Origin of the sequence: Salegentibacter sp. BLCTC, from assembly GCF_015143665.1 — a bacterium.
Classification (GTDB): Bacteria; Bacteroidota; Bacteroidia; order Flavobacteriales; family Flavobacteriaceae; genus Salegentibacter; species Salegentibacter maritimus.
Window position 1 is genome coordinate 346,030 of sequence record NZ_WYEW01000001.1, and the last position, 115,343, is coordinate 461,372.

The 115,343-nt window shown below is 36.0% G+C and carries 100 protein-coding genes and 1 tRNA gene (2 of these 101 only partly in view); 44 read left to right on the forward strand and 57 right to left on the reverse strand.

The window, feature by feature from the left end; all coding sequences use genetic code 11:
* The 5 genes in view from efp to GUB10_RS01605 are tightly spaced (at most 24 nt apart) and all read right to left on the reverse strand, a layout consistent with a single transcriptional unit that may run on beyond the window.
* Nucleotides 1-152 carry the 5' end (the start) of an elongation factor P gene (efp, locus tag GUB10_RS01585; RefSeq protein WP_193709687.1) on the reverse strand. The gene continues 415 nt to the left of window position 1, outside the view, so only the first 152 of its 567 coding nucleotides appear in the window; the start codon lies at nucleotides 150-152; its stop codon lies off the left edge, out of view.
* An 11-nt stretch (nucleotides 153-163) separates the two neighbouring features.
* The gene (lpxA, locus tag GUB10_RS01590; protein ID WP_193709688.1) at nucleotides 164-949 is read right to left on the reverse strand and encodes an acyl-ACP--UDP-N-acetylglucosamine O-acyltransferase; all 786 of its coding nucleotides are present in this window, start codon (nucleotides 947-949) and stop codon (nucleotides 164-166) included.
* 5 nt (nucleotides 950-954) lie between these two features.
* Entirely contained in the window at nucleotides 955-2,355 is a 1,401-nt protein-coding gene (locus GUB10_RS01595; protein ID WP_193709689.1) for a bifunctional UDP-3-O-[3-hydroxymyristoyl] N-acetylglucosamine deacetylase/3-hydroxyacyl-ACP dehydratase, read from the reverse strand.
* Entirely contained in the window at nucleotides 2,345-3,373 is a 1,029-nt protein-coding gene (gene lpxD, locus GUB10_RS01600; RefSeq protein ID WP_193709690.1) for a UDP-3-O-(3-hydroxymyristoyl)glucosamine N-acyltransferase, read from the reverse strand. The genes GUB10_RS01595 and lpxD overlap by 11 nt, the downstream gene beginning before the upstream one ends.
* A 24-nt stretch (nucleotides 3,374-3,397) precedes the next feature.
* Nucleotides 3,398-4,627: an HD domain-containing protein gene (locus tag GUB10_RS01605; protein WP_193709691.1), complete on the reverse strand. Its 1,230-nt coding sequence runs from the start codon at nucleotides 4,625-4,627 to the stop codon at nucleotides 3,398-3,400.
* A gap of 177 nt (nucleotides 4,628-4,804) precedes the next feature.
* Here GUB10_RS01605 and GUB10_RS01610 point away from each other — a divergent pair, with 177 nt between their 5' ends.
* The 6 genes from GUB10_RS01610 (at nucleotide 4,805) to GUB10_RS01635 (ending at nucleotide 9,482) form a co-directional block, all read left to right on the forward strand.
* Complete coding sequence (locus GUB10_RS01610; protein WP_193709692.1) at nucleotides 4,805-6,355, forward strand: bifunctional response regulator/alkaline phosphatase family protein; 1,551 nt, start codon at nucleotides 4,805-4,807, stop codon at nucleotides 6,353-6,355.
* A gap of 85 nt (nucleotides 6,356-6,440) precedes the next feature.
* Nucleotides 6,441-6,845, forward strand: a complete 405-nt coding sequence (gene tsaE / locus GUB10_RS01615; protein ID WP_193709693.1) for a tRNA (adenosine(37)-N6)-threonylcarbamoyltransferase complex ATPase subunit type 1 TsaE — start codon at nucleotides 6,441-6,443, stop codon at nucleotides 6,843-6,845.
* Between the two features lie 281 nt (nucleotides 6,846-7,126).
* On the forward strand, nucleotides 7,127-7,273 hold the full coding sequence (locus GUB10_RS01620) for a hypothetical protein (protein WP_193709694.1): 147 nt from the start codon (nucleotides 7,127-7,129) through the stop codon (nucleotides 7,271-7,273).
* The gene (locus GUB10_RS01625) at nucleotides 7,212-7,805 is read left to right on the forward strand and encodes a hypothetical protein (protein ID WP_193709695.1); all 594 of its coding nucleotides are present in this window, start codon (nucleotides 7,212-7,214) and stop codon (nucleotides 7,803-7,805) included. Before GUB10_RS01620 ends, GUB10_RS01625 begins: the two co-directional genes overlap by 62 nt.
* Before the next feature lie 59 nt (nucleotides 7,806-7,864).
* On the forward strand, nucleotides 7,865-9,064 hold the full coding sequence (locus GUB10_RS01630) for an alanine dehydrogenase (RefSeq protein WP_193709696.1): 1,200 nt from the start codon (nucleotides 7,865-7,867) through the stop codon (nucleotides 9,062-9,064).
* 37 nt (nucleotides 9,065-9,101) lie between these two features.
* Nucleotides 9,102-9,482: a DUF4258 domain-containing protein gene (locus GUB10_RS01635; protein WP_193709697.1), complete on the forward strand. Its 381-nt coding sequence runs from the start codon at nucleotides 9,102-9,104 to the stop codon at nucleotides 9,480-9,482.
* 55 nt (nucleotides 9,483-9,537) lie between these two features.
* Here GUB10_RS01635 and bcp read toward each other — a convergent pair whose 3' ends face one another.
* On the reverse strand, nucleotides 9,538-9,993 hold the full coding sequence (gene bcp, locus GUB10_RS01640; protein ID WP_193709698.1) for a thioredoxin-dependent thiol peroxidase: 456 nt from the start codon (nucleotides 9,991-9,993) through the stop codon (nucleotides 9,538-9,540).
* An 81-nt stretch (nucleotides 9,994-10,074) separates the two neighbouring features.
* Between bcp and nth the strand changes: the two genes are divergently transcribed.
* Nucleotides 10,075-10,731, forward strand: coding sequence for an endonuclease III (gene nth, locus GUB10_RS01645; protein ID WP_193709699.1), 657 nt, complete (start codon nucleotides 10,075-10,077; stop codon nucleotides 10,729-10,731).
* A gap of 41 nt (nucleotides 10,732-10,772) precedes the next feature.
* Here nth and GUB10_RS01650 read toward each other — a convergent pair whose 3' ends face one another.
* Nucleotides 10,773-10,925 (reverse strand): hypothetical protein, encoded by a 153-nt coding sequence (locus GUB10_RS01650; protein ID WP_193709700.1) that lies wholly within the window; start codon nucleotides 10,923-10,925, stop codon nucleotides 10,773-10,775.
* Between the two features lie 58 nt (nucleotides 10,926-10,983).
* Entirely contained in the window at nucleotides 10,984-11,568 is a 585-nt protein-coding gene (locus GUB10_RS01655; protein ID WP_193709701.1) for an RNA polymerase sigma factor, read from the reverse strand.
* A gap of 237 nt (nucleotides 11,569-11,805) precedes the next feature.
* On the opposite strand from GUB10_RS01655, the gene uvrA reads away from it, so the two are divergent.
* Both uvrA and GUB10_RS01665 read left to right on the forward strand, forming a co-directional pair.
* Nucleotides 11,806-14,592 (forward strand): excinuclease ABC subunit UvrA, encoded by a 2,787-nt coding sequence (uvrA, locus tag GUB10_RS01660; protein ID WP_193709791.1) that lies wholly within the window; start codon nucleotides 11,806-11,808, stop codon nucleotides 14,590-14,592.
* Nucleotides 14,593-14,786: 194 nt separating this feature from the next.
* Nucleotides 14,787-15,992 carry a hypothetical protein gene (locus GUB10_RS01665; protein WP_193709702.1) on the forward strand — a complete coding sequence of 402 codons (1,206 nt, stop codon included), beginning with the start codon at nucleotides 14,787-14,789 and terminating at the stop codon, nucleotides 15,990-15,992.
* Nucleotides 15,993-16,072: 80 nt separating this feature from the next.
* Here the strand turns inward: GUB10_RS01665 and GUB10_RS01670 are convergent, their stop codons facing one another.
* From GUB10_RS01670 to GUB10_RS01685, 4 genes are all read right to left on the reverse strand, one after another.
* Entirely contained in the window at nucleotides 16,073-17,536 is a 1,464-nt protein-coding gene (locus GUB10_RS01670; protein ID WP_193709703.1) for a polysaccharide biosynthesis C-terminal domain-containing protein, read from the reverse strand.
* A 1-nt stretch (nucleotide 17,537) separates the two neighbouring features.
* Nucleotides 17,538-18,830: a glycosyltransferase family 4 protein gene (locus GUB10_RS01675; RefSeq protein ID WP_193709704.1), complete on the reverse strand. Its 1,293-nt coding sequence runs from the start codon at nucleotides 18,828-18,830 to the stop codon at nucleotides 17,538-17,540.
* Between the two features lie 108 nt (nucleotides 18,831-18,938).
* Nucleotides 18,939-21,353 carry a YfhO family protein gene (locus GUB10_RS01680; RefSeq protein WP_193709705.1) on the reverse strand — a complete coding sequence of 805 codons (2,415 nt, stop codon included), beginning with the start codon at nucleotides 21,351-21,353 and terminating at the stop codon, nucleotides 18,939-18,941.
* Nucleotides 21,354-21,431: 78 nt separating this feature from the next.
* On the reverse strand, nucleotides 21,432-21,707 hold the full coding sequence (locus GUB10_RS01685) for a DUF4834 domain-containing protein (RefSeq protein ID WP_193709706.1): 276 nt from the start codon (nucleotides 21,705-21,707) through the stop codon (nucleotides 21,432-21,434).
* Nucleotides 21,708-21,813: 106 nt separating this feature from the next.
* On the opposite strand from GUB10_RS01685, the gene GUB10_RS01690 reads away from it, so the two are divergent.
* Entirely contained in the window at nucleotides 21,814-22,788 is a 975-nt protein-coding gene (locus tag GUB10_RS01690) for a transporter (protein ID WP_193709707.1), read from the forward strand.
* Between the two features lie 187 nt (nucleotides 22,789-22,975).
* Here the strand turns inward: GUB10_RS01690 and GUB10_RS01695 are convergent, their stop codons facing one another.
* The 3 genes from GUB10_RS01695 to GUB10_RS01705 all read right to left on the reverse strand — a co-directional run bounded on the left by GUB10_RS01695 (nucleotide 22,976) and on the right by GUB10_RS01705 (nucleotide 27,844).
* On the reverse strand, nucleotides 22,976-24,241 hold the full coding sequence (locus GUB10_RS01695; protein ID WP_193709708.1) for an aminotransferase class I/II-fold pyridoxal phosphate-dependent enzyme: 1,266 nt from the start codon (nucleotides 24,239-24,241) through the stop codon (nucleotides 22,976-22,978).
* Between the two features lie 146 nt (nucleotides 24,242-24,387).
* A complete protein-coding gene (locus tag GUB10_RS01700; RefSeq protein ID WP_193709709.1) occupies nucleotides 24,388-25,428 on the reverse strand; it encodes a PLP-dependent cysteine synthase family protein in 1,041 nt (346 codons plus the stop codon).
* Between the two features lie 289 nt (nucleotides 25,429-25,717).
* A complete protein-coding gene (locus GUB10_RS01705; RefSeq protein ID WP_193709710.1) occupies nucleotides 25,718-27,844 on the reverse strand; it encodes a S9 family peptidase in 2,127 nt (708 codons plus the stop codon).
* A gap of 63 nt (nucleotides 27,845-27,907) precedes the next feature.
* Here GUB10_RS01705 and GUB10_RS01710 point away from each other — a divergent pair, with 63 nt between their 5' ends.
* Nucleotides 27,908-28,231, forward strand: a complete 324-nt coding sequence (locus GUB10_RS01710; protein ID WP_193709711.1) for a YbaB/EbfC family nucleoid-associated protein — start codon at nucleotides 27,908-27,910, stop codon at nucleotides 28,229-28,231.
* 150 nt (nucleotides 28,232-28,381) lie between these two features.
* On the opposite strand, the gene GUB10_RS01715 is transcribed toward GUB10_RS01710, so the two are convergent.
* Nucleotides 28,382-29,410, reverse strand: coding sequence for a low specificity L-threonine aldolase (locus tag GUB10_RS01715; protein WP_193709712.1), 1,029 nt, complete (start codon nucleotides 29,408-29,410; stop codon nucleotides 28,382-28,384).
* A gap of 287 nt (nucleotides 29,411-29,697) precedes the next feature.
* Here GUB10_RS01715 and prfB point away from each other — a divergent pair.
* The 4 genes from prfB (at nucleotide 29,698) to GUB10_RS01735 (ending at nucleotide 34,257) form a co-directional block, all read left to right on the forward strand.
* Nucleotides 29,698-30,796, forward strand: a protein-coding gene (prfB, locus tag GUB10_RS01720; RefSeq protein WP_193709713.1) for a peptide chain release factor 2 whose coding sequence is annotated in 2 segments (ribosomal slippage) — nucleotides 29,698-29,760 and nucleotides 29,762-30,796 — 1,098 coding nt in all. Because the reading frame shifts where the segments join, the coding sequence is not laid out codon by codon here.
* 67 nt (nucleotides 30,797-30,863) lie between these two features.
* Entirely contained in the window at nucleotides 30,864-31,205 is a 342-nt protein-coding gene (gene arsC / locus GUB10_RS01725; RefSeq protein ID WP_193709714.1) for an arsenate reductase (glutaredoxin), read from the forward strand.
* 30 nt (nucleotides 31,206-31,235) lie between these two features.
* The gene (locus GUB10_RS01730; RefSeq protein WP_193709715.1) at nucleotides 31,236-31,610 is read left to right on the forward strand and encodes a hypothetical protein; all 375 of its coding nucleotides are present in this window, start codon (nucleotides 31,236-31,238) and stop codon (nucleotides 31,608-31,610) included.
* A gap of 118 nt (nucleotides 31,611-31,728) precedes the next feature.
* Nucleotides 31,729-34,257, forward strand: a complete 2,529-nt coding sequence (locus GUB10_RS01735; RefSeq protein ID WP_193709716.1) for an outer membrane beta-barrel family protein — start codon at nucleotides 31,729-31,731, stop codon at nucleotides 34,255-34,257.
* Between the two features lie 191 nt (nucleotides 34,258-34,448).
* On the opposite strand, the gene GUB10_RS01740 is transcribed toward GUB10_RS01735, so the two are convergent.
* A complete protein-coding gene (locus GUB10_RS01740) occupies nucleotides 34,449-34,625 on the reverse strand; it encodes a hypothetical protein (RefSeq protein ID WP_176132705.1) in 177 nt (58 codons plus the stop codon).
* A 184-nt stretch (nucleotides 34,626-34,809) separates the two neighbouring features.
* Here GUB10_RS01740 and fumC point away from each other — a divergent pair, with 184 nt between their 5' ends.
* Complete coding sequence (gene fumC, locus GUB10_RS01745) at nucleotides 34,810-36,207, forward strand: class II fumarate hydratase (RefSeq protein ID WP_193709717.1); 1,398 nt, start codon at nucleotides 34,810-34,812, stop codon at nucleotides 36,205-36,207.
* Between the two features lie 213 nt (nucleotides 36,208-36,420).
* On the opposite strand, the gene ccsA is transcribed toward fumC, so the two are convergent.
* Nucleotides 36,421-39,609: a cytochrome c biogenesis protein CcsA gene (ccsA, locus tag GUB10_RS01750; protein WP_227740270.1), complete on the reverse strand. Its 3,189-nt coding sequence runs from the start codon at nucleotides 39,607-39,609 to the stop codon at nucleotides 36,421-36,423.
* A gap of 122 nt (nucleotides 39,610-39,731) precedes the next feature.
* Between ccsA and GUB10_RS01755 the strand changes: the two genes are divergently transcribed.
* From GUB10_RS01755 to GUB10_RS01775, 5 genes are read left to right on the forward strand one after another with little or no spacing between them, the layout of a single operon-like run.
* Complete coding sequence (locus tag GUB10_RS01755; RefSeq protein WP_193709718.1) at nucleotides 39,732-40,493, forward strand: Rossmann-like and DUF2520 domain-containing protein; 762 nt, start codon at nucleotides 39,732-39,734, stop codon at nucleotides 40,491-40,493.
* Complete coding sequence (locus GUB10_RS01760; protein ID WP_193709719.1) at nucleotides 40,477-40,989, forward strand: HAD family hydrolase; 513 nt, start codon at nucleotides 40,477-40,479, stop codon at nucleotides 40,987-40,989. Before GUB10_RS01755 ends, GUB10_RS01760 begins: the two co-directional genes overlap by 17 nt.
* On the forward strand, nucleotides 40,989-41,315 hold the full coding sequence (locus GUB10_RS01765; RefSeq protein WP_193709720.1) for a multidrug efflux SMR transporter: 327 nt from the start codon (nucleotides 40,989-40,991) through the stop codon (nucleotides 41,313-41,315). Before GUB10_RS01760 ends, GUB10_RS01765 begins: the two co-directional genes overlap by 1 nt.
* A gap of 8 nt (nucleotides 41,316-41,323) precedes the next feature.
* The gene (locus GUB10_RS01770) at nucleotides 41,324-42,235 is read left to right on the forward strand and encodes a geranylgeranylglycerol-phosphate geranylgeranyltransferase (RefSeq protein WP_193709721.1); all 912 of its coding nucleotides are present in this window, start codon (nucleotides 41,324-41,326) and stop codon (nucleotides 42,233-42,235) included.
* Between the two features lie 7 nt (nucleotides 42,236-42,242).
* Nucleotides 42,243-42,827, forward strand: a complete 585-nt coding sequence (locus GUB10_RS01775) for a Maf-like protein (protein WP_193709722.1) — start codon at nucleotides 42,243-42,245, stop codon at nucleotides 42,825-42,827.
* A gap of 53 nt (nucleotides 42,828-42,880) precedes the next feature.
* Here the strand turns inward: GUB10_RS01775 and GUB10_RS01780 are convergent, their stop codons facing one another.
* Both GUB10_RS01780 and GUB10_RS01785 read right to left on the reverse strand, forming a co-directional pair.
* Nucleotides 42,881-43,111 carry a ferredoxin gene (locus tag GUB10_RS01780; protein ID WP_193709723.1) on the reverse strand — a complete coding sequence of 77 codons (231 nt, stop codon included), beginning with the start codon at nucleotides 43,109-43,111 and terminating at the stop codon, nucleotides 42,881-42,883.
* Nucleotides 43,111-44,346, reverse strand: a complete 1,236-nt coding sequence (locus GUB10_RS01785; RefSeq protein WP_193709724.1) for a U32 family peptidase — start codon at nucleotides 44,344-44,346, stop codon at nucleotides 43,111-43,113. The genes GUB10_RS01780 and GUB10_RS01785 overlap by 1 nt, the downstream gene beginning before the upstream one ends.
* Nucleotides 44,347-44,820: 474 nt before the next feature.
* Between GUB10_RS01785 and GUB10_RS01790 the strand changes: the two genes are divergently transcribed.
* The 4 genes from GUB10_RS01790 to GUB10_RS01805 all read left to right on the forward strand — a co-directional run bounded on the left by GUB10_RS01790 (nucleotide 44,821) and on the right by GUB10_RS01805 (nucleotide 50,937).
* Complete coding sequence (locus GUB10_RS01790) at nucleotides 44,821-45,360, forward strand: mechanosensitive ion channel domain-containing protein (protein WP_193709725.1); 540 nt, start codon at nucleotides 44,821-44,823, stop codon at nucleotides 45,358-45,360.
* Nucleotides 45,361-45,620: 260 nt separating this feature from the next.
* The gene (locus tag GUB10_RS01795; RefSeq protein ID WP_193709726.1) at nucleotides 45,621-48,107 is read left to right on the forward strand and encodes a PIG-L family deacetylase; all 2,487 of its coding nucleotides are present in this window, start codon (nucleotides 45,621-45,623) and stop codon (nucleotides 48,105-48,107) included.
* Nucleotides 48,108-48,215: 108 nt separating this feature from the next.
* Entirely contained in the window at nucleotides 48,216-49,922 is a 1,707-nt protein-coding gene (locus GUB10_RS01800) for a sodium:solute symporter (RefSeq protein WP_193709727.1), read from the forward strand.
* Nucleotides 49,923-49,968: 46 nt separating this feature from the next.
* The gene (locus tag GUB10_RS01805) at nucleotides 49,969-50,937 is read left to right on the forward strand and encodes a Gfo/Idh/MocA family protein (protein WP_193709728.1); all 969 of its coding nucleotides are present in this window, start codon (nucleotides 49,969-49,971) and stop codon (nucleotides 50,935-50,937) included.
* A 90-nt stretch (nucleotides 50,938-51,027) separates the two neighbouring features.
* Here the strand turns inward: GUB10_RS01805 and trxB are convergent, their stop codons facing one another.
* Nucleotides 51,028-52,020, reverse strand: coding sequence for a thioredoxin-disulfide reductase (gene trxB / locus GUB10_RS01810; RefSeq protein WP_193709729.1), 993 nt, complete (start codon nucleotides 52,018-52,020; stop codon nucleotides 51,028-51,030).
* A 252-nt stretch (nucleotides 52,021-52,272) separates the two neighbouring features.
* Between trxB and GUB10_RS01815 the strand changes: the two genes are divergently transcribed.
* Nucleotides 52,273-52,899 carry a trimeric intracellular cation channel family protein gene (locus tag GUB10_RS01815; protein ID WP_193709730.1) on the forward strand — a complete coding sequence of 209 codons (627 nt, stop codon included), beginning with the start codon at nucleotides 52,273-52,275 and terminating at the stop codon, nucleotides 52,897-52,899.
* A gap of 158 nt (nucleotides 52,900-53,057) precedes the next feature.
* Here the strand turns inward: GUB10_RS01815 and GUB10_RS01820 are convergent, their stop codons facing one another.
* The 8 genes from GUB10_RS01820 to GUB10_RS01855 form a co-directional block, all read right to left on the reverse strand.
* Nucleotides 53,058-53,471, reverse strand: coding sequence for a YeeE/YedE family protein (locus tag GUB10_RS01820; protein WP_193709731.1), 414 nt, complete (start codon nucleotides 53,469-53,471; stop codon nucleotides 53,058-53,060).
* A gap of 9 nt (nucleotides 53,472-53,480) precedes the next feature.
* Nucleotides 53,481-54,038: a YeeE/YedE family protein gene (locus GUB10_RS01825; RefSeq protein WP_193709732.1), complete on the reverse strand. Its 558-nt coding sequence runs from the start codon at nucleotides 54,036-54,038 to the stop codon at nucleotides 53,481-53,483.
* Nucleotides 54,039-54,146: 108 nt separating this feature from the next.
* A complete protein-coding gene (locus GUB10_RS01830; RefSeq protein ID WP_193709733.1) occupies nucleotides 54,147-55,046 on the reverse strand; it encodes an NAD(P)-dependent oxidoreductase in 900 nt (299 codons plus the stop codon).
* A gap of 27 nt (nucleotides 55,047-55,073) precedes the next feature.
* Nucleotides 55,074-55,673, reverse strand: a complete 600-nt coding sequence (locus tag GUB10_RS01835) for a helix-turn-helix domain-containing protein (protein WP_193709734.1) — start codon at nucleotides 55,671-55,673, stop codon at nucleotides 55,074-55,076.
* A 211-nt stretch (nucleotides 55,674-55,884) separates the two neighbouring features.
* The gene (locus GUB10_RS01840) at nucleotides 55,885-56,025 is read right to left on the reverse strand and encodes a hypothetical protein (protein WP_193709735.1); all 141 of its coding nucleotides are present in this window, start codon (nucleotides 56,023-56,025) and stop codon (nucleotides 55,885-55,887) included.
* A 54-nt stretch (nucleotides 56,026-56,079) separates the two neighbouring features.
* Entirely contained in the window at nucleotides 56,080-57,621 is a 1,542-nt protein-coding gene (locus GUB10_RS01845; RefSeq protein WP_193709736.1) for an acyl-CoA carboxylase subunit beta, read from the reverse strand.
* A 123-nt stretch (nucleotides 57,622-57,744) separates the two neighbouring features.
* On the reverse strand, nucleotides 57,745-59,187 hold the full coding sequence (accC, locus tag GUB10_RS01850; RefSeq protein ID WP_193709737.1) for an acetyl-CoA carboxylase biotin carboxylase subunit: 1,443 nt from the start codon (nucleotides 59,185-59,187) through the stop codon (nucleotides 57,745-57,747).
* Nucleotides 59,188-59,242: 55 nt separating this feature from the next.
* Nucleotides 59,243-59,728 carry an acetyl-CoA carboxylase biotin carboxyl carrier protein subunit gene (locus tag GUB10_RS01855; RefSeq protein ID WP_193709738.1) on the reverse strand — a complete coding sequence of 162 codons (486 nt, stop codon included), beginning with the start codon at nucleotides 59,726-59,728 and terminating at the stop codon, nucleotides 59,243-59,245.
* A 165-nt stretch (nucleotides 59,729-59,893) separates the two neighbouring features.
* Here GUB10_RS01855 and GUB10_RS01860 point away from each other — a divergent pair, with 165 nt between their 5' ends.
* Nucleotides 59,894-60,307 (forward strand): PepSY-like domain-containing protein, encoded by a 414-nt coding sequence (locus GUB10_RS01860; RefSeq protein ID WP_193709739.1) that lies wholly within the window; start codon nucleotides 59,894-59,896, stop codon nucleotides 60,305-60,307.
* Between the two features lie 79 nt (nucleotides 60,308-60,386).
* Here the strand turns inward: GUB10_RS01860 and GUB10_RS01865 are convergent, their stop codons facing one another.
* On the reverse strand, nucleotides 60,387-61,733 hold the full coding sequence (locus tag GUB10_RS01865) for an MBL fold metallo-hydrolase (RefSeq protein ID WP_193709740.1): 1,347 nt from the start codon (nucleotides 61,731-61,733) through the stop codon (nucleotides 60,387-60,389).
* Nucleotides 61,714-62,646: a sterol desaturase family protein gene (locus GUB10_RS01870; protein ID WP_193709741.1), complete on the reverse strand. Its 933-nt coding sequence runs from the start codon at nucleotides 62,644-62,646 to the stop codon at nucleotides 61,714-61,716. Before GUB10_RS01870 ends, GUB10_RS01865 begins: the two co-directional genes overlap by 20 nt.
* Before the next feature lie 518 nt (nucleotides 62,647-63,164).
* Here GUB10_RS01870 and GUB10_RS01875 point away from each other — a divergent pair.
* The 5 genes from GUB10_RS01875 to GUB10_RS01895 all read left to right on the forward strand — a co-directional run bounded on the left by GUB10_RS01875 (nucleotide 63,165) and on the right by GUB10_RS01895 (nucleotide 66,615).
* Nucleotides 63,165-63,527, forward strand: coding sequence for a hypothetical protein (locus GUB10_RS01875; RefSeq protein ID WP_193709742.1), 363 nt, complete (start codon nucleotides 63,165-63,167; stop codon nucleotides 63,525-63,527).
* Between the two features lie 52 nt (nucleotides 63,528-63,579).
* Entirely contained in the window at nucleotides 63,580-63,987 is a 408-nt protein-coding gene (locus GUB10_RS01880; protein ID WP_193709743.1) for a DoxX family protein, read from the forward strand.
* Between the two features lie 31 nt (nucleotides 63,988-64,018).
* Nucleotides 64,019-64,435, forward strand: a complete 417-nt coding sequence (locus tag GUB10_RS01885) for a sulfur reduction protein DsrE (protein WP_193709744.1) — start codon at nucleotides 64,019-64,021, stop codon at nucleotides 64,433-64,435.
* Between the two features lie 34 nt (nucleotides 64,436-64,469).
* On the forward strand, nucleotides 64,470-64,889 hold the full coding sequence (locus GUB10_RS01890; protein ID WP_193709745.1) for a DsrE family protein: 420 nt from the start codon (nucleotides 64,470-64,472) through the stop codon (nucleotides 64,887-64,889).
* 70 nt (nucleotides 64,890-64,959) lie between these two features.
* Entirely contained in the window at nucleotides 64,960-66,615 is a 1,656-nt protein-coding gene (locus GUB10_RS01895; RefSeq protein WP_193709746.1) for a bifunctional UDP-sugar hydrolase/5'-nucleotidase, read from the forward strand.
* Nucleotides 66,616-66,768: 153 nt separating this feature from the next.
* Here the strand turns inward: GUB10_RS01895 and GUB10_RS01900 are convergent, their stop codons facing one another.
* The 4 genes from GUB10_RS01900 to GUB10_RS01915 form a co-directional block, all read right to left on the reverse strand.
* Nucleotides 66,769-67,383: a trans-aconitate 2-methyltransferase gene (locus GUB10_RS01900; RefSeq protein WP_193709747.1), complete on the reverse strand. Its 615-nt coding sequence runs from the start codon at nucleotides 67,381-67,383 to the stop codon at nucleotides 66,769-66,771.
* 7 nt (nucleotides 67,384-67,390) lie between these two features.
* On the reverse strand, nucleotides 67,391-68,431 hold the full coding sequence (locus GUB10_RS01905; RefSeq protein WP_193709748.1) for a cytochrome d ubiquinol oxidase subunit II: 1,041 nt from the start codon (nucleotides 68,429-68,431) through the stop codon (nucleotides 67,391-67,393).
* 2 nt (nucleotides 68,432-68,433) lie between these two features.
* Nucleotides 68,434-69,735, reverse strand: a complete 1,302-nt coding sequence (locus GUB10_RS01910; RefSeq protein WP_193709749.1) for a cytochrome ubiquinol oxidase subunit I — start codon at nucleotides 69,733-69,735, stop codon at nucleotides 68,434-68,436.
* Nucleotides 69,736-69,986: 251 nt separating this feature from the next.
* Nucleotides 69,987-70,337, reverse strand: coding sequence for a DUF983 domain-containing protein (locus GUB10_RS01915; RefSeq protein ID WP_193709750.1), 351 nt, complete (start codon nucleotides 70,335-70,337; stop codon nucleotides 69,987-69,989).
* Between the two features lie 91 nt (nucleotides 70,338-70,428).
* Between GUB10_RS01915 and GUB10_RS01920 the strand changes: the two genes are divergently transcribed.
* Nucleotides 70,429-71,310, forward strand: a complete 882-nt coding sequence (locus GUB10_RS01920) for a helix-turn-helix domain-containing protein (protein ID WP_193709751.1) — start codon at nucleotides 70,429-70,431, stop codon at nucleotides 71,308-71,310.
* 39 nt (nucleotides 71,311-71,349) lie between these two features.
* Here the strand turns inward: GUB10_RS01920 and GUB10_RS01925 are convergent, their stop codons facing one another.
* The 3 genes from GUB10_RS01925 to GUB10_RS01935 form a co-directional block, all read right to left on the reverse strand.
* Entirely contained in the window at nucleotides 71,350-72,138 is a 789-nt protein-coding gene (locus tag GUB10_RS01925) for a sulfite exporter TauE/SafE family protein (RefSeq protein ID WP_193709752.1), read from the reverse strand.
* A 70-nt stretch (nucleotides 72,139-72,208) separates the two neighbouring features.
* Nucleotides 72,209-72,841, reverse strand: coding sequence for a Crp/Fnr family transcriptional regulator (locus GUB10_RS01930; RefSeq protein ID WP_193709753.1), 633 nt, complete (start codon nucleotides 72,839-72,841; stop codon nucleotides 72,209-72,211).
* A 97-nt stretch (nucleotides 72,842-72,938) separates the two neighbouring features.
* Nucleotides 72,939-73,589, reverse strand: a complete 651-nt coding sequence (locus GUB10_RS01935) for a hemolysin III family protein (RefSeq protein WP_193709754.1) — start codon at nucleotides 73,587-73,589, stop codon at nucleotides 72,939-72,941.
* A 209-nt stretch (nucleotides 73,590-73,798) separates the two neighbouring features.
* On the opposite strand from GUB10_RS01935, the gene GUB10_RS01940 reads away from it, so the two are divergent.
* Both GUB10_RS01940 and GUB10_RS01945 read left to right on the forward strand, forming a co-directional pair.
* Nucleotides 73,799-75,016 (forward strand): exonuclease SbcCD subunit D C-terminal domain-containing protein, encoded by a 1,218-nt coding sequence (locus tag GUB10_RS01940; RefSeq protein WP_193709755.1) that lies wholly within the window; start codon nucleotides 73,799-73,801, stop codon nucleotides 75,014-75,016.
* 3 nt (nucleotides 75,017-75,019) lie between these two features.
* Nucleotides 75,020-78,046 carry an AAA family ATPase gene (locus tag GUB10_RS01945; RefSeq protein ID WP_193709756.1) on the forward strand — a complete coding sequence of 1,009 codons (3,027 nt, stop codon included), beginning with the start codon at nucleotides 75,020-75,022 and terminating at the stop codon, nucleotides 78,044-78,046.
* Between the two features lie 44 nt (nucleotides 78,047-78,090).
* Here the strand turns inward: GUB10_RS01945 and GUB10_RS01950 are convergent, their stop codons facing one another.
* Nucleotides 78,091-78,564: a UpxY family transcription antiterminator gene (locus GUB10_RS01950; RefSeq protein ID WP_193709757.1), complete on the reverse strand. Its 474-nt coding sequence runs from the start codon at nucleotides 78,562-78,564 to the stop codon at nucleotides 78,091-78,093.
* A 336-nt stretch (nucleotides 78,565-78,900) separates the two neighbouring features.
* Entirely contained in the window at nucleotides 78,901-79,776 is an 876-nt protein-coding gene (locus GUB10_RS01955; RefSeq protein ID WP_193709758.1) for a cation diffusion facilitator family transporter, read from the reverse strand.
* A 172-nt stretch (nucleotides 79,777-79,948) separates the two neighbouring features.
* On the opposite strand from GUB10_RS01955, the gene GUB10_RS01960 reads away from it, so the two are divergent.
* The 9 genes from GUB10_RS01960 to GUB10_RS02000 all read left to right on the forward strand — a co-directional run bounded on the left by GUB10_RS01960 (nucleotide 79,949) and on the right by GUB10_RS02000 (nucleotide 86,983).
* Nucleotides 79,949-81,211: a carboxypeptidase-like regulatory domain-containing protein gene (locus GUB10_RS01960; RefSeq protein ID WP_193709759.1), complete on the forward strand. Its 1,263-nt coding sequence runs from the start codon at nucleotides 79,949-79,951 to the stop codon at nucleotides 81,209-81,211.
* A 436-nt stretch (nucleotides 81,212-81,647) separates the two neighbouring features.
* Nucleotides 81,648-81,724 (forward strand) — tRNA-Pro (locus GUB10_RS01965).
* A gap of 783 nt (nucleotides 81,725-82,507) precedes the next feature.
* Complete coding sequence (locus tag GUB10_RS01970; protein ID WP_072878316.1) at nucleotides 82,508-82,798, forward strand: AlpA family transcriptional regulator; 291 nt, start codon at nucleotides 82,508-82,510, stop codon at nucleotides 82,796-82,798.
* Nucleotides 82,799-82,833: 35 nt separating this feature from the next.
* Nucleotides 82,834-82,986 (forward strand): hypothetical protein, encoded by a 153-nt coding sequence (locus GUB10_RS01975; protein WP_175545944.1) that lies wholly within the window; start codon nucleotides 82,834-82,836, stop codon nucleotides 82,984-82,986.
* The gene (locus tag GUB10_RS01980; RefSeq protein ID WP_193709760.1) at nucleotides 82,973-84,154 is read left to right on the forward strand and encodes a VapE domain-containing protein; all 1,182 of its coding nucleotides are present in this window, start codon (nucleotides 82,973-82,975) and stop codon (nucleotides 84,152-84,154) included. The genes GUB10_RS01975 and GUB10_RS01980 overlap by 14 nt, the downstream gene beginning before the upstream one ends.
* A gap of 197 nt (nucleotides 84,155-84,351) precedes the next feature.
* Nucleotides 84,352-85,221: a toprim domain-containing protein gene (locus GUB10_RS01985; protein ID WP_193709761.1), complete on the forward strand. Its 870-nt coding sequence runs from the start codon at nucleotides 84,352-84,354 to the stop codon at nucleotides 85,219-85,221.
* Nucleotides 85,222-85,347: 126 nt separating this feature from the next.
* Complete coding sequence (gene mbpA, locus GUB10_RS01990) at nucleotides 85,348-85,644, forward strand: mobilization protein MbpA (RefSeq protein WP_193709762.1); 297 nt, start codon at nucleotides 85,348-85,350, stop codon at nucleotides 85,642-85,644.
* Nucleotides 85,641-86,513, forward strand: coding sequence for a relaxase/mobilization nuclease domain-containing protein (locus tag GUB10_RS01995; RefSeq protein ID WP_072878312.1), 873 nt, complete (start codon nucleotides 85,641-85,643; stop codon nucleotides 86,511-86,513). Before mbpA ends, GUB10_RS01995 begins: the two co-directional genes overlap by 4 nt.
* Nucleotides 86,514-86,524: 11 nt before the next feature.
* Nucleotides 86,525-86,983 carry a DUF6730 family protein gene (locus GUB10_RS02000; RefSeq protein WP_072878310.1) on the forward strand — a complete coding sequence of 153 codons (459 nt, stop codon included), beginning with the start codon at nucleotides 86,525-86,527 and terminating at the stop codon, nucleotides 86,981-86,983.
* A 449-nt stretch (nucleotides 86,984-87,432) separates the two neighbouring features.
* Here GUB10_RS02000 and GUB10_RS02005 read toward each other — a convergent pair whose 3' ends face one another.
* The 17 genes from GUB10_RS02005 to GUB10_RS02085 all read right to left on the reverse strand — a co-directional run.
* Nucleotides 87,433-88,092 carry a hypothetical protein gene (locus GUB10_RS02005; protein ID WP_072878308.1) on the reverse strand — a complete coding sequence of 220 codons (660 nt, stop codon included), beginning with the start codon at nucleotides 88,090-88,092 and terminating at the stop codon, nucleotides 87,433-87,435.
* A gap of 24 nt (nucleotides 88,093-88,116) precedes the next feature.
* Nucleotides 88,117-88,686, reverse strand: a complete 570-nt coding sequence (locus GUB10_RS02010; protein ID WP_193709763.1) for a restriction endonuclease — start codon at nucleotides 88,684-88,686, stop codon at nucleotides 88,117-88,119.
* Nucleotides 88,670-90,262 (reverse strand): arylsulfatase, encoded by a 1,593-nt coding sequence (locus tag GUB10_RS02015; protein WP_193709764.1) that lies wholly within the window; start codon nucleotides 90,260-90,262, stop codon nucleotides 88,670-88,672. The genes GUB10_RS02010 and GUB10_RS02015 overlap by 17 nt, the downstream gene beginning before the upstream one ends.
* 78 nt (nucleotides 90,263-90,340) lie before the next feature.
* Nucleotides 90,341-92,563: a beta-N-acetylhexosaminidase gene (locus GUB10_RS02020; protein WP_072878304.1), complete on the reverse strand. Its 2,223-nt coding sequence runs from the start codon at nucleotides 92,561-92,563 to the stop codon at nucleotides 90,341-90,343.
* A 186-nt stretch (nucleotides 92,564-92,749) separates the two neighbouring features.
* A complete protein-coding gene (locus tag GUB10_RS02025) occupies nucleotides 92,750-94,810 on the reverse strand; it encodes a hypothetical protein (protein ID WP_072878302.1) in 2,061 nt (686 codons plus the stop codon).
* A gap of 6 nt (nucleotides 94,811-94,816) precedes the next feature.
* Nucleotides 94,817-96,313 (reverse strand): alpha-L-fucosidase, encoded by a 1,497-nt coding sequence (locus GUB10_RS02030; protein WP_083572056.1) that lies wholly within the window; start codon nucleotides 96,311-96,313, stop codon nucleotides 94,817-94,819.
* A gap of 108 nt (nucleotides 96,314-96,421) precedes the next feature.
* On the reverse strand, nucleotides 96,422-98,770 hold the full coding sequence (locus GUB10_RS02035) for a discoidin domain-containing protein (protein WP_193709765.1): 2,349 nt from the start codon (nucleotides 98,768-98,770) through the stop codon (nucleotides 96,422-96,424).
* A gap of 798 nt (nucleotides 98,771-99,568) precedes the next feature.
* Nucleotides 99,569-99,865, reverse strand: coding sequence for a hypothetical protein (locus tag GUB10_RS02040; protein ID WP_193709766.1), 297 nt, complete (start codon nucleotides 99,863-99,865; stop codon nucleotides 99,569-99,571).
* Nucleotides 99,866-99,867: 2 nt separating this feature from the next.
* Nucleotides 99,868-100,470: a metallophosphoesterase gene (locus GUB10_RS02045; protein WP_139277075.1), complete on the reverse strand. Its 603-nt coding sequence runs from the start codon at nucleotides 100,468-100,470 to the stop codon at nucleotides 99,868-99,870.
* Nucleotides 100,471-100,810: 340 nt separating this feature from the next.
* On the reverse strand, nucleotides 100,811-102,463 hold the full coding sequence (locus GUB10_RS02050) for a RagB/SusD family nutrient uptake outer membrane protein (RefSeq protein WP_072878298.1): 1,653 nt from the start codon (nucleotides 102,461-102,463) through the stop codon (nucleotides 100,811-100,813).
* An 11-nt stretch (nucleotides 102,464-102,474) separates the two neighbouring features.
* Complete coding sequence (locus tag GUB10_RS02055; RefSeq protein WP_072878296.1) at nucleotides 102,475-105,624, reverse strand: TonB-dependent receptor; 3,150 nt, start codon at nucleotides 105,622-105,624, stop codon at nucleotides 102,475-102,477.
* 398 nt (nucleotides 105,625-106,022) lie between these two features.
* Nucleotides 106,023-107,651: a beta-N-acetylhexosaminidase gene (locus GUB10_RS02060; RefSeq protein ID WP_072878294.1), complete on the reverse strand. Its 1,629-nt coding sequence runs from the start codon at nucleotides 107,649-107,651 to the stop codon at nucleotides 106,023-106,025.
* Nucleotides 107,652-107,700: 49 nt separating this feature from the next.
* Nucleotides 107,701-108,579, reverse strand: coding sequence for a family 43 glycosylhydrolase (locus tag GUB10_RS02065; RefSeq protein ID WP_193709767.1), 879 nt, complete (start codon nucleotides 108,577-108,579; stop codon nucleotides 107,701-107,703).
* 136 nt (nucleotides 108,580-108,715) lie between these two features.
* Nucleotides 108,716-109,642: an alkaline phosphatase gene (locus GUB10_RS02070; RefSeq protein ID WP_227740271.1), complete on the reverse strand. Its 927-nt coding sequence runs from the start codon at nucleotides 109,640-109,642 to the stop codon at nucleotides 108,716-108,718.
* A 5-nt stretch (nucleotides 109,643-109,647) separates the two neighbouring features.
* Nucleotides 109,648-112,263 carry a GH116 family glycosyl-hydrolase gene (locus GUB10_RS02075; RefSeq protein WP_072878290.1) on the reverse strand — a complete coding sequence of 872 codons (2,616 nt, stop codon included), beginning with the start codon at nucleotides 112,261-112,263 and terminating at the stop codon, nucleotides 109,648-109,650.
* Nucleotides 112,264-112,285: 22 nt separating this feature from the next.
* Nucleotides 112,286-113,284 carry a hypothetical protein gene (locus GUB10_RS02080; RefSeq protein WP_072878288.1) on the reverse strand — a complete coding sequence of 333 codons (999 nt, stop codon included), beginning with the start codon at nucleotides 113,282-113,284 and terminating at the stop codon, nucleotides 112,286-112,288.
* A 23-nt stretch (nucleotides 113,285-113,307) separates the two neighbouring features.
* On the reverse strand, nucleotides 113,308-115,343 hold the 3' portion of the coding sequence (locus tag GUB10_RS02085; RefSeq protein ID WP_193709768.1) for an alpha-L-fucosidase. 166 nt of this gene lie beyond the right edge of the window; the window shows 2,036 of its 2,202 coding nt (coding positions 167-2,202); its start codon lies beyond the right edge, outside the window; the stop codon is at nucleotides 113,308-113,310.

Below are 115,343 nucleotides of genomic sequence, written 5' to 3' on the forward strand. Positions count from 1 at the left end.
TCTACAACTTTTCCTGTAGTTACACTTTTTAGTTTGGTACGTACAAAAGCAGGACCTTTTCCGGGTTTTACGTGTAAAAATTCAACTATCTTATAAATATCGTGGTTGTAACGAATGCATAATCCGTTTCTAATGTCACTTGTACTTGCCATTTAAATTTATTTTAATTTGAACTAAAGTATCCTTTCATGATACCTCGTTGTGAGTTTTTAATGAATTCTAAAATTTCGTCTCTTTCTGCCGTTGCTTGCATTTCGGCTTCAATAATAGCTACAGCTTGTGTATTATTATAGTTTCTTTGATAGAGAATTCTAAAAATATCCTGAATTTCCCTAATTTTTTCGGTAGTAAACCCTCTTCTACGCAAACCTATAGAATTGATCCCAACATAAGATAAAGGCTCCCTTCCCGCTTTAACAAACGGAGGAACATCTTTTCTAACCAAAGAGCCTCCTGTTACAAAGGCGTGTCTTCCAATACTGCAAAATTGCTGAATTGCCGCCATACCTGCCAATACTACGTGGTCTCCCACATTTATATGGCCGGCGAGCGTACTGTTATTAGAAAAGATACAATTATCGCCCACAATACAATCGTGCGCAATATGGCAATAAGCCATTATCCAACAGTTTTTCCCTATTACGGTTTTCATTCTGTCTGTAGTCCCCCTATTAATGGTTACACATTCTCGAATAGTAGTATTATCACCAATAACCGTAATAGTATCTTCATCATCAAATTTTTTATCCTGCGGAATGGCAGAAATAACGGCTCCCGGAAAAATACTACAATTCTTTCCTATTCGGGCACCTTCCATTATAGTTACGTTAGACCCTATCCAGGATCCCTCGCCTATCACTACATTATTATGAATAGTGGTAAAAGGTTCTATTACTACGTTCTTAGCAATTTTGGCTCCGGGATGTACGTAAGCTAAAGGCTGGTTCATATAATTTATTTTGATTTTACAATTTGCGCCATTAATACGGCCTCGGTGGCTAATTTTCCGTTTACATAAGCAGAGCCTTGCATTTGGCAAATTCCCCGGCGAATAGGCGCAAGTAATTCTAATTTAAATATTAAAGTATCTCCAGGTACTACCTGTTGTTTAAATCTTACATTATCTATTTTCATAAAATAAGTAAGGTAATTTTCTGGGTCTGGAACAGATTTCAATGCTAAAATACCACCAGTTTGAGCCATTGCTTCTACCTGAAGTACACCCGGCATTACAGGTTTTCCGGGGAAATGCCCTACAAAGAAAGGCTCATTCATGGTTACGTTCTTTAAACCAATCACGCAACTATCGGTACAGCTATAAATTTTATCAACTAAAAGGAATGGTGAGCGATGCGGCAAAATATCCATAATGGCATTCACATCCATTAAAGGCTTTTGATCCAAATCTATTTTTGGAACATTATTCCTTTTTTCAGTTTTAATTATTTTAGATAGTTTTTTAGCAAACTCGGTATTTACATAATGTCCCGGCTTATTGGCAATTACTTTTCCACGAATACGTGTACCTATAAGTGCCAAATCTCCCAAAACATCTAAAAGCTTATGTCGTGCTGCCTCATTAGGATAATGCAGCGTTAAATTATCAAGAATTCCATTGGGTTTAACGGAAATATCATCTTTTTCAAAAGCTTTTCTTAGTTTCTTTAAGGTATCTTCGTTTATCTCCTTATCTACATAAACAATAGCATTGTTTAAATCACCTCCTTTAATTAATCCGTGGTCTAAAAGTGCTTCAAGTTCGTGTAAAAAGCTAAACGTTCTTGCATTCGCAATTTCATCTTTAAATTCTGAAAGATGGTTAATCGAAGCGTTTTGAGTGCCCAGTACTTCTGTGCCAAAGTCTACCATAGCAGTGACCTGGTACTCTTCTGATGGCATCACGATAATTTCGCTTCCGCTTTCCTCATCATGATAAGAAATCACCTGATCTACTATATACTCTTCCCTTTCTGCTTCCTGGCTAACTATTCCTGCTTTCTCTAAAGCTTCTACAAAAAACTTTGAAGAGCCATCCATAATTGGTGGCTCTGAAGCATCTAACTCAATTAAAATATTATCTATATCAAGCCCTACACAAGCTGCAAGCACATGCTCTGAGGTTTGAATTTTCACCCCATTTTTCTCAAGGTTTGTCCCTCTTCTTGTATTCACTACATAGCTTACATCTGCTTCTATCTGAGGTTCTCCCTCCAGATCCATTCTTTTAAAAACATAACCGGTATTTTCCGGACCAGGTTTAAAGGTCATTTTTACTTTCTGACCGGTATGCAGCCCAACCCCTTCAAGGGAAACCTCCCTATCTATAGTATGTTGTTTCGCCTGTTTATATGCCATTTTTAATCTTTTTTTCTAATTGGTTAAGTGTATCTATAGTTTTAGGTAAGTTTTTAAAATGCACGTAAGATTTATTAAAATCTCCGTAACCAAAGGCTGGAGAGCCTTGCAACATTTCATCATCTTTCACATTTCGGCCAATACCAGCCTGAGCCTGTATTTTCACTCTATCTCCTATTTGAAGGTGACCAACAATACCAACCTGCCCTCCAATTAAGCAATTTTTACCAATTTTAGTAGAACCGGCTATGCCTGTTTGTGCCGCTATAGCCGTATGAGAACCAATTTCTACATTATGGGCAATTTGAATTTGGTTATCTAATTTCACCCCTTCTCTTATAATTGTAGATCCTAAGGTTGCACGGTCTATAGTGGTCCCGGCACCAATATCTACATGATCTTCAATTATCACGTTTCCAATTTGGGGTACTTTTGTATACTTCCCATCTTCTCCCGGACTAAAACCAAATCCATCGGCTCCAACAATAACTCCGCTATGAATAACGCAATTATTACCCACAATGGTTTCAGAATAAATTTTCACCCCCGGGAAAACAATTACATTATCCCCTATTTCCACATTGTCCCCAATATAAACGTTGGGATAAAGCTTTACATTGTCCCCAATTTTTACGTTTTCACCAATATAGGCAAAAGCACCTATATAAATATTTTCTCCAAATTTCGCCGAATCAGACAGGAAACTCGGTTGTTCAATTCCCTTTTTGTTCAGTTTAATTTGATTGTAATATTCCAGCAAGGTAGAAAATGCTTTATAAGCATCTTTCACCTTAATTAACGTAGTGTTTATAGGTTCTTCGGCTACAAAATCACTATTAACTATTGCGATAGAAGCCTGTGTAGAATATATATATGAAGTATATTTAGGATTGCTTAAAAAGGTTAGGGAACCTTCGCCTCCTTCTTCAATTTTAGCTAATTCTGATACTTCTACATCGGGGTTACCCTCAATTTCTCCCTCAAGTATCTCTGCTATTTGTGCTGCTGTAAATTTCATTCTGGCAAAAATAAAAAAAAAGTGTTAATGTTTGGCCTTCGGATAACACATATAATACTTAATCACGGTTTTTGAAAGCGCTTTTAGGTTCAATTGATCCGATGCTTTAGCTACATCGCTAATCTTCCCATTCTTATGTAAAATGTTAATATTGTTATTTTCGCTTTTATAAGCGGTATTGGTAACCTCCCCACTAAAAACAAAATATGCTGCTTCTTCGGCCGATACATTTGCTTTTTCCTGAAAAGCTTGCCGGCGTTTTTCTAACTTTTCAACAGATGGTTTCTTCTTTTTAATCTTCACCTTCAACAAGTCCCGGTTAATGATCATTTTACATAAATTAGACAATACAAAGTCGTCGTGATCTTGCCATTCTTTCATTGCAGAGACAATATCATAATCGTCTAAACGCGCAAAAACCGATAAAGTTTGAGAAGTGAAGTCTTGTGGCCCAATTCTGTTATGCAGAAAATAGGAAAGAGATTTACTTGCGTTTAAGTCTTCCCCTTTTTCAACCAATTCCTTCGCCCGTTTTAACATTCTAATTAAAAGTTGCTCTGCCACCAAACTGGTTTTATGCAAATATACCTGCCAATACATTAATCTTCTGGCCACTAAAAATTTTTCTACCGAATAAATCCCCTTTTCTTCAATCACCAAATCATCATTAACCACATTTAGCATTGCAATAAGTCGCTCACTGTTAATATTTCCTTCAGCAGCACCGGTATAAAAACTATCTCGTCTCAAATAGTCTAAACGATCCATATCCAATTGACTGGAGATTAATTGATTTAAAAATCTGCGGCTGTAGGTACCGCGAAAAATCTGCAAAGCCAACGTTAAACTTTGGTTAAAGTCACGATTCATTTCTTCCATAAAAAGCAAAGAAATATTTTCGTGGTCTACCCCTTCCACAATACTATGTTCCATGGCGTGTGAAAATGGACCGTGACCTATATCGTGAAGTAAAATAGCAATTTGCAGGGCCTCTTCTTCGTCTTCAGAAATCACAACCCCTTTGTAGCGAAGCACTTGAACTGCTTTTTGCATTAAATGCACACAACCTAGAGCATGATGAAACCGGGTATGATGGGCACCGGGGTAGACGAGGTAAGACATTCCCATTTGAGAAATTCTGCGTAAACGCTGAAAATAGGGATGTTCAATTATACTAAAGATTCGCTCACTGGGGATGGTAATAAATCCGTAAATTGGATCGTTTAATATTTTAAGTTTATTAGTAGCAGTCAAACTTTTTATCGTGTTAATTCAAAACAAATATACATATATAGAGTTGGGGAGTATAAAAAGCACTACATAAGTTGTAAAAAACTGCAACTCTATAACAATTTATAGGAATTCACGAGTATTAAAGTCGCAAATTTAAAAAAGAGATCAAAACTCAGTTCACGCATAAAAATATAAAGAATGAATAAAATAAAAATACTTTGGGTAGATGATGAAATAGATCTACTAAAACCACATATTCTATTTCTTGAATCTAAAGATTATGAAGTAACCACCAGCCAAAGTGGGACTGAAGCTTTAGAGCAAATAGAAGAAGAGAGCTTTGATATCGTTTTTCTCGATGAGAATATGCCGGGACTTACCGGTCTTGAAACACTTGCTGAAATAAAAGAAAAAAGGGAAAATCTTCCTATTGTAATGATTACAAAAAGTGAAGAAGAATATATTATGGAAGAAGCTATTGGCTCTAAAATAGCCGATTACCTTATAAAGCCGGTAAATCCCAATCAAATTCTACTTAGTATAAAAAAGAATTTAGACCATTCCCGACTTATTTCTGAAAAAACAACATCAAATTACCAACAGGAGTTTAGAAAGATTGCCATGGACCTAAGCCAGGTAAATACGTTTGAAGAATGGGGCGAACTTTATCAAAAATTAATCTATTGGGAGCTACAGCTTGAAGACCTGGAAGACAGTGGTATGTTCGAAATTTTAGAATCACAAAAAAATGAAGCAAATACCCAATTTTGTAAATTTATAGACAAAAATTATACAGACTGGTTCGAAAATAGCGCTGAGGCACCTATAATGTCGCACACCATTTTTAAAGAGAAGATTATCCCTGAAATTTCCAAAGATCAACCTACATTACTTGTTGTTGTAGATAATTTAAGATACGACCAATGGAAAGCATTAGAGCCGGTAGTAGCTAATTACTACAAAAAAGAAAAAGAAGAGCCTTACTTTAGTATTTTACCTACCGCAACACAGTACGCCCGTAACGCTATGTTCTCTGGTTTAATGCCAGCCGATATGGAAAAAAGGTTTCCGCAATATTGGAAAAACGATACAGAGGAAGGCGGAAAAAACAACCATGAAGCCGAGTTTCTAGAAGAGCAATTGAAAAGGTTAGGAAAAACCTTTAAACATGAATATCATAAAATTACAAGTTTAAAAGGTGGAAAAAAACTTGCTGAAAACTTTAAAACCCAAAAGGATAACGATCTTACAGTTGTGGTTTACAACTTTGTAGATATGCTATCACATTCTAAAACAGAAATGGAAGTAATTAAGGAATTGGCTTCCAACGATAAGTCTTATAGATCTTTAACTCATAGTTGGTTTAAAAATTCGCCTCTACTAGATATTATTCTACAGGCAAAACAATTAGGATTTAAATTAATTCTTACCACAGACCATGGTACGATAAACGCAAAAAATCCATCAAAAGTTATAGGTGATAAAAATACCAGTTTAAATTTAAGATATAAAACGGGTAAAAGCCTCACTTATGAAGAAAAAGATGTTTTGGCTATTTCAAACCCTAAAAGTATTCATTTACCCAGTATAAATATGAGTAGCTCCTTTATTTTTGCTAAAGGAGACCTCTTTTTTGCTTATCCCAATAATTATAATCATTATGTAAGTTATTACCGAAACACCTACCAACACGGCGGTGTATCCTTAGAGGAAATGGTCATTCCTTTTGTAGTATTAAGCCCAAAATAAACACATTAAACACTGATTTACAGCAAGGTATAGGGAGTATAAAATTATTCCCTATCTTTGTTATGCCAAAAATCTTTTTTTGAAAATGTCTATAACCTACAATTTAGCCCAAATTGACGAGGCTGTTCAATTTATATTAAATCACACAAAAAGTAAGGTCTTACTTTTTTATGGTGAGATGGGTGCAGGTAAAACCACTCTTATAAAATCTTTAACTGCAGCCTTAAAAAGTATAGATAAGGTATCTAGCCCCACGTTTTCGTTAGTCAACGAATATCACACCCCCCAGGAAAATATTTATCATTTCGACTTTTATAGAATAAAAGATGAAAATGAAGCTTTAGATATAGGTATTGAAGAGTATTTGAGCTCCAATAATTGGATTTTTATTGAATGGCCACAAAATATTAGTAGCTTTTTAGAAAATGAATTTCAAAAAGTGGAAATTTCAGTTATAGATGAAAAAATAAGATTGTTAAATTTATGTTAATAAAAACCAAATATTTTCTTAAATTGACAAAAAAGGCCTGTGTTAGCTGCAATAGATAATTTTGTTATAGTTCAAAATTAAAAACAGCAAAAAAACAAAATAATTTTAAAATATAGCTATTTATTTTTTATTAGTATAAAATATATTTTATTAAAATATATTCATTTTTTTGCTTAAAAAAAGCCGCAAAAGTACGATTAATGTATTAATTTTTAGTGTTTTATATTTCTATAGGTTTGCTTCAGTAAACAAAACGAAACAACAATTTAAATCCCTATATTATGAAACTTAAAGCATTACTTTTTACAGCAGCAATTTTTGGAGCAAGTTTTTTTGTAACTTCAACTTCTGATAACGATACTAATAATGACCAACTCAAAGAACAAGCTGTCGACAGATCAACAATCAAAATTCCTGCTGCTGGGTAGTATTATAGCGCTTACTATAGCATCTTCACCTTACATATTTTATTTATATGAGATTTTCCCAAACGGTAAAGTTTGGGAAAATTCTTTTTTTACCTACGAAAGCCTTTATTATGAAAATGTGATGACCGCAGCATGGACCTATCTTGGTAAAATTGTTCCACTTTTTCTTCTTTTTATATGGTTTTTTACTTGTAAACATTGGTGGTATCATGCTATTTTAATTCCCATTGCAATGTATTCCTATCAATTAGTTATAAGTATTTATCAAGATGTCTATTTAAGAGTAGACCCGTTGGATACCAATCAACTAATTTATTTGGCCCCATTTTTTATACTTATCCTTTCTATTGTTTATCTAATTCGAATAAAGATTTTTGATCGTGTCTACGGCATCGATCTTAGCGAGATTGATGAAACCGATGTTTCTGTATTTTCTTCTGTTTCCGAAACCGATAGGCGTCAATTAAAATCCTTCCAAAATGAAAAAGAATATTGGGAGCCCACCGAAGAAGATTATTATAGCCGACTTTAATCAGGGCTATTTTTAAAAATAGTTGTAATTTTCCTATTATAAAGTTTTAGCACCTAAATATGGGCAAACAAGTCTCGCCTTTTACTAAAGAACAATTAATTCCGCAGGAGGAAACCCTGGAGATTTATAAAAATAAAGGCAAATTGTTTATTGGGATTCCCAAAGAAACTTCTTACCAGGAAAAACGAATTTGCTTAAGTCCCGACGCAGTCGCAGCAATAACAGCCCACGGACACCGGGTTATGATAGAATCTGGGGCCGGGAAATGGGCACGCTTTAGTGATAAGGATTATGCAAATGCCGGTGCAGAGATTACCACAAACACTAAAAAGGTATTTTCCTGCCCTACTATATTAAAGATTGAACCTCCTTCCATTAAAGAACTTGATTTAATAAATCCGCAAACAATTTTAATTTCCGCACTTCAACTTAAGACCCAGTGCAAAGAGTATTTCCAAAAATTAGCTTCAAAAAGAATAACGGCCCTTGGGTTTGAATTTATAAGGGACGAGGACGGCAGTTATCCTATTGTTAGAGCTTTAAGTGAAATTGCAGGTACTGCTTCTGTTTTAATTGCTTCTGAAATTATGAGCAATAATGTTAACGGAAACGGTTTAATGTTTGGCAACATTAGCGGTGTTCCCCCTGTAGAAGTAGTTATTCTAGGAGCTGGCACTGTTGGTGAGTTTGCAGCCAGATCGGCTTTGGGGTTGGGAGCAAGTGTAAAAGTTTTTGATAGCTCTCTTACCCGACTACGAAATATTCAGGCTAACCTTAATCAAACTTTTTATACATCAACTATTCAACCCAAAAATCTAACAAAAGCAATAAAACGTTGTGATGTTCTTATTGGTGCAGTTCGAGGCAAGAATCGTTCTCCGGTTCTTATAACAGATGATATGGTTAGTACTATGAAACGTGGGGCTGTAATTATAGATGTAAGTATAGATATGGGGGGCTGCATAGAAACCAGTGAAATTACCACTCACGATAAGCCTATTTTCACCAAACATAATGTACTGCATTACTGCGTTCCAAATATTCCTTCTAGATATGCCAGAACATCCTCGCTCTCAATAAGTAACATTTTCACGCCCTATCTACTGCATATTGCCGAGGAAGGTGGTATAGAAAACACCTTACGTTTTGATAAAGGTTTACGAAATGGTTTGTATTTTTACCACGGAATTTTAACAAATAAATCTATAGCCGACTGGTTTGATCTTTCTTACAGAGATATTAATCTCCTTATTTTTTAGAATAATTTATAACCAGGGCCTCTTCAAACTATTTTAAATGAAATTAATTCATAGAATTGGCTATTTCTCTGTTGGATTATTCTTTGGGATAATGCTTTTACTCTTTTTTTTGGGTGGTAAAAAAACCTCTTGTGACTATTCACCAAATGACCGGGTATTAAAAAATATAAAGATAAAAGAACGTAAATTTTCCCAGGAAGCTTTTAATTATTTCGAAGAAAATAAATTAGATACCGCCTTGGTTTCTGAAAGTTTAAAAAATGGAGATGTAGATTTTAGCCGAAGCAATACAGAGGGTAACCCCTGTAATGTTTACCTAATTACTAATAAAGTTGAAGAAGCAGTTCTTGAGCTTCAAGTAGAAAATTGCGATAGTACGGCAACTATTCGGCGTGCAGTTTTAAAAGAACAGAAGTAAAAAAAGTTTGTCAAAAGCTATAAAAGATTGACAAACTCTTTTTTTAAAGGCCATACTACTCAGAGAGAATTTGATCTGTATGTGCTTTGGTTTTTACTTTTTTAATCACTTCATCAATTTTCCCGTCTTCATCTATTATAAAAGTGGTGCGGTGTATCCCTTCATATTCCTTTCCCATAAACTTTTTAGGTCCCCACACCCCGTAAGCCTGTATTACTTCCTTATCTTCATCGGCCAAAAGTGGAAAAGGAAACTCATATTTAGTTTTAAAGTTAGATTGTCTTTTTTGAGTATCGGCACTAACTCCCAGGATAGCATAGCCTTTTTCCTGAAAACGCTCCCAATTATCTCTAAGATTACAGGCTTCGGCAGTACAGCCCGGTGTACTTGCCTTCGGGTAAAAAAACAAAACCAGTTTTTTCCCTTTAAAATCTGATAATTTAATAGTATTTCCATCCTGATCTGCTACTGAAAAATCTGGGGCCTTATCCCCGGCTTCTAATGTTGTCATAATTTCTATTTTTGTATCTATTAAATCGCGGATATTTTCCAGCGATATACTAATTTCAGTGATTGAGTAAATTTAAACAATATGACCAAACAAGAAAAGGTAGAATTTGTAATTAATACCTTAAATGATATTTATCCCGAAATACCTATTCCGTTAGATCACAAAGACCCTTACACCTTATTAATTGCGGTTTTGTTATCAGCCCAAAGTACCGATGTAAAAGTTAACCAAATCACTCCCAAACTTTTTGAAATAGCCGACAATCCAAAGGCTATGGTAAAACTTTCGGTAGAAGAAATTAGGGACATAATTAAGCCGGTTGGCCTCTCCCCTATGAAGTCTAAAGGAATTCGTGGATTATCTAAAATTCTTTTAGAAGAACATAACGGTCAGGTTCCCGTTAGTTTCGAAGCACTTGAGGCTTTACCGGCGGTGGGCCATAAAACGGCTAGTGTAGTAATGGCGCAGGCATTTAATGTTCCTGCCTTTCCGGTAGACACGCATATTCACAGGTTAATGTATCGTTGGAATTTAAGCAACGGCAAAAATGTAGCTCAAACAGAAAAGGATGCTAAACGTTTATTTCCAAAAGACCTTTGGAACAAACTCCACTTGCAAATTATTTGGTATGGCCGGCAATACTCACCGGCAAGGGGCTGGGACTTGGAAAAAGATATTATAACCCAAAAAATAGGTAGAAAAACCGTAATTAATGATTATTATAAAAAGAAAAAATAATCAAAAAAAGACCTGTGTGCAAACAGGTCTTTTTTTAATTTCTAATTGAGGATGCTTTCAAATTTAATTCCCTGAAAATCTACAATTCTTAAATTTTTTGAATAGCTCAAAAGAAACTGTATGGTTTCTTTTGAAGGTTCTAAATTCTTCAACTCATCCTTTTTAGATTGTTTTTTAGTGTAAAGTTTCCTCATGAGATATTTGTTGCGTTGGTTTCTTATTTTAACGCAATCTTTTGAGGAATATTATAAATTAGTTTGTTAAAACAAGATTATGTTTCTCAATTATTTTTCGAAGATTAATTAAAGCGTAACGCATTCTTCCCAAAGCAGTGTTTATGCTTACTCCGGTTCGTTCAGAGATTTCTTTAAAACTCATGTCTTTATATATCCTCATGGTAAGAACTTCCAATTGATCTTCGGGTAGCTCTTTTATAAGCTCCTTTACATCGTTTTCTATCTGATCTTTAATAATTTGTGTTTCAGCATTTAAATCTGAGTCACTTAAAACCGAAAAAATATTAAAGTCGCCGCTATTATCAAATTTAGGCATTCGCTTATTTTTTCTAAAATGATCTATTACCAAATTATGTGCTATACGCATTACCCAGGGTAAAAATTTACCCTCTTCATTGTATTTTCCTTTTTTTAAGGTTTTAATGACCTTTATAAATGTATCCTGAAAAATATCTTCAGCAACATCGCGATCAAAAACTTTAGAAAAAATAAAACTGTAAATTCGGTGTTGGTGTCTGTTAATAAGGGTACTTAGTGCGGCTTCGTTTCCATTCATGTAGTTGCGTACAAGAACAGCGTCAGTAATTTCAACGTTATTCATATTAGTTACTTTTGTTCAGGATGGTAGGGGCTCCCGAGGTTAGGTTATTTAGTTTCTAAAAGTAACTTTATGCGATAGGCGAGTGTTTTTTATTAAAAATCAATGGCCAAATATAGTAAGATATCTGCTACAAAAGCAAACAAAAGTTTAAAATTTTAACAATACAATAAGATTTTCAGGGCTTTAAAGCCTGCTGCTTATTAAGTATCTTTGCATCCCTGAACTAGAAAAATGAGCATGAATATTGACGTTGCCAAGGTAAATCCTAAGGAGAATATTATTATAAAAGGTGCAAAACTGCACAATCTTAAAAATATAAATGTAGTAATTCCCAGAAATAAATTGGTGGTCATTACTGGACTTTCCGGTTCTGGGAAATCCAGCTTAGCTTTTGATACTTTATATGCAGAAGGCCAACGTAGATATGTTGAAAGTCTATCTTCCTACGCCCGCCAGTTTTTAGGCAGGTTAAACAAACCCAAAGTAGATTACATAAAAGGAATTGCTCCCGCTATTGCCATAGAACAAAAGGTAAACTCTACAAATCCCCGTTCTACCGTAGGAACTTCCACCGAAATTTACGATTACCTTAAACTGCTTTTTGCCAGAATTGGAAAAACCTACTCTCCCATCTCCGGTAACCAGGTAAAAAGAGACAGGGTTGCCGATGTTATAGACCATGTTAAAACTTTCGATGAACGTGAAAAGTTATTGCTTTTGGCACCCATTAATATTGAAGAAGGCCGTACACTTTCAGAAAAAATAAAAGTTTTAGCCCAGCAGGGTTATAGCCGTATCAAGCTTAAAGATAAGGTGCTAAGGATAGATGAAGCTAATCTTGAAAAGGCTAAGCCCGAAGATACTTTATTAGTGGTAGACCGAATTATCACAAAAGATGAAGAAGATTTTTACAACAGGCTGGCCGATGCTACCGATGCTGCCTTCTTTGAGGGCAAGGGCGAACTTTATATTGAAAGCTTAAAATCGGGAGAAAAGAGACATTTTAGCAATAAATTTGAACTGGATGGGATGAGTTTTCTAGAGCCCAATGTTCATTTATTCAGTTTCAACAACCCTTATGGTGCCTGCCCTACCTGCGAGGGCTATGGGGATGTTATAGGTATTGATGAAGCCCTGGTAATTCCTAATACCGGACTTTCAATTTACGAAAATGCGATTTTTCCCTGGCGCGGTGACAGTATGAGTTGGTACCGGGATCAATTGGTTAATAATTCGCATAAATTCGATTTTCCAATTCATAAGCCATGGTTTCAGCTTACGCAAGAACAAAAAGATTTAGTTTGGAATGGAAATAAACATTTTGAAGGTTTAAACGATTTCTTTCAATTTTTAGAAAGTAAGGCTTATAAAATTCAAAATAGGGTAATGCTTTCCCGCTACCGCGGAAAAACACGTTGCGCAACCTGTAAAGGAAAACGCTTAAGACCCGAGGCAGATTATGTAAAGATAGATAAGCATAGCATCACCGACCTTGTAGAAAAACCTTTAGATAAGGTTAGGGAGTTTTTCGATAAGCTTACATTAAATGAATACGATCAACAAATAGCTAAAAGGCTATTAACTGAAATTAGGAACAGGCTTAAATTCCTATCAGAAGTTGGTTTAGATTACCTTACTTTAAATAGGAAATCCAATAGCCTTTCTGGTGGGGAATCGCAACGAATTAACCTGGCAACTTCTTTAGGGAGTAGCTTAGTAGGATCTATGTATATTTTAGATGAACCTTCTATTGGTTTGCACCCTCGCGATACAGAACGTTTAATTGGAGTGCTACAAAACTTGAGAGATCTTGGCAATACTGTAATTGTGGTTGAGCACGATGAAGATATTATGAGCGCTGCCGATGAAATTATTGATATAGGCCCCGAAGCAGGAACCCACGGTGGTGAAGTTGTGGCTACGGGAACATTAAAACAAATTCTAAAATCTAAATCGCTCACCGCACAATATCTTAATGGAAAAGAGGAAATTTCGGTGCCCGAAAGCCGTAGAGAAGCTTCCGGTGAAATTAGGCTTTTGGGAGCTAGAGAGAATAACCTTCAAAATATAGATGTAACTTTTCCGCTTCAAACATTTACGGCAATCACAGGTGTTTCCGGTAGCGGGAAAAGCACCCTGGTTAAAAAAATATTATATCCTGCAGTACAAAAGAAAATTGGGGGTTATGGAGAAAAAGCCGGGCAATACACCGATATTGAAGGAGATTTTAAAAACCTTGGAAGCGTAGAATATATAGACCAAAATCCTATTGGTAGATCTTCGCGCTCCAATCCGGTAACTTATATTAAGGCCTACGACGATATTAGAAATCTTTTTGCCGATCAAAAATTATCGAATATTAGAGGTTTTAAGCCTAAACATTTCTCATTTAATGTTGAAGGCGGCCGCTGTGAAGTTTGTAAAGGTGAAGGTGAAGTAACCATAGAGATGCAGTTTATGGCCGATGTTCATTTAGAATGCGAGGCCTGTAACGGAAAACGCTTTCAAAAAGATGTGCTGGAAGTTCAGTTTGAAGGAAAAAATATAGACGATGTGTTGAATATGACCATTGACGATGCTACTCATTTTTTTGCCGAACACAAGCTGGATAAGATCGTTAGAAAATTAAAACCTTTACAGGATGTGGGGTTGGGTTATGTTCAATTAGGCCAAAGCTCTTCTACCCTTTCCGGTGGGGAAGCACAGCGAATAAAACTAGCTTCATTTTTAGTAAAAGGGGCAACCAAAGAAAAAGCCCTGTTTATTTTTGATGAACCAACTACAGGACTTCATTTTCATGATATTAAAAAGTTACTAAAATCCTTTAATGCCCTTATTAAAAAAGGACACAGCCTGGTAGTAATAGAACATAATATGGATTTGGTAAAATGTGCCGATTATATAATTGATATTGGCCCGGGCGGTGGAGTTAACGGCGGAAATATTGTTGCTACCGGAACCCCGGAAGAATTAATCAAATCTAAAAATTCGGTTACAGCAAAATATCTAAAAGAGAAATTATAAAGATTATTGTTTCAGAAAAATTTATTTCTTAATTGCAGTTTTATTAAATATTCGACATCTAAATAATTGATTTACAATAAAAAAACCTCTAAAATAAGCTTTTTTTAGAGGTTTCCCTTTTTTGGCACGTGGTTTGTATTTTATGAAGTAATTCTCACCGAGAGTTTTCTTTAGATCACTTAAAAACGCAAACTATGAAAAATATCACCTTTTTAATCAGCTTTTTATTTATTGGCCTTTCGGCTAAAGCTTCTGAGTCTATAATTCATAGAGCTTATAATGATGCTTTTATTTTTATTGAGAATGGTGTTGAGTTTGCCGTTTATCCTAACGGGGAATTTGATTTTTATTACAACCCCGATTTCAGAAGCTCAAGCGTTATAAATATTTCTACGCCAAATATGAATATTAGTTATAATTCAGGTTATAACTATGATGCTTACGTTCAATATGACGATTATGGTGCTGTAATTCAAATTGAAAATGTTCCTATTTATTATGATTATTACGGAAGAATAATAAGAGCAGGTAATGTTTTTATAGATTATAACCGTCGCGGCCATATTGCAAGAGTTGGAGGTTTATATATTCATTACAACCGTTTTAACCGAATCACCAATTATACCGGTTTTATAAACCACTATAATAGCAGGTATGTTTACAGACCCTGGCATAGGTATTATTCCAGGCCAAGAAGCAGTGTAAGTATTGTTTTTGGTAAACCTTACCGGGCTTATTATCAACCAAACCGCGTTACCTATGTGCAGCATGTAAATTATTACAATAACTATTATACTAAAAACGTGCATCAAAACTTTTACAGGCCAAATCAAAAGAGGGTCTCCTATAATAAAGGAAGAAGAACTTCTGGTAAACGTGATTTAAGAAAGATTAGGAATAAAGAAGCTGAATTTGCTTCCAGGGGAAATAGCCGGAGAAGTAATATAAAAGCTCAAAGATCTAATGTTGCTAAGTCCAGAGAAAACATTACGAGATCTAAACGAAATACAAGTATTAGGGCACGCGAAAACAATGTAAGATCTTATAGAGGTACAGCCAATAGAACTGCTGTGAAAAACAACAGAACACGTTCTAAAGCTGAAGCAAGAAAAGTAGGTAGGGAGTCAAGGAATACTGCAATAAACAGGAGGTCTAATTCCAGAAAAGTGAATGCTTCCGGTAGAAATAGCAGAACTGTAAAAAGTACCCCTACAAGACGCTCCAGTAGCGCCACTAAAGCTTCTTCTGCAAGAGAATCAAGAACTACTACCAGAAGAGCCGGTAATAGAAATAGTAATACAAGAGCGGTAAAAAGCAGTAATAATAAAAGATCTTCTGCTAGAACATCAAATTCTTCTTCACGGGGAAGAAGTTCGGCACGGAATGTGGATAGGAGATAATAAAGAATTCATAATTTAATTTTTTGGTTGGTTAGTTGGAAACCCCTTGAAGCTTCATAAGTTTCGGGGGTTTCCCGTTTTTAAGAGGTCTTAATTTTTAAAACCTTATTAATTATACTATTTACCTCCGAAGAAAAATTCAGAAAATAGGCTAAAACTATATAAGTAACTCCTATTAAAATAGATTTAAGAATAATATTTAATAAGGGATGAAAATTAAAGTCCCAGAAATAAAAACCAAGGGATAATAAAACTCCAATTAGTAGGATAAGCCAGGTTTTAGAAGTAAAAGGAAGGAAATTAAATTTTTTATGTACCAGCCATATTTTAATTGAATTATAAATAAAAAAAGCTATAAAACTGGCTATAGCGGCTCCTTCTATTCCAAGAGCAGGAATAAAAACCAGATTTAATATAAAAGCCAGTAGTACCAGAAGAACACCAATAAAAAGTACTATTCTGTAATAATCTGAATTAAAAAGAATGCTGTTATTGTTCCCCAGGAGATTGTCGTAAAGTTTCACCAAAGAGATCAACAAAACCACCAGAATACTTAATTGATACTCATCTGGAATTAGCTCATAGAGTTGGTTTACATTGGTAATTATCAGAATAAAAATTAATAAACTTACAATCAATAAGTTTAAAGAGCTCCTTTTATACAAATCCTTAAGGCCATTAGTATTTTTTGTATTAAGAAATTCAGCCGTCATGGGGTTTGTAATTTGGTGCATTGCCTTTTGCGGCACCGAAATAACCGTTGCAATATAAATGGCAATTCCATAAATAGCTACATTTTCAATAGGCATAAAATATTCTATCATTACTTTATCCAGATCTAGTAAGGCCGTGGCAACAGATGCGGCGATAAGGATTAGAGATGTATACTTTAAAACCGGAGACAATTGCTTAGGAAATTTAAAATCAAGTTTCGGAAAATGAAGCGAGAACGCATAGATTTTCATAGCAATGAGTCGCAATACAAAAACCCCGGCAATGCAATAGATAAATTGATGCACTGTAATCCACTTAAAATAAACCGCCAACAGTAACAAACTAATACAGAACCTATGAAATACTTCTTTCATAAAATTCCCGAAAACACTTTTGTAATAAAGCTTAGACCATGCAAAGAAAATTTCAAAATAAGAAGTGGCCAGGGCAATTAGAAAAATCAACCATATATAAGGCCTTACAAGTCCATTGCCTTCTGTAAAATAATCAATTAAAAAAGAATAATTTATAAAGCCAATTAGGCCTAAAACACTAGCAACCAACAAGGGCAAAAACAAGACTAAATTTAAGAGTCGGTCTTTTTCTTGTCTTGTTTTGTAAAAACTAAAGAATTTTATAAGCGTGCTATGTACGCCAAAAGCCATAAACGGCCATAATAAACTAGCCGCCGAAAGTAAAAAAGTGACCAGGCCGTAATATTCCTGTTCTAAAAAATAAGTGAATAAAAACAGGGTGTTTACCGCCCCAATTGCAAAACCAAAATAGGTAGTAATTAGGTTCTTAAACGATTGCTTTATAATTACCCCCATCTTATACGCTCTTTATCAAATTAGCCAGTTGCTGAGTTAAATGCTTTCTTTGATATTGCTGAATATTACCAGAAACAAAATTAGTGTCTCCGTTTTTATATTTGCTATAATGAGCTAAAATTATGCTTTTAAGTTTTTCTTTTTCTGAATACTGAAAATATGCTCCTGAATCGGTCGCATTTAAAATTCGTTCAACATCCCATTCTTTGGGGCCAATAGCTAAAATTGGCCTTTGTGCCATTAAATACTCAAATAATTTACCCGGAATAATCCCCCTGGTTTCTTTGCTGTTAATCTCAATTAATAGCAATAACCGGCTTTCTTGTTGAAGATTAATAGCCTGTGAATGATCTACATAACCTAATACTTTAAGTTTCTCACCTAAACCTTCAGATTTAATTGAAGCGATCACCTCTTCGCTTAATGTACCTGCTAATTTTAGCTCAAGGTCTTCAGCAAACCTAGAATTTTCTTTACAAAGCTCGGCTATGGCCTGCCATAGGTTTAGCGGGTTTCTTTCGGAAAGTAAAGAGCCAATATGGGAAATACTGAACTTTTCATCTAATTTACCGGTATTTTTTAGATCCTTTTCGGTTGCATCAAACCCATTGGTGATTACACTAATTGGTTTCGGGGTTTTTTCTGCAAATTCGGCTTTTGTGGTAAAACTGGTAGTAATAATATGGTTGGCTGTATTTAGTACCTCCTGCTCCAGCTCAATATGCTTTTGCGCACTTTTTTTGGTAAGTCTCAACTTTTTATGATAGCCAATTTGCGTCCATGGATCCCTAAAATCGGCTATCCATTGTAATTTCAGTGCTTTCTTAAGTTCTAATCCAGTAAGATGTAAGCTATGTGGCGGGCCGGTTGTAATTATTTTTTTAATCTTCTGCTCTTTTAAATAAGTTTTCAGAAATTTTACCGAAGGTTTTACCCAAAATTTTCGAGCATCGGGAATAAATAGGTTACCGCGAATAAAAAGTAACGACTTTTGTAGCAAAGATTGATTTTCTTCTGCAGCAATAATTCCCTTACTTATAGTTTCTGTTTGATTTTTGGCAAATATTCCGGCTAATTGATAAGGCTCAAAAATAGGTTTTTTCAGGATTGTGATTCCTTCCGGAATTTCGGCCTCAAAAGAGGCATCCAACATAGGATAATTAGGATTCTCGGGAATAAACACCACAGGCTCAACGCCAAAATCCCGTAAGTACTTTACAAACTTTAGCCAGCGTTGCACACCGGGACCTCCGGCCGGTGGCCAATAGTAAGTTATAATGAGTACTTTTTCCATGAAAAGAGCTTATTCCCTTTTTCGGGATTTATACTAAACTACCTCGGGGCAAGCCCACGCAGCATTTGTTTGAAACAAATTTTTAATTTCCAGGCAAACCTCAGGTTTTTACAGCCTTTGGCGATGCCAATATAATCCTACTAAAATAATTAAAACCAAAAGAATAGAACTGGCAAGGGCAATGCTACTACCGGTATTTACTACTTCGGGCTCAAACCTAAAAGTTAGGGTATGCTCCCCGGCCGGAATATTCATAGCACGCAACACGTAATTTACACGCACATGCTCCACTTCTTCTCCATCGAGATACGCCTGCCAACCCGGCTGATAATACATCTCGGAAAAAACTGCAAATTGAGCTTCTGATGTGTTGGTTTTGTATACCAATTCGTTAGGCTGATAGCTGGTTAATTCAATTTCAGCTTTTTCAGCAGCCTTAAAATTTTTAGAAACTTCCTCCTTAAATTTTGAATTTATAATTGCAGTCTTTTGAAGATCAACCTCTTTTAAACTTAATATTTCTTCATTAGCAGATTCAACCCACTTAATATTATTTACAAACCATGCATTGCCAAAAGCATTCGGATTTTGCTGCGCCTGTGGCTGGCCACTTTCAGAAGGAACAATAAAGTACTTTGCATTTAGCATATTTAGCACTGCCATATTATTCTTCGAAATATAGAAATCATATAAGTCCTGTATCCTTCCGGGTTTGGCAGCGTGATAACCACCTATGGCATTATGAAAGTAAGAAGTACGCCCTGTATTAAAAGGGCTACCGGAAACATCAAATACACGGTAATGCCCTTCATCCTGTAAAATTTGCTGGTCGGCTTCATTTGGTTGAAATGGCCTATCCATTCGACTTGCATTTACAAAATCGTCCTTATTTACATAGCGCTTATCCACAGGAATCAAATCTATAAGAATTAAGAGTCCCAAAGCCGGGACCAACCAATTCTGTGTGATCTTCTTCTCAATATATAGCCAAATTACGGCTGCTGTTAAGGCTGAAAAAATAAGCGACCTAATAAGGTCTTCGGTATAAATAGCTTTTCTATCTTCTTTAAGCGCTCTTACAAAATCGGCACCCAATTGTTGAATTAAAGTTGAATCTCCTGCTCCGCTAAAATCAAAGAGCACAGATCGGAAAAGCAATAAAGCAAGACCCACTCCTCCAACAATAATACCTGACCATTTTAATGCGTGCACCTTGGCTTCTTTTTGAAGCTTTGGGTCAAATAATTTATAAAGTCCGTAAACGGCCAGTATGGGCACACATAGTTCTATAATTACCTGTATAGATGAAACCGCTCTAAATTTATTGTACAAGGGCACATAGTCTATAAAAAATTCGGTGAAAAACCTGAAATTCTTACCCCAGGAGAGAACAAGTGCCAAAACACTTCCGCCAACAATCCACCATTTTAAACGGCCTTTCACCAGATATAGGGCAAAAATAAATAGGAATAATACTGTGGCGCCAATATAAGCAGGAGCACCCACATAAGGTTGGTCTCCCCAATAGGTAGGTGCGTTTTCAGCAAAATCGCCCGCCTGAACCGGGGAAGCTCCTAATTTTAGCAAGGCATCATAAATTTCGGTGTCTTTACCAATATCTTCAGCATTAGAGCCACCCATAAATCGGGGGCTAAAAAGATTTAAAGACTCCATTATTCCATAACTATATTCAGTAATATAATTAAAGCTTAAACCAGCCGCAGGCTTATCAGATCCATCTGGTGAAATTGTTAAACCGGTATCTCCCCGGGTACTGTAAGCCGTATATTCCTGGGTGGCCAGTAAATTAGTTGCATTTGCTCCTATGGCCAATATAACAGCCACTACCATTACTCCTAAAGCCTTAAAGAATTTAGGAAGTATATTTTTTTGGTAGGCATCAATTAAATATGCTATTCCCAGCACAATAACCAAGAGGAGCAAGTAATAAGTCATTTGAAAGTGATTGGCCCCAACTTGCAAGGCCATTGCTAACGATAGCAACAAGAAACCCCATAAATATTTTTGCCTAAAAGTGAGAATAATACCGCCTAAAACCATAGGCATATAGGCAATTGCGTGGGCTTTGGCATTATGCCCAACACCAAGAATAATAATTAGATAGGTAGAAAACCCGAAAGCAAGTGCACCTAAAAGTGCCAATCTAAAATCTAGTTTTAAACAGAGTAAGAGAATATAAAAGCCTAAAAAATAAAGGAAAAGATAGTCGGCCGGTCGTGGTAAAAACCGTAAAACATTATCTAGTTTTTTCACATAGTTATGCGGATAATACGCTCCTAACTGAAAAGTGGGCATTCCTCCAAAAGCCGCATCGGTCCAGTAAGGTTCTTCCCCGGTTTGGTCCCGAAAATCATTCTGCTCTTTGGCCATCCCGATATACTGAACAATATCGCTTTGAAAGATTTTTTTCCCTTCAAGAACAGGACTAAAATAAAATAAAGAAACTATTACGAAGCCTACCAAAACAAGAAGATGTGGCAGAAACTTTTTAAGATTGGCCATCTGATTTTTTTTAGATCACATTTATTAAACCTGAGAGGGAGCTACCTCCCTATTCATTATAAAAAATTGATCCCGAAATTAATCAATTTCCTCGTAATCTATATATTCACCAACGTTTTTATTAGATTTTCTACCGCTTTTTGGGCCTTTATCAATACTAACTTTTCCCTCCTTTTTTTGAGAGTTAGGGTCTTGCTGCTGCCTAAATTGTTGTTCAAAACGCTTTCCCACTTTTCTTAGAAAATATTTAAGTATAAGTGGTCCAAACCATTTAATTAGTATTTTAAAAGCAAAATATACTAATAGAATAATTAGAATCGTTTGTAATACATCGGAAAAAGAAGCTTCTAACATTTTAAGGTCTTTTTGCAAAAGTAAAAATAAGCCTTGAGAATGGTCGCTTTCTATTCCTAAAAAAATAATAAATCTGCTATCTTTGAAAGTAACAAACCAATCTAATATGCACTATTTAAAAGTAGGTATCGCTTTTATCTTCTTCGGAATTTTTACTGCAAACGCACAATACACTGAAACCATTAACTCCAATAGACCCGGGGAATCTCAGGGAGCCTACGCCGTAGGAAAAAATGTACTACAATTGGAAGCAGGTGGATATTTGGGAAACGATAATCACACTCTTTTTAATAGTGATACAGATATTTTGGGAGCAAGTTACGGTATTCGTTTTGGGTTTTTAACCGAAATCCTGGAGCTTAACTTATTTGGTTCCTTTCAGGACCAGGTAACTTCTATTCCTTCAGGAAATGGTGTAGATGAATTTAAAGTAACCAACTTTAAGACAAATACTATAGGTGGTAAATTTTTAATTTTTGATCCCAATATAAGTGTTAAAAAACGAGAAGTAAATCTATATAGCTGGAAAGCTAACCAACGTATGGATTTACGCAGTCTAATCCCTGCCGTTTCGGTTTATGGTGGTGCCAATTTTAGCTGGTGGGAAAACCCATATATGTTTGAAGGAGAATCTTCGATTAGTCCCAAAGCAGCCATTATTACTCAAAACAACTGGGGACGTTGGGTATTGGTCATGAATTTTATAGCCGATAAGTTTACGGAAGAATATCCTTCTTACGGAGGAGTGTTTACCCTTACCCACGCGGTTACCCCCAGATTTGCCGTTTTCGGGGAATTTCAAACCTATATAAGCGATTTATATGCCGATGAGTTATTAAGAGGTGGGGCTGCTTACTTATTTGGAAAAGATTTTCAGGTTGATATCTCCGGACTTGTAAATTTTAAAGACACTCCCTCTAGATGGCAGGTAGCTGCAGGAGTTTCTTATAGATTCGATTTCCATGAAGATGACGAATATATTGAAGACACTTACGAAGGAAAACGCAATCAAAGAGGGGAAGAACTGGAAGAAACCGGTTTTTATAAAGAAAAGGAAGAAGAAAATGGTTCAGGTAAATAGATCTTAACCTGATTTTTCTTGGAAACAAGAAACAGAAAAACCGTTTAAAGAATAATCTTATTGACGTCAAACTGAATTTATTTCAGCTTCTAAGTTTAAATGAAACTAGACCCTGAAACAAGTTCAGGGTGACGTAGAAAAATAACTTCTAAACGGTTTTTTAAGCTTTATTCCAATAAATTAATACCTACTCTTTACTTGCCATTGCGGCAGAAACTGAAGCAGATAATCTTTTGTAGGTTCCATTTTCTAAACGTTCTCGAATAGCTGAAAAAGCTTGTAGGGTTTCTTCTACATCTTCGAGAGTGTGAGAAGCGGTAGGAATCATTCTCAATAAAATAAGTCCTTTTGGAATTACCGGATATACCACAATAGAACAGAAAACGCCATGGTTTTCCCTAAGGTCTTTAACCAAAGCCATAGCTTCTGGAATACTACCCTTAAGGTACACAGGAGTTACACAGCTTTGTGTAGTTCCTATATCGAAACCATTATCCTTAAGTCCGTTTTGAAGTGCATTTACATTCTCCCAAAGCTTTTCTTTTAGCTCAGGCATTGTTCTTAACATTTCCAAACGTTTTAATGCGCCAACCACCAATTGCATTTGTAGGGATTTAGCGAACATTTGAGAGCGTAAATTATATTTCAAATAATCTATAATTTCTTTATCGGCTGCAATAAATGCTCCTGTACTAGCCAAAGACTTCGCAAACGTAGCAAAATAAACATCTATTTCATCCTGTACTCCCTGCTCCTCACCGGCACCGGCACCTGTTTTTCCAAGGGTACCAAAACCATGAGCATCATCTACAAATAACCTAAAATTATATTTTTTCTTAAGCTCAACAATTTCCTTTAATCTTCCCTGCTCTCCACGCATTCCAAAAACCCCTTCAGAAATCAATAAAATCCCTCCTCCTGTTTGTTCTGCAATTTTCGTGGCACGTTGCAGGTTTTTCTCTATACTATCAAGATCATTATGCTTGTAAGTAAAGCGCTGCCCCAGGTGTAGTCGTACACCGTCTATAATACAGGCATGAGCATCTACATCATAAACAATTACATCCTGTTTAGAAACCAGCGCGTCTATGGTAGAAACCATTCCCTGGTAACCAAAATTTAACAAATAAGCAGATTGTTTATGAACAAAAGAAGCAAGTTCATCCTGTAGTTTTTCGTGAAGATGCGTATGTCCACTCATCATTCTGGCTCCCATAGGATATGCCGATCCATATTCTGCAGCGGCTTCAGCATCTACTTTTCTTACTTCGGGATGATTAGCAAGCCCCAGGTAGTCATTAATACTCCAGGTAATTACTTTTTTCCCTCTAAACTTCATTCTGTTTGAGATAGGGCCTTCAAGTTTTGGAAATACAAAATACCCCTCTGCCTGCTCTGCCCATTTTCCTAATGGTCCTTTATCCTTATATATCTTATCAAATAAATCCCTCATCAATCTTTTTTTAGTCAAGCCGCAAAAGTACTTAAAATTGGCTCAATTGTACAAAGTTATTTTTTTCTTAAAATTCAAATAAAAGAAAAGCATCCTAGGGGGATGCTTTTTTCGTTTCTATTTCTGAATCAATTTCAAAATATTCTTTATTTAATTATTTCTATAGGTTGTGCTTCAATTTCGTTTTTGGTATCAAAAAAGCCTTGCTCTTCCATCCAATTATCACTAAAAACTTTTCCCATATAACGTGAACCGTGATCTGGAAAAATAACCACTACTTTACTATGCTCATCAAATTCGCCTTCTTCAGCAAGTTGTTTTAAGCCTTGTGTAGCAGCTCCACTGGTATAACCTACAAAGAGTCCTTCGGTTTTAGCCAGCTCTCTTGCCGTATGGGCGCTATCTTCATCACTAACCTTTACAAAACGATCTATAATTTCAAAATCTGTAGCCGAAGGAATAAGGTTTTTACCCAAACCTTCTATTCTGTAAGGATAGATTTCATTGGCATCAAACTCTTTAGTTTCATGATACTTCTTTAAAACAGAGCCATACGCATCTATCCCAATAACCTTCAAATCAGGATTCTGTTGTTTTAGATACCTTGCAGTTCCCGATATTGTACCACCTGTACCACTACAAGCAATAAGATGAGTTATTTTTCCTTCTGTTTGATTCCAAATTTCAGGACCGGTAGAATTAAAATGCGCGTCTATATTCAAATCGTTAAAATATTGATTGATATAAACCGAACCTTTTGTTTCTGCGTGAAGGGTTTTTGCCACCTGATAATAAGACCTGGGATCGTCTGCCGATACATGTGCAGGACAAACATAGACCTTGGCCCCCATGGTTCTTAACATGTCTATTTTATCGTTAGAGGCTTTAGAGCTTACCGCTAAAATGCATTCGTAGCCTTTAATAACACTTACCATAGCAATGCTAAAACCGGTATTCCCAGAAGTAGTTTCTATAATAGTGCTACCAGGTTTTAGAATACCTTTTCTTTCTGCTTCTTCTATAATATAAAGTGCAATACGGTCTTTTGCAGAGTGTCCCGGATTAAAGGCTTCGACCTTAGCGAAAAATTCTCCTTTAAATTTTTGGGTGATTTTATTAAGTTTTATCAAAGGTGTATTGCCTATAAGCTGCAATACGTGATCGTATACTTGCAAATCTTCTTTCATAAATCGAAGTTCTTTACAAAATTTGGGTTAAAGATTTTGCCCAATTCTTGAGCGTGAAAACATTTCAGAAATACTGAAAATATCTTATTTTTTTATTCCGAACCAATCGAAATAAAACACTGACATTCAATGCCAATTTTATTTCTATTCTATTATAAACCTTCGAATATTTAGAGGCTTATCCCTCTATATTCAAATTCTCTTTGCAATACTTCTCAAACCTCCAAAGAGGCGATTTTTCCTAAAAACACAGAAGTAAAACCGTCCAAATTTAAGGTAAATTTTTTAATTAGTGGTCAATTCCTTCCAAATCCAGTAAAAATGCATATTCTTCAGCCACCTCTTTTAAAGCTTCAAAACGTCCTGAAGCCCCACCGTGGCCTGCATCCATATTGGTATGAAAAAGTAACAAATTATTGTCGGTTTTCAGGTCCCTTAATTTAGCTACCCATTTCGCAGGTTCCCAGTATTGAACCTGAGAATCGTGCAAGCCCGTTGTTACCAACATATTAGGGTAGTTTTGCGCCACTACATTGTCATAAGGTGAATATTGTATCATATAATCATAATAATCTTTGTTATTAGGATTACCCCACTCATCATATTCACCGGTAGTTAATGGAATGCTATCATCTAACATTGTTGTTACCACATCTACAAAAGGTACGGCAGAAATAACACCATTGTATAGTTGCGGAGCCATATTTATAACCGCCCCCATAAGCAAACCACCTGCAGAACCACCCATAGCATAAAGATGTTCTGCAGAAGTATATTTTTCCTGAATTAAATATTTTGAAACATCTATATAATCGGTAAACGTATTCATTTTATTGAAAAGCTTCCCATCTTCATACCATTTACGGCCAAGGTATTCCCCGCCACGAATATGTGCTATAGCATAGATAAAACCACGATCTAACAAGCTAAGCCTCACTGTAGAAAAATAAGGATCTATGGTAGAGCCATAAGAGCCATAAGCGTATTGTAAAAGCGGACTATTCCCATCTAATTTGGTTCCCTTTTTGTAAACCAGGCTAACCGGAATTTTAGTACCATCTTTTGCCGTTGCCCAAATTCTTTCTGAGGTATAATTATTCTTATCAAAATTTTTATCTAAAACAGCTTGCTCTTTTAAAACCGTCTTCTTTTGGGTTTCCATATTAAAATCTACCACCGATGTTGGCGTTGTCATGGAGTTATAGGTAAACCTTAAAATTTCCGTATCAAAAGCAGGGTTTATTGAGGTATAGGCCGTATAGGTCTCATTATCAAATGGAATATAATACGCCTCAGAATTATCCCATCGCATTACTTTTATCTTATTCAAGCCATTGTGTCTTTCACTAACCACCAGGTACTTTTTAAAGATATCTATATCTTCCAATAAGTAATCTTCCCGATGTGGAATTACATCTACCCAATTTTGCTGACTTGTCTTTTCAACCGGAGTTTTCATCAATTTAAAATTGGTAGCACCATCTTTATTAGTCATTACGTAAAAGCTATCTTCAAAATGCGCAATGCTATATTCCAGGCCACGTTCTCTGGGCTGAAAAACCTTAAACTCGCCATTGGGGTTATCAGCTTTTAAAATTCGGTATTCAGTAGTTAAGGTACTATGGCTCCCAATAATGATATACTCTCTGGATTTCGACTTATAAACATAGGTATTAAAAGTTTCATCTGCCTCTTCATAAACCAGCTCATCTTTAGAAGAGTCTGTACCTAAAATATGTTTGTAAATTCGATAAGACCTTAAGGTTTGATCGTCTTTTTTGGTATAAAAAAGCGTTTTATTATCTGCGGCCCAGGTAGAACCACCGGTAGTATTTTCTATCTTATCAGGATAAATTTCTCCGGTTTCCAGGTCTTTAATCTGAATGGTATATTTTCTTCTACTTAAGGTATCAACCCCAAAAGCGACCATTTTATTATCCGGACTCACATTTAATCCGCCAAGGCTGTAATACTCAAAGCCTTCGGCCATTTCATTTACATTAAAAAGCAAATCTTCAGGCGCTTCCAGGCTTTCTTTTTTACGCGAGTAAATAGGATAATCTTTTCCTATTTCAAACCGGGTTAAATACCAATAACCATTTAATTTATAAGGAACCGACTCATCGTCTTCCTTTATCCTGGACTTCATTTCTTCAAATAACCGCTGCTGAAAATCACTGGTGTGAGCCGTCATTTGTTTATTATAAGCATTTTCCTGATTTAAATAATCTATTACCTCGGGGTCTTCCCTATTGTTCATCCAGTAATAATTATCTACTCTCACATCTCCGTGAAACTCCAGCTTTTTAGCTATTTTCTTCGCTTTAGGCGGTATAATTTCTTTTTTCAAATCTGCATTATTTTGAGCGCCTGCAAAGGTAATGCTTCCCAGTAAAATACATAATAGTCTCTTCATATTAACAGGATTAATCCTGTAATTTAGTAAATTTGCCTTTCATAAATTTTAAAAAAAGAGACTATGTTTGGAGATATGATGGGTATGATGAATAAAATAAAAGAAACCCAGCAAAAAGTTGAAGAAACTAAAGAACGATTAAAAACCGTTAGCATTGAAGAAAAATCAACCGACGGCTTACTAAGTGTAACCATTACCGCCACTCGTGAGATTAAAAATATAAATATTGCCGACGAGTTACTTGAGGATAAAGAGCAATTAGAAGATTATTTGGTACTTACTTTAAACAAAGCCATTGCCAAAGCTTCTGATATCCATGAAAAAGAACTTGCGGCAGTTGCCAAAGATGGAATGCCAGACATTCCGGGAATGGATATGCTTAAGTAATTTTATTCGAGAATCGAGATTTATCCCGATAATTATCGAGACTTCTAAGAGGCTCACCACGGGTTATTTACTATTCAGTTAAAAAATAAACACCTCACAGATTTTAGAGTCTGTGAGGTGTTTATTTTTAGGTTATTTTACCTAAGTCTCTTATAGTATAAGTTCCTTAAGCACCTTCAAAAATTTCTGGTGCATTTCTTCGGAATAATCTAAATGGGTGACTATTCTTAATTTTCCCTGCCCCATATTGCTTATCCTAATATTTTCTTTTGCCAGATTTTTCATAAATGCAGCTTCATCTGAAGCCTTTTTAAGATAAAAAATAACAATATTGGTTTCTACTTCTTCCACTTCGCCAACATAACTAGCGTTTTCCAGTGTTTTGGCTATATCGGCTGCCCTTTTATGATCTTCGGCCAGGCGTTCTACATGGTTATCCAGAGCGTAAGTACCGGCCGCTGCCATAAAACCAACCTGTCGCATTCCGCCGCCTAAAACTTTACGAACCCTAATGGCATTTTTCATTATTTTTTCGCCTCCAATTAGCACAGAACCCATAGGGGCTCCAAGTCCTTTAGAAAGACAAACCGAAATAGTATCGAATAATTTCCCGTAATCCCTGGGATCTTCATTTTTAGCAACCAACGCATTAAAAAGCCTTGCCCCATCCAGGTGAAGGCCCAGGTTATGGGTATTACAAACTTTTCTTATTCTTTTAATCTCCTCCAGATCATAGCAGGCTCCGCCCCCTTTATTAGTAGTGTTTTCCAAACAAACCAAACTGGTAAGAGGGCTATGATAAAAATCTGGAGGGTTGATACTTTCTTCAACCTGTGCAGCAGTAATCATTCCACGGTTGCCGTCTACCAATTTACAGGAAACTCCGCTGTTAAACGAAGCTCCTCCCCCTTCATAATTAAAAACATGCGCCCATTTATCACAAATAAGCTGCTCGGCCGGTTGTGTATGTAATTTTATAGCGGCCTGGTTCGCCATACTCCCGGTTGGAAAAAATAACGCTTCATCCATTCCAAACATTTTTGCCAGCTTTTCTTCCAAAGCATTTACACCAGGGTCTTCCTTGTACACATCATCACCAACTTCAGCACCTATTATGGCTTTTAACATCCCGCTGGTAGGACGGGTTACTGTATCACTTCTAAGGTCTATTTCTTTCATAAAATATATTTTGACTTAATTCGAAATATAAATATTCATTTTTTATAGGAAGTATAAGCTCTTAAGCTCTAAAAATCCAATTTAATACTTTCCCTATTATTCTCTTAAATTTTCCTTCTTCAAAATGAAATGATCAAATTTCAGCAAGTGAGAAACTGACTAACAGGAGAATAAGTCTAAAGCCTTTCTTTTAGGGCAATTTCAGGAAATTTTAAAACTATAAAAATATCGTTAAATAGTTTCCCGGCCTATTCTTAAATTCTATTTTTACTTTAAAATTTAGATGTATGATTACACACGAGCATATTAGAGATCTTAGAGAGCGCCTTGGTGCGTTAAGGAGGTATCTTTGACATTGATGCCAAGAAAATAGAAATCACCAATCAGGAGGAAAAAACTTTTGCTCCAGATTTTTGGGATGACCCAAAAAAAGCCGAGATCATTATGCGTGATCTTAATTCTGAAAAACAATGGGTGGAAGAATTTGAGAAATCTGAAACCCTGGTAGAGGACCTGGATATTCTTTATGAGTTTTATAAAGAAGGTGAAGCAGGCGAACACGATGTTATTGAGAAGAATGAGCAGGCTTTGGCGCTTATTGAAGACCTTGAGTTTAAAAATATGCTTTCTGAAGAAGGCGATAAGCTAAGCGCTGTTTTACAGATCACTGCAGGTGCGGGTGGTACCGAGAGTTGCGACTGGGCTCAAATGCTTATGCGCATGTACCTGATGTGGGCCGAAAAACGCAATTTTAAGGTCAAAGAATTAAACTATCAGGCAGGGGATGTTGCGGGCATAAAAACAGTTACCTTAGAGATTGAAGGGGAATTTGCATTTGGATGGTTAAAAGGTGAGAATGGTGTACACAGATTGGTAAGGATTTCTCCATTTGATAGCAATGCAAAACGACATACTTCTTTTGCCTCCGTTTATGTGTACCCACTGGCCGATGATTCTATAGAAATAGACATCAATCCGTCAGAAATTTCCTGGGAAACCATGCGTTCCTCAGGTGCGGGAGGACAAAATGTGAATAAGGTAGAAACAGCAGTTAGGTTGCGCCACGCTCCTACCGGGATTGTTGTTGAGAATTCAGAAACCCGATCTCAACTGGAAAACAAGACCAAGGCTATGCAGCTTTTAAAGAGTCAGTTATATGAAATTGAACTTCAAAAGCAACAGGCACAACGTAGGGAAATTGAAGATTCTAAAATGAAGATAGAATGGGGGTCGCAAATTAGAAATTATGTGATGCATCCTTATAAACTGGTTAAAGATGTAAGAACAGCAGAAGAAACCGGAAATGTAGATGCTGTAATGAACGGGGAAATTGATGTTTTCCTGAAAGCTTTTTTAATGATGATGGGACAACGGCAGGAAGATTGATAGATTTCTGCCATTATATTTTAGATTTAAAATTTATTGTTTATTTTAAAATCGTAAAAAACAAATTATGATTACTGTTTATCACAATCCAAGATGTAAAAAATCTAGAGAGGGCTTGGAACTTGTAAAAAACTCTGGAAAAGAATATCAAGTTAGAGAGTACCTAAAAGAGCCTCTTTCAGAAGAAGAACTAGGTAAAGTTTTAGAAAAATTAAGCTTTTATCCAATGCAACTAATTCGTAGTAATGAGAAAATTTGGAAAGAAAATTATAAAAACAAAGATTTAAGCGACAAAGAGTTAATTACTGTAATGGTAGAGAACCCAAAACTTATTGAAAGGCCCATTGTAGAAACATCTAACACAGCTGTAGTAGGTAGACCTAGCTCTAATATTGAAGATATATTGTAAGTAAAGTAAATATATCAAAGCACTAAAGAAATGAAAACTCAACATAAAATAGCAATAGTAGGTGGTATCGCCGGTTTTATAGCGGCAGGCTTTATTTATTCCCAATTTCACCTAAACAGAAAAAGCAGAAAAGAACTTATTGAAATTGCCAGGGAGCTTGCCTATACCTGGAAAAAAGAACTGGATCTTAATTTTGAACAAACCGAAAAACTTGAGGATCTAATAATTGAATACACGCTTAAGAAAAATGAAATTATAAATGCTACCGCATTACATGAAGATGATATTATTTTCAAACTAAAATCTATTCAACAAGCAGAACACACAAAGCTGCAAAAAATAATGACAGGAAAACAATTTCAGAAATACTTAGAATTAAATAAAAAAATTAGTCAAAGGTCTTAAGAACTGATTTTCAATCAAAAAAACTCGATTTAACAATCTAAATCAATATTTAACGTGAGTTTAACCCACATTGCGTTAAACCATTTTAAGAATTGAAGGTCTAAGAATAAAAAATTCTATGACCACCAAAATCTTTTACACGCTAAGCCTGGCGTTTTTTCTTTATTTTAATTTAAGCAGTTTTGCACAAACTTCCGGGAATTCTTACGAAATCTCCGGAAAAGTAATGGACAACGAACTAAATGTTCCATTAGAATATGCAACAATTTCTGTTGTTGATGTTAATAATCCAGAAAATGTTAATGGAGGCATCACTAACAATAAGGGTGTTTTTAAAATTGAAGTAGCACCCGGAACTTATAATATTGTTGTAGAATTTATTTCTTACGAAACCAAACGATTCAATAATCGTAAGATTAATGCAGATTTAAATCTACAAACCATAGAACTTGGAGTAAGTTCTGATAATCTGGATGAAGTAATTGTTCGTGCTGAGACCACTCAGGTTGATATTAGGCTGGATAAAAAAATATATAATATCGGAAAAGACCTTACCACTGCAGGTGGTACTGTAAGTGACGCCCTAAACAATGTCCCTTCTATTTCGGTAGATATTGAGGGCGGAATAAGCTTAAGGGGAAATGATAATGTGAGAATTCTTATTAATGGTAAACCTTCAGCAATGGCAGGTTTTGGCAATACCGATGTTTTAAGTCAATTACCGGCTGAAGCTATAGAGCGCGTAGAAGTAATTACATCTCCTTCTGCCCGGTATGATGCCGAGGGTACTGCAGGTATTATCAATATTATTCTTAGAAAAAAAGAAACACTTGGCTTTAATGGCTCTGTTACTGTAAATGGTGGGATTCCTGAAAATGGGAGTATTTCTGCCAACCTAAACTATCGTACCGATAAATACAACCTGTTCACCACTACAGGGTACAGGTATTCAGAGTCGCCCGGTTATGGTTTCTTCGACACACGATTTTTTGACCCAAGAACAGATATTATTTTAGACAGCCTAAAGTACGATCGAAATATTGAAGATAGGGACTACAACAGGATAAACCGTGGTTTCAACACTAATGTTGGAATGGAATACTACCTATCTGACATGTCTTCAATAACCGGTGCTGTATTTTATAGACTTGGTGATGACAGAGATCTTACCAATAATATGAACGACTACCTATTGGGAGATACCGAGCTTTTAGGAACTAACAGAAGGGAAGTTGAAAATGAAGAGGATGAAAGTATCCAGTTCTCCCTTAATTATGTAAAAAAGTTCGATAATAAAGGGCATAAACTTACCGCCGATTTTCAGTTTGAAAATGATAGTGAAACTGAAGACGCTTTCATAAATGAGTTCACCACCTATAACAATACAGAAAATGCGACTATAGATATACCATCTGAATCTACCCTTACCAAAGAAGATAAAAAAGAATATTTAATACAGGCAGATTATGTATTACCTATTGGCGAGGAGTCACAATTTGAAGCGGGATATCGTGGTAATTTTGAAAACGAAATAACAGATTATAAACTATTTCAGGAAAACAATCCTGGCGAGTTTATACTGAATAAAAACCAGACCAATGTTTTTGACTATTCTGAAAATGTGCAGGCTTTGTATACACAATACGGTACTAAATTTGGAAACTTCAGCTTTCTTCTTGGTTTAAGATTAGAAAACACCAACCTACAAGGAAAAATTGATTCAGAATTAACTGAAGCCGAATTGCAGGAAGAGTTTTCATTCGATATAGATACAGATTTTAACAACGACTATCTTGGCCTATTCCCTACCCTAAATCTTATTTATGAGCTTGGTGAAGATGAAAATTTGACCCTGGGGTATAACCGAAGAATAAACAGACCAAGAGGTTGGTATATAAACCCTTTCCCTTCAAGAAGCAGCCGTAATAACATCTTCCAGGGAAATCCAAATCTAAATCCGGCATTTTCTAACGCTTTTGATTTAGGCTACTTAAAAAAATGGGATAAGTTCACCCTAACTTCTTCTATTTACTATCAAAGAGAAACCGATGCTTTCCAAAGAGTAAGAGAAGAAGTGTTTATTAGCGGCCCATCTGGAGAACAAATTGAGGTGATAAGAAGCATCCCATTTAATCTTGCGACAAACGACAGAATGGGTGGTGAATTAGGTTTTCTTTACAATCCGGCAGATTGGCTAAGACTTAACGGAAGCGTGAATGTTTTCCGTTTTAAACTGGACGGAGAATTTAATGGAAACGATTATAGCCAGGATAACTCAAGTTGGTTTGGTAGGTTTAGCTCAAAAGTTACCTTACCACTAAAAATAGATTGGCAAACCAATTTATTTTATCGCGGGCCTTCAGACGAAATTCAGGGAACCCAGGATGGAATTCTAAATGTGGACCTGGCATTCAGCAAAGAAATTCTAAACGATAAAGCTACACTTTCCTTAAACGTAAGGGATATATTTAACGGTAGAAAAAGAACCAGCTTTACCTCTACAGAATTTTTTAACCAGGATAGTGAATTTCAGTGGAGACAGGGACAGTCTGTAAATGTTTCTCTAATTTACAGGTTTAACCAACAAAAACGCGAACAGCGACGTAGTAATGGAAATCAGGACTTTGATGAAGGTTTTGAAGGGTAATCATAAGAAGCTGTCTGAAAAGGTTTTAAAAGCGTCATCTTAAATTTATTTCAAAATCTACCGTGTTGGTAATTAAAACCATGTTAGAAGCTGAAATAAGTTCAGCTTGACGAGAATAGACTTTTCAGACAGCCTCCTTCTAATTTCACAAAAACAAAGCATAAAAAAAGGGACTTTAATAGTCCCTTTTTTTATGCTTTTTCTTCTTTTGCCTTTTTCCTTGCTTCTTTCTTTTCTTTAAGCAATTCTCCAACCGAACCGCCTATCCAATAAGGTAAAATAGCCATTAGGAAAATCATAAGCCAGAATCCCATAGTTAAAATAACCAGGAAAGCCAGAAAACCGAGATATTGATCGAATTCGAACATAATTACCAAATTTTTTTGATCTGGTCAAATATACTAAGCTTTGGCGGCTTATCACAATTAAATTTTCAGAAATTACAAAAGACCTGATTAACATTAGGAAAATTAAAGTCTAAATTCTCTTCATTTATTCCTTTAAAATGCCGTTAACTTGTAAATTTGTGTTGTCACAACTAATATAACAATTATGGATTATAGAATAGAGAAAGATACCATAGGTGAAGTAAAAGTACCCTCAGATAAACTTTGGGGTGCTCAAACAGAACGTTCCAGAAACAATTTTAAAATTGGGCCTGCCGGGAGTATGCCATTGGAAATAGTTTACGGCTTTGCTTACCTAAAAAAAGCCGCTGCATATACAAATAGCGAACTAGGTGTTTTACCTGAAGAAAAAAGAGATTTAATTGCCCAGGTATGCGACGAAATACTTCAAGGCAAACACGACGATCAGTTCCCATTGGTTATTTGGCAAACCGGTAGTGGAACTCAAAGTAATATGAATTTAAACGAGGTAATTGCCAATCGTGCCCACCAATTGGCAGGAAAAAAACTTGGAGAAGGCGAAAAAACACTTCAGCCTAACGACGATGTAAACAAATCGCAATCTTCTAATGACACCTTTCCTACCGGAATGCATATTGCCGCGTATCAAAAAATTATAGCTGTAACACTTCCAGGTGTAAAACAATTACGTAATACACTTAAGAAAAAATCAGAAGAGTTTAAAGAGGTTGTTAAGATAGGTCGAACCCATTTTATGGATGCCACTCCCCTTACCTTAGGACAAGAGTTTAGCGGTTACGTAGCCCAGTTGGATTACGGTATTAAAGCACTTGAAAACACCCTACCGCATTTGGCTGAATTAGCACTTGGTGGCACCGCTGTAGGAACCGGACTCAATACACCCGAAGGCTATTCTAAAAAGGTAGCTGAGTATATTGCCAAGTTCACCGAACTTCCTTTTGTTTCTGCCGGAAATAAATTTGAAGCTCTTGCTGCCCACGATGCATTTGTTGAAACTCATGGTGCCTTAAAACAACTGGCCGTATCTTTAAACAAAATAGGAAATGATATTAGAATGCTTTCTTCAGGGCCTAGAAGTGGAATTGGAGAAATAAACATTCCTGCAAACGAACCCGGTTCATCTATTATGCCCGGAAAAGTAAATCCAACCCAATGTGAAGCTTTAACAATGGTTTGCGCCCAGGTTATGGGTAACGATGTTACCATTGGTGTTGGCGGAATGCAAGGCCAATTTGAATTGAACGTTTTTAAACCGGTTATGGCCGCTAACCTTTTACAAAGTGCAGAACTTATTGGTGATGCTTGTGCATCTTTTGATGTAAATTGCGCAAGTGGAATTGAAGCAAATACACCAAGAATCCAGGAGCATTTAAATAATTCTTTAATGTTGGTTACCGCTTTAAATACTAAAATTGGGTATTACAAAGCTGCAGAAATAGCCAATAAAGCTCATAAAGATGGAACCACGCTTAAAGAAGCTGCGGTAGCATTAGGCCATCTTACTGAAGAGCAATTTGATGAGTGGGTACAACCTAAAGACATGGTTGGAAATATAGAATAATTAATTCAAATTTCATAAAAACTAAAAGCCTGTCTAAGAATTTTAGACAGGCTTTTCCTATTAATATTCGTCATCCTGAATTTATTTCAGAGCCTGCCCCGATTATTTATCGGGTATCTAAGTTGTTGACTTTCGAAGCACATTAGAAGCTGAGCCAAGTTCAGCTAGACGAAAAAAGAATTCAACAACTCTTCTCTAATTTAAGCTCGAAACTTATTTCGTTATATTCTTCTTGCCTTTTTTGGCATAAAACTTTTGAAACCTCCAGTAAGATACAGCTCCCAATAATGCTACTATTGCAATGGCATAGTAAATAAATGTTGGGGTAATCACTTTATCCCCACTAGCATACGAGTGTAAACCGGCCAGGTAGAAATTCACTCCAAAATAAGTCATTAGAATACTGGCAAAGGCAACAATAGACATAAAATTAAAGAACCATCTGCTTCTAAGTCCGGGAACTAAACGCATATGAATCACGAAAGCATACACCATAATACTAATTAAAGCCCAGGTTTCTTTAGGATCCCAACCCCAATAACGTCCCCAGCTTTCATTGGCCCACTGTCCCCCCAGGAAATTACCTATAGTTAGCATAACCAAACCTACGGTTAAGGCCATTTCAGTAATAATAGTTATCTCTTTAATATTAAGGTCCATTTTTTTCTTATTCCCCTCTGTGGTAAAAATCATTAACAATAATGCCACGGCACCTAGAATCATTCCCAGGGTGAAAGGACCATAACTTCCCACTATTACCGATACGTGAATCATTAACCAATAAGAGTCCAAAACAGGCTGTAAATTGGCAATAGAAGGATCCATCCAGTTCCAGTGCGCAATCATTAAGATCATAGAAGTTACAAATGCTGTAGAAGCAATAGTTAAACTACTCTTTCTTCCAAATGCTAAACCAAAAAACATGGTAGCCCAGGCAACATAAATCATAGACTCATAAGCATCACTCCAGGGAGCGTGCCCCGAAATATACCACCTGGCAATTAAACCTAAGGTATGTATTACAAACAGAACTATAATTACACCGCCACTTATCTTAACCAGCCATTCTGTAATCTTGTTGTCTTTAAAGATTCGAACAATAACTATTACTAGCATAAATAGCCCTGCAACCATGTACATCCAGAAAAGATTTCTAAAAACATCGTATTTATTGTAAAGGATTTCGGCGTTTATCCTGTCTTTTGATGGCATTACCTCCTCTCCAAATTTCTTTTGAAAGCCTTTAATGCTTTCAAGATATTGATTGGCTTTGCTATAATCCCCGGTTTCACTTGCATCGGAAAGGGCTGTCATATATAACGGTAGAATTTGTTTGGTATAAACAGAATCCATCCCCTTAAATACCACACCTTCATCTTCCAATTCAGGATAGGAAACCCATTTGTTGTTCTCATGTCCCGGAATTGGGAAAATTCGAAGTATTTTTCCCTGTAGAGCCCTGTATAATAAGTTTACCTTTTTATCGGTATTAATAAAATCTTTTTCAAATTTATTGGGTACTGCAGCTTTATAAGCCTTCTCCAACATTGGAGAAAGTTTATAGTTCCCCATTTCATCAAAAAAATTACTAAGGGTTAAGTATTTTTTACCTTCTTCTACGTCCAAAATGTTATGTAAACTATCATTATGCTTTTCAACATAAATGATAGGTACATTGTACCAAATCATTGGATTTTGGGTTAATGATACCAATACCTGGTCTGAACTTAAGCCTTCGTATTCATCAGATTTACTTAATTTTCTAAGTAATTCAGAAGAATAAGTATTAGCCGGTTTCATCCTACCACCTGCATCCTGAATAACCAAACGGCCAAATTCTGCTGCATGTTCTTTACTAATAGCATTGGCCTTAAGAATAGAGTCTACTTCTCTTTTTGCCGATTCAGCATGTTGATGGCTATCATTTGGAGCCTGGGCAAACATAGAACCTGCCAGCATAAAGAAAGCCAGCACTGTGGTTAACTTGCTCTTTTTACTTTTTACTTTTTCCAACATTTCTTTCAGCTTTCCAAATCTTGACCCCCTATCAAACAGAATAAGCATAAGGCCTATATAAAGTAGCGTATAGCCAATATACGTTACCCAGGTTCCCCAAAAATCATGATTTACAGAAAGTACTGTTCCGCTCTCATCTGGCATAAAACTAGCCTGGAAAAACCTAAAACCTTTATGGTCTAACACGTGGTTCATATAAATTTCATACGGCACATTTTCCTTTCCTTCTTCAACTATTTCCACTTTACTTTTAAAAGAGGAATAGCTATTTTCGGTACCCGGATATTTATCAGCAATAAAATCATTGAGTTTTAATGCAAAAGGAAGTTCAATTTCCTTACTACCGTAATTTAGGTAAAACTCGAGACCTGCCAGTTCTACTTTATGAGGCTCACTGGGAATTCCCTGGCCACCCATTATAGTTACTGTTTCAGACTCCCCTTGTGAAGAAACCTTCACTGTTAAGGCATCAGACTGGCCATCTGTTTTTTCTGGTGTTTTAACAATATCATATTTCCCTTTAATTACGGGCTCGGGTATTACAAATTGCATAGCACCAATATTATAAAGCGAACGCAACATTAAAGTTTGGGTAGAATCCTGCAACAAATTTCCTCGCTCCTGGTCGGCCATTCGCATATAATCACCTTCAAAAGGTGAGTTTATGGTATATTTACCTGTTTCTTCATCATATTGTATATTAATAGCGCCATCTGTAGGTTTATTTAAGGCAAATAATACATTATGAACATTTTGTACCTCCCCTTCTTTTAAGTAGTGATCGTGACGTCCACCACCACCAGATTCAACCAGTTTAAGGTAAACATCACCATCTTCAGTAGGAACCAACTCTTCCTTAGCACCATAAATAAAATTAGTTGCCTCTATAGTAACCGGCTGCCCGTTATAATCGGTATTCAACACATATTCATTCTCTGTTTCCGGAGCAAAAAGCACCGGTTCTTCCAAAACCCTTCTGCGAGGCTCTCCATCTATTTCGCCGTCTATAAAAGCGCTAAAATAGGTTTTTTGAGAAAGCATAATGTTAGTGGTTTCCCCTTCTTTAATAGGCATTATCCCCTCATAACTAATATAGCGGGTTATAAAAGCCCCAACTAAAATTAATATAAAAGACAAGTGCAGTAAGAGGGAAGACCATTTTTCACGTTTATGAAGATTATAACGTTTAATATTACCTATAAAATTAATCACAAAAAACAGCATAATACCTTCAAACCACCAAGTGTTATAAATTAACACTCTTGCCGTTTCTATACTATACCAACTTTCTATAAATGTTCCGAACGCCATGGCCACTGAAAAGACCACAAACAAAACTGCCATGATACGGGTAGAAAATATGACAGAGGCTATTTTATTTTGCATGAAGTAGCTATTTTAAGCCTGCAAATTTAGGGATTTTTAATGGTTTGCATAAGGAAAAACAAAGACATTTCCCGACACAAATGTTAATTTTATTGCCTGATTATTTTTAATAATTTAGCCGAATGTTAGAAGTTGTCATTTTAGGAACCGGGAATGTTGCATCTCATCTATTCAAAGCTTTTTCTGAAAAAGAAAATATAGATGTTATACAGGTATATAACCATAATAAAGAGAGCCTAAAAAGCTTCTCCAATCTTACAAATACTACCACAAATATCCAGCAATTAAAAAAGGCAGATTTTTACTTTATAGCTATAAAAGATGATGTTATTCCCGAAATTGCCCGGCAATTAAGCAAATACAAAGGCATTATTTTACACACCTCGGGAGCCGTAGGTATAGATATGTTAAAACATACAGCTAACTATGGCGTTTTTTATCCCTTGCAAAGCTTTTCCAGGAATACTACTATAGATTTCACTGAAATTCCAATTTGCATAGAAGCAAATTCCGCAGAAAACCTGGAAAAAATAAAGACTCTAGCTCTTACAATCTCAAAAGATGTACGTGAAGTTAATTCTGAACAGCGAAAAGCTTTACACGTGGCCGCAGTTTTCATAAACAACTTTAGCAATCATCTATATGCTATTGGAGCTGAAATTTGTAATGAGCACGCTGTAGACTTTAGCATTTTAAAGCCACTTATTAGTGAAACGGCTTCAAAAATTCAAACTTTATCGCCTTACGAAGCCCAAACCGGTCCTGCACTAAGAAATGATCATAAAACAATAGAAACACATTTAGCAATTTTATCGAATAAACACAAAAACCTATACAGGGAAATAACCCAATCTATTCAAGATTTACATGGAAAAGAACTATAAAGAATATCTAAATCACATCAACACTTTTGTATTTGATGTAGACGGCGTGTTAACAAATGGAAGCATTCAGGTTAGTACTGGCGGAGAACTACTGCGCACTATGAATATTAAAGATGGTTATGCACTTAAAGCTGCAAAAAATGCCGGCTATACGGTTTGTATTATTTCTGGCGGCAAAAATGAAGGAGTAAGAAAAAGGCTAAGAGATCTTGGAATAAATGATATTTATTTGGGTATTCACGATAAAGTGGAACAAATGGATGAATTCTTTGATATTTATAATATAAATGCCGAAAACGTACTCTATATGGGAGACGACATCCCAGACTATTACCCTATGAAACTTGTTGGCCTGCCTTGTTGCCCGCAAGATGCAGTAGCAGAAGTTAAAGAAATCTCCAGGTATGTTTCTCATAAAAAGGGAGGTAAAGGTTGCGTTCGCGATGTAATAGAACAAGTAATGAAAGTTCAGGGTAAATGGATTGACAAAGCATAATGAACTGGGTTTTATTAATTCTCGCCGGACTTTTTGAGGTAGGCTTTGCCTTTTGCCTGGGAAAAACAAAGCTTACCACCGGTTACAGCTCTAATCTTTGGTTTGCAGGTTTTTTAATATCCCTAAGCATCAGTATGTTTTTGCTCTATAAAGCTACCCAAACACTACCCATTGGCACTGCCTATGCAGTATGGACAGGTATAGGTGCCGTTGGCACTGTTTTACTTGGGATTTTTATATTTAAAGAACCTGCCAACTTTTGGCGTATTTTCTTTCTAAGTACGCTAATAATTTCAATTGTAGGTTTAAAGTTTGTTTCTGAATAATCTAGTATATGATCGCCTATTTAAAGCTGGTAAGATGGCCTAACCTTATTTTTATATGCCTCACCCTGCTCCTTATAAAGTTTTCGTTTTTTGAGGGCTTTGGTGCTGCTATTACACTAAATGCGTTTGGCTATTCGCTTTTAACCCTGGCCACCGTTTGTATTGCGGCCTCGGGCTATGTGATTAATGATATTTATGATATCCAGGCCGATAAAGTCAATAAACCCGAAAAACTAATTGTTGGAAATAAGATTTCAGAAAAAAAAGCGAACAACCTATTTATAATTTTAAATATTATTGGCGTTGGGTTGGGCTTTTACCTGGCAAACCTGCTTGAAAAACCCGGTTTTGTAGCCATATTCATTTTTTCTTCGGCGCTTCTCTATTTATATGCGAGTTATCTAAAACAAATTCCTTTTTTAGGAAATATTATCATTAGTTTTCTGGTAGCTTTCGTAGTACTATTGCCCGCTATTTTTGATCTTTTCCCGGCAATTTCCCCTCAAAACAAGCAAATACAATCCTTATTGTTTTCTATTCTAACAGATTACGCAGTATTCGCCTTTTTACTGAATTTATTACGGGAAATGGTAAAAGACCAGGAAGATATTAAAGGAGATCATAATGCCGGTATACAAACACTCCCTATTATTTTAGGACATAAGCGCACCAATAAGATAATTTTTGCACTTGGCATCCTACCAGTAGTTGCCATTATATATTATATCTATAATTATCTTTTTGAAAATACTTTTCTGGTAATCTACACCTTAACCTTTATTCTGGCTCCACTACTCTATTTTCAGGTGCGTATTTGGGAGGCGAACAAAAAGAGTGATTACTCTCACTTGAGTTTAGTATTAAAAATTATTTTATTTTTCGGACTTATTTCTATCGGTTTTCATCAATTTTTACGTTAATCCTATTATGTTAAAAGAACTTTTAAAAAATAAAGAAATAATTCTTGCTTCGGGCTCACCAAGACGCCATCAATTCTTTAAAGATCTTGACATCCCTTTTAAAATAGATGTAAGACCGGTAAAAGAAGTTCATCCAGAATATCTTCAAAAGGAAGAAATAACCGATTTCCTCGCTCAATTAAAAGCCGAAGCTTTTCAGAAAGAATTAAAAAAAGACCAAATTTTAATTACAAGCGATACTATTGTTTACAATGATGAAAAGGCAATGGGAAAACCGTCTACCGCACCTGAAGCTAAAGAAATGCTTAGATCTCTTTCAGGTAAAAGCCATAGCGTTTTCACTTCGGTTTGCTTTACTACATATAAGCATCAATCTACCGTAACTTGCGAAACCAAAGTAAGCTTTAAAGAGCTTACGCCTGGGGAAATTGATTATTACGTAGAAAATTTTAAACCTTTTGATAAAGCAGGAGGCTATGCCATACAGGAATGGATTGGACTTATAGGAATTACTAACCTGGAAGGGAGTTATTTTAACGTGGTAGGCCTACCCACACACCTGGTATACCAGGAGTTACTAGATCTAGCTTAAGGTATTTGTTGTTCTGGTTCTACAGCAAAAGTTTATAAAAATAACCCCAAATTTTAAATAGCTTTTACCTTGATAATTTTAACCGGACAGGCATTTGCTGCCGCTTCAGCCGGTGCCAGGATACTATAATCTGGAGATTTAAGGGTATGAAAACCTTTATTATCTTTAGCTTTTAGCAAAACCGATTTCCCATCTTTTTTAGACATCTGAAATTGTGCAGGGGCAAGCTCTACACAATAATTACATCCAATACATTTATTGCGCTGTAGCGTTACTACCACCATTAAGCTTCTACTATTTTATAAAGTTTATCTGAAAGCCTTACCCTAAAAGGCAGTTTTATTGTACAAGAATCTCCTTTTATGGCTTTTTCCACACTGGTTTCATCTACAAATAACTCTTTCAAATCAATTTCTTTGGCTCCTGTACTGGGGCCGGTAATTAATAGCTTATCGCCTTTTTTGATATCGTAAGCTTCTATTTTAAATTCAGCCACTTCCGCTTTAGGGAAGTAATGTACACCTTTGCCCACATAAATCTTTTTCTGGGTGGCCTGAGATCCCGAGGTATTGTTCCATTCTCCAAGTTTTTGCCCTAAATAATAACCACTCCAAAAACCACGATTATAAACCGTGGCCAACTTCTTCATCCAAATTTCAACCTTTTCAGAAGTAAATGTATCTTCATATAGCGCATCTAAAGCTTCTCTATACACCCTGGTTACGGTAGCTACATATTCAGGTGCACGACCACGTCCTTCAATTTTTAAGATATTTATACCGGCACCCATTACCTGGTCCAGAAAGTCTAAAGTACAAAGATCTTTTGGAGACATCATATATTCATTATCTACCTCAATCTCAAAACCGGTTTCCTGGTCTATAACGGTATATTTCTTTCGGCAATTCTGTTTACAAGCTCCCCTATTTGCAGAGGAATTATGTGAATGAAGGCTTAAATAGCATTTTCCTGAAACCGCCATACATAAGGCACCGTGGCCAAAAACCTCTATCTTCACCAATTCGCCTGAAGGGCCTTTTATTTGTTCTTTTTGAATCTGTTCTGTGATTTTTTTAACCTGCCTTAAACTTAACTCCCGGGAAAGCACCATAGTTTCGGCAAAAAGACTGTAGAATTTCACCGTTTCAATATTGGTAATATTAAGTTGTGTAGAAATGTGTACTGCTATTCCCTGCTCTCTTGCAGAAGCAATTACCGCCTGATCGGAGGCAATAACAGCCGTTACCCCGGCATCTTTTGCCTGCCTTAAAAGACTTTTAATAAGCGATAAGTCGTGATCGTAGATAATAGTGTTAAGGGTAAGATAGGTGCGTACATTTTTAGCACTACATCTTTTAGTAATTTCAGGTAAATCTTCCATCGTAAAATTCACAGAAGCCCTGGCTCTCATATTAAGCTGGTCTATTCCAAAATAAACTGAATCTGCGCCATTATCCAAAGCCGCCTGCAGAGATTCAAAATTTCCCGCTGGGGCCATTAGTTCCATCTTTGTCTTCATTCAAAAATTTATTAGTGCTTACTTTACCGGAATTACAGAAAGTACCTTATCTATAAAAAACACTGCAAAAAAAGTAAAAAGCCAATTTTCACATACTGACCACGATCATATTTTAGCACATTTTTGGTTCTTTTTTAAAATTTCTATGCACGCTCTTAAAATTAACCTCGAGTATAGAATTAGTAATTTACCTTGTTAGCTATACTTCATTAATCTGCATATACTAGCCACCTAAAAATCGAGCTTCTGTATTATAATTGAAAGTATACAAAACACCATCATTCACGAATAGGTTCAAGCTATAAAAAACAAACAAGACACGCACATCAACTAACACAAATATCTAAATATAAGCAATTTAAAATCAATTATATTAACTTATAGTTCACGATAATAATTAAAAAAATTGTTTCTTCTATTTCTATTTAGAACTGGCTTTTTAGATTAACTTTGTATCAAAATTTAGTATAAATTATGTACGAAGTGTTTTCAATATATAAAACCGAAATCTCCTATACGGTAGCCACCATTTTTGTTTTATTAATTGTTCAATTTCTTTTAAAAAAAGCAGCCCATAAAGTAGGGAAACGCAGTGAAATTAATTTTACGAGAACCAAGCTAATGTTCAAGTATATTAATATTTTAATTCTACTTATTGCTGTATTCTTACTTTCATTAGCCTGGGGGGTTGGCCTTACAGAAATCTCCCTTATCTTTTCTTCGGTTTTTGCAGTGCTGGGGGTAGCACTTTTTGCCATCTGGTCTATACTGAGTAATATTACTTCGGGGATTATTCTATTCTTTTCTTTCCCATATAAAATTGGGGATAAAATAAAGATTCATGACAAAGACCTACCTGTTGAAGCTGTTATTGAAGACATAAAGGCTTTTCATTTACACCTCAGGACATTAGACGGTGAACTTATCACATACCCCAATAACCTTATTTTACAAAAAGCAGTATCCCTGGTGGCCAAAGATGTTTTTCTTGATGAAGGTAAAAGCAGCCTGTAATTTTTATTAAAAGCACTCTTTTCAACTTAGGTCACCAATAATTCAACGATATTTTGCGACCTGAAAAAGTTCAAAAAACGTTTTTGAATCGTTTAACTCAAAAACTTAAGATCTTAGGCTTAAGCTTCTGCTTTATAACAAACAAATATTAAATTTAATGAAAGTTCCCAGACATTTACCTCCTATTATCCGGTAAAATCTTATCTTCAGGCGGCTAAAGTTTTTATATTTGGTAACCTCATTTAACTGCCTTAAGATTTATGCGTAACTTACTTAGTGTACTTTGCTGCTTTTTTTTGCTGAATATACACGCACAGGAACCCGAAAAATTAAATGCTTCTGAAATTTTTCAGAAAATAAAGAAACTAAACTTCCTGGGATCTGTCTTATATATTGGCGCTCATCCAGATGACGAAAATACTCGCTTAATCTCCTATTTTTCTAACGAGAAAAATGCAAGAACTGCCTACCTCTCTTTAACCCGGGGCGATGGAGGCCAAAATCTTATTGGGTCCGAATTAAGAGAACAATTAGGCGTAATTAGAACCCAGGAATTGCTTGCAGCCAGACGAATAGACGGTGGCGAACAATTTTTTACCCGTGCTAACGATTTTGGCTATTCTAAAACCCCGGTAGAAACTCTAAAAATATGGGATAAAGAAAAAGTACTTGCAGATATGGTATGGATTATTAGAAATTTTAAACCCGATATTATAATCAATAGGTTTGATCATAGAACTCCGGGTACCACCCACGGGCATCATACATCTTCTGCTTTATTAAGCCTGGAAGCCTTTGAAGCTGCAGCAAACCCGGCCAAATTCCACGAACAGTTAGAATTTACCAAACCCCATCAATCTAAACGCGTTTATTTTAATACTTCCCCCTGGTTTTATGGCGGCCAGGAAGCTTTTGAAGAGGCCAATAAAAACCAATTTATAAGTTTTGATACCGGAACCTATTTCCCACTTCTAGGGCTATCAAATCCAGAAATTTCTTCTTTAAGTCGAAGTCAACACCAATCTCAGGGCTTTGGAAGTACGGGCTCGCGGGGCAGCCAAATGGAATACTTAGAACCTATTAAAGGGGATACCCTCCGGTCACAAAATGTGTTTAAAAACATTGATACCTCCTGGAATAAGCTAGAAGGTGGTAAAGCCATTGGTGAAATCCTAACCCAGGTTGAAAAAGATTTCAATTTTAAAGATCCCGCAGCTAGTTTGCCAAAACTTTTAGAGGCCTATACTTTAATACAGAAACTTCCCAATAAGCACTGGCGAGAACAAAAAACCAAAGAAATTAAAGACATTATCTATGCAAGCGCAGGTTTATTTTTAGAGGCAGTAGCCAGCCGGGCTTCGGCTACACCGCAAGATAGTGTTCAGATAAAACTAGAAGCGATAAATAGAAGTGATTTTCCAATTAGTTTAAATTCTGTAGAATTAAGTCCGAATAACACCAAAACCCACCCCCAAATAAACTTGAAAAATAATACCGCCTGGCACAGTGAAGTAAGCCTACAAATCCCTAAAAACACGCCATACACCACACCATATTGGTTAAAAGAAACTGCCAATAACGGAATGTATATAGTAAAAGACCAGCAATTAAGAGGACTTCCGGAAACACCTGAACTTAGCAAAAGTCTTTTTGAACTGGATTTTAATGGACTTAACCTAACTTTTGAAAGGCCAATAGTTTACAAATTCAACGACCCTGTGTTTGGAGAAACCTACCAGGCATTTGAGGTGATACCCGAGGTTTCTATTTCGTTTGAAGACGAGATTGTAATTTTTGAAAATGCCGAACCCAAAAAAATTTCGGTAAAACTTACTTCGGGAAAAGCAAATGTACAGGGAGAAGTTAGTCTTTCGGCCGGAGAAGGCTGGACTATTAAACCTGAAGAACAAAAATTTCAGCTTCAACAAAAAGGTAGCACTCAAATACATTCTTTTCAGGTTATTCCGCCCAAAAATCAAAACGAAACATTTATTAGTCCCACGGCCCTGGTGAACGGAAAGGAATTTTCAGAAAAATTAATCACCATAGACTACAAACATATTCCAAAGCAAAACCTGGTAACTCCTTCAAAATTAAAAGTTGCTCGTTTGGAGATTGAAAAAAAAGGAAAACTCCTTGGTTATATTGAAGGCGCAGGCGATGTGGTTCCCGAAAGTTTAGAGCAAATAGGCTATAGTGTAGAAAAATTAAATGCGGCTTCAATTTCCGCTTCTTCCTTAGAAAAATACGATGCTATCGTCCTGGGGATTCGTGCATTAAATACGCTTGAAGACTTAAAATTCAAGCAACAAATACTTTTTGATTATGTAAAAAGTGGCGGAAATTTAATTGTACAATACAATACCAGTCGCGGTTTGGTTACCAATAAAATAGCTCCCTTCCCATTAGAATTATCTCGCAATCGTGTAACCGATGAAACCGCTGAAGTTAGGTTTTTAGCCGAAAAACATCCGGTTTTAAATTTCCCCAATAAAATCACCAAAAATGATTTTGATAACTGGGTTCAGGAGCGCGGACTTTATTTTCCGGATTCCTGGAGCGAGGAGTTTACTCCTATCCTATCTATGCAAGATGAAAACGAGTCACCTAAAAATGGAAGTTTATTGGTTGCGCAATATGGAGAAGGTTATTTTATTTATACCGGATTAAGCTTTTTTAGGCAATTCCCCGCTGGAGTAGCCGGAGCTTACAGGCTTTTTGCTAATATGATTTCAATTGGAAAATAATGAAAAAACCCGAAAAATTTACATGGAATAAATCCTATACCATGGTTCTTCTAGCCAATGCTGTTTATATTCTAATTTTTTATTTCATCATGTCCCTATTCTCATAATATGCAATTAATAGACTGGATAATTCTTTTTGGTACCCTGGCCTTTATTGTGGCATACGGCGTATATAAAACAAAAAATGATAAAGGTGCCCGCAATTTTATTGGCGGTGGAAGTGAAACCCGCTGGTGGACCATTGGGCTCTCTACCATGGCCACGCAAGCCAGTGCAATCACCTTTCTTTCTACTCCTGGGCAGGCTTTTAACGACGGGATGGGCTTTGTGCAGTTTTACTTTGGGCTGCCCTTGGCCATGGTGGTTATTTGTATGTTCTTTATTCCCATTTATAAAAGGCTGAATGTTTATACCGCCTACGAATATTTAGAATCTCGTTTCGATAGAAAAACCAGAACACTAACCGCTATTTTATTTTTAATTCAACGAGGATTGGCAGCCGGGCTCACCATATTTGCTCCGGCCATAATCTTATCGGCTGTTTTGGGCTGGAACCTTTCTGGCCTTACTTTACTTATAGGTTCGCTTGTTATTATTTATACGGTTGCAGGGGGCACTAAAGCTGTAAATGTTACCCACAAACAGCAAATGGCCGTGATCTTAACCGGGATGTTTGCAGCATTCTTTATTATTCTAAGTTACCTTCCCGAAAACATAAACTTTAGCAATGCATTAGAAATTGCCGGTGCCAGTGGTAAAATGGAAATTTTAGATTTTTCATTCGACTTTGAAAACCGCTATACTTTTTGGAGCGGAATTATTGGAGGTGGTTTTTTGGCCCTTTCTTATTTCGGAACAGACCAAAGCCAGGTGCAACGCTATTTAGGCGGTAAATCGGTTAAAGAGAGTAGAATGGGAATGATTATGAACGCTATGCTAAAAGTACCTCTACAGTTCTTTATTTTGCTTGTGGGCGTGATGGTTTTTGTGTTTTATCAGTTTAACAATGCTCCGCTTAATTTTAATCCTGCGGCTACCGAAACCGTTTTGAATTCAGATTATGGCCGGCAATACGAAGATTTAATGCAGGAGCACGATGCCATTCAGCAAAAAAAGCAAAACCTTCATATAGCATTCGCAGAGAATAATGATTTTAATAAGGAAAATAATGCAGTATACCGTGAAAACCTGGCTTCGTTACAGGCTTCTGAAAACAAAACCAGACAAAAAGCGAGGAAATTAATAGATGCTTCAGATAAAGATGCAGAAAGCAACGATAAAGATTATGTTTTTATTCACTTTATCCTTAATAATCTGCCACGTGGACTAATCGGACTCTTACTGGCGGTAATCCTGTCGGCTGCCATGTCCTCTACCGCATCAGAACTAAATGCTTTGTCCTCTACTACTTCCATAGATCTTTATAAAAGAAGTAGGAAAACAGAAAAATCTGATGAACATTATGTAAAAGCATCTAAATGGTTTACGCTTATTTGGGGACTTATAGCTATTGCTTTTGCCAGTTTTGCTAATTTATTCGACAATCTTATTCAGCTTGTAAATATTATTGGCTCTATTTTCTATGGCAATGTTTTAGGTATTTTTTTACTGGCCTTTTTTATTAAAAGAGTGAATAGTAATTCTGTTTTTATAGCGGCTATAATTACACAGTTTATAATAATTGTCATCTTTACTTTAGATGTAATGCCCTACTTATGGCTTAATTTGGCGGGATGCTTACTGGTTATGGCACTTGCCTTAATTTTAGAGTTATTCATAAAAACCCCCGAACATAAAATAAAAGAATATCGCTAATAATGCCGTTCATTAAATTGATGGCAAAAGACAAATTATATTTTAGATGAAAAAAATTAAATGGGGTATTCTTGGCCTCGGAAAAATAGCAGGAAAATTCGCCACTGCATTAAAAGATGTAGAAGGTGCCGAATTATATGCGGTAGCCAGTAGGTCTATAACCAAAGCTGAAAGTTTTGCCAAAACACATGGAGCTACAAAATTATTTTCCAGCTACGAAAGCATGCTGGCAGACGAAGCATTAGATGTGGTTTATATTGCCACTCCTCATGTTTTCCATTATGAACATACATTACTATGCCTGGATAATAAAAAAGCGGTTTTATGCGAAAAACCTTTTGCTATCAATAAAAAACAGGTAGAAGAAATGATTGCCAGGGCACAAAAACAGCAAGTTTTTCTAATGGAAGCCATGTGGACTCAATTTTTACCACATTTTAAATATGTACTTGATTTAATTGAGTCTGAGAAATATGGGAAGATTAAGAGCTTAGAAGCAGATTTTGGTTTTCCGGCACCGGTAGACTTAGACAAACGACTCTATAATAAAAGTCTGGGAGGTGGTAGTTTGTTAGATATTGGGATTTATCCGATTTTTATGGCGCTAAGTGCATTGGGAGTTCCGGAAGATATTGAAGCACAGGCAATATTTAGTGAAACCGGCATAGATAAAGAATGTAACATGGTTTTTAAATATCCAAAAAATGTTAAAGCCAATTTGCGCAGCTCTATTATAGAACAAACATCTACTGCGGCTATCATTCAGTTTGAAAATGCCAAACTTACCTTACATAAAAGGTTTCATGAACCTACAAGTATCACTATTCAAACTCCTGAATTGGAAGACACCAAAGAATTTAACGTAAGCTCCAACGGTTATAATTTTGAAGCCGAACATGTTCAAAAAATGTTGCGTGAAGGCAAAACCGAAAGTACCCAAATGACTTTCAAAAAAAGCTTGCAGCTAATTGATTTATTAGATAAGGTTAGAACCAAAATCGGTTTAGAATATTAGTAGAACTAATTGGCAAACATATTCCAAAAACAAAAAAACCTCACAGCTCTTATAGATTTGTGAGGTTTTTTACTATAATTTTTCAAGAAATTAAGCTTCTACTTTTTTGGTAGTTTTCACTTCTTCTCCTTCTTCGCTTTCCACTTCTGCCAAATAACGTTCAGCATCTAAAGCAGCCATACATCCGGTACCTGCTGCCGTTACCGCCTGACGATAAATCTTATCCTGAACATCACCCGAGGCAAAAACTCCCGGTACATTTGTTTTTGTAGATTTACCTTCGGTAATAATATAGCCGGTATCATCCATCGTTAATTTGTCTTTAAAAATATCGGTATTTGGCTTGTGGCCAATAGCAATAAACAAACCTGTAATCTCAATTTTCTCTTTTTCACCGGTTTCTTTATTCAGCATACTTAAACCTTCAACCACTTGCTCCCCAATCACTTCATCAACTTCGGTGTGGTAACGAAGATCTATATTTTTAGTACTATTTACACGATGCTGCATAGCTTTAGACGCACGCATTTGATCACCGCGAACCAACATCGTTACTTTATTACAGATGTTTGCCAAATAGGTCGCTTCCTCGGCAGCGGTATCTCCACCTCCAACGATAGCCACATCCTGACCTTTATAGAAAAAACCATCACAAACAGCACAAGCAGAAACTCCACCACCTCGTAAACGTTGTTCACTAGGCAAACCTAAATATCTTGCAGTAGCGCCGGTAGAAATAATAACAGACTCGGCTTCAACCCAGGTAGAATTATCTATACAGGCTTTATGAATTCCGCCCACCTTATCACTAAAGTCTACTTCGGTTACCATTCCCATACGCACTTCGGTTCCGAAACGTTCGGCTTGTTTTTGCAGATCCATCATCATTTTTGGACCATCTACGCCTTCGGGATATCCGGGAAAATTATCTACTTCGGTGGTTGTAGTTAACTGCCCTCCGGGTTCAAGACCGGTATACATTACGGGTTTAAGATCGGCTCTTGCTGCATAAATCGCCGCAGTATATCCAGCTGGGCCAGATCCTATAATCAACGTCTTTATTCTTTCTAGTTTATCGCTCATTTTATATTGTTTTTCTATGTTACAAAAGTAGTAAGTTTCCTTATAAACTTACACGAATCTAATTAAGTTTTACTATTCAATAATAATTGGAAGGTATAGATTTGGTTCAAAAAAAGAAAAAATTCTTAGCTTTTCATAATTAACTATACCTTTGCCTAAAATCATCTATCAAAAAGATAGGCCAAGCATTTGTATTATAACCTATAATTTCGGGAAAAGCCCCGGGATTTTTAATTCTCGAATATCAAGTAAATGGAATTTACCTTATTTAATATTCTAGACATCCTGGGAACCATAGCCTTTGCAATCTCCGGTGCCCTGGCAGCTATGGACCGCAGGCTGGACCTTTTCGGAATTTTTATTATTGGGTTTGTTACCGCCATTGGTGGTGGTACCCTAAGGGACACCCTTATTGGCAATACTCCCGTTACCTGGATGGAAAATACCATTTATGTGTATTTAATTGGAGCAGTTACCATTTTAGCCATAATTTTTCGGAACAAAATTAATTATCTTAAAAAGTCGCTATTTCTTTTTGATACTATTGGTTTAGGAATCTTTACCATTACCGGAGTAGAAATAGGCATAAGAAATGATCTCGATCCTATAATTTGTGTTGCCATAGGAGCCATGACAGGTACTTTTGGCGGTGTTATTCGTGATATACTTTGTAATGAAATTCCGGTTATCTTTAGAAAAGAAATCTACGCTACTGCCTGTATCGTTGGCGGACTGGTTTTTGTTATTATGCACGATTTGGAGGTTAATCGGGATATTATATATCTCACCACCTCAATAATTGTAATTGCCATTAGGTTAATTGTAGTAAAATATCATATTTCACTCCCCTATTTCTATATTTCTTCCGAAAAAAAGTAAACTACCTAGGGGCAAGCCCACAAGGCATTCTTTGGAAACAAATTTTTAATTTCGAGGCAAGCCTCGGGGTATTCTACCCTTTGGCGGTGCCAATAAATTAAAGCACCTAATGCCCCCCGGCTAATTAAATTCAAAATATAGCCGGGAAACATTTTATTTTAATGCGGAAGTTTTTTACGAAGTAGGCCGTATAAAAAAGTACCTAGTAGTGCTCCCGCAAAAACAATTAATATAGGCATAAAACCAGCACCAATTAAGGTAAAGATGGGGCCGGGACAGGCACCTGCAAGCGCCCAACCTAATCCAAAAATAATCCCTCCATACATATAACGGCTAAAACTTTTCTCCTTAGGAATAAAAGTGATTCTTTGGCCGAAAAAAGATTTTAGGTTATTCCTTTTAATAACCTGAACACCAATTACACCTAAAACCAAAGCAGAACCTATAATTCCATACATATGAAAAGATTGAAACTGGAACATCTCATAGATTCTAAACCAGGAAGCAGCTTCAGATTTAAACATTACGATTCCAAAAAATATACCTATCAATAAATATCCTACACTTCTCATAATTTCAATTTAAAATATTAACGGGAATAAAATGTGCACCATTAGTAACCCACCTACAAAAAAGCCAATTACGGCTATTAAAGAAGGTAATTGCAAGTTACTTAAACCTGAAATTGCGTGACCAGAGGTACAGCCCCCGGCATAACGCGCACCAAAGCCAATTAAAATTCCTCCAACTAAAAGAATGATTAAAGCTTTGATACCACCTACAGATTCCCAGGTAAAGAGTTCGGTAGGCAAATAAGCCTCTCCTGCACTATTAAAGCCCAGTTCCTTTAAGTTGCTAATAGTTTCTGGATTTATAGCCACAGAAAGATCATTGCTTAAAAAATTTGCGGCAATAAAACCACCAATTATGGCACCAACAACTACAATAAGGTTCCAACGTTGCGATTTCCAGTCGAAATCAAAAAAATCGGCTTTAGAATCTGCGCCGCAAAGCGTACACATAGTCCTTAGGTTAGAAGACATCCCAAAACCTTTACCAACAAAGATTAGTAAAAACATTATTAAAGCAATAAGTGGTCCTGCTATATACCAGGGCCACGGCTCAAAAATCCATTCCATAGTTTCTTTTTTTTTTCGAAATGCAAATTAACTGCAAATTTTCAATTAAGACAGTAACAATTGTTACAGGAAAAACCTATCAAATTTACGAAAGCTATCATGATTGTATTACCCGGAATAAGATTTTAAATTCTCCAGTACTTTTTTAGATAGACGCTCCTGGGTTTCGGCAGTCCAGCCGGCACTTTTTTGATAGGAAATAAGTCCACTCATCTCTTTTACAGCTTCAGAAAGTGACGCACATCCATCCCCATCAAAAATCCCAAAATTAGTCTCAATTTTTAACCAATCAACAAAAGCTTTTTCGTTAAAAGGTAGTCCCAATGAAGTATTGATTAGGATTTTGCCTGAACCTAAGCGTTTAAACTCTCTCGCTCCCAATATCCTGGTATTTTTAGGAAGATGTAGCGAGATTATTTCTGCAATTTTTAGTAGTTCTTCCAATGGTAAATAGGTAAGGCCTTTAGCTTCCCAATCTTTTTTTCGGGTTCTGCTAAAATAATAAATATCGGCGTTGAGGGCCAGTAAGGCTTTCGCCAATAATTGACCGGTAGTACCCAAACCTATAATCCCAATCTTTTTACCGGTGATCTCTACCGGCATTTCACGCCATTGGTTTTCACCAAAGCCATGAAGTAATTGAATTAATTCAGAGATTATAAACTCTACCACTCCGGGATCTCCATAGTCAAAAATTCCTTTTACGCTAATTCCTTTTTCTCTCGCAAAATCTACGGCTACATTCGCCGATTCATCGTCATAAAGACTGCAAGCCATGCCGATATATTTAAGATGACCGCATTTTTTAATTACACTTTTAGGGATTTGCGTTTTCCAGGAAACGATAATTGCTTCGGCTTTCCCAATCCTGTCAATAAGTTCCTTTTCTGAATCGGGGCTATCTTTATAGACGGTAACCTCAGCGCTACTATATTCCTGGAGCTCCTCTATGGCCCAATCTTTAAGTTTAGTATGGTCTACACAAACAATTTTATTGAAAACCTGCATTCTATTCTTTAGTTGTATTCCTAAACATTATTTCAAAAAAGGTACACTTAAATAGTATATAGTTTCTTTACCTGATTTCAATCTGAACGAATTATAAAGTACCACCATCAAGTTAAATAAATATAATAAAGAAACACTTATCCAGAGAACAGAAGGGTCTAGCAACAAAGATGCAGAAATTTCTGATGAATTTTCTAACCGGTAAATATTAGCAACTGTATACGCGATAATACTGATAGACAGAAAAATACACCATGTAATCTCAAAATTTAATATTTTCTTGCTGATATTATTAATATTGTGAATTCTATTTTTCTTAGAAACCCACATCACCAACGGAATTAGAACACCTAAAATTGGGAAGAAAAGAAAGCTTAGTGCCGAAGTATTAAGCAAAACCAAATAAGAGCTGTTCTTTTCTAACTTCCAATCAATAAGCTCCTCTGATGTTACACCAAGCCCTTTAGCTATGCGTTGTAAAGTATCTCCTCTTGGTTGGGTCTCTCCTTTCTCAATACGCTGAATGGTTCTTAAACTAATACCGGATTCTTCTGCTAAAAACTCCTGGGAAAAACCTTTTCTTTTTCTTAGTTCAATTAATCTATTTGCTAACTCATTATCTTTCATAAATATCATTTAATGTTTTAGCAAATCTATACTGAAGCCTGGAAAAATCTTGCGACACACTTATGACATATTTACGCCAGGTCTGTCCCACAGTAGGATAAGACACATTTTTGTTGGTTTAAATTTAAGTAAACTACCTCGAGGTGTTACACCCTTTGGCCTTGCCAATAAACCTAAGTTTTAATGGTACTTAAAAAAAATCTTATATGTATTACTCCCATTCAGGAAGGATTGTTTCATCGTAAGCCTGGCTTAATAATATATCGTCTTCATAAACCCTATGAGCGATTTCAAATTCCAACTCTAACTTTTTTCTTTCAAGCTTTATATTTGATGTAGTAATTTTAGACATATTCTTTAATCTTTATGTGTTAATTGTTCTAAAAATAAACAAAAACAAATTAATTTATAGGGGAATATTCCCATGTTTACGCTCTGGTCTTAGTACCTCCTTGTTTTCCAGCATACTAAAACCTTTCAGCAATTTTCTACGTGTTTCCTGTGGCATAATCACCTCATCTATAAATCCGCGTTGCGCAGCTTCAAAAGGATTGGCAAAAGTCTCGGCATATTCAGCTTCCTTTTCGGCCAGTTTTGCTTCACTATCTTCAGCTTCTTTAATTTCCTTTCTAAAAATAATCTCACTAGCTCCTTTGGCTCCCATTACGGCAATTTCGGCAGTTGGCCAGGCAAAATTAAGATCGGCACCAATATGCTTGGAATTCATTACATCGTAAGCCCCACCATAAGCTTTTCGGGTAATTACGGTAACTTTTGGTACCGTAGCTTCACTAAGTGCATAAAGTAACTTGGCCCCGTGTAAAATAATACCGTTCCATTCCTGGTCTGTACCCGGCAAAAACCCCGGAACATCTACCAATACCAACAATGGAATATTAAAGCAGTCGCAAAACCGGGTAAAACGAGCTGCTTTTTTAGACGAATCTACATCTAAAACCCCGGCCAGGCTCATGGGTTGGTTGGCAACAATTCCAATACTTCTTCCGCCCAGGCGGGCAAAACCAACAATAATATTTTCGGCATAGTCTTTATGGATTTCAAAAAACGAATCTGTATCAATTATTCCTTTTATTACCTCATGCATATCATAAGGCTTTGTAGAACTGTCGGGTACAATACTATCCAATTCTTCCCGAATTTCGTCTCCCATTGTATAGGGAAGTTTTTCCGGTGTTTTTTTGTTATTCTGCGGCATATAGCTTACCAGTTTCCTGATATCTTCCAGGCAGGCAATATCATTAAAAGAAGTGATATGTGTAACCCCAGATTTTGTGGCGTGGGTAGAAGCCCCGCCAAGCTCTTCGGAAGTCACTTCTTCGTTGGTTACCGTTTTTACCACATTTGGACCGGTTACAAACATATAGCTGGTATCCTGCACCATAAGGGTGAAATCTGTCATGGCAGGCGAATAAACAGCTCCGCCGGCACAAGGCCCCATAATAGCTGAAATTTGTGGAATTACACCTGAAGCTTTTACATTTCTATGAAAAATATCGGCATAGCCTCCCAAAGATTTTACTCCCTCCTGAATTCTGGCTCCTCCTGAATCGTTTAAGCCAATCATGGGGGCTCCTACCTTTACCGCAAGATCCATTACCTTACAAATTTTCTCTGCATGTGTTTCTGAAAGAGAACCACCAAAAACGGTAAAATCCTGGGCGAAAATATAAACCAGTTTTCCATTAATGGTACCGTATCCGGTTACCACGCCATCCCCATAAAATTTTTGGTCTTCCATTCCGAACCCGGTAGTTCTATGGGTTACCAAAATCCCCATTTCTTCAAAAGAACCTTCGTCTAATAGATAATCTATACGTTCGCGCGCCGTAAGTTTCTTTTTCTCATGTTGCCTGGCTATTCGATCTTCTCCTCCACCTAGTTTCGCCTTCTTAATTTTATCCTGTAACTTTTCTATATTCTGACTCATCAATATTTTCTTTTACTCAGTTATCGAGATTCACATACTTCAAGGTATCACTCGAAATTGATTTTTTCTTTAATATTTTATGGACAAGAGATGCTTTATGCTAACTCAAAAAGAATTATTACTTCAGTTTTGAGGGATACGCAACTGCTGCTTATCTTCAAGGTATTTTTTTAAAGCTACCAATGCCGCAAGTTTTGCTTCTTCCTGAATTTCATCTTCAAGTTTTTCAGCGGAATAATACTTTTTCACAAAATGTGTGTCAAAGTTTCCACTTCTAAAAGCCTCATGTTCAAAAACAAACTTACCAAAAGGAAGCGTGGTCATTACCCCTTCAATTTCGTATTCATGTATGGCCTTCAGCATTAATTGAATTGCTTCCTCGCGGGTTTTACCGTACGTAATTAATTTTGATAACATGGGGTCGTAATAAATAGGAACTTCCATCCCTTCTTCAAAACCATTATCAACCCGAATATTTGCTCCTTTTGGAATAATATATTTTTTCAATTTACCTACGCTTGGCATAAAATTATCCATAGGGTCTTCAGCATACACTCGAAGTTCAACTGCGTGTCCTCTAATTTTTAAGTCTTCCTGTAGCAAATTTAATTTTTCGCCCCGGGCTATTTTAACTTGCTGCTCTACCAGGTCTATCCCCGTTATATATTCGGTAACGGGATGTTCTACCTGCAAACGGGTATTCATCTCCAGGAAATAGAAGTTTTTATGTTCGTCGAATAAAAATTCAACCGTACCGGCACCTACATAATCACAGGCCTTTGCCACTTTTACGGCTGCTTTTCCCATTTGTTTCCGCAGTTTATAGTCTAACACCACCGAGGGTGCTTCTTCTACTACTTTTTGATGTCTACGTTGAATACTGCACTCACGTTCAAAAAGATGAAAATAATTTCCGTGGGAATCGGCCAGCACCTGAATTTCTATGTGCCTGGGTGATGAAACATATTTTTCGATAAAAACGGCTCCGTCACCAAAAGCCGACTCTGCCTCGCTAATAGCGCGTTTCATTTGGTCTTCAAGGTCTTTTTCTTCTTCAACAATACGCATTCCCTTCCCCCCACCACCGGCAGAGGCTTTTATAAGAATAGGAAAGCCAATTTCCCTGGCAATTTCTTTGGCTTTATCCACATTGGTTATGGCCTTATCTATACCGGGAACCATAGGGATATCGTATGCTTTTACTGCATCTTTAGCGGCCAGTTTACTTCCCATAATTTTAATGGCTTTAGAGCCGGGACCTATCCAGGTAATACCATTCTTTTCAACATTTTCGGCAAAATTGGCATTTTCACTTAAAAAACCGTACCCCGGATGAATGCCGTCTACCCCTAAATCTTTCGCAACTTCAATTATTTTATCTCCTTTAAGGTACGACTCGTTAGACGGTGCTTCACCAACGCAAACGGCTTCGTCGGCAAATTTTACATGGGGTGCATTCCTGTCGGCTGTAGAAAAAATGGCAACGGTTTTAATTCCCATTTTTTGAATGGTCTTCATAAGCCTAAGTGCAATCTCTCCCCTATTTGCTATTAATATTTTCTTCATTTTAATAATTTTGAATTTAAATTCAGTAAAAGCTTTTTAAACCTTATTTTCTGAATTATTCCATTTCAATTAACAACTGATTCTTTTCTACGGTTTCCCCTTTTTGAACTGAAACAGATTTAACTACTCCATCTCTGGGAGCTACAAGCGTATTCTCCATTTTCATGGCCTCTAAAACCAACAGGTAATCTCCTTCGTTTACCGTATCACCTTTCTTAACATTTACTTCAAGGATAAGTCCCGGCATTGGTGCTTTAAGATCATTGACCTTTTGGGCAGCACCAAGGGAAAGCCCCATTTCTTCTATAAGCAAATCCAACTCGTTAGAAATGGCCACTTTATAGGTATTAGAATTAATTTTGATATTGTATTGTCGCTGCAGGAAATCTTTAGAAACAACTTCAGCTTTAAAACTGCGGTTTTCCTGCAATAAGTGGTAATGTTTATCTGTAATTTGTTGAGTATCTAGAGAAGCAATCTGGTTTTTAGTAAATTCAAATGTATAGGCATCATTTACGGTAACCTTATAATTTTTATCCATAGTTTCTTTTTTCAAATTTAATTTGAAGCTTGTTTTGTAAATATAGAAAATCGTTTGAAACTAATTTAAAGACAAATCAGAATTACCCGGTATAAATTCACAAAAGTTTAAAATAACCCTGAATTACATTTCTTATTTTAGGGTAAAACCAAAAAACTAAGAATTATGAAAAAATTATTTTTAACAGGCTTATTGGTATTTTTCGGAATCACTTTTGGGCATGCTCAAAAATCTGAATTACCCGAAATGGTATCGGCCTACGTTTCGCAACTTTTTCCGAATGAAAAAATTAAAACTGTAGAAATTGATAAAGGAGATAATTGGGAAAAATTTGAAATTAAAATGTCTGAAGGTACCGAACTTAGTTTCGACCAGAATAACCAGCCGACTGAAATAAAGTGTAAAAGCGGAATTCCTGTACCAGCTTTACCGCTTAATATTGCTGGTTACATAACTAAAAACCATTCAAATATTAAAATTATAGAATATGAAATGGATAAAGAAGGACACGAAGTTAAACTGGAAAATGGAGATGAACTGGAATTTGATTCAAAAGGAAATTTTGTAGAAATGGATTAATAGATTTTTCCCTGTAAATTAAAAAATCCCCGTAGAGAATAATTTTACGGGGATTTTTGATTAAATAAGTGCCTAAAAATTATTTATCGCTAAACTCTTTAATTGCTTCGCTTAAATCGTACACTTTAGCATCTTTGAATTTATTTTCAAGAATACTGCTTCCGGCAGCCGAACGATACCCACCTGCGCAATGCACCATAAAAGGTTTACCTTCGGGAAGCTCATCGGCACGGTTTCTTAATTCGTTTAATGGAATAGCTACCGCATCTTCAAAAATCCTACCTTCTGCAACTTCACCTTCATTTCTAATATCTACAATGGTATAGTTTTCTTTATTTGCTTTAAAATCTTCCAGGTCGAAATTATCTGAAGTTTTAGAAGCTTTTTCAGATAAAGTTAATACACCTTTCATCTGCTTTTCATAACCAATTTTTGCAGTTCTTTCCAATAAATCATCAATTTGATCTACGCTTTCAACTACCAGGTAAAAGGCTTCATTGGGCTCTATAATTGCACCCAGCCAGGTTTCGTATTTATCACCTTGAGATCTGGCCATAATATTGATACTGTTGGATAGATGACCTTTTTTGTAAACATCTCCATCACGAGCGTCTACAACAGTTACCCCCTCTTCTGGTGCTTCATCTACATTAAGTTTTACCGGCACGCCATATTTTGCTTTTTGTACATTTAAAGCACCACTTCTATTCAAGTCTACATTAAACCCAAAATAAGAAGGAATAAAAGGCTGATCTTTTAAGATTTCTGCTACAAACTCTTCTTCGGTTTGGTCTTTAAAAGCCCAGTTACCCTGGCGCTCATTACCTAAGGTACTGGAAGAAGCATCACTCATATTTTTCCCACAAAGGGAACCTGCACCGTGTGCCGGGTAAATTAAAGTATCATCGGGCAAATGAGTAAACTTGTTTTGCATGGTGTGGTACATTTGCTTTGCCAATTCTACGCGTTTTGCTTTCATATTCCCGGCTTTTTCGCGTAAATCTGGTCTTCCTACATTACCAATAAACAAGGTGTCTCCACTAAACATAGCTGTTTCGCCATTTTCTTCAGCTATAAAAGTTAAACTATCTGGCGAGTGACCCGGCGTGTGCAAGGCTTTTACACTAACACTGCCTATTTTAACCTCATCTCCTTCATCAAAAGCGGTATGTGGATAGTCTACCCCAACTTTCTCGCTGATATAAATTTTAGCACCGGTTTCTTGCTGGATTTGTAAATGCCCACTTACAAAATCGGCGTGCGGATGCGTTTCAAAAACTGCCACAATTTTCGCCCCGTTTTCTTCGGCATATTTGTAATACTGCATAGGATTACGGCTGGGATCTACCAGTGCCATTTCACCATTACTTACAAGGGCATAAGAATAATGCGCTAAGGCTTCGTCTTTAAATTGTTTTATTTTCATTATATATACTCTTTTTATTGTTATTAAATTGATTCTTTACTTTACTTTTTCTAAATGGAAAAGCCATTTGATTTTTAAAGTCTTCAGGAAATTCTTCATCTCCTTCAAAACCCAGTTCTATACTCTTGCCTTCCTTTGGAATATAGGCCGTGCCAAACAAATAATCCCAAATACTAAGGCTTAAGCCAAAGTTCATACCGTATGGCCGATCTTCCGGAAGCGCTTTTGCGTGATGCCAAATATGCATCTTCGGATTGTTGAGAAGATACCCAAATACCCCATAGTTCCAACCTACATTGGCGTGATTTAGATGTCCTATAAAGACTGCAAACATATGTACTACAAAAAACTCCTGAATTCCAAAGCCTATCATAGCAAGGGGAATATACTGCACCGATTTATATATTATGGTTTCCATAAAATGAAACCTAAACTGTGCTGCAAAACCCATTTCCTTTACGCTGTGATGTACTTTATGGAATTCCCATAGCCAGGGCTGTTTATGCAATTGCCTATGAACGTTCCATTGTATAAAATCTGCAATCACAAACATAATTAGCAACTGCGCCCAAACCGGAAAATCCTGAACCTCTATAGCTACAATATTGGTAATTCCAAAAAGCCCCAGGAAATCATTAAATAATTCTACAGCCACATTAGAAAGTGCATTATAGCCAACCAACGAAAACAGGAAAAAATTAAATAAAATATAGAACGTATCCAGCCAGAACCCTTTACGGAAAAGCTTTTGATCTTTTCTCCAGGGAATCACTATTTCCAGCATCCAAACCAAAACTGACAATCCTATAAGCCAATAAAAATAATTGGTCCAGGATGGATTACTAATTTCATTTACCAAATAATTAAAATATCCGGTAAAAGAATTGGTTATTATTTGAATGTACTTTTCCAAACAGTTAAAAATTTCTTGCAGCAAAAATATAATAATCTTACACTTCGGGCAGTAACTTTTGTTACAGTTGCCATAAAGCAACTTTGTAAACTACCTCGGGGCAAGCCCACGAAGCATTCGTTGGAAACAAATTTTTAATTTCAAGGCAAGCCTCGGAATATTAAAGCCTTTGCCGGTGCCAATAATATGACTTTAAAAGCTTAAAGGCTGTATTAGTTCCGGGATATATACATTAATAGATTAGAGGCTGTCTGAAAAGTCTATTCTCGTCAAGCTTAACTTGTTTCAGCTTCTAACATGTTTTTAATTACCAACACGTTAGATCCCCGATAAAGAATCGGGGCAGGCTCTTAAATAAATTCAAGATGACGGTTTTAAAGCATTTTCAGACAGCTTCACCCAACAACAAGTTCTTCTTTTAAAAGTTGAATAGAATTCTAAGGCCTATATTCTTTAACAACTATTTGTAACATTTGTAACAAATAGCTTCTACGGTTTGTTTTATCTTCGCGCCTTAAATGCAATTCAAGACTTACATAGTAATTTTTTTTACCACTATTTTCCTCGGAAAATTCCTGGTACTGGATGCCCGAATGCTTCACAGCGTAATGGATGCCGAAGGCATTGCATTGATAAATCCCTTTTGTAAGAAAAGTGCCCAACAAACTACCGACGATATTTTAAGTCAGGATTCTTCTGTTTTGGTCATATCCAGTGATGCTGTATGCAATAGCTTCTTTTATTTTAGCAGTCCTTATTTACCTGGACAGGAGATTAAAAATAATTTTCACGATTTTAATTATCAAAACCCAGCTGTAATTTCCAGCTATTTCTCCAAAGACTATCCCCCTCCAAAGGCATTAGTGACATACATGATATAAAATCTGGGACCTTTTCCCGGAACCTATTATTATTCACTAATTCTAAAGTTTTATGAATTCACAAATTTTAGTGAGTCGTCGCTCTATTCAATTGTTACGGGTGATGCTCAGCGGGATATTTCTCGTGGCCAGTCTACATCATTTACTTAATATCGAAAAAACAGTAAAAAGAATAGATCAGGCCAATTTTAAAGGAGTCGCCTATTTTTTTGGAAACCCCGAAATATTGGTAATTCTGTCTGGTGTAGTTATGCTTATTGCCGGTTTTGGCCTTCTAATAGGCTTTAAAACACGCTGGGCAGCAATAATTCTAATGCTTGTTCTAATTCCTATAACCCTTACCGTACAGGTTGGACAAATTACGAGCCTGGGACCACTTTTTAAAAACATCGCCATTGCCGGCGGACTCCTGTTTTTTATCCTAAACAATTTTAAAGATCAACAAACAACAAAAATATAAACGGCTGCTTCAGCCACAAAATTTATCAAAAATGAAAAATTCAATCTTAATATTCACGGCCTTAATTATGCTGTTCTCTGTAGGCTCACAAGCCCAAGATCACAATCCTGAAAAAAACAACTATGTGGTTTTAACCAAAAAAATTCCGCAGCTAAAACCTATTTTAATTACAGTAGAAGAATTACAGAAAGAAGATGGACATCATTTTGGTGACTTTCAGATTATTGTTTGCGGTAAGACCGTAAAAGGCTTAACCGATAAAAATCAAATGCAAGACTTTGTGCAACAGGCAAAAGAACTGGATATTAGTCTTATGGCCTGTGGGTTCTCTCTCAATAAATTTGGTGTAGACCCTAAACAAATTCCGTCTGAAATGGAAATTGTGGAAAATGGCATTCTCTATAATTTTCAACTTCAGAAAAAAGGATATACCAGTATAGAGCTATAAAAGAATTTGATTTTAACGAAATAATATAATAGAGATGAAGAATAAAATAGGAATTCTATTCATTTTAATAATCTTGGGGGTTTCGGGGTTTGCACAAACCCAACCAGCATCCAATAAAAAAAATTATGTTGTTTTAACCTCAAAGATTCCACAATTAACCCCCATTATACTTACCGCTGAAGCTTTAAAAAAAGAAGACGGGAACAAGTTTGGTGATTTTCAGATAGTGCTTTATGGCAGCAATGTAGAAGGACTAACAAATAAAGAGCAAATGGAGAGCTATACCAAAAAAGCTGAGGCTGCGGGTGTACAAATTTATGTTTGTAAACTCTCTATAAATCACCTAAACATTAATCCCAAAGATCTACACCCGCATATAAAGGTGGTTAACCATGCATTTACCCATCTTTTACAATTGCAGAAGAATAAAAATTATTACAGTATAGAGCTTTAGGGTCTCAGCTCTTATAGCTAAAACTGCTAAAAGCACTGGTTGATTAAAGTTAAAAAACAATACTTATCATATGAATTTCAAAAAAAGAATAAAGAAAATTTCACTCTTGTTTTCCGGGATTATAGCCATTGGGTTATTTGCCTCGTGTAAAGATGTAGAGAAGAAAAATCAGGAAAATAATAAAGAAAAAGTTACTAAAATTACCATTTTACAAACCGCAGATATTCATGGGCAATTAGATGCCCACCCGGAATTGTTTTGGGAAAATGAAGAAATTGTATTTAAAGAACGTGGTGGTTTGGCACATATTAAGACCTTATTTGAAAAAGAACGGGCCAACAATCCTAATACAGTAATTTTTGACGGTGGCGATCTTATTCAGGGAAGTGGCTATGCAGCACTTTCTGAGGGAAAAATATTCCCAGAAATTATTAAAAATATGGATTATGACCTTATTGTACCCGGAAACTGGGAAGTGGTTTATGGCAAGAAAATAATGATGGACGTTTTGCAGGGCTTTGAAACTCCTGTTATTGTTCAAAATATGTTTCACGAAAAAGATAAAAAAGAGCTTTTTCCTCCTTATTGGATTAAAGAAATTGAAGGTGTAAAACTAGGTTTTATTGGAATAAATGATCCCGATGTTCCTGTAAGGCAAAACCCTATTTTTAGTAAAGGCATTCACTTTAGCGGATTGGAAGATGGTGTAAAAGAATTGATTCAGAAAGTAAAAAAAGAGGAAAAAGTTGATGCCCTGTTCCTGGTGACCCATTTTGGTATTTTTAAACAGGTAGAATTGGCCAGCAACCCAATTGCCAAAGATGTAGATTATATTTTTGGGAATGACACCCACGAACGTGTTAGGCAACCCATTAAGGGCAAATATGCCAAAGTAACCGAGCCAGGTGCATTTGGTTCGTTTGTAGGAAAGCTTAACCTATACTTTAAGGATGGAGAAATTGTAGATGAGGAGTATGAACTGATAGAAGTAGACCCTAAAAAATATCCGGCCGACCCCGAAATTGCCAAACTGGTAAAAGAGGCAAAAGCACCTTACAAAGAACATTTAGAAACTGTGGTTGGTTATACCACAACCCCACTTTACCGATATTTAACGGCAGAAAACCCTATGGATAATATGATTACCGATGCAGCAAGGTGGAAAACCGGTGCCGATATCTCTATTTCTAACGGTTTTCGTTTTGGAAATCCAATAGTACCGGAAAATGGTGAGCCTGCTCCCATAACCCGGGCCAATTTATGGAATTTGCTTCCGGTAAACGAAAAAATAAAAACCGGGAGAGCCAGTGGAAAACAAATAAAAGATTGGTTGGAGAATGAAATGCACAATGCATTTGCCCAAAACCCCACCGAACGCTTTGGCGGTTGGTTGGTAAGATTCTCTGGCATGGAGGTAGATTTTAATTCTCAAAATGAAAAAGGAGAACGCATACAATCGGTTACTGTAAACGGAGAAGAAATGCAAGAAGAGGAATATTATACTATTTCAGCTTGTGTGCGCCCCGGTGACCCCATAGATAATTTATGCCGAATGCCAAACGTAAAAGATGTAGAGGTAAAAGATTATACTATTCATGAAGTGGTAGAAGAGTACCTACAAAAAAACTCCCCTGTTTCGCCAGGTTTGGATGGTAGGTCTTACTGTGAGTTTTTGGGAGAAAAATCATTCTCAACCGTACCCGGCACAAATTATGAGTTTCACTAAGTAAACCACCTCGGGGTGTTACACCCTTTTGTGGTGCTAATAAAAGAAAAGACCGGATGAAAAGCCTGTTATCGTCAATCTGATTGGGGGAATAATGAAGATTCTATAAGCTTTTCATCCGGTCTTGTTTATTTAGATAATTTTAAAAGTTTTCTATTTTTTTCTAAAGCAACAAAACGTAAAATTCTGAACGGCGCCTGTTGGGGTTGTATGGTCTATATTTTTACTCTTTAGAAGATTAAAATTATCTGCCAATAAATTTTTGAGATCTTCTTCATTATATTGTTTAATAGTACGGCCGCTGCATTTCTCGGGCCCATTTTTTGAGAAGGTTGCTATAATCACATAACCCCCGGGAATAACCGATTTTTCCAGGATTTGCAAATAGTTTTCAATTTGTTGGTCTTCCGTTAGAAAGTGAAAAGCAGCCCTATCGTGCCAGAGATGATAAGTTTTTGTAGGTTTAAATGAAGTGACATCGGCATTTATCCAGGTTACTTTTTCGGCCTCCTCTCCTAATCGGTTTTTTGCCTTTTCCAAAGATGCTTTAGAGATATCCAACACTGAAATATCGCGATAACCATCTTTCAATAAAAAATCTACCAAATTAGAGTCTCCTCCTCCAATATCTATAATCTTAGAAGTAAAGGGCAGTTCCAATTCCTGAATAAAACTTAATGAAGTACAGGGTTTTTCCTGGTACCAACTTGTTTCAGGATAAGATTTCTTTGTATATACATTTTGCCAATGCGATTCTGCTTCATTCATAGCTGAATTATTTAGAGTTATTTTTTTGAGGTTTTTCAAGTACTTTAATCATATTAAAAGAACGCATTAAATGAAAAAGGCCCGGTAAAATTATAAAACCACCAATTAAGAGCATAATTGCCAGGTTACTAATGGTAGCATCTGGCGCAAGATTTTCCAACAGACTTACTTCCTTATCTGAAGTAATTATAATATAGGGAAAATGAGCATAAAGTGCTGCAAAAAGAATTAAAATAACCTGGGAAATAGCCAGATATCTACTGGCAATTCTATATTCCTTTTTAATAGCTTTCCAGAGTGGAATTAACAAAACTCCAGATAGCGCTACACACGCCAGGGAAACCGGGTTATGTATAAAATCTTTTATAAATTTTACATTGTTGAAATATCCAAAACTAATTAAGATAAATCCCAGCCCTACCAAAACCGAAGTAAAAAAAGCTGAATTTTTCACATAGTGTTTTCGGGCTTTGCCATCGGCCTCTCCAATTAAAAGCGTGGAAGCTAAAAACGCACAAAGCGCTGCATAAAATAAGCCCACTAACAAACTAAAAATATTGAGCCAGTGTTGCATAAAAAGATCGTAAAACCCATAGTTTTCATAATCTTCGGTAATAATAATCTTACCGCCAATTAATGTTCCAAAAGACATTCCTAAAAACACCGGGGTTACAAAACTTCCTATTCTAAAAAGCCAGTTATACCAAAATTGGGAACCATCTACAACGGCATCATAATGTCTAAAAACAAAAGCAACCCCACGCAAGGTAATTCCTAACAACACCAGGGTTAAGGGAATATGTAAATATATTATCATAATGTTGAAGTAGGCCGGAAATGCTACCCATAAAATTACAAGCATAATAATTAGCCAAATATGATTTGCTTCCCAAATTGGCCCCATAACCCTATAAATGGTATCCTTGGTTTGTTCCCTGTTTTTTGCAGAAGAAAAGAGTTCTACAATTCCGGCACCAAAATCGGCACCACCAAGCAACACATACAGGAGCAATGAAAACAACAGAAAAAATAAAACTACGTACAGCATAATTAATCTTTAGTTTGATTTAGGGATTTTATTTGTCGATTCATTAACCAGGTAACCGTTAATCCTAAAACTGTATACAAGAACAAGTAAAAGAAAAAGCTATATTTCATACCCGGCATTGGTGTCACTGCTTCCTCTGTACGCATAATTTGGTGAATTATCCAGGGTTGGCGACCAACTTCGGTAACTACCCAACCGGCTTCTACAGCAACAAAGCCCAAGGGTGCCACTATTATAAAGAGTAACCAATAATATTTGCTATGAAGCCAGTTTTTCTTTTTTAGACTTATGAAATAAATAAGTCCGGCAAACATCAATAAAGTTCCAATCCCTACCATAATCTGAAACGCGTAATGAACAATAGCAACCGGAGGGAGCTCATCATCGGGGAAATCGTTTAATCCTTTTACCTCTGCATCAAAATCACCAAATGCCAGAAAGGATAAAGCTTTCGGGATTTCAATTTTATGGGATACTGTTCGATTTTCTTCATCTACTATCCCTCCAATATAAAGTGGCGCACCTTTTTTAGTTTCATAATGTGCTTCCATAGCCGCCAATTTTACCGGTTGGCGTTCGGCTACATCTTTTGCAGAAAGGTCTCCACTAAGAGGTTGTAGGAAAGCAGCTATTGCCCCAAAAACAATTGCGATTTTAAAAGCTTTAGTGTTCAATTCTACATTTCTTTTTCTAAAAATTTGAAATGCATGCACCCCGGCTACCCCAAAACTGGTGGCTACAAACGCAGCTAAAGTCATATGCAATGCCTGGGTGAACCAGGCAGGATTTAGCAAGGCTGCCACGGGGTCTATGTTGGTAAATTCGCCATTAATATAATCAAAGCCAGAAGGGGCATTCATCCACCCATTGGCCGAAACTACCAATATACCTGAAGCCACACCCGAAATACCAATAATTATCCCGGTAAACCAATGAAATTTCTCGGGCAATTTATTCCAACCGTAGAGATAAAATCCAAGCGCAATGGCTTCTACAAAAAATGCAGCACCTTCTAAAGAAAAAGGCATCCCTATTATAGGGCCTGCATGCTTCATAAATTCTGGCCATAGCATTCCAAGTTCAAAAGAAAGGGCGGTACCAGAGACTGCCCCGGTAACAAAAAAAATGGCAACTCCTTTTAGCCAGGCCATAGTTAATCTTTTATAGATAGGATCTCTGGTTTTAAGCCACTTATGATGCGATAATACCATAAAAAATGGCATAACCATACCAATACAGGCAAATATAATATGAAAGCCAAGGGTAAAGGCCATTTGTAGACGGGCGTAATCTAAATTTTCCATCAACTTTTAGTTTCGTATTAAGGTGTAAAGAAATTTCAATTTTGAACCCATAAATTTAGGGAAAAACCTGGCGGTATCCTGACGGTAATCGGCATATTTTGGATACTTTAAGCACAATTGTTCTTATTCATTTTAGAATGTATCAAAAAATAGCTGAATAAGAATTTGATGCCATTTTTATAGGCCAAAATTGCATAGAGCCGAATTGAATCCCTAAGCCTCCATCATACATAATACAACGGCTTTTTTATTTAATCCCTGAAGAACAGATAAATCCATATAGATCTTGATAATTTGAAATTAACCGTGCACAACAAAAATGCGACTAGAACAATAATAAAGAAAACTCTTAAAGGTGATAAATCAATAAGCCACCAAAACAATACAAGGCTCGCTATCATTTGTGCTACAGAAAGGGAATAACTTACATACATGGCTCCAAAAAAAAAGCCGGTTTCTATCTCAAATTTATAATTGCAAACAGGGCACAAATCATTCATTTTGGGAAATCTCAATAAAAGCAGGTTTCCACTATTCCTAAAAATGTTACCTTTTTTACAATTAGGACATTTACATTGCAAAGCATTTATAACTTTATTCATAAAAGCATTTATTTTACTGCAAAATTAAAGCAGTACTTAAGAGTTGTCCTTGTAATATATTCGCAATATTTTGTACTTTTAGGACATTTATATGAAAATCCCAATTTTAAATATTAATCAGTTTAAAGAATCTGCCTCTATAAATGATGTATATGTAAATACATTCTCTAACCATATACAGATTAATAAGAATTTGATTAATAAACCACATAGTCATAATTTCTACTTGTGTGTACTTTTCACCGAAGGTACCGGAACGCACGAAATTGACTTTAATTCTTATACTATAAAACCCGGCATGGTTTTCTTTTTAAAGCCGGGGCAAACCCATTTTTGGAAATTTAAAACAGCTCCCGAAGGATTTATCTTTTTTCACTCTCAAGAGTTCTATGACCTTAAGTTTTTGGAGCATACGCTTTTTTCTTTTCCGTTTTTTTATTCATATCAAAATCCTCCGGTATTAGAACTAGATTCCCAGAAAAATTATGAATTACAGCTTAAGTTTCTAGAAGTTTATAAGGAGTATTCACAAAGGAACCTTCTAAGGGAGCTAAAAATTGTAAACTTACTTAACAACATTTATATAGAGCTAACGAGAATCTACACACTTAATATTGATTTAGAAAAACTTAGTTCCTCAAATTATCCCAACATACTTGCTACTCTGGAGAATTTAATAAACACGAATTTCTATAATGAGAAATTCCCTAAATTTTATGCCGATAAATTAAACATAACCACTAAGCATCTTAACAGAGTGGTAAAAAAAACAATAAATAAAACGACTAGCCAATTAATTTCCGAAAGAATAATTCTGGAAGCAAAACGCTTAATTGTACATTCTAATGGAAATCTTGCAGACACCGCATTTACACTTGACTTTTCAGACTATGCCTATTTCTCTAAATTTTTTAAATCAAAAACAGGGATAACACCTTTAGAGTTTAAAAAAAGATACTTAATGAAGTATTGATATTACTTCAATTTTGTTCTCATCTAAGCTTATAAAATTCTAGGCAATCTCTGCCCAGATTATATAGATTCCCATAAGTAAGACAAACCAACCAAAACCTTTCTTCAATTTTTTTCCGTCTATAAATTTATTGAGATATATTCCTATAAACATTCCTATCATAGAAAGTCCCGTGAAAATAGCTAAAAACGCCCAGTTGATATTCATATTTTGAACATCACCAATAAAGCCTATAAGCGATTTAATTGCAATAATTAATAATGAAGTGGCCACGGCTTTTTTCATGGGCAATTTAGCCAGAAGTACCAGGGCCGGAATAATTAAAAATCCGCCACCGGCACCCACAATCCCGGTTAACACCCCTACTACTATACCTTCAATTATAATTAATGGATAGTTATAACTTACTGCCACTGGCTCTGACCTTTTCTTTCCGTTTTCACGAATCATAGAAACTGAGGCCAGAATCATGATAATCGCAAAAAACAACATAATCCCGATGTTTTTTGTGATTTCAAAATCCCCAATGCTAAATAATGATTCTGGAATAGCAGGTACTATATATTTTCGTGTCGCATATACGGCTATAAAAGCAGGAATAGAGAACACAATAGCAGTTCTAAAATCTACCAGTTTTTTTTGCATATTTTTAAGCGCCCCAACCAGGGCAGAAGTACCTACAACAAAGAGAGAGTAAGCTGTAGCCGTTACAGGGTTCACAGCCAGTAAATAAACCAGCACAGGAACGGTTAGTATAGAGCCTCCACCACCAATTAAGCCTAAAACAACGCCAATAATTAATGCTCCAAAGTAACCTAGTATTTCCATATTCTATTTTTAAGTTTGTGCAAAATTAATTGCAATATGGGGTCTTTACAGTAACAAGGGTTACAGAAGGCTAAAGTGCCATGACTTCTATACTGTTTCTTTGCAGTTTTATCTTTCCGTCTAGTTCAAGTTTTTTGAGCAACCTGGAAATAACCACCCTGGAAGTGTGTAAATCGTAAGCAATTTGTTGGTGGGTAACGCTAATTACTTCATTTTGGTTAATTTTTGCTTTATCTTCAAGATACTTCATTAAACGCTCATCCATATTCATAAAAGCAATAGTATCTATGGTGTCTAGCATTTCTGTGAGACGAGCCTGGTAACTTGCAAAAACAAAATCACGCCAGGACTTGTACTTAGAAGTCCATTCTTCCATTTTTTCAATAGGAATCATCACTAATTTTGTATCGCGTTCGGCTACAGCCCTTATTTCACTTTTTGTTTGACCTAGACAACAGGAAAGCGTCATGGCACAGGTATCACCACGTTCCAGGAAATACAACAAAAGTTCATCTCCCTCCTTATCCTCACGCATTATTTTAATAGCTCCTTCAATCAATAAAGGCATCATTTTTACATAATCGCCAATTTCTATAATTTTTTCGCCTTTTGCTTTGAATTGAAGTTGGCCTACACTATTAATCTCTTCAATAAGTTTATCTTCAAAAATAAAACCGTAAGCTTCTTTTAATTCCTGTAACATATACTAGTTTCCGCTATTTATAAATATTATAATGATGCTTTTTAAAAGCTAAAATTAGTATTTAAATTGATAATTAAATATGTTTTTGATGGAAAGTCTATCCGGGCAACACATAAAAGTAAATTGAAAGATAGTGGCAAAAGGTTCCAAAAAGTACGAAAATATGAAAAATAGCATGGTTAAATTTCACTTTATCCAAACTAAACAATACAGCCCCAATAGTATAAGAAATTCCGCCACCAAATAGCCACCATAAACCTCCCGAACTTAAATTATCGTATAAAGGTTTGATGGCTAAAACAATAATCCATCCCATTAAAACATACATAATAGTAGACAGGGTTTTATACTTTCCCGTAAAGAAAAGTTTAAGAATAATTCCGGTGAGGGCCAAACCCCAAACCACCCCAAAAATTGTCCAGCCTATCCAGCCTTCTAAAGTTACAAGTGCAAAAGGGGTATAGCTTCCGGCTATAAGTACATAAATAGAGGCATGATCCAGGATGTTTAGTTTATACCGAAGACTCTTTTTGGTTGCACTATGGTAAAACGTAGAAGCCGCGTACAATAAAATCATACTCGCTCCAAAAATGCTAAAGCTTACAAGGTGTACCGTTTCGCCAAGTTTACTAGCTCGTATAATTAATAAAATGAGTCCAAGAACACTTAAAAACAGACCAAAACCGTGAGAAATAATATTTAATTTTTCTTCAAGGGCATCGTATTTTTGATGAGGATTTTTTTCCATAGCATCGGCCATTTGCTCAATAATTAATATTTAATAATAAAAGACCTGCCGAAGTTCAGCTATTCAATTAAATAGCTCTTTGCCTTGCCAGCCGGTAATTTTCTTAAATACTTAAAAGTAAAAATATTCAAGATGAAATGGAATCATTTAAACGATCAATTTTTATTATTTTCGGGCTTTCACTCCAGCACAATTCTTAATCGAATCCTATGAAAATTTTGCATACCGCCGATTGGCATATAGGTAAAAAACTGCATAAGCATAGTTTACAACCCGATTTTGATCTTTTTATAAGTTGGCTTTGCCAGTGTATTATTAAGAACGATGTAAAGGTATTATTGGTTTCGGGAGATGTTTTTGATCTGGCCAACCCTTCTTCGGAAGCAAGGCAACAATATTTTAAAGCCTTAATGAAGCTAAGGCGTCTGGACTGCAAAATAATACTTACCGGTGGAAATCACGACTCCCCTACTATGCTAAATGCGCCTCAGGAAGTGTTGCGGGAATTAGATATACATATTATTGGCGGTTTGCCTCAAGAACTTTCAGAGTGCATTATTCCTGTTAAAAATGGTAAAAACGAAACCGAACTTCTTATTGCAGCTATCCCCTATTTACGGGATGCCGATTTAAGAACAGCCTCCCAGGGAAATTCTTATGAAGATAGATTAGAAGCTTTGCGAAAAGGAATTCAACAAACCTTTGTGGACACCGCTAAGATTTGCAAAACCAAATTTCCGGAAGTAGACTGTATTGCTATGGGGCATCTTTTTGCGGCCGGTGCAGAAACTTCAGAGAGTGAGCGTGATATTCAAATTGGAAACCAGGCGGCTTTTAATGCGCTTCAGTTTGGCGATTATTATAAGTACATCGCACTAGGGCATATTCACAAACCACAAAGGGTAAATGCCGCCACTCCCACTTTTTACAGCGGCTCCCCTATTCCACTTTCATTTAGTGAACGCAGTAATAAAAACCGAATCCTTCTATTGGATACTGAAAACAATTGGGAGCCTAAAAGTATAGAAATACCAGGCTTTAGAGCATTAATAAAAATAACCGGAAACCTGGAAAAACTTCAACAAAAACTAGGGGAATTAAAAGACCGGGAAGGCCTGCCTTCTTTAATTGAAATTGAACTTCAAGAAGAACATTTTGATGCTAACAAAATATATGAACTAGATCAATTAGTGGGTAATTTTGAGGTTAAAGGTTATGAGATTGTAAAGCATCGCGCAAGTTTTAAAAATAAAATAAGTGGTAGCGGCGAACTCTATGAAGAAAAAAAACAACTAGAAGATCTGCAACCCTTAGATGTCTTTAAAAAATTAGTAGAAGTACAGGAAGAAGATGAAGAAACCAGAAAAGATTTAATGAGTGCTTTTAATGAAATTCTTGAGGAAGTTCACCAATCTAAAAAAGCTTAACCTATGAAAATTTTAAATATAGCCTTTAAAAATATTAATTCATTAAAAGGTGAGAACTTCATAGATTTTGAAGCAACTCCTTTTTCGGGAAATACGCTTTTTGCCATCACAGGCCCCACCGGAAGTGGAAAGAGCAGCATTCTAGATGTAATCTCGTTGGCACTTTTTAACCAGGTGCCCCGGCTTGGGAAGATTAGTAAAAAAGAGATTAGGGAAAAAGGCGCCATCCTTACCCGAAACCAAAAAGAAGCTTATGCTAAAGTAACTTATGAAACGGGAGCAGGTCGTTTTACCTCTTCCTGGAGCATAGAAATAAACCGTAACGGCAATCTCAACGATTACAATATGGAAATTGCCAATCTTATAGATAACTCGTTATTAGACCTTAAAAAATCTGAAGTTCCTACTAAAAATGAAGAGTTAATCGGTTTAAATTACGATCAGTTTATTAAGTCGGTTTTACTGGCACAGGGGGATTTTGCCAAATTTCTTTCAGCTAAAAAAGAAGAACGTGGCGAACTACTGGAAAAAATTACCGGTACAGGTATTTACCGTCAATTAGGTATGATGGCTTTTGAACGTTTTAAAGCCGAAACTAAAGAAATTGAAGCCCAGCAAAATGAAATAAAGCTCTTTGAATCCTATTTACTTTCTGAAGAAGATCTTGAAAATTTCAATAAAGATTTAAAAGAAAATACCGCTGATACCGAAGCTTTACAAAAAGACCTAAAGCTTATTGAAAAACAATTAGAATTAAAAGAAAACATCGGGAAACAGGAAAAAGAAATCAATAAATTACAGGAGCAGGAAGTTAATCTGCATCGGCAGTTTAAGGAATTTGAAAGTGAATACGGTACGAGTCTCAACCGGCACGAAAAAATACAAAGTATTGCCGAAGAATTACAATCCTGGAACCGATTTCAAAAAGAATTAAAAGACTTAGATAGCAACCTGGCAAAGACGTCCTTAAAGATTAAGGATACTAAAAAGAATATCAGCAGTTTTATTGAACAGGTAAAAGAATTTGTTCAGGAAGATGTTCAGGCTGAAAACCTTAAACAGAAACTGAATCTTTTTACCGAAAAAATAGGGAAACTTCAGGATGAAAAAAACTCACTTGGACTGGAATATAAAAGTAAATTACAGCTATTTAAAGCTGAAGTAAGAGAATTAAAAATCGACTTTCCAGAACATGATTTAAAAACCGGGAAGGAACTGTTGGAAGAACTTCAAACTGAAAAACTTCGGGAGAAAAAGCAACTTGAAATTGCGCTAAAAGAAGTGGATTTAGAAAAACTGAGTTCCGAAAAATTGCGTTTAAAAAACCATTTAGAAAAGACACGTGAAGCACGGCAATTTTCTGAAAGAAAACTTCAACTTGAAGAAAGCGGTTTAAGAATCAAAAAAGATATTGAGGCTAACCAACCGGAATTTGAAAGCCTGCCCAAAACCATAACGCTACAAAAAGACCATCTTTCTTCATTAAAAAAAGATTTAGAAATTCTTCAACTTAAAAAATTAAATCAGCTAAAAACCGCAAAATTAGAAGAGCTTAGAAAGTCGCTTAAAACCGGGGAAGCCTGTCCGCTTTGTGGTGCTTTAGAGCATCCCTTTTCTGAGCATGTTCCGGATTTTGAAGATGAGCTTGAAATAAAAATAGCAGCAAAAAGTAAAGAAATAGAAGATAAAAACACGAAACTTACACAGGCTCAATCTAGATTTGAACATATAAAAGACTCTTTGCAAAAAGCTAAGAAAGAATTAATTGAAATTGAAAACCGCATTTTGGAAAACAAGCAACGATTTAGTGAAAAATATCCCGATTTCAATTTTAGTGAAGAGATTGATTGGGAAAACTATATCGGAAAAATTAATTCAAAACTTGAAAGTCTAGATGCCTTTGAAACAATAAAACAAAAACTAACCGCTATTGCCGGCGGTTTACCAATTTTAAAAGATTTAAATGATATTTTGACCAAAGGCACATTGCTAAGGCGGCAATTGGAAGCCAATTATTCGGGAAATAATATCCTAAACGACCACCGAAAGCTAACAGATAAATGGAACGCCTTAAATCACGAAAAAAAATATCTTGGAGAAAACCTAAAAGAACAAAAACAAAATTTAAGTGAGCAGTCTAAGAAATATGAAGCACTATCACGAAAGCTCGAACCGGAAGTTACAGAAAAAGGATTTACGTCTATTGAAAATGCATTCCGGGCTTTATTGCCGGGTCAGAATTTTCTGGAGTTAAAGGATAAAAAAGATGCTATTTTAAAAGAAAAAAGTATTGTTGCCACCGGAATTTCTACTCTGCAAAAGCAATTAAAGCAGTTTAAAGAAAATGAAAGTGAACGTACTACTAATGATTTAAGGGTTGAACAATCTAAAAAACAGGAGGAATTTAAGTCCAAACAGTCAGTTTGTGAAGAATTGCGAAGAAAACTTGGAAATAATAATGAGTACCTGGCCAGGTTAAAGCAACTGAAAAAGCAAATTACAGAAAAGGAAAAACAAAGTAAACGTTGGCGACTTTTAAATACACTTATTGGAGACCGACAGGGGAAAAAATTTAATGATTTTGCACAAGATCTTACGCTTTCGCAATTAATTTACCTGGCCAATAAAAGGTTAAAGGACCTGAGTGAACGATACAAAATAGATAAAGCAAATGAAGATGAAGACGACGGACTGATTGCCATTGATGAAGATATGGGCGGACAAAGAAGATCTGTTAAAACCCTTTCGGGGGGAGAGACCTTTCTACTAAGCTTGTCGCTCGCGTTAGCCTTATCTGATCTGGCTTCAAGAAATGTTGAGATTAACAGTTTATTTATAGATGAAGGTTTTGGGACTTTAGATCCTGAAACTTTGGACCAAACCCTTGATACTTTAGAAAAATTACAGGCTGATTCTGGAAAAACCATTGGAATTATTAGTCACGTGGCCTCTTTAAAAGAGCGTATTGCAACTCAGATACAACTTACCCGAAACGGACAGGGATATAGTAGTTTGGAGCTTAAGTTATAAGTTCATGACAACAGATAACTTTTCTGTACAATACTTATTACTTTTTAAACCACTTCTTTCGTTAAAACCTCTACGGTACATCCCAGTTTTGGAAGTATAAGCCTCATTTTTCGTTTACCTACTTCACGAATAATGGCTTCCTGATTTTTGAAGACACCACTTTTAATACTTATATGGTCACCTTCATTTAAGCGATCTACTTTTGCATCATCTACATTTTCGCCATTCAACCATTTCCGAATAACTTCTATCTCTTCGTCTTTTACAATGGCTGGTTTTCCAAGCCAAAATAAATATTTTACCACACCAGGAACATCAAAAACCAAATTACGTTCCTGTTCCTTTAATTGAATAAAAACATAAGACTTAAAAAGGGGGCTTTTTAGCTTTTTTTTACGGTCTTTCCACTGCTTTATTTCAGTGATTAGAGGACAATAAACTGCTACTCCCATTTCTTCCAAACGTTGAGCCACTTTCTTTTCGGTTCTAGGTTTGGTATATAAAACGTACCACGCCATAATTAAGTTTTATCAGCCTGTATGCAATACAGGACTTCAAACTCCCTTGCTTTAAATTAGGGGGTTCTGAAGATATTTAGGTTAATTAGTTAATTCAAAAATACAAAGATTTTAATGAACATTAGATAGCAATAATTGATGAAAAGGTAAATAAAACATTGAAATACTGATAGCGAATTGATTAGAAAAATCATTAAACAAAATAAAGCACAAGGCAAAATTTTCGGGCAAAAAGTGAAGTGAATTACCACGAGGTAAGGGAACGAGGCATACTATGGATATATACTTTTATTTGGAGGTAAGCCCCGGATTTTGGATTATCAAATAAAGTACTCGTTATTCTAAAATACAGGTTTCAGAATCCAATTCAAACTGTACCGTAAAATGTTCAAAATTATAGGTTTCGAGAGTTTTTAAAACTTCAGCCTTCAATTTTAAATATTCTTGAAACCCATTTACATTGTGAAGTTTAATGTGAGCTGTAAAAACGTGGTGTTCACCTTCCTGAGACCAAATATGTACGTGATGTGTGGAAGCAACCCCCTTAATACTTTCAATTCTCTCCCTTACCTCCTTTAAATTAATATCCCGCGGCGTTCCCTGTAAAAAAATAAAAAGCGTTTCTTTTAACCTTTTAAATACATTCCAGAGAATATATAAAGTAATAGCAAGTGAAAGCGCGGGATCCAGATAATGAATATCCTTAAACTGTAAAATAATAGAGACCACCAATACCGCAACCCAACCTAATACATCTTCCATTAAATGCCAGGATACTACTTTTTCGTTTAAGGTTTTACCACTGCTTAATTTATAGGCGGCAAACCCATTAACAGCCACTCCTATTATGGCGAAAAACATCATCCCTTGAGCATCAGAATGTTCTGGATACATCAACCTTTCCACCGCTTCATAAATAACATAAACAGACCCTCCAATAAGTACTACACTGTTAATAAGAGCTCCCAACAAAGAGAACCTTCTATAACCAAAAGAAAATTTAGAATTGCTTTTTTGTTTAGATTTATGATCCAGGTACCAGGAGGTTCCAAGCGAAAGGCTATCTCCAAGATCGTGTACCGCATCTGAAATTATAGCGATACTATTTACATAGATTCCACCAATAAATTCAAGAATAGTAAATCCCAGGTTTAAGAAAAACGCCAGTTTAAGATTTTTTCCTGAAGAATGCTGATGATGCTCGTGCCCCATAATGACGAAATGAATGTAATTATGCCTTGTTTTCGAAATTAGTTATTTTTTTGATCTATTATCAATTCCTACCAAACAAAACAGTCCAATTTATTTTCTAAATATAAAATCTACTATTATTATTTTTTTCATTTTTTTCGTATATTAATATGAATATCAAAACCTTATAGCTATGAAAAATATAAAAATCCTACTACTTGTTGTTTCGGGTATGCTTATTGGCTATATATCCCTGGATACAAAAGCTTTTTCACAAACCAATTCCCAGGATTTTGTAGAATATAAAGGTGAAGTACTTAATGCCGATAATAAAAACACCATTGCCAATGCTCATATATCGGTAAACGAGACCAATATTTCTACAATTAGTAATTCTGAAGGAAAATTTTCCTTAAAAGTACCTAAGGGTTTAGCTCCTGCCACGGTTAGTATTTCCTATTTGGGCTACCTTAGTAAAAACTTACCTTTAAGCTATTTTAAAGCGAAAGGAACCCTAATTTACCTTAATCCGGTAGTAGAAGAGCTTTCTGAAATAAAAGTTTATAAAGCCGGCGATGCCAGAAAACTGGTGTATAATATGCTGGAAAATCGTGGGGAAAATTATATTAACCGCCCTACCGAAATGACTGCTTTCTACAGAGAAAGTATTAGTAAAGGCAACAGAAATGTTTCCCTAAGCGAGGCTGTTGTAAAAATTCATAAAAAACCCTATAGCCATTATGGCGATGAGGATATAGAATTGGTTAAAGCTCGCAAAACTGCCGATTATGACCGCTTAGACACATTAGCCCTAAAATTACGTGGTGGGCCATTTAACACCTTATTTATAGATGTTATGAAATATCCCGATTATCTTTTTTATGAACAGAATTTAGAAAATTATGAATTTAACTTTGAGGAGCCCACACAAATTGATAATCGCTACCTGTATGTAGTAAGTTTTAATGACCGGAATAAAGATATGCCCTGGTTTTATGGAACTCTTTTTATTGATGCAGAAACCCAAAGCCTGGTAAGGGCAAAACTAAATATGAATGTAGATAATAGACGAGCAGCCACCAGGATGTTTGTAAATAAAAAACCGGGAGGAACCAAAGTTTATCCCATTGAAGTAGAATATGACATAGATTATCATCAGCAAAACGGCAAATGGTATTTTGGCTATTCTAATGCAAAGCTACTTTTTGTAGTAAACTGGAAACGCAAATTGTTTAATTCGCGGTATCAGGTAAATTCTGAGATGGCTGTAACTAATTGGCAGCCCGAAACCGAAGACCGTATTAAAAGAAATAAGAATTTTCTCAATAAAACAGTAGTGATGGCCGATGATATATCGGGTTTTACAGACATACAATTCTGGGGAAGCAACAATATTATAGAACCCGATAAATCTATACAAAATGCTATAGAAAAAATTAAACGGAATATTCAATAGACATAAATTAGCAGAAAAACTCAAAGCTTTTTTACAAATCTTTTAGTATCCAAAAACATCTAATTTAAACTGCTTGATTTTGAGATGAATCAGGGATAGAATCTCAATTAATTATTCTTTTAAATACTAAAAATAAGTAGTATTTACTTTAAGCTACCATTAAAAAGTATATGCTGATTATGAGCTTATTAAAAATAAGATACAATTAAGCCCTCAAAAAACCAGCTTTTCATTTTGAAAATAACAAATAAGCCCTTTAATTTGTAACTCAATTTATGTAGCACTATTTAATAAGATTGAACCAGAATCTATAGTTGTTTTCTTAAATTGAAGTTTTAATCGAGATGTGGCACTTTGACTGCGATCAGTGTAAACTGCACCAGTAGAGGATCTCGAAACTTAAATGCCAGTATGCTTAAATGTAGTAAATTAGAATCGAGATGTGGCGCAGTCTGGTAGCGTATACGCCTGGGGGGCGTGGGGTCGCAGGTTCAAATCCTGTCATCTCGACCAAGAAAGACGGGGCTTCCGAGAGATCGGAAGCCTTTTATTTTTTTACCCGTACAACATACGTACAACAATTTTAAGCCTTCTTTTGATCCAATCACATATAATCTTTTGGAAGCTGTATCCGAGAAGTAGAACGTACGAGAGAATAATTCCAAAATTCTTCAAAAAAAAAGTTATTGCATATAGTGGTTCGTGATTACTATTTCTAAAATTTGACTACTCCCCTATACGCCGTTATTGAAATAAAAAATTCCACTTAAAATTGATTTGAACCATCCTAGAATAGCTGATTATTTATCTTTTGGTTATATTTTGTATTCGAGATAACTGAAAGCTATGGAGAATTTTATTTTAAAATCTGCAAGAGCTTTGGCTAGGTTAAAATCTGGAATAAATAATTTCATTGAGGATAAAAAATTAAGTTTTTCTACTCATCTAATTAACTTCCATATAGCTGCTTTATCGTAATCGTTCTAAGCTTTAACTTTATTTTGACTTCGGTTATTCTAAGATAGTTATCTAATTGATCCGAAGTATTTTAGTACAGGTTTAGGCTGCAATATTTTACATTGAGCAAACATTCGAAACTGGCCTTAATAATACTTTCACTTATATCCCAGCCTCAGAACCTTTTAATAAAAGTGGTTTTAATGATTCATCAGTGTTTTTAATTATTTACAGAATATATCTCAATATTTTAATTGATTTTTAGTTAAATACACCCTCTAATAAGATTTGATTTCTTTTTCTCAATTAGTTTGTTTTCTAAATCAGTATTTATTCAAAATGGAAGAAAGCAAAAAAATTGAGGATCTTTTAATGGATATTAAAGGCCTCCTGGGAACCAACAAAAAGGTAATGAACGTGGAAGACCTGGCGCAATATACAGGGCTCTCTAAAAGTAAGATCTATAAGCTTACACATCTAAAACTGATTCCTACCGGCAATAATCCGAACATTCGTCAAAAGTTTTTTGATAAAGACAAGATTGATGCCTGGCTTCTGGGGGAACCGGATCTGTCTGATGCCTTTCTTGAAGAGCAGTTCAATAAAAACCTGATGAAAAACCGGAAATAGGTTTTTCCTATTACTCACTCTATAAAAAGTTTAAGATGAAAAGGCTAACCAATATCCATGTAGGCACCTGCTACCATAAAATAGTTCAGCTGCCCCCTATTTCCGGGAGTACTAAAGAAGTTTCGATGCTCCATACTATACCTTTAGAAATAAAAGGTTTTAAAGCTTTGGGTTATGGAGAAATTTGAATCCAAACTTTATCAGGTTGTTGAGCAGAAGAAAAAAACGATCTACGATGCCGTGGATGAGTATGTGTCTAATAAATATGATATAAGGTTTAATGAAATATCCCACGAGTTTCAGATATGTATTAAGGAATCAAAGATCTGGGAAGACTTTGAAGTGAATTCTTTACTTATAGAATTAGCAAAATCAAACATTGAGATCAATCCGGGCAAACTGGACATCTATTTGAGGTCTAATCTAATTCCCAGATTTAACCCGATTGCGGAATACTTTGATAAGCTTCCAAAATGGGTTGGTGGAGATCATATAAGAACACTCGCTTCCTATCTTCCCGCAAAAGAACCTGAACAATTTCTTTATCATTTTAGGAAATGGCTGGTAAGAACAGTTAAAGGTGCATTGGATGAACATTACTTCAATAAGCAATGTTTGGTTTTAGTGCATTCAGAACAAAATTCTGGAAAATCAACCTGGTGCAGGTTTCTCTGTCCACCGGCTTTAGCAAGGTATTTTGCTGAAGATATGACCACCGATAAAGATGCCAGGATTCAACTTACCAGGAATTTCATCATCAATTTAGATGAATTATCTGTGCTGGCCAGAAAAGAAATAAATGCGCTTAAAGCTTATTTTTCTAAAACGATGATTAATGAAAGGCTGCCTTATGATCGTAAAAACTCCAACCTGCGAAGGACCTGCAGTTTTATAGGATCTACCAACAGGGCAACCTTTCTTAATGATGAAACAGGCTCTGTGCGTTGGTTATGTTTTGAGCTAAATGGTAAAATTGATTTTGCTTACTCGAGGGAAGTAAATATAGACAAGGTATGGGCTCAGGCTTATTACCTGGCCTATGTGGATGAACAATTTAACCCGGAACTGACCCTGGAGGATATCATTGCAAATGAAGAAAGGAACAAGACTTACCGGGAAGCCAGTATGGAAGAAGAACTACTCTGTAAATACTATCGCAAGAGTTCAGATCCTGCTGACTTTAAAACGGCATCAGATGTAGTGTTACAGCTCAGTTGTATCAATCCGAGACTGAATATGTATTATATGGGAAGAGCTTTAAAAGCTCTGAATTATGAAAGAGTAAAACAACGCCAGAGCGGGGTATATGGCTACCTGATCAAGCAAAGGTTTAAGACCTCTCCTTTAGAAATTTAATATAAACTATTTACCTAACTACCCTTGGGTCTGGAACAAGCCGTCAACAGAGGAACGAATGGAGGTAAATAGCCATCTAAAATTATTTACCCAATCTACCTCAGGGTAATTAAGGTAGATACGAAAAACAACAAAAAAATGCATTGAAACCCTTGGTTTTACTGGCCTGGGTAAATAGGTAACTTAAAAATTAAAAAATGGACTTAAATAACTTATCGTGTAAAAGTGCCCGAAATATTTGCATCGTAAAAACGCTGGCAAAATTAGGGCACTTTCCCACCAGGACAACGGAAAAAGAAGCTTGGTTTCTGAGTCCCCTTCGGTCAGAAACCCAAGCCTCTTTTAGCGTCTCTTTAATTAAAAACTTATGGTTTGACTTCGGATTGGGAACAGGAGGGAATACTATAGATCTCATTATGCTCATGAAATCCTGGTCTGTAAGGGAAACCCTGGAATTTTTAAAGAACGATATGAGCTCTATTTCTTTTAGCCCGCCGAAAATCGAACATCTTACTAAGGAACCAGAAATTAGTATCCTGGACGTTCAAATTATTCATCTGAAAGCATTAATTGATTATCTGCACTCACGGAGTATACCTTATGAGATTGGTAGAAAATACTGCAGACAGGTTTGGTATCGCTGTAAAGGAAAACGCTTTTTTGCACTTGGCCTTGAAAATTATAAAAGAGGCTGGGAACTTAGAAACAAATACTTCAAAACTTCCAGTAGCCCTAAGACCTTTTCATTTTTTGAAAGAGGATCTAAACAGTTAATCATCACAGAAGGGATGTTTGATTTTCTTTCCCTGACTACAATTGATGAAGACCTGGTGGAAAATTCAGACTGCATCATTTTAAACTCCCTGGCTTTTTTGGAAAGGATAAAAATACTCATCCCTAAATATGAGAAGGTTCTGATTTATCTGGACAATGACCCGGCAGGTAAAAAAGCAGCCGGTTCGCTTTTAAACCAGTTTGAGAATATTACAGATTGTAGTAATTCCTACTCTGGCTATATAGATCTAAATGAACAATTGAAAGCTGAAAAATTCTTGACTTTAAAATAATTATGCGTGGGTAACTGGTAAATGCCTATCGGAGAATTTCAGTTGAAAGGGAAAAGCAAGATGTGTCATTGTAATGACAATCTTGCTTTGCGCCCGATGGTTGCAAAGGTTTTAAAAAGAAAAAAAATGAAAAGGGAATACATCCAGATTCGATGCTCGATCTACGAGAAAAAGCTACTCCAAAGAAGAGCGGCCAGGGCAGGAATTTCCCTTTCAGAATATATAAGAGCTACGGCATTTGATAAAAATATCGTAGAACGGATTACCCCGGAACAATTAGAGACTTATAAGATGCTGGTCCAGTACAAGAACAACTTTACCCGTATTGGAAATATGTTTAGAAACCGGGATCCGAAGCTCGCCAGAGAAGTGGAAGATCTTGCCAGAGAAATCAGGACGCACTTAAAGAACTTTAAAAAATGATAGGGAAAGGACATAGCGTTTCAGGCACCAGGGTTTCCATATCCTATGGCTGGAACCAGGAAAAAGATGCTGAAGTTGTGCTAAGAGAACACTTAGCCGGGGATACTCCTGCGGAGATAACCGAAGAGTTTAGGATTATCCAGTCGCAAAATGAACGCTGCATCAATAACACCTTAAGCTTTATTGTAAGCCCAACAATTGAAGACGGAAAGGATCTAAGCAAAAAAGAGCTAGAAGACCTGGCGAAAAGGTTTATAAAGGAGATGAAGCTGCAAGACCATCAATCTATTGGTTTTGTTCATAGAGATAAAGCGCATACCCACGTTCATATCTATACCAACAGGATTGGCTTTGATGGAAAAGCTTATAACGACAGCTTTATCGGAAAACGAAGCCAGATAGCTGCCGATAACGTCGCCAAAGAATTAGGGCTTACCAGGGTTCGGGAAGTTCAAAAGGAAAAACTTCACGAATTAAAGCACTTGCGACAAGAAATTAAAAATATACATGATCGGGTACTTCAAACAAGACCAAGATCGCTGGATGAATATATCAGTAAAATGAAAGCTCTTAAAGTAGAAGTTATGCCCACCATTAATAAAGCTAACCAGCTTCAGGGCTTTCGGGTGGAATACAAAGGAGTGAACCTTAAAGCAAGTGAAGTGGACCGGTCGATGAGCGGGAATAGGTTAATTCCCCAGATCGCCCAAAACAGGAATTATACAAGGTTAAAAGAAGTACCTAAAACCTTTCAGGTATTGGATAAGACAGTGCAACTAAGCAGCAATCTGTCAACCAAAATAGCTAAAGAGATTTTAAAAGGAATAGTAAAAACAGTAAGAGATACCGGTATAGGTATGGGATATTAAAATTATAAGTGATGAAAAAACTAGATGAAATTATGGAACTGATGGCCGATGAAATGAAGGATTTCAAAACGGCAGTGCTGGAGCTTCAAAAGCTTTCAGGACAATTGGTAAAGATGAGCATCCCAATAAGCACGGAAGCTGTGGAAAAGAACCTGAACACATTTTTGCAAAAACAGGAAGCAGAAAAGGAAAAAACAGATGAAATACTAAAGGAGATAGATCGGAAATTAAAGCGCGCCAGGGTCATACCCAATTACCTGCTGATTCTTTTCGGAATCTCAGGAATTTTTGCCTTGTTTTCAGTGGGGTATTTCGGGTACACCTCGAAAGAAAATGTAGAAGAAAACTTTGAAGTTTATCAAACGATTATGGAATCTCAGAATAAGCATTATGAAGATTATTTTGCAGCATATCCGGAAATCCAGGAGGCATACTGCGAGTGGATACAGGGTGGATACCCCGATTTGTAATGACAAATGGCCTGTAGCAAAAATTAGTAAATTTGCGTCAAATGCCCTGAAACCCCCAGAAAAACCGTCGAAATTTGCGTCAAAAATTTAGTAAAAAATTACAGCAATTTTTTAGAATCAGTGTTGCAAAGCGAGGAGATTACCAGTAAATGGCTTGAAAGACCCTGAAAACAGGCAGAAATTTACTGGTTTTATAAAATTAAATAGGTTGCGCCCTATGCTGTTTTTACTTTACGCTTAACTTCCCGTACACTATAAAAACAGCATAGGATCCTGCGCAGGTTATGGTAGATATGGGGGCTCTAATTAGGAAATTTAATAAAATAGAAGATTTTGATGAATCATCTTTTAATTATTCAATACAATTCCTATCAAGTGAAGGTTTGCATTTTATTATTGCAGTTGTTATGTATTACTAATGACATAAGACTGCCTTTAAATTAGGAAAATTAAAAAAGACACTCCTTAAGCAAGAATTCTGCTTTCTTGCGATAATTACCAGGAAATCTATTGGTGTATGCCACATCTTTCAGAACCTCTCCAACTATATCATCGTCTAAATATCTAAACAAAAGTGAGTTCCAAGCAGCACGAGACGGTGCGTTCTCATTAGTATAGTAGTTCCAGAATTTCAGGCGATTTCTTTTAAATATAATAGCGGTTTCTTTATCGCAATGAAAACGATCGTAGGAACCATTAACATCCTGTACGTTTTCAATTTTCGTAATCTGTCCAACGGCAAAAATAAATCTCTCGCTTTCATCTGAGTTAGGTTCTTTTGAGGTGAATAAAGCCATTTTACCTTCTTGAATATATAGGTAAGAAATAGGTTCATTATCACGATCGTTCGAATGATAATGGCCGGGATAAAACATTAATTCCTTTTGGGCGATACAATCTGTACACGGATACATTTCTTTGTTCAGATTACCGGGCATTTTGTAAACTGGATGTTGGCAATTAACATCAAAATCAGATTGCACACTACACCAGGTTCTATATTTAAAATTATGCGCGGCCATTTTGGGAGAGCAGACACCACTCCAATTAGAATCTGTATAAGTTACTTTAAAAGCAACATTACCGTGTTTTTTTGATTTATTTACCATTACTCATTTTTTAGTATAAAACGATTAAATTCTTTTCAGTCTCTGGGCCTCGTGCTGATGAACTTCTTTAATTGAAACTGGAAATTCATTTAACAAGGAGTGTAAGTTGTCTTTATCTAAAAGTTCAACATTAGTAGATGTAGCCAAAGTCTTGGCTGACCCACCAAACTTATTATTGGTAAGAACAGTCATTTGAAAGTCTTCACTGAAATGAGAGCTATAATAATTTTTAGAGGTAAATACTTCCTGGATGGCATCATTACTTACTGTAGACTGACTTTGTTTTGCCTGGATCAAATAATTGTTTTGCGAATTTAATGCTACAATGTCCACACCTTTATCATTAGCAAAAGGTGTTAAATAAACTTGATATCCTTGTTTGGCATAAAGCGCGGCTACAAAAGCTTCAAACAATCGTGGGTTTAAATTATCTACATCATAAATGGAAAGAGGTTTGATTGGATTCTTTTTGTTACCCGACTGGAAAATATCCTGAAATATTTCATCTGGTTTAACTTCACTTTGTTCGGTTGGAAATAAAGTACTGGATGCTAAGGTTTTTTTTCTTGTTATAAAACTATGATGGCTTTTCATTATTCTCTAGTAGGCCATTTTCAACCTGGGGTATCCGGAATCGCTCAATTTGAGCGTCAGAATGCTCCTTCTTAAAAATTTTAGTCGCTTTTTCAATAATTTTCGGATATTCTGAAGCCACATTATTTTTTTCTTGAGGGTCTTTTACAAGATTATAGAGTTCAAGTGTTGGCCGCTTTTTATTTTTTAAATTTTGACGTACTACCTTCCACTCGCCCATCCTTATAGCTACCTGTCCACCATATTCGGGATATTCCCAAAATAGAAATTCATGCTCCTTTTGAGCTTCCTCATTTTGCAATAAAGTAGGTAAAAAACTAATCCCATCTGTATCGGACGGTTTTTCAAATTTAGTAATTTCAGAAAGGGTAGCTAAAACATCATATTGTGCAGAAATGAGATCAGTTTTACTTCCAGGCTTTATTTTATTTGGCCAGCTTACAATCATAGGCACCCGAATTCCTCCTTCATACAAAAAACCCTTTGCTTTTCCATATTCTTCTCCAAACTCTCCAGAACTATTAAAAAAAGATCCATCTGTTCCACCTGTATATGTAACTCCATTATCTGAGGTAAACATAATTAAGGTATTTTGGTACAGGTTATTTTCTTTAAGATATTTAACCAGTTTACCAACATTTTCATCCAGATAAGAGATCTGGGCAGCATAAGCAGCTCTTGGAAATTGATTTGGGAAATAACCTTTACTTCCAAGATACGGCTCTTCCGCACCAAATTTCTTTTTATAGTAATTAACCCATTTCTGTGGTGCCTGAATTGGGTTATGAGGAATTGGAGAAGCCCAATAAAAGAAAAATGGATTATCTTTTTGTTCACTGATCCATCCAATCATTTCATCGAACATCAAATCTGGGGCATAATCTTGCAAAGTATAATCTACATAACTTTCTGAATTATTTGGATCTGCTCCAGGAGCAAGTTCTCTATCGGGAGCAATTGTGTCATTATTCAAGTATACCCGATTTTCATTTCGATACAAATGAACAGGATAATATGTATGAGCCTGACGTTGACAATTATATCCATAAAAAAAATCAAAACCTTTTTTATTCGGAATCGAATTGGTATGTGGGGCGCCAAGTCCCCACTTACCATTCATACCAGTTGCATATCCTATTTCTTGAAGTTTTTCTGGAAAAAAACTAATGGAATCTGGTATAGGACGCTGTCCCTCCAATGTAGAATCCTTAATCACTTCCTTATAATCCCATACTTTACCTCTCTCACTCCATTCGTCATTCCCACGAATGTAAGCATTACCTGCATGTTTTCCTGTCAACAACATAAACCGTGCAGGAGCACATACAGGAGCACCACTATAGTGCTGAGAAAAAACCATCCCATTTTCAGCTAAAGCATCTAAATTAGGAGTTTCAATTTTATCTTGTCCATATGCTCCAAGCTCACCATATCCAAGATCATCTGCAAGAATATAAATAATATTCGGTTTTTTTTTGCTTGCTTCTCCAATTCCAGTTTTAGTTTTATTTTCACAGGAAACCAAGCTAAAAGATAAGAATAAGGGAATAAAAAAAATGCTGATATTTTCTTTCATTTGATACATAAATTAGTGTTATTGGTTTAAAGTTAGTTTTTGCTAACCCGTTTCACATCTTATTTGATTTACTTAAAATTAATTATCCTTTTTTTTAATAAAAACAACGCCTTGAGAATCATTCCCTATATCTCCTCTTACGTTAGCCCTAATTTTAAATTCGGCACCTGTTTCATATTCATTGATTTTTACGCTATAGGTATTTTCGCTTGAGGAAGTCCCTGTTTCTCCCTTATGCCTATCTTCGGTAATTAATTGTCTGTTTTTATAAACCGAAACCCCTTCAATTTCCAGCTTATGGGCTCCATCGGTATAAATAAATGTTATTTCATAAATTCCATTTCCAGTTATTTTACCCGTTGCATCCAATTCCAATTCGCCAAATTCTACTCCTTTAATAAGAGTTGGTTTCCATTCGCCCATTGGCGTTCCGAACTTTTTGTATTGTTCATATTTCTCTGGAAAATATAATGGTAGCGAGAACTGGTGACGGTTCACTACGGTAATCGCCTTAAAATCGGATAATTTATCTACTTTAATTGGGCTGATATACACATCATCATAGGTATTGGGTTTAAGACCATTAGTAGTGTAACGAATATGTGCACCCTCGACTACATTTTCCAAGGTTATCTCGATGCCATCTCCAACTTCCTTTTTCCCAATCAATTTAGGCTGCGGCACCCTATACCCATAGCCCGCTTCATCATATCTATTATAATGTTTTCGCATTCTATATTCAAAATCGGACCAATCTTTAAGGTTTTTATCTGTCCAACCAACCTCTGCCAAAGCTGCCATCCTAGGAAAGGTTAGATAATCAAAATACTTTTCAGATCTATTTTCATTAATAGGCAGTATTTCCTGTAAAATGGTGCCATGGATAAACTGATCAGACCACAGGGTGGCGTGGACACCCAGAACCTGCGACTGGTATGCGTCATCTAATCCTTCTACCACAGGATCCATACTGTATACTTTTTCAAGGCTAATTGGAGATAACCAGGTTGCAGCTTTCACCTCCCCGGGGATACTACTTTCTGCAACGTCAAAATAAGCATGGCTCGATAGTGCCATCACCATATCGTGCCCTGCCTGAGTACCCAGTATGGCCTTTTCTTTGTTGTGCCACACCATACCAACAGCCTTATCGTCCAATCCTCTTTCAATGATTTCGTCCCATCCCACAATCGTTTTTCCGCGTTTCTTTAATACCTTTTGTATCCGATTGGTGAAATATACCTGAAGATCAGCTTCTTTCTCCAGTCCTAGGGAATCTTTTCTTTTCTGACAATGAGAACATGCCGCCCAACGATCATACCTGGCTTCATCACCACCGATATGTATATACTTACTGGGGAATAAAGCTACCACTTCATCAAAGACATCCTCCAGAAAATCAAAAGTAGACTCTCTACCCACACAGTACAATTCTCCACTTATGGAGTGTTGGGTCTGCACCACCTGTGGGGCACCGGTACAGGACAAATGCGGATACGCAGCAATGGCGGGTAAGGTATGCGCCGGAATCTCTATCTCCGGGATCACCTCTATATTTCGCAAAGCTGCATAGGCTATTATTTCCTTTATTTCCTCTTGAGTGTAATATCCTCCAGTTCTTTCGTGTCCCTCACCCCGGAATCCACCAACGGAAGTTAACCTGGGGTATTTCTTTATTTCTATTCGCCATCCGGCATCGTCTATCAAATGAAGATGTAGTACGTTCATCTTGTACATAGCCATCATATCTACCAATTGCTTAACATAAGACACTTCATAAAAATAACGACTTACATCCAGCATCATTCCTCGCCATGGATATGCTGGCGTATCCTCAACGTAAGCACCTTCTATGGCCCAATCAACATCTTTCTGCCTTCTTGAATTGAATATTTTAACGGGAAGCATTTGCCGTAGCGTCTGGATTCCATTAAAAACACCAGCCTCACTATTACCTATAATTTGAATATTTATGGAATTCACCATAAGGCGATACCCTTCTTTGTTATCGTCTTGAGGGTCTATGGAAAGGTGAATACTGTTTTTTTGGGGTTTATTGGATGCCGACAGTTTAAAATCCCATCCGGTTGCCGGGGAAATGGTTTTACCCAGGTATGCTGCCATGGTCTTCAAGCCATTGCGATACTGTATTTTAGTAGATTGATTTAATGAAAACACCTCGCCATTAGGCTCATACCTTTCTGGTTTTGGAATAATATCGGAGGCATTTGCCTGGCCATAAGAAATAAAAATAACGAAAAACAATAAACAAGTTTTTCCTAAAGTAGTCTCTAGTAACATAAAAGATAATAATTGAAATATTTATAAATACAGTTTAAATAACGCATTCACCTTCTGTATTTATTTTTTTGAGGATTAATAATTTGACATTATTGTAATGATAACTTGGAGATATTTTTTTAGAATAAATAATTATCATAAAAATGTGAGCAGATCTGAAATAACTGTACTAAATATTATTTATGATTATTCGTATTCGAACACAACGGCTGAATGACATCTCAACTCAGGAATAATCACTTCTTGTTTATCTCCCACATTTTTGATGCTTAATATCTCTTTTTCAGGAATTGTATATGCTTTTTTTATTTTTTTATCAAAGTCTACACGTACTGGCGTATTGTATAAAGTAACCAAATCTTCAATTACTTTAGCCCGACCACGCTGATGCGGCGAAGCATAAGTTAGATGAACCACATAACGAGTCTTTTGAGGTTGATGTAACAAATTTACCCTCCCACTACTTGGCAAATCTACTTCAACATAAGGATCAATTAGAACTTTCTTTAAAGCATTATAAAACAATTGCTTATGTACTCTCGAGCCTTCTTTCCCATAATTTTCTTCTAATTTATGTGCAGCCCAAACAATATTTCCTTTTTTAATAATTGCAGGATGATCAGCTGCTTTGGTTTTATATGGCGTATTATCATGAGATGTCCAATGTTCTACGGTTCGGTTAAAATAAGGTTCATGAATTTTTGCAAGAATTTCAGCCCCGGCTTCTGGTTGAACACGAACTGCAGGAAATCGATTCAAAAAAGGCGATTCTACCAGATCCTGGTTTAATTTTTTTGAAACTAGTGTATAATCAACATCAGCCGTTGCTTCTCCCAAATATGTTGCGCCAATATCAAATTTCCACTTTCCATTTGCAAAAGCACCTTTTTCAAGAATAAATAGCTTACCACCTTTATCAACAAATGATTCAATTTTTTCTGTTTCTTCATCATTTAATTCCACATCACTATGCAAAATTATCAGATTTAAAGCACTCCAGTCTTTTAAATTATTTGCAACTACAAAATTAACTTGTTTTTCCAACAAGATTTTGACCAAATCATTATCCCTTTCTGTAAAACTTAACCAAATAGCTGTTTTTGCCAAGTGCTTTGAATTCAGACTATAGTCTTCAATTTTTTCAATATATCTATAAGCGTGACCAATATTATCGTAGGTGGCTTTCTCTAATTTTCCTGTTGGATGCAATTGATCTCCAAAATTAGCCATAGCTCCATAGGAAAGCATACTTGCTGCTTCATACCAGATAGCATCTTTGTGTTTAAAACCTCCAAACTCACCCCAAGCTGAGTGGAATTTACCACTCATGGCAACTATGGGTTTTCCTGTATTAGCATAATATTTAGCCCTTACAGGAAATACATCATAACCGGCCCAAGTAGTAGGTAAATCTTCTAAATCATGTTTAGTATTGTATTGGTCATAGTCCTCAATAATAATTTTTTTATTGTTAATTGGCGTAGTCCAGTTATAATAGATTGACGCATTAGGTTTATATTTCTTTATGATTGCATTAGTTTTTTGAAAGTACCGATGCATTTTTTTGCAATGATGAGCCCAAGCTTCTTCTTCATTATTCCAATCAACCCCATTGGCTTCCATATCTTTTTTACTGTATTCATTATAATTAATAGTTCCAACGGGCACTATATCGAACCAAAAACCATCAATATCATAGTTTTTAGCAATCTCTTCGGTATGTTTTAAAAGATGTTCCATATAAGGTCCTTCTGGATACAATGTTGGCCATCCCCACGGAAAATACTCTCCTGGTTTAGCTTTGGCCTCCATTTCAGCAAACGTATTTTTACCATCTTTATCTGTTAACACCCATTCGGGATGTTCTTTGGCGTCAAGTACATTCCACCCTACTGTAATATAGGCTCGAGAAGAAACACCAATTTCTTTGTTTGCCTCAATTTGAGCCTTAAGTAAGTCAAACTTTAAATTAGGGTGTCGTTTTCCTACTTTTGTGTTGTAATATGCCCAACCATGATGGCCTTTCGCAAAAATATTAATGGAGTTGACATGACCTTCTTTTAATCTTAGTTGCCATTCTGCTTTATCCCAGTTTTCACCAATATCCTTTAATTTTTCGGTAGTATGAAAATCCAAGTGTACTTGCCTAGAACCTTCACCATTATAAAATCCTTTCCGATTTGTTTGCGAAAATCCCTGAAAAGATATTAATAGTAACAAAATAAAACTCTTTATTATAAATTTCATAAAATCCTATTTTTTAATATTTGTGATTTTAAATGAGTATGCATATTTAGAAGGTAATTCATCGTTTGTAAGGTTAGGAACCTTAAGAACTAAATCTTTTCCTTTTTGAACAAATTCAATTTTTAAATTAGTTCCAATTAAATTAATTTCTGTTTGATCGGTCACCATAACATCTTTGATAATCAGAGTATTTTTGGGCCACTTGGGAACAATTGCAAAAAGATCACTTCCTTTTTTTGTAAAAAATATTTCTCTAACGGCATAACCCGGTTCTGGATCAATAGTTTGTTTTAAGATATAATCAGCTGGAAGATAATGGGTACCTTCAGGTTTCCAATCTTTTTTACCTTTCTTGGACCATTGACATGCACGCTCCCATTTACGAGTTCCATAAATAGCCTCTCCATTAACTTTAAGCCAATCACCTATTGCCAACAAGCGGTCTTGCATGATAGGAGGAATATTACCCTGAGCGTCTGGGCCGATATCCAACAAAAGATTTCCCCCGTTACTAACCACGTTTAAAAGTAAGTAAATAAGAGTTCGTTCAGAAGCGTAGTCCCAGGCATCTTCGTTTGTATTATACCCAAATGAAAATCCAATTCCACGACATTCTTCCCAAGGTCTACTACCATCAAGTTCCGATTGGTATTCTGTGGTAAAATACCCTCCGTGATTAAAACGGATTCCATCTCCCCACCGGTCGTTGATAACCACCTCATCACCTACCGCAGATTCATTGAAAAGCCAGGCCAGCAATTCCGGAGAGTGCCACTTTTCTGCACTCATATCCCAGTCCCCATCGCTCCAAATAAGATCTGGCTTATAATTCTCCACCAGGTCCTTAAACTGTGGATGCATATGTTCTAAGGCAAATTTTTCTTTGTCCTCTTTCCAAAGAGGGTTAAACCACTCATAAAGGGAATAATAAGTCCCAAATTTCACATCGGTTTTCTTGACTGCCACTTCCAATTCCTTTAACAAGTCTCTTTTGGCCCCTACGTCCTTGGCATTCCAAGGGAACCCCCAGGTTTTGTTTGCTGTTTCACTGGGCCATAAAGTAAATCCATCATGATGCTTGGAAGTAATCATCATATATTTAGCTCCCGCGTTTTCGAAAAGTTCGGCCCACTTGTCGGCATCAAAATCTCGCGCGGTAAACTGCTCCCCAAAATTGTAATAACTAAAGTGGGGCCCGTATGTTTTAACATGGTGATCATAAACTTCAGTACCTGAAAAATCGCCATTTCCAAAAAGTGACTTACTTTGTAACCAATATTGGTACCACTCTGCATAAGTTCCCTTTGGACTCCATGCCGGAACCGAATAGGGTCCCCAATGAATAAAGATTCCAAATTTAGCATCCTCAAACCAGGATGGAACAGGTCTACTATCAATAGATTCCCAATTAGGCTCTATTTTTTTTTGCTGCGCGTTAATTTCTTGCCCTAAAGTGCTAACTATAGCACAAAGAACCAATACTAAAAATTTTAAATTTCTCATAATATCATTTCGTAATTAAAGTTATTTCTATTTATACTAATTTATGTTTCTAAAATTATTGACATGAGCGCATATGTCAGCATAAAATCCATTTCTTGCCATTCAAGTTTATTGAGGTCCAAATTCACGCCCACCATAGACGGGCTGTTGATCGACTACTTTAAACCTTAAAACACCTAACGGATTTTCTCCTGACGAATACACTTTGAGCTTTACAAATCTCGCCTTTGCGGGTTTAAATTCTGGCATGTACTGCTGATTGATAGCAAGCGTAGATTCTTTTCTACCTTCCCCAAAGGTTTTCCAGTTTTCTCCATCTACAGAAAAGAAATATTCAAAATCATATTCATTCTTGAAATATACTTCCCGTCTTGTTTCAGGGTCAAAGTATCCAAAGGCAGCGTTCACATAGTATACATCGGCTACTTTACCCAGATCTAATATTAGTTCCCCTTCTTTACCTTCACCTCTCCAATAGGTTTCCGTTTTTCCATCTGTTGCATAGGAAGCCTTACAGTTGGCGACACCCCCAATGGCAGTAATCTTTTTTCCAACGGCTACCCCCTTTTCAACAATATGAAATTTTCGTCCAACCGGTAGAGCTTCCGACAATAATTCTTCTATCTCCTCCCTACTTCTAATGGTGTTGATTTCTGATTTGGCACCTGCTTTTTCTTTAATCCATGCCGGATAATCCCCGGCTTCTTTTTTAAAATAATAGGCCGCACCTCTTACATTATAATCATGGGAACCATTGGCCAAGTAGGGTTCATGAGAAGAACCTATCACCACATTATCTTTAATTTCAATTCCTCTAGACCCGTTATCAATGTAGATACCATGGCTATAGTCACTACAAAATGGTTCTTCGGGATGGGCTACATTTTCAATGTAATTAGCATACCACCTGGTACCGGGTGAAGCTCCCAAATTATATATGGCTCCGGTATCGCCAAGCCTCTTTGTAACATTGGTGATTTTGTTATGGGCCACTATAACACCTCCAGCAACTGTTGGATGATTATATGCCTTGTCGGAGCCGTCTTTCCAAAAATCAAAATTGTCTACATCATAACGGCCCCAACCCCAGCCCAAGCTAATTCCTCCTGCAGAGGATCCATCAATGGTGTTATTGATAATCACAGCATCTTTAACAAAAGAGCATTTTATTGCACACACGTCATAGTATTCCTGCCCTACGTCTTGAATTCGATTATTATCGATTATAATTTCCCGACTTACTTTATCGCTAACGATATGGTGGTCTTGTAAATTTCCGATGGTAATGGCAGATCCAGATATATCCTGAAAGACATTTCCAAAGATATTTACATTCTTGTTATTGGTATCAAAGTTCAAAGCGGTTCCTCCCAGGTGCCTAAATATATTACTTTTGAACACTACATTTCTTGAGTTTTTGAAATGCACATTGCCTAGTATATCAACCAATCCCTCGAATGCATCTTCGATAGATTGGTAATCCGGATCGGTTAAAATTGCTCCTGATTGAATACTAACATATCCCTTTGATGTAGATGGTTGGCTCCAGTTGGCATATTCGAAAGTAATTCCCTCAAAGGAAATATTTTCTACCCCATCCGCATCGATCAGACGATCCACATTGGAGATTACTGTCTCCGAATTTTTCATAACTTCTCCTTTACGAGGCTTGTAATAGATCTTCCTTTTACGTTTATCCAAATACCATTCTCCCTCTTCATCCAAAAACTCCATCGCATTTTCCAGCCAGGATACCGCTTCATCCTGTTTGTTGTTTAAGATTGCAAAAGGACCTATTTTGGCAAGATTCCAATATTCCGGATCCACATAGGCAATTCCGTTCTCAATTTTCTGCAATTTACCACGATACATTTTCCAGCGCATCACATTAATCATTTCAACATCCTCAACATTAGACAAACTTGGAAAGTCTTTGGGAACCTTGAATCCATTGGGCGTATTGGCATCGTCTCTACAGGAAACAGATCCGCAATTTTTTGGGCGATGTGCTATTCGCAGCCAACCATCGGCATCTACTGTTCTGGCTCTTACCGCTCTTTCTCCGTTTATATACAGATGTCTCCCCGTTACTCCAGGCGGTACTTTTGCAGTCCATATACTGTCCTTATCAGGCCCTTTCCAGTTGCTAATTTTCACACCTCCTCTAATAATGGGATTGGCTCCATTGGCGGCCATAATTTTCATGTTGGAATATTGATTATTAAGCTCTAATGGTCTTTCCAAATAATAAATACCATTCTCGAGTTGCAGCGATACATGGTTCTTGTTTTTTCCTGCTTGATCTACTGCATAAGCCAAGCTTTTCCAAGGATTTCCCTTAGATCCGTCTCCCCTATTGCTTCCTGATGGTGAAACATAGAAATTTACATGCTGCGCAAAGGCGCTTAAGGAACATAACAACAACATGATTATTACATTCGCCTTGATACTATTCATTTCTATTGATTTTTAATTTTATGATTGTTACCTAGTTTCTATTGGCTCTCAACTTTTCTAACCTTAACTCATTATCTTTGATTGTTTTGTTATTGAACTTAAATAATCCTATCACCAGGGCGCCGATCACAAAAGGATGGCGGGTACAATGGAAAACACCAATAGTACACCTTGAATTGCAACTTCCGATTGTAGCACACAACCGCTCCTATAGACAAAATATCCCATTACAGTCATAGCAATAGCACCTTCTATGGACAGCTAGTTTTAAGAAAAACAAAGTAAAAGACAGCGTTACACTAAACTGACTGTTTTATTTTGTTGAAGATTACAAGCTGTTAATATTATTAACAGTAAAACAACTCCATAAAACTTTAATTTTAAACTTCTCATATCTGTTAATTTAATAACTCTGATTTTTTAAGTAATAAAAGACTACATTTTTATTATATGCTTCAATAGTATTGTTCGTATTATGCTCCCATTAACCTGAATAGAATCTTTAAATGGAATGTGATCTAAATGCCAGCGATATGCTAATGTCCTTCCTATTTCATTCATTGTATATTCAGGAAATCCGTAAATATGAAATCTAAATTTGAAATACTACTTTACGGCTTTAATTGAGAATTAGAGGTTTTAGCCAGTAATCCACTGAATATTTATGCAAATAAATATGGCTGTTTCGTAAAATCACTTGACAGCTAATTCGATTTAGCGATTAAATATAAAAATAAATTTTAGATAATATATTATCTAAAGAAAATAAGACTTGACAACAACTTAAAATGTCTGAGGTTAAGAAGTATTTTCAATTAGTCCATTATCAAACGTATAACCAGGTGAGGTTTCTTTATACCAGTACTTAGCTACTGATTTTTTATCTCCTTCTTCCCACCAATACCCACTTAATGCTCCATTGCAATAGTAATCTACATTATAAGTAGCTTTGTCCAGCAAATGAACATGACCACTCAAACAACTAATTCTTTTATCATTATGTTTATAAAATAAATCTGTAATGTAATCACTATCCTTATGATTTCCTCCTTCTTCCAGAGTTGTGCAAACCCCTAAGATTGGATAATGGGACATGATTAAAACATTACTTCCCTATTAAGTTTTTCCAAATCTTTTTCCAGCCATAACCTTTGCTTTTCATCTAATGCCCCCGCGTTATTATTACTATCAAGAACAATAAAATGCCATCCCTCTTTACCAAAACTGTAGTACCTATTTGGTATTTTAAGTTGGTTGACTACATAATCCTTACCATACATTTTGTCTAATTTATTTGGTGCAGCCCACCACATATCATGATTCCCTAAACAACTAAATATTTCATACTCATCAATTTCGTTTCTTAGTTCATTCCATATATCCAATTGCTCTAGAACCCTTTTTCTTTTTATGTGAGAATAATCTGCAGCATATATGGTATCTCCACCATTTAAAATGAAATCAATATTATGTTCTTTTATTTTTTCTATACATTTCCTAAACCGATTTGGAGCATTATGTTCTGGACGCATATGTACTTCTGTTATGTGTGCTATTGTCAAAACTTTTTTGAGTTTATTGTTAATCTGTTCAGAATCGGAAGCTAATGAGAACTTAGATAATAATGACGCTCCAACTGCTAATCCGAGAGTTTTAAGCACCATTCTCCGATTATATATAGACTTATTTTTAAAATTCATTTTTATAATTTATCGTATGTTAGAGTTTATTCGCAATAGAAAAATTTACTTTATGGTTTTGATTTAGAAAAAAACTGTATGCAAAACATATTTATGCCTTGATTATATAATTTATATCAAAAAAAACGATTATATACCAATCTTACTTTTATATACATCCAAGACCCGATAATTCTTTTACTATAGATTTCAAAACAAAAAATAACTATCATTGATGATTTATAATTCACAATAAGGTATCGCTTTAACAATTTAAAGGGAGTCTTTCAACTCCCTTTTACTCACACCAATGAAGTGTAAGCTAACCAAACTAACTGTCTTAATTAACTGTTATTAATTTTTACCAACCTGGATTTTGTTCTAAATTAGGATTAAGGTTTAATTGTTTTTTGGGCAGTGGCCATAAATAATGCTTAGGCACTTCAAAATTTCTATTAGAAGCTGGTTCTGCGATTATATAACCTTCAGAATCTACCTCAAAATTAACTCCAGGCGTAATTTCAGGGAACTCTGTTTCATATTGGGTACCGACAAACTTTATACCTTTTATAGCTTTAGGCAAGACCTCTTCTGCAATCTTCCAACGATTTAAATCATCACGTCTAAAACCTTCCAAAGCCAATTCTACTTTTCTTTCACGACGTATTTCTGTTTGCATATCGAGCATATTATTTTCCACATGGGCATTTGTCAAATGTGGCATCCCAACACGGTCTCTTAGCTTATTTATGGATAAGTTTAAGTCCTCATCGGAAATATTACCATTCAATTCAAATTTTGCTTCTGCATAATTCAATAGTACTTCCCCATATCTAAAAACAATATTATCATACTCTGCACGACCCGCCCAAGATTCTTCTGTTTCACCCAGAAATTTATAATTAGTATAACCTGTACGCGTTAATGCTCCATCCAATTTAGGTTTTTCATAAGTCATTATTGCAGCTCCCCCTCCTACATATTCAACCCCAGGCTTTAAGACAGTCTGCATCAGGCGTGAATCCCTATTTTCAAACTCTGAAGTCATAGTGTTATAACCCATAAACAATGGTGAATCTGATATTGGCAACCCATCTACTGAAAGATAACTATCTACAAGCCTACGAGTGGGATTCTGAATATTTTGCTCTAGCCACCTAGTTGCATTATGCGTTCCATTGATATCCAATACATACCTTCTAGAGAGAATTACCTCTTCACTATCTTCACCTGCTTCAATAAAAAGTTTTCTATAGCTTTCTTCTGTTCCAAAGGCTGTAAATAAACTAAATTGGCCTCCGTCAATAACTGCTTTAGCTGCCTGTACGGCGATTTCTAAACGTTCATTTGCTTTCTCTCCTCCGTGAAACTTCGCCCAGGTACCTTCAAATAAGGCCACTCGGCTTAAAAATGCCTGGGCTGCTTCTTTTGATACTTTCCCTAGTTCATTTGCAGGAATTTCGCTCTGACTTGGCAATCTATCAATCGCTTTTTGGAGATCAGAAATTATAAAATCTGCAACTTCTACTCTAGAATTTCGTGGTGCTAATAACTGATCACTATCAGTATCTAATACATCTGTTATAATTGGCACACCTCCAAAACTGGATAACAAATTAAAATAATTAAACGCTCTAAAAAAATATGCTTCACCCACTGATCTTTCAATTTCATTAGGATAAGCATAATCACCGCTCTGTTGCAATAGATAGTTGATTCCTCTAATTGACGCATATGCGCCATTCCAAAGCCCTGATTCATCTGGTGGCAGATAGGAACCATTACTTAATGGATTAGGACCTTGACCAAAGGCTATTTCAGAATCTGTATCCCTAGGATAGGAGAACCCAGGCAAATTACCATAAAAAGCATTTGCGGCTAGTTCAAAATCCCTAGATGTGTTCCAGAAGGAACCATCTGACACCTGATCTTTTGGATAAAGATCTAAATCTTTGGTGCAGGAGCTTGCAATGCCTATTACAAGCATTATAGTTACAATATTTTTTAATCTCATAATTTTTATTTTTAAAATGTTACATCTAAGCCAACTGCCATAGTCTTTGCAAAAGGATAATTACTACCCCAGGAATTATCTTCGGGATCGTATCCCCCTGGAAGTTCATGATAATCCCAAATATCGTTAGCACTTACATAGACTCTCAGATTTTGAATTCCCCCAATACTTTCCAGAACCTTATCTGATAAACTATAACCTAATTGAATATTTTTCAACCTTATATAAGCACCATTTTCTTTGTTGTTAGAAGAGTGCGCAAAATTCCAATCTCTAATATTACTGTGCGATATTCTTGGATATTTAGCATCTGGACGCTCCGGAGCCCATGTATTATTGTAAAATAGCGCAGGTGGATGATACCAAGGCTGATTGAATGGTACTCTTGCTTCATGTTCCCTAAATACGGTTCGCTTACCTACGCCTTGCAGAAAGGCGCTAAAATCAAAACCCTTATATTTTGCATTCATGTTTATTCCAAAAGAATATTGAGGATCTGTTGTTCCAAGAATAACTAAATCTCCATTTTCCCGCTCATCGCTATATGCATCTATTCTTCCATTACCATCCACATCCCTATACATTGCATCTCCAATATCAATATTAGCGGGAACACCATCAAGCTGTTTATAAGCATCTAAGGTTGCCTGGTCTTGAATAATTCCATCAAAATCAAATCCGTAATAAAGATTAGTTCTATAGCCTTCTCGAACTCCATTCAAACCAGCAGCATAATTATCAAAGCCTCCTAAATTTGTTACCTTGTTATCACTATTACTTAATACCAAATTAGCACCATATTGAAAATCATTAATTTGATCCTGCCATCCTAAGCTAAGTTCCCATCCCCAGGAATCCAATTCTCCATTGTTTGTAAATGGAGGTGTAGCTCCCAAAACTGATGGTAAAGTAACCCCAACCAGCATATTTTTATTGGTTTTTTTATAATAATCGAAAGAAACATTCATACGGTTATCAAAAATATTAGCGTCAACTCCAATATTTCTCGCTATTAAGGTCTCCCAGGTTCTATTTGTTGAAACCATACCAGCCAAGGTTGCCGATTGAGCTCGCTGCGTATCACCAAAAGGATACTGTCCTCCAATATTGATATTCTGGACATAGTCGTATAGGCCAATTCCTGACTGGTTACCCAGCTCTCCATACGACACCCTTAATTTTAAATTATCAAAAAAGTCTAAAGATTTAATAAAGCTCTCTTCAGACAATCGCCAAGCAGCTTGTACTGAACTAAATAGTTTCCATCTTTGATCTTCAATAAACCTTGATGAACCATCGTAGCGAAAGTTTGCTTCTGCAAAGTATTTCCCCTTGTAATTATAATTTAAACGAGAAATTAATGATTGTAAAGCCCAATGATAACCGCCACCATTATTAGACATATTTTCTTTGTCCCCCAAATTTAGCGTAAACAACTCATCGGATATAAAATTATCACGGTAAGCACTAAAACTGCTAGTATCATACTCATCATGCGTAGCACCGGCCATAACACTCAGTTCATGTATATCATTGAAAGTATTATTATATTCCAAACGAGCAGAATAATTACGTTGATTAGTTTTACTAAATCCATAATTCGCATTATTTGGAAAAGTAGCATACTCATTATAGGCAAATTTATCGTCCCAAAAGTGATATGAAATTGGTGTTGTAATTCGTCTTGAGTCGAAATTTTCGAATGTCAATCCCGCTTGTGCTACGACTTTAAGGTTATTTAAAAACTCCCAATCTATTGTTAAATTGGGTAGGAATCTATTAGTCCAACGTTCCAATGGAGCTCCTTCTCTGGCCATAGCAACAGGGTTAGAGTACCCCCATTGAGAAAACCAATTTTCTCCACTTTGCGTCTTTACTGGAAAAAAAATGGGTGTTAAGCGTACTGAATTCACTACTCGCTCTAGCGAATAAAGTTCTTCGGTTTGCAATCTTTCAAAAGTTAATCTGGTATCAATTTTCAAATTATCAGATATATTAAATGAATAATTACCCCTAATATTGAAACGTTCAGCTACATCTGGAGCGCCTTCCAACATACCGTCGGTTTTATTATATCCTACAGAATAATAATAATTAGAATTATCCCCTCCACCATTAATGCTTAAGTTATAATCCTGTTGTATTCCAGTACCATAAAGCTCATCTACCCAATCGGTACTTTCAAAAAACTGAAATTCAGGGGAGCCCTCTAACCTAACAGGTGATGAGCCCTGTTCAATACGCTCTATTCTTTCATCATTCCAAAAGGGTGAGACACCATTATTAATATCGGCTTCTCTATGCATTAAAGCATATTGTATCATTGTAGGGTACTCTATTTTATTTAAAACACTAGAAATCCCGCTAAAAGCATTCAAGCTTACCGATGGTTTTCCTTTCTTTCCAGATTTAGTTGTGATTAAAACAACTCCACCAGCAGCCCTAGAACCATATATTGCTGCAGAGGCATCCTTCAGGAATGACATACTTTTAATATCTTTTGGATTAATTGTATTAAAATCATTAACTGGATTTCCATCAACAAGGATCAAGGGAGAATTACCTCCATTTACAGACGAAATACCTCTAAGATTAATATTTAGACCTTCCCGACCAGGTTGCCCCCCAGACCTTGTTATTGTAGCACCAGGCACCATACCTTGTAAAGTGGAAAGCACATTATTTGATGGCCTGCTTGCTATTTCTTCAGCTGTAATTACCTCAACAGCCCCTGTTACAGAAGTTTTAGCTTTGGTTCCATAACCGACAACTACTACTTCATCCAGTTCGCTAGTATCTTCTTCTAAAGTAATATTCATTATATCCAAATCACCTACCTTTTTTTCAGTAGTTTTCATTCCTATAAAAGAGAAGACTAAAACATCACCTGTTACAGCTGAAATGCTGTAATTTCCATCAAAGTCAGTAACAACCACGGTTTCTTTTCCTTTAACCTGAACATTCACCCCAGGTAAAGACATTCCATTTTGATCTGTTACTTGACCATTAATAGCCTTCTGAATAATTTTATCTACAAAATCTCTGGACGAATCAATTTTAGATACAGCATATAATTGCATACTTCCAAAAAAAGCTAGTAAACACCCCATGGTAATTGATAGTCTATATTGTCCATAAGACGAACATAATTTTTTTATCATAATTTAATTTTTTAATGGTTAGAGTTGAGTAAGCTAAGCCCTAGCGTAAACATTCAAATTACTTCTATTTACCAGGTTCTTTTTTTTGTTTTCGATTAATTGGTTTTTATTCATAAATTAAAAATTTAGTTGCTAAATCGTTTTAGCTTTTACTGAAAAAAATCTTTTTTTTTTCATATTTGCTAAATGCTTTTAGCTAATTTAACAATTTTTTTAGAAAAACAAACTTATTTAAGAAAAAAATTAGTTTAGCGATATTGCAGTACAGTGAATAAGAGAAAAACTATATTTGGTTAACTTATTAGAACTTATAAAAAGAAAGGGGCAGACTCTGAAAGTCTGCCCCCTAATTACCCCCATTAACAACTTTTTTCAAGTGTTAAAAAATATAGTCTCTGTTAATTACTTTCAACAAAATCCTTTTCCTCAAATTTTCCGGAATATTTTATTCCTTCAAGTTCCCAACGTTGTAACATTGAATTTAAATTACTGCGAAAAGCGTTATAATTCTTTCTATTTTTCTTAGTCCACCCAACTTCAGCATATGCGGCTAAGCGTGGGAAAATCATACTTTCCATATCTTCTGTATCAGGAATCCATTCTCCCCACATTTGGCACCCCATACCTAGAACCTTAGCATGATATTCATTATCCAGCTTCTCAGGTATTGGGTCAAATTCATAAGCTTTTTCAATGGGAATATACTTGTAAGAATAATCTAAATATGTATACACGTGATGTGAATTTACTATGTCGTAACCGTTGGTTACCGCTTGTATTATTAAATCTGTACTACCTTTCCAAAAATGAATTATAGCACTCTCTGCCAATTTTTCCTGTACTTTAACATCATCAGCCTTTTGCCATTCATGTACATTACCTCCAAGTATCTCATTCCATCCCATCATTCTATGCCCGCTTTTATCGATAAAATTAGATATCCTATTAGTGAAGAAAATTTGAAAATCTGCTGGAGTTTTTAATCCATTCTCTTTCATAAACCTCTGAACTTCTATAGAGTTTTTCCATGCACCAAACTTTACTTCATCTCCGCCAATATGAATAACTTTTCCAGGAAAAAGCTCCATAACTTCTTGGAGCACGTTTTCTATAAATTCATAAACTCTTGGATCAGCCACATTATAGGAGTCCGGAAGTTTACCAAAAACTACCGGAACCTCTTTCAACTCGCCAATTGTCCCTAACCAGGGATATGCCGCAATTGCTGCAGAAGCATGTCCTGGCATTTCAATTTCCGGAACAATCGTTATATTTCTTTCGGAAGCATAAGCTATAATATCTCGAATTTGATCTTGAGTATAATACCCCTTATGTATTTCTCCCGATCTTTCTTCACTATCCCAACCCCCAATTTGGCTATTACTTCTGTAAGAACCAACTTCCGTTAATTTAGGATATTTTTTTATTTGTATACGCCAACCTTGATCGTCTGTAAGGTGCCAATGAAAAACATTCATTTTAAGTAAAGCCATTTGATCAAGTATTTTTTTTACCTCTTTGGTACCTTTAAAATATCGTGCTTCATCCAACATGAAAGCTCTCCAGCTAAAACGGGGTTTATCTTTAATCTTTAGCATTGGAATTGACAAGGCTTTTAAACCTTTCTCTACATTTAAAGGAATAAGTTGTCGTAAGGTTTGAATTCCATAGAAGACGCCTGTGTCAGTTGCCCCTTTTATGGAGATATTCTTCTTATTAACTTCTAAATAATAACCCTCTGAGCCTAATTCTTCCAGCAGGCTTGAATCTACCTTTAGATTAATAACGTTTACCCTTTTCCTGTTAACCTTCAAACTCTTTTTAAATACGGTATGTAGTATACTTTGAAGATAAGCAACATTGTTTTGGTTTAATTCATCTGCAGCTATAGAAGTATTTTGATTTAAATTAAAATTTCCTTTTCCCTTTTGAACAGATAAAGGTTGAGGAATCACATTTATATGCTGCGCCACGAGGCACGTATTCACAAATAGAGCAACTAAAAAAAAGATACTTATTTTTCTCATAACGGCGTTTTGAACATTTTCAAATTCTTAATTAATCTCATTATTATGCTTATTTCCATTTCATTTTCGCTAAATACAGTCCTTTTTTATCCCAACCGGTATTGGAAATATACCATTCGCTTTCGTTTACTTTAATTACTTCAGGAGCATGTAAAGGTAAAGAGGTAACTAAGTTCTCTATAGGAAAGTTTAAAGGATCCTTAGACCAATATACATGTGTTTCGTTATAATCGGTAAGTGCGCGACATACGAATAGATAATACAATCCATTTCTTTTTACTATAAAAGGACTTTCAGCATCCCCCGCCCAATCAGCCTCATATGGTTGGGTATGTACAATTTTTGGTCCACTCCAATGTTTTAAATCAGGACTGGTTCGCACTGCTACAGAAGAACGAGTATCGACTTCATTAAATGTCCGGGTATAATAAAAATAATATATCCCATTATCCTTAAAAACAAAGGAATCTCTTGCGTGTCCCGGATCACTGAACAAGGGGTTAAACTCATGCCTTTTCCAATTGAACATATCGTCAGATTCTGCCATACACAATTGTCCCCAACTAGCATAGTATGGCGCCTTTTCCTGTAAATTCCCTATATTATAAAACATATGACTTTTATCATCTTCCTGGTATATATGTGGAGCCCAAAGTACTCGTTCTACTCCAGGTTTTGCTTTAAGGGCATAATCGTGATCCTCCCACGTTAATTGAGAAATACTGTCAGCACTTATATGAAAAAGTTTGTTTTCTCCAGTCCATGGATTAATAGGTTTATGACCAATTATACCATAGGCATGCCATTTGCCATCTGGTCCTTTAGCAAAACTATGATCATTCGTATACCAAGTAGTATCAATTTCGGAACGGGTATCATTTGGATTAAAAATATGTTGCCACTCTCCTGAAATTTCAGGTGTTTCCACCCTGAAAGTAGTTTCCTTAGTTGTCTCTGTTTTTTTGGAATTTTGATGGCATCCTAAAGGTATAAGAGATAAACCTAAAACCATTGCAATTGATACTAATTTTAAAAGAACTTTCATGATATTTTTTTGAAACTAATTAATTATGATTTAAAATTTCGGTTACCGGTTTTCCACGCCAGAAATCGGGGATATTTAACCCTAACAGATGTGCAATGGTAGCTGCTGTATCATAGGTGACAATTGTATTTTTAAGTTTGCCTTTTCCTGAAATTCCCTTTCCATAAGCAATCCATGGAATCTGCGTTTCCAAGAGAGTTTTTCCTCCATGCCCTTTGTTTATCCCACCATGGTCTGCCGTGAAAATAATAATTGTATTGTCCATTAAATTTTCCTTTTCCAAGGCTTCTAACAGGTCTCCTACTAATTTGTCTACACGACCGACAGCTTTGTAATACTCAGGGGTATCGTGTCCAATGCTATGACCGGTATGATCAGGCTCATCCAAATGTATAAAGGTAAATGCCGGCTTTTCTCTAACTATAAAATCAATTCCATTCTGCATAGTTTTCTCTTCTGTTTCTCCATTATAATTTAGATCAACTAATTCATTTTCAAAAAGATATTTTATGCCGGACCAACTATAGGACACCCCCATTTTAGCCTTGGGCATTTGTTGATCTATAACACTAAAAATAGTAGGATATAATCCGCTTGGCCCCAGTACAGCGGAAGGTAGCTCTGGTTTCTTACTTCCCCATTCCGTAAATCCATGAAGTTCAGGACCTGACCCCATAATCATAGAAGCCCAATTCACCGCACTGGAAGAAGGTAATACGGCTCTAGTTTTTAAAGAATATGCTCCTTCCTTCATCATTTTTCTTAGGTTAGGTATTTCTGCCTTGTCGAAAGCATAGCTACCCAATCCATCGGCACCTACCAAGATAACATGTTTAATTAAAGGCTCTCTACTTTTAATAGCCTTTTCTTTATTACCGCAAGCCATATTAACCATGGTGATTAAACCGGCAAGAATGACCAAAACAATTTTAGATCTAAAAACCATCTTTCCTATTTTAAGGTTAGTATTGCTTCTAAAACATCTCCCTTATGCAAACTTCTGGAATGAATTTTGACATTTAATTGGTTATGTTTTAATTTGGAATCCTTTATTTCAATGGGATTGCCATTTAATGCTACTCTTAGTTTAGAAACTCTTTTCCCTTTAGGAATTTGTACATTTATTTGATTCAGGTTTAATTTCCCGTAATTCAACATTAACTCAACCTCTTGAGAGGAGCCTGATATATTTTGACTAAAACTCCCCCATCCTTGCGCTGTTATAAATGCAGATTTAAATTTCTCTTTATTCAGTTTCGGTGCAAATCCGATAATTCCTTTTGGACCGTGATATTTAAACCCGGAAACCGCGATAAACGGTGCATAACCACTCATGGCCCTGGTATAATGATTACCGTATTCGATTTCATTATATGGATTTCTTCTTTTAGCTGTATAGCGGTCGTGGATTGCTTTCACTACCTTTAATCCTTCTTCTACTAAGCCTTCGGAAATAAGGGTGGCCGCCAATTGATGTTCCTGTCCTGTCCAAATTTCGCTAAAATAGCCTACCACTAATTTTTCCCATTCATTTTCAATGATTCCGGGAGCTAAATCGGTTCCTCCTTTAGGAAAGGATGCCATCACTACCCCTGCTTCATCCTTATCGGCGTAGTAACGTTGTACCGGAATATCGGCTTCAGAAAGATATTCTCCATAATTATCCACAAAGTTATATTTCATAATAGATTTCAAAGCTGTTTTTACTTTCTCCTCAGGCAAAATATCCCCCAGTCCAGTTTGAGTAGACCAATATTGCCCTAATAGTTGATCTGTATGACAACCTATATTCGTATTTGGTGCTTCAGGATGATCAGAGTCATTTTTTTGAATAAAATATTCTCCATTGAATAATTCTTTAGAAATATTTTTAAAACTTCTCTTAGCTAATTTATCACAAGTCTTAGCAAATTGCACATCCTTCATATCCAATGCCATTTGTTTTCCTGCTTTTAGAGAAGCTGCATATAAACCACTTATCCAGCTTATTTTCCCATACCAGGTTCGATCTAAAGTATTGTATTGCGGGCCTTCCAAGATACCGTCAGCTTTTCCGGTTTTCTCCATATCCTGGTTTATCATTACCTGAATAGATTTTTTAATCTTTTTCCAGTTTCTCTTTAAAAATTCATCGTCTGAGGACATCAGGTGTTCTCTATAAATTCGCATAACAGTTCCGGCATGTCCATCAATGGCAAACCCTCGACCATCATGCCGTCCCATATCACTAAACTCGCCTCTATAGGAAATGATACCGTTGTTTTGAAAAGACAAACCAAGATCAACTTGTTCTCTTAAGTTTTGGGCTAAATTTGGAAAAACACGCCCCATTGCCTGTTCATAATGAAATACATGAGTACAAGTCCCTTCTCCTAAATACACCCCCTCATAGGTATAAAATCTTCCTTCGCTTTCTTTGCGATCTTTCAAATCGTCAAACCGCACTGTAGCAGTCGTTGCCAAGGTACTTACATTGGCAAATGTTCGATCTAAAAACCACTTTGGCAAACTAGAGTTATACCATGTTTTATTCCAGTTTTTTGTAATTTTTAATAGTTCTGGCCTGTTAATTACATACTCTGAAACTGCAGCCGAATTCTCAAATTTACTACTATAATAATGTCTTAAATCTTCTTTATTAGTCCAATGATGTCCTCCATCCCAAAGGTGTACATTGGGAAAGTACCAACTTAAATGAAAAGTAAATGTTTTTTGTTCACCAGGCTTTAGATTTACAGTAGAAGAGACACTTCCTACAAGTTTTTGCCCAATATCTATAGTAGCCTGAGGTTTTTCTTCCGGTACTTCATAAACATAAGCTCCTTTTGGTTTACTAACACCAGCGTTTCCAATACCTTCTCCTACCAGTGTTAAACTCATGTTTCCAGCATCTGGAAATGTATTCGAATCTAAATTTGAACTCTCGCATATCAGCCTCGTGTAATTTCCAGTACTTATGATCTTATTTTGGTGTTGCCCATTTAGAACCTGTTTTTGAGCACTCCAATAACCTGCTGTGTTCTGTAACCATCCATTTATAGAGACATCAATATTTGTGTTACCCTCGTTAATAACGGTATATTCCATTACTATCATCGGCAAACCAGAATTATCTGCATCTGTTGGGATAAATGGAGTATAAGCATTCAATTTAATTTCTACCGGCAATTGGGGGTCATTATAGGTAACTTTTCCTATAGGGTACTCTCCTTGAAAAGAAATATTAGAAAATCCCTGTTTATTTAGGGGTCTTTTATATTCAAACCCATTGTCATTGATTGTTATACCAAAACCATTCTCAAAATTATTATCCTGTACTAATGGATTAAGATAATAACGATGCCCTCCTTCGTTTCCCGGGCTAATTTTAGATATATTAAATATATCCCAGTACCAAAGTTGCCCATCACCTCCTAAATAAACCTGACCAGCAGAAATTCCACCAACAGGCATACCTATATACTTTAAGTCTTTTTTAGAACCATCTACTGTTTCATTTGTATTTGATTGTGCTATTATTTGTGAAGAAAGGAGCACCAATAATAGTAATGTTATCAATCTGTTCATGCTTATATTTTTTTCTTTAAAATTATTTTTGATTCAACCATCCTAATTCAGCCATAGTGACTCCATGGGTATTCAAGTAATGTGCATCTTCAGGGCCGCAGGAAGTAATATATTCTTTCCCTTTATAACTAATTATTTCGGCTGCATGACCAAACATAGTTGTTAAGACATTTTTTTTGTAGTCAAAATGATCAGGATTATCCGAAACAATTACCAGGGTCTCGGCATATCGCCTATGTGCATAGGTAAAAAACAAATACCATAATCCATTTCTTTCAATCAAAAAAGGAGATTCAATCAATGTAGCCCATTCATTATCATCAATTCCAAGAATCGTTTCGGGGTTTTCAAAATTTACAAAGTCCTTAGTACGAATTCTCAACACCTGTGATTGTTTCATACCTTCATTACCGGTTGCTACAACATGAATCCAGTATTTCCCGTCAGGTCCTTTCATAATATGTGGGTCTCTTGTTCCCACCCACAATTTATTTGGCAAAATGGGTGTTTTTGTTTCTTCCCAATTTACAAGATCTGTTGACCAATAGACTTCTAACTGTCTTTTTTCCCTCCATTGTTCAACCACCATCACCCATCTATTAGATTCTTCATGCCAAACAACAAACGGAGCCCCAATATACTCGGTACCCTCAATTTCATTAATTGCAAAAGGTTCTCGTTTCCAATTTTTGGTCGCACTATTTGAGGTTAGATGTCCTAAATAAGGATGATATCTATACAAGTCTTTTCCTTCAGGAGGAAAAGGATTATTAATTCCAAACCAGTGAAGCTTTCCTTTTTTATCAACCACAAAACAATGATCATTTGTAAACCACTTATTTTCGTCAAAATCTGGTGAAGGTTTTGGATCAAAAATTTGTTGACTTTCTCCTTTTAAATAAGGAATTTCTGCATCTTCTAAAATGTTTTTTTTGGGAGTATCTAATCTCTTCTGATTGGTTTGACAAGATATTGTTCCAAAAAAGGCGCATATAACTATAATGATATTCAATCTTAACATAATTATTTCTTTCAACTAAATTCTTATTCTAAAATATCTATTTCAGCAATGGTTGCCGATGAGCTTCCTCCGGCTCCTCTAATAGAGACAATTTTAACATATCTTGCCTTTACTGGTTCATCAAAAAGAACTTTACGTGCTTTAGGATCATTAATCAGATTACCAAGGTCAAAAGTTCTGACTGTTTTCCAGGATGTTCCGTTTTTACTTATTTTTATAACTCCCTTTTCAATCAAGCCTTTTTTAAAATTTAATGGCGGAGTGTAAATAAAACCTCGAATCGTTTTATTTTCTTTTAAATCGATGGTTAATTCCGGTTCTCCACTTCCAGAATTCCAGTAGGTTTTTACATCAGCATCAATAGCATTCTCTGGGATATTTTTTTCACTATCATAAGTTCCTTTAACGTCCCAATCCTTTTTAATCAAGCCAAATTCTCTTTCTGCCAAACCTCCTGTTTGTTCTTTTTCAAATGACTTGGCTTTTACGTATCCAGATTTCAAGAAAAAAGGATCGGAAAATATTTGTGAATTTTCATTCGGTATTTCACCATTAGTAGTATATCTGATAATCACATTTTTTGAAATACTTTTATTAACATCAATCCCGTCGGTTTTCCAATCAAAATCACTTTTTTTAGGGCTAATGGTGACTTTACCATTAAGATTACGTTCAATTACTAATTGTGGAGGACGAGGTTTAAAATAATGGGCAGAGACATTTGATAAAGAAGGACTTAAACGAGATTTCAAAATTCTCACCCTTAATTTATTGGTAGTCACTTCTGGAAATCTCAGTATTTTTTTATAACCTATAGTAGTGCCTTCTGCTACTTCCTGCCATTTATTATCTACCCAGGCATCTAATACATGTTCTTCAACCCGTTGCCCATGAGTTTGTATAGCTTCTTGCAACAAGAAGCGATTCAAAGTAATGGGCTTAGGTAAAGTAATTATATAAACTCCTTTACCGTCTTCACCTAAAACATAAGTGTCTTCATTCGAATCAAGAATTGCACTTTCACCTTGAGCTCCAACTAGCAAATTATTATTATAAGTTTCTCTAATTCTTTCACCAACCTCTTTAAGTACTCTAACATCTTCTTTGGAAAATCTACCCTCTTTATTAGGTGGAATATTTAGTAGGAAAGTAGAGTTACCACCTACAGAACGTTCATAAATATCGAATACGTCATCTGCACTTCTCACTTTTTGATCTTCATCTCTATAGAACCAGCCTTCTCTTATAGACGTATCTGTTTCGCCAGGCAAATAGTGTAGATATTTAGCATCAAAAAGTTTTTCTCTGCTACCAAGGTCACCATGCATGTCAGGAAAAAGGTTCATTTTATGAGGGTTCTGGTCAAATGTGACTACATCCCATTCTGATTCGCGCGTAGCCCCAGATTCATTACCGCACCAGCGAACATCTTCTTTTCCAAAAATTACAGCATTGGGTGCTAGGGTTTGTATTAGTTCTTTCCAAGCCAGGTAGTTATACTTTTGACCTCCCTTTCGTTTTGGATGCGCTCCATCAAACCAAACTTCGTGAATAGGACCGTATTCTGTTAAGAGTTCGAAAAGCTGATTCAAAAAATATTCGTTATAATCATCTACTTTAAACTTAAAAGTGGTTTTGTTTTTAAAAGGTCTATTTTTAACAGGCCTTGGTATAATTCGCTCAGTCCGTTTGCTCAAATTTCCATAAAGTCCGTCTTTATTTTCTATTTGGTACAAATCGGCTGGAGAAAGATAAACTCCCAATTTCAATCCGTATTTTTTGCAGGATGCTGCAAGTTCTTTCAACACATCTCCCTTACCGTTTTTATAAGGAGAGGACATAACTCCATGTTTGGTATAACGAGATTGCCATAATACAAATCCATCATGATGTTTGGCAGTAAACATTACCAGTTTCATTCCTGCATCTTTTGCAGCACGACACCATTGATCTGTATCTAAATTTTGAAGATTAAAAACTTTGGGATCTTCGAACCCATCACCCCATTCTTTTCCAGTAAAAGTATTTACTCCAAAGTGAACAAAACACGTAAACTCTA

What these genes read in the sequence shown, in the direction of transcription:
- GUB10_RS01790 (WP_193709725.1), top strand. Translation starts at nt 44,821, where the DNA reads ATGTACGAAGTGTTTTCAATATATAAAACCGAAATCTCCTATACGGTA.
- GUB10_RS01855 (WP_193709738.1), bottom strand. Translation starts at nt 59,728, where the DNA reads ATGGATAAAAATTATAAGGTTACCGTAAATGATGCCTATACATTTGAA.
- GUB10_RS01985 (WP_193709761.1), top strand. Translation starts at nt 84,352, where the DNA reads ATGGACTTAAATAACTTATCGTGTAAAAGTGCCCGAAATATTTGCATC.
- GUB10_RS01685 (WP_193709706.1), bottom strand. Translation starts at nt 21,707, where the DNA reads ATGTTAGAAGCTTCTTTTTCCGATGTATTACAAACGATTCTAATTATT.
- GUB10_RS01800 (WP_193709727.1), top strand. Translation starts at nt 48,216, where the DNA reads ATGCAATTAATAGACTGGATAATTCTTTTTGGTACCCTGGCCTTTATT.
- GUB10_RS02050 (WP_072878298.1), bottom strand. Translation starts at nt 102,463, where the DNA reads ATGAGATTAAAAAATATTGTAACTATAATGCTTGTAATAGGCATTGCA.
- lpxD (WP_193709690.1), bottom strand. Translation starts at nt 3,373, where the DNA reads ATGAAATTTACAGCAGCACAAATAGCAGAGATACTTGAGGGAGAAATT.
- GUB10_RS01920 (WP_193709751.1), top strand. Translation starts at nt 70,429, where the DNA reads ATGAAAATCCCAATTTTAAATATTAATCAGTTTAAAGAATCTGCCTCT.
- GUB10_RS01655 (WP_193709701.1), bottom strand. Translation starts at nt 11,568, where the DNA reads ATGAATAACGTTGAAATTACTGACGCTGTTCTTGTACGCAACTACATG.
- bcp (WP_193709698.1), bottom strand. Translation starts at nt 9,993, where the DNA reads ATGACAACATTAGAAGCCGGGGATAAGGCCCCAGATTTTTCAGTAGCA.
- GUB10_RS01975 (WP_175545944.1), top strand. Translation starts at nt 82,834, where the DNA reads ATGAAAAGGCTAACCAATATCCATGTAGGCACCTGCTACCATAAAATA.
- GUB10_RS02070 (WP_227740271.1), bottom strand. Translation starts at nt 109,642, where the DNA reads ATGGTTTTTAGATCTAAAATTGTTTTGGTCATTCTTGCCGGTTTAATC.
- GUB10_RS01595 (WP_193709689.1), bottom strand. Translation starts at nt 2,355, where the DNA reads ATGGCATATAAACAGGCGAAACAACATACTATAGATAGGGAGGTTTCC.
- GUB10_RS01940 (WP_193709755.1), top strand. Translation starts at nt 73,799, where the DNA reads ATGAAAATTTTGCATACCGCCGATTGGCATATAGGTAAAAAACTGCAT.
- GUB10_RS01730 (WP_193709715.1), top strand. Translation starts at nt 31,236, where the DNA reads ATGAAAACTCAACATAAAATAGCAATAGTAGGTGGTATCGCCGGTTTT.
- GUB10_RS01840 (WP_193709735.1), bottom strand. Translation starts at nt 56,025, where the DNA reads ATGTCTAAAATTACTACATCAAATATAAAGCTTGAAAGAAAAAAGTTA.
- GUB10_RS01955 (WP_193709758.1), bottom strand. Translation starts at nt 79,776, where the DNA reads ATGGGGCACGAGCATCATCAGCATTCTTCAGGAAAAAATCTTAAACTG.
- GUB10_RS01755 (WP_193709718.1), top strand. Translation starts at nt 39,732, where the DNA reads ATGTTAGAAGTTGTCATTTTAGGAACCGGGAATGTTGCATCTCATCTA.
- GUB10_RS01715 (WP_193709712.1), bottom strand. Translation starts at nt 29,410, where the DNA reads ATGAAAGAAATAGACCTTAGAAGTGATACAGTAACCCGTCCTACCAGC.
- GUB10_RS01795 (WP_193709726.1), top strand. Translation starts at nt 45,621, where the DNA reads ATGCGTAACTTACTTAGTGTACTTTGCTGCTTTTTTTTGCTGAATATA.
- lpxA (WP_193709688.1), bottom strand. Translation starts at nt 949, where the DNA reads ATGAACCAGCCTTTAGCTTACGTACATCCCGGAGCCAAAATTGCTAAG.
- GUB10_RS02060 (WP_072878294.1), bottom strand. Translation starts at nt 107,651, where the DNA reads ATGAGAAAAATAAGTATCTTTTTTTTAGTTGCTCTATTTGTGAATACG.
- GUB10_RS01830 (WP_193709733.1), bottom strand. Translation starts at nt 55,046, where the DNA reads ATGCAGGTTTTCAATAAAATTGTTTGTGTAGACCATACTAAACTTAAA.
- GUB10_RS01765 (WP_193709720.1), top strand. Translation starts at nt 40,989, where the DNA reads ATGAACTGGGTTTTATTAATTCTCGCCGGACTTTTTGAGGTAGGCTTT.
- GUB10_RS01695 (WP_193709708.1), bottom strand. Translation starts at nt 24,241, where the DNA reads ATGAGGGATTTATTTGATAAGATATATAAGGATAAAGGACCATTAGGA.
- GUB10_RS02035 (WP_193709765.1), bottom strand. Translation starts at nt 98,770, where the DNA reads ATGAATAGTATCAAGGCGAATGTAATAATCATGTTGTTGTTATGTTCC.
- GUB10_RS01875 (WP_193709742.1), top strand. Translation starts at nt 63,165, where the DNA reads ATGCAATTCAAGACTTACATAGTAATTTTTTTTACCACTATTTTCCTC.
- GUB10_RS01675 (WP_193709704.1), bottom strand. Translation starts at nt 18,830, where the DNA reads ATGGAAAAAGTACTCATTATAACTTACTATTGGCCACCGGCCGGAGGT.
- GUB10_RS01665 (WP_193709702.1), top strand. Translation starts at nt 14,787, where the DNA reads ATGAAAAATATCACCTTTTTAATCAGCTTTTTATTTATTGGCCTTTCG.
- GUB10_RS02015 (WP_193709764.1), bottom strand. Translation starts at nt 90,262, where the DNA reads ATGAAAGAAAATATCAGCATTTTTTTTATTCCCTTATTCTTATCTTTT.
- GUB10_RS01980 (WP_193709760.1), top strand. Translation starts at nt 82,973, where the DNA reads ATGGAGAAATTTGAATCCAAACTTTATCAGGTTGTTGAGCAGAAGAAA.
- fumC (WP_193709717.1), top strand. Translation starts at nt 34,810, where the DNA reads ATGGATTATAGAATAGAGAAAGATACCATAGGTGAAGTAAAAGTACCC.
- GUB10_RS01935 (WP_193709754.1), bottom strand. Translation starts at nt 73,589, where the DNA reads ATGGAAAAAAATCCTCATCAAAAATACGATGCCCTTGAAGAAAAATTA.
- mbpA (WP_193709762.1), top strand. Translation starts at nt 85,348, where the DNA reads ATGAAAAGGGAATACATCCAGATTCGATGCTCGATCTACGAGAAAAAG.
- GUB10_RS02005 (WP_072878308.1), bottom strand. Translation starts at nt 88,092, where the DNA reads ATGGTAAATAAATCAAAAAAACACGGTAATGTTGCTTTTAAAGTAACT.
- GUB10_RS01995 (WP_072878312.1), top strand. Translation starts at nt 85,641, where the DNA reads ATGATAGGGAAAGGACATAGCGTTTCAGGCACCAGGGTTTCCATATCC.
- ccsA (WP_227740270.1), bottom strand. Translation starts at nt 39,609, where the DNA reads ATGCAAAATAAAATAGCCTCTGTCATATTTTCTACCCGTATCATGGCA.
- GUB10_RS01945 (WP_193709756.1), top strand. Translation starts at nt 75,020, where the DNA reads ATGAAAATTTTAAATATAGCCTTTAAAAATATTAATTCATTAAAAGGT.
- GUB10_RS01970 (WP_072878316.1), top strand. Translation starts at nt 82,508, where the DNA reads ATGGAAGAAAGCAAAAAAATTGAGGATCTTTTAATGGATATTAAAGGC.
- GUB10_RS01620 (WP_193709694.1), top strand. Translation starts at nt 7,127, where the DNA reads ATGAAACTTAAAGCATTACTTTTTACAGCAGCAATTTTTGGAGCAAGT.
- GUB10_RS01865 (WP_193709740.1), bottom strand. Translation starts at nt 61,733, where the DNA reads ATGAAAATAAAACAATTTAAAGACGAAGCCTTAGCGCATTATTCTTAT.
- GUB10_RS01950 (WP_193709757.1), bottom strand. Translation starts at nt 78,564, where the DNA reads ATGGCGTGGTACGTTTTATATACCAAACCTAGAACCGAAAAGAAAGTG.
- GUB10_RS01900 (WP_193709747.1), bottom strand. Translation starts at nt 67,383, where the DNA reads ATGAATGAAGCAGAATCGCATTGGCAAAATGTATATACAAAGAAATCT.
- GUB10_RS01690 (WP_193709707.1), top strand. Translation starts at nt 21,814, where the DNA reads ATGCACTATTTAAAAGTAGGTATCGCTTTTATCTTCTTCGGAATTTTT.
- GUB10_RS01775 (WP_193709722.1), top strand. Translation starts at nt 42,243, where the DNA reads ATGTTAAAAGAACTTTTAAAAAATAAAGAAATAATTCTTGCTTCGGGC.
- GUB10_RS01680 (WP_193709705.1), bottom strand. Translation starts at nt 21,353, where the DNA reads ATGGCCAATCTTAAAAAGTTTCTGCCACATCTTCTTGTTTTGGTAGGC.
- GUB10_RS01760 (WP_193709719.1), top strand. Translation starts at nt 40,477, where the DNA reads ATGGAAAAGAACTATAAAGAATATCTAAATCACATCAACACTTTTGTA.
- GUB10_RS01885 (WP_193709744.1), top strand. Translation starts at nt 64,019, where the DNA reads ATGAAAAATTCAATCTTAATATTCACGGCCTTAATTATGCTGTTCTCT.
- GUB10_RS02025 (WP_072878302.1), bottom strand. Translation starts at nt 94,810, where the DNA reads ATGAAATTTATAATAAAGAGTTTTATTTTGTTACTATTAATATCTTTT.
- tsaE (WP_193709693.1), top strand. Translation starts at nt 6,441, where the DNA reads ATGTCTATAACCTACAATTTAGCCCAAATTGACGAGGCTGTTCAATTT.
- GUB10_RS01785 (WP_193709724.1), bottom strand. Translation starts at nt 44,346, where the DNA reads ATGAAGACAAAGATGGAACTAATGGCCCCAGCGGGAAATTTTGAATCT.
- GUB10_RS01650 (WP_193709700.1), bottom strand. Translation starts at nt 10,925, where the DNA reads ATGAGGAAACTTTACACTAAAAAACAATCTAAAAAGGATGAGTTGAAG.
- GUB10_RS01735 (WP_193709716.1), top strand. Translation starts at nt 31,729, where the DNA reads ATGACCACCAAAATCTTTTACACGCTAAGCCTGGCGTTTTTTCTTTAT.
- nth (WP_193709699.1), top strand. Translation starts at nt 10,075, where the DNA reads ATGACCAAACAAGAAAAGGTAGAATTTGTAATTAATACCTTAAATGAT.
- GUB10_RS01905 (WP_193709748.1), bottom strand. Translation starts at nt 68,431, where the DNA reads ATGCTGTACGTAGTTTTATTTTTTCTGTTGTTTTCATTGCTCCTGTAT.
- GUB10_RS02010 (WP_193709763.1), bottom strand. Translation starts at nt 88,686, where the DNA reads ATGAAAAGCCATCATAGTTTTATAACAAGAAAAAAAACCTTAGCATCC.
- GUB10_RS01895 (WP_193709746.1), top strand. Translation starts at nt 64,960, where the DNA reads ATGAATTTCAAAAAAAGAATAAAGAAAATTTCACTCTTGTTTTCCGGG.
- GUB10_RS01960 (WP_193709759.1), top strand. Translation starts at nt 79,949, where the DNA reads ATGAAAAATATAAAAATCCTACTACTTGTTGTTTCGGGTATGCTTATT.
- GUB10_RS01705 (WP_193709710.1), bottom strand. Translation starts at nt 27,844, where the DNA reads ATGAAGAGACTATTATGTATTTTACTGGGAAGCATTACCTTTGCAGGC.
- GUB10_RS01910 (WP_193709749.1), bottom strand. Translation starts at nt 69,735, where the DNA reads ATGGAAAATTTAGATTACGCCCGTCTACAAATGGCCTTTACCCTTGGC.
- GUB10_RS01710 (WP_193709711.1), top strand. Translation starts at nt 27,908, where the DNA reads ATGTTTGGAGATATGATGGGTATGATGAATAAAATAAAAGAAACCCAG.
- GUB10_RS01740 (WP_176132705.1), bottom strand. Translation starts at nt 34,625, where the DNA reads ATGTTCGAATTCGATCAATATCTCGGTTTTCTGGCTTTCCTGGTTATT.
- arsC (WP_193709714.1), top strand. Translation starts at nt 30,864, where the DNA reads ATGATTACTGTTTATCACAATCCAAGATGTAAAAAATCTAGAGAGGGC.
- GUB10_RS01630 (WP_193709696.1), top strand. Translation starts at nt 7,865, where the DNA reads ATGGGCAAACAAGTCTCGCCTTTTACTAAAGAACAATTAATTCCGCAG.
- GUB10_RS01925 (WP_193709752.1), bottom strand. Translation starts at nt 72,138, where the DNA reads ATGGAAATACTAGGTTACTTTGGAGCATTAATTATTGGCGTTGTTTTA.
- uvrA (WP_193709791.1), top strand. Translation starts at nt 11,806, where the DNA reads ATGAATATTGACGTTGCCAAGGTAAATCCTAAGGAGAATATTATTATA.
- GUB10_RS01780 (WP_193709723.1), bottom strand. Translation starts at nt 43,111, where the DNA reads ATGGTGGTAGTAACGCTACAGCGCAATAAATGTATTGGATGTAATTAT.
- GUB10_RS01815 (WP_193709730.1), top strand. Translation starts at nt 52,273, where the DNA reads ATGGAATTTACCTTATTTAATATTCTAGACATCCTGGGAACCATAGCC.
- GUB10_RS01915 (WP_193709750.1), bottom strand. Translation starts at nt 70,337, where the DNA reads ATGAATAAAGTTATAAATGCTTTGCAATGTAAATGTCCTAATTGTAAA.
- trxB (WP_193709729.1), bottom strand. Translation starts at nt 52,020, where the DNA reads ATGAGCGATAAACTAGAAAGAATAAAGACGTTGATTATAGGATCTGGC.
- GUB10_RS02040 (WP_193709766.1), bottom strand. Translation starts at nt 99,865, where the DNA reads ATGTCCCATTATCCAATCTTAGGGGTTTGCACAACTCTGGAAGAAGGA.
- GUB10_RS02075 (WP_072878290.1), bottom strand. Translation starts at nt 112,263, where the DNA reads ATGAACAGATTGATAACATTACTATTATTGGTGCTCCTTTCTTCACAA.
- GUB10_RS01635 (WP_193709697.1), top strand. Translation starts at nt 9,102, where the DNA reads ATGAAATTAATTCATAGAATTGGCTATTTCTCTGTTGGATTATTCTTT.
- GUB10_RS02020 (WP_072878304.1), bottom strand. Translation starts at nt 92,563, where the DNA reads ATGTTACTAGAGACTACTTTAGGAAAAACTTGTTTATTGTTTTTCGTT.
- GUB10_RS01845 (WP_193709736.1), bottom strand. Translation starts at nt 57,621, where the DNA reads ATGAGTCAGAATATAGAAAAGTTACAGGATAAAATTAAGAAGGCGAAA.
- GUB10_RS01880 (WP_193709743.1), top strand. Translation starts at nt 63,580, where the DNA reads ATGAATTCACAAATTTTAGTGAGTCGTCGCTCTATTCAATTGTTACGG.
- accC (WP_193709737.1), bottom strand. Translation starts at nt 59,187, where the DNA reads ATGAAGAAAATATTAATAGCAAATAGGGGAGAGATTGCACTTAGGCTT.
- GUB10_RS01930 (WP_193709753.1), bottom strand. Translation starts at nt 72,841, where the DNA reads ATGTTACAGGAATTAAAAGAAGCTTACGGTTTTATTTTTGAAGATAAA.
- GUB10_RS01835 (WP_193709734.1), bottom strand. Translation starts at nt 55,673, where the DNA reads ATGAAAGATAATGAGTTAGCAAATAGATTAATTGAACTAAGAAAAAGA.
- GUB10_RS01860 (WP_193709739.1), top strand. Translation starts at nt 59,894, where the DNA reads ATGAAAAAATTATTTTTAACAGGCTTATTGGTATTTTTCGGAATCACT.
- GUB10_RS01700 (WP_193709709.1), bottom strand. Translation starts at nt 25,428, where the DNA reads ATGAAAGAAGATTTGCAAGTATACGATCACGTATTGCAGCTTATAGGC.
- GUB10_RS01805 (WP_193709728.1), top strand. Translation starts at nt 49,969, where the DNA reads ATGAAAAAAATTAAATGGGGTATTCTTGGCCTCGGAAAAATAGCAGGA.
- GUB10_RS01670 (WP_193709703.1), bottom strand. Translation starts at nt 17,536, where the DNA reads ATGGGGGTAATTATAAAGCAATCGTTTAAGAACCTAATTACTACCTAT.
- GUB10_RS02080 (WP_072878288.1), bottom strand. Translation starts at nt 113,284, where the DNA reads ATGTTAAGATTGAATATCATTATAGTTATATGCGCCTTTTTTGGAACA.
- GUB10_RS02000 (WP_072878310.1), top strand. Translation starts at nt 86,525, where the DNA reads ATGAAAAAACTAGATGAAATTATGGAACTGATGGCCGATGAAATGAAG.
- GUB10_RS01890 (WP_193709745.1), top strand. Translation starts at nt 64,470, where the DNA reads ATGAAGAATAAAATAGGAATTCTATTCATTTTAATAATCTTGGGGGTT.
- GUB10_RS01825 (WP_193709732.1), bottom strand. Translation starts at nt 54,038, where the DNA reads ATGGAATGGATTTTTGAGCCGTGGCCCTGGTATATAGCAGGACCACTT.
- GUB10_RS02030 (WP_083572056.1), bottom strand. Translation starts at nt 96,313, where the DNA reads ATGAGAAATTTAAAATTTTTAGTATTGGTTCTTTGTGCTATAGTTAGC.
- GUB10_RS02045 (WP_139277075.1), bottom strand. Translation starts at nt 100,470, where the DNA reads ATGAATTTTAAAAATAAGTCTATATATAATCGGAGAATGGTGCTTAAA.
- GUB10_RS02055 (WP_072878296.1), bottom strand. Translation starts at nt 105,624, where the DNA reads ATGATAAAAAAATTATGTTCGTCTTATGGACAATATAGACTATCAATT.
- GUB10_RS01610 (WP_193709692.1), top strand. Translation starts at nt 4,805, where the DNA reads ATGAATAAAATAAAAATACTTTGGGTAGATGATGAAATAGATCTACTA.
- GUB10_RS01820 (WP_193709731.1), bottom strand. Translation starts at nt 53,471, where the DNA reads ATGAGAAGTGTAGGATATTTATTGATAGGTATATTTTTTGGAATCGTA.
- GUB10_RS01625 (WP_193709695.1), top strand. Translation starts at nt 7,212, where the DNA reads ATGACCAACTCAAAGAACAAGCTGTCGACAGATCAACAATCAAAATTC.
- GUB10_RS01770 (WP_193709721.1), top strand. Translation starts at nt 41,324, where the DNA reads ATGATCGCCTATTTAAAGCTGGTAAGATGGCCTAACCTTATTTTTATA.